The sequence below is a fragment of the Sinorhizobium sp. 22678 genome, from assembly GCF_052044265.1.
Classification (GTDB): domain Bacteria; phylum Pseudomonadota; class Alphaproteobacteria; order Rhizobiales; family Rhizobiaceae; genus Sinorhizobium; species Sinorhizobium meliloti_A.
Genome location: NZ_JBQEMS010000014.1, coordinates 23,695 through 136,023 on the forward strand (window position 1 = coordinate 23,695; position 112,329 = coordinate 136,023).

The following is a 112,329-nucleotide window of genomic DNA, read 5'->3' on the forward strand; positions in this document are numbered from 1 at the left end:
CGCTCTTTGACGTATCCATGCCAATTCGGATAATCTGCTCCACGGACGGTCTCCCTCGATTGATGTCTTAACGACTCACTCTGGCACATTGCGATGCCGTTGAGAGCCGTCCACCCCAACAGTGCTCGTCACAGGGATGAGGCAGCGCCGGGTCGGCGGCGCGGAAGAGCCTTTCCAGCCCAAGGACTTGGTCTGGCTGGATTCCTGTGACAAGCACAGGAAGGAGGAGATTAAACAAGCGGCGGCGGGTATCCCGAATCTCGGCAGGCCTCAGCCGCCCACGTGTTCCACGCTTTCCTCGATCCGCTCCATATCGTCGTCCGACAGGCCGAAATGGTGGCCGATCTCGTGGATCAGCACATGGGTGATGATATCGCCGAGCGTTTCCTCGTTTTCGGCCCAGTAGTCGATGATCGGGCGGCGGTAAAGGGTGATGCGGTTCGGGAACTCCCCGGTTTCCATGGTGAAGCGTTCGCCGAGGCCGCGGCCTTCGAACAGGCCCAGCAGGTCGAACGGCGTTTCGAGCGCCATGTCTTCGAAGACATCGTCGCTTGGAAAGTCGGCGATTTCGATCGTGAGATCCGTCGTCAGCTTGCGGAATTCCTCAGGCAGATGGCTGTAGGCTTCAAACGCGAGCTGTTCGAATACGGTAAGCGACGGTGCGTGGCGTTCCCGCCAATCATCGGTTTGGTCAATGCGGGCCATGGGCACTCCTTGTTGCCCCTCATATAGCGATTTTGCCTTTGTTTTTCGAGTGATGAATTCTACCCCGGAAAGAAGGAGGAATATATTCTCAATATTGGTTGTTGACTCTTGAGGGCAGCTCTGGAATCCATAAGAACATAACATGAACATGCAGATGGAGCTGACCGTCATGGCCGGAAACGCCGTGCAACGGCAAACCGTTCTTTCCCTTCGCGAGACCATTGCGCGGATTGAAGATCGCGGGGTGCCGGGATGCGTCCGGCCGGCCAAGGCGGCCGATCCCGCCGGCTTTCGCCGCGACAAGAAGGAGGCGCCCCGCCGCAAGGTCCTGCCGCTCGGCGTCCCGCAATTCGATGAGGCCCTCCAGGGCGGGTTGCCGCTCGAGGGCATGATGGAAATCCGCAATGCCGAGACCCGGGATGCGGGCGCGGCCGCCGGCTTCGTGGCGGCGCTTGCGGTGCTCTATCAGTGGCAGAAGAAGGAGAATGGCCGTCTGGCCCCGGTCCTTTGGATCAGCCAGACGCTTGCTGCCTGTGAGGCGGGTCAGCCTTATGCGCCGGGCCTCAAGGCCTATGGACTCGACGCCGAGCGCTTTCTCTTCGTTTCGGCACGCACGGTGAAGGATGCGCTGTGGATCGCCGAAACGGCGCTTTCGGTACCGGTCTTCGCCGTGGTCGTTCTGGAAGTCCGCGGCAACCCTGCCTGTCTCGCCCTGAGCGAGAGCCGGCGTCTGCATGTGAGAGCCCGGGCGGGCGGCGTGCCTCTTCTCGTCTTGCGTCAGGCGGGCGAGGAGGAGGCGAGCAGCGCCTTCTTCCGGATCCAGGTCAAGCCGGCACCGGCCGGCGAACGTCCTCTTCCCGATGGTTCGGTGCTTTGCGGCAGCATCGGCCATTCCGCCTTTCACCTCCTTGTCGAAAAAAGCAGGCGCCAAGCCTCTGACGACATCTTTCTCGAATGGAACGCCCATGACCGCCGCTTCTACTCACTCGATGAACGCCGGAGCGCCGCTCTTCAGACAAACGATGAGCCAACGGATCCTGTCGATCCACTTTCCGCATCTGCCGGCCGATCGCGTCGCGCGCAGCCGATGGGGCGCCTCCTGGCTTTCGCGCGGGCGTCCTGACCATCCGCCCGTCGTCTTCGCCGCCAAGATCGACAATGCCATGCGGCTCGTTGCGCTCGATACTTTTGCAGAGCGTATCGGCCTGAAGCGCGGCCAGGGGGCGGCGGAAGCCCGCGCCATGTGTCCCTCGCTCGACGTGATTGCCGCCGATCCGGCCGCCGACCAGGCCTTTCTGGAGGCGCTTGCCGACTGGTGCGACCGCTATACGCCGCTCGTGGCACTCGACGGCACGGATGGCCTGTTTCTCGACATCACCGGCTGCGCCCATCTTCAAGGCGGCGAGAAGGCGCTCGTCAGCGATGTCCTGTCGCGTCTTTTCTCTCTCGGCGTCGAGGCGCGGGCGACCGTCTCCTCCGCAGCCGGGCTTTCCTGGGCTGTCGCCCGTTACGGCGATGCCGACGTCATTGCGCCCGAGGACGGGGACCCGGTGCTTGCACCCTTGCCGGTCGCCGCGCTGCGACTGCCGGCGGACACCGCGGCCGCACTCGAACGGGTCGGGCTGAAACAGATCGGCGATCTTCTCGAAGCGCCGCGGGCGCCGCTCGCCCGCCGCTTCGGCTCCTCCCTTCTCCTCAGACTCGATCAGGCGAGAGGCTTCGAGGACGAGCCGCTTTCGCCCCGGCTGCCCGTGCCGAGCTTCTCCGCCGAGCGCCGGCTCGCCGAGCCGGTGCAGGACGAGGAATACATTCTCGAGCTGACCCGTCACCTCGCCAGGGATGTCCGCTCCTCGCTGGAGCGGCATGGCGAAGGCGGGCGGCTCTTCGAGCTCCTCCTGTTCCGCGTCGACGGCCGGGTATTCCGCGTCCGAGCCCATGCGGCCGTGCCCTTGAACGATGCCGCCCGCATAGCCGCCCTCTTTCGCGAGCGGCTGCAGGCGGTTCATGACGATCTCGATGCCGGATATGGTTTCGAAATCGTCCGGCTTTCGGTCCTCGGAAGCGAAAGGCTCGATCCGGCGCAGCAGGATTTTTCCGGCGCCCCCGACGAAAGCCAGCCGCTTGCGGCCTTCGTCGACAAGGTCTCCGCCCGTTTCGGGCCCGGGTGTCTGATGCAGGCGACCCTTGCCGAAAGCCATCTGCCGGAACGGGCGGGCGGATTTGCCGCCGTGACGGACGTGGCGGCGGTCCTGAGACCGCCTGCCCCTGAAGAGAAGGCTTTCCCCGAGAACCGTCCGCTTCGGATTTTCGCGCATCCCGAACCGGTGGAGGCGACGGCGGAAGTGCCCGAGGGCGCTCCGCGAAGCTTCAACTGGCGCAAGACCCGCTACCGCGTCGCCCGTGCCGAGGGGCCGGAGCGCATCGCCGCCGAATGGTGGATCGACGGGGAGAATCATCCGACGCGCGATTATTTCCGGATAGAGGATCAGGAGGGCCGCCGCTTCTGGCTGTTTCGCGAAGGCCTTTACGGAAGGGAGACCGCCTCACCCCGCTGGTTCATGCACGGAGTTTTCGCATGAGCGCGGATACTGCCTTCTGCGAGCTCGGTGCGCGCACGAATTTCTCCTTCCTCGAAGGGGCGGCGCCGGCCGAAGAGATGGTCGTCTTCGCCAAGAAGGCGGGGCTTGCCGGTCTCGGCATTGCCGACCGCAACAGCGTCGCCGGCGTCGTCAGGGCCCATGCCAAGGCGAAGGTGGAGGGCTACCCCTTTCAGCCGGGCGCCCGCCTGGTTTTTGCCGACGGCACGCCGGACATTCTCGCCTATCCGAAAAACAGGCGTGGCTGGGGGCATCTCTGCCGCCTGCTCAGCGCCGGGAACCTGCGCTCGAAGAAGGGCGACTGCACGCTCCATCTCGCCGACTTGCTCGAATGGCAGGAGGAGCTTCTTCTGATCGTCATGCAAAGCGAAGGACGGCCGGAGGCGGAGAGCCTGGAGGTGCTGCTCGGGACATTGCAGGAGCATACGGGCAACCGGCTCTATCTCGGCCTGGCGCCGCATTATGACGGTTTCGACCGGCATGATTTTGCCGTCCTGGCAGCCATTGCCCGAAAGACCGGCATCGGGTTGCTCGCCACCAATGACGCGCTCTATCACGATCCGCATTACAGGCCGCTCGCGGATGTGGTCACCGCCATCCGGGAGCATGTGCCGATAGCCGGCGCCGGCTTCCTTCTGCAGAAGAATGCCGAAAGGCACCTGAAGGGCCCAAGGGAAATGGCCAGGCTTTTCAGCGACTATCCCGAGGCGCTTGCCAATACGCGGAAATTTTTCAGCGAGCTCACCTTCAGCCTCGACGAGCTCAGCCATCAATATCCGGATGAAAACGCCGATGGCGAGACGCCGGCCGAAAGCTTGCGGCGGCTCGTCGCGGAAGGTGCGGCCGAGCGCTATCGCGAAGGCGTGCCGGAAAAGGTGATGCGGCAGATAGACTATGAGCTCGAACTCATCCACGACAAGAAATACGAGCCTTATTTCCTGACCGTCCACAAGCTCGTGAAATTTGCCCGCAGCGTTAATATTCTCTGCCAGGGGCGGGGATCGGCGGCCAATTCCTCGGTCTGCTTCTGCCTCGGCATCACCGATGTCGATCCGCAGAAATTCACCCTGCTGTTCGACCGTTTCCTGTCGAAGGATCGCGACGAGCCGCCCGATATCGATGTCGACTTCGAGCACGAGCGGCGCGAAGAGGTGATCCAGTATATCTACAGGACTTACGGCAAGGAGCATGCGGGCCTGACCGCCGCGGTGATCAGCTATCGCTCGCGCTCCGCCGGGCGCGAGGTCGCCAAGGCCTTCGGCCTTTCGGAAGACGTTCAATCGGCTCTCGTCAGTTCGATCTGGGGCTGGGGCACCTCGCCTTTCACCGAGGAGCAGGCGAAAGGGGCGGGGCTCGATGCGGCGGACCCTCTCACCAGGCGCGTGCTTGCCTATGCCAGTCTGCTCATGAATTTTCCGCGCCACCTCTCGCAGCATGTGGGCGGCTTCGTGATTACCCGCGACAGGCTCGACGAGGTCGTGCCGATCATGAACACGGCCATGCCCGACCGCTACATGATCGAATGGGACAAGGACGATCTCGACGAGCTGAAGATCCTGAAGGTCGACGTGCTGGCGCTCGGCATGCTGACCTGCCTTGCCAAGGGCTTCAAGCTGCTCGAGGCGCATTACGGCAAGCCGATAACGCTGGCCGAAATCTACCAGGATCATCGCGAAGCGGTTTACGACATGATCTGCCGCGCCGATACGGTCGGCGTCTTCCAGATCGAAAGCCGGGCGCAGATGAGCATGCTGCCGCGCCTGCAGCCGCGCGAAATGTACGATCTGGTGATCGAGGTAGCGATCGTTCGCCCCGGTCCCATCCAGGGCAATATGGTGCATCCCTATCTGAAACGGCGCGAAGCCCAGCGCAACGGCGAGGCGGTCGTGTATCCCAGCCCGGAATTGAAGGCGGTCCTTGAAAGGACGCTGGGCGTGCCGCTGTTCCAGGAGCAGGCGATGCAGATCGCCATCACCGCCGCCGGTTTTTCGCCCAGCGAGGCCGACCGCCTGCGCCGCGCCATGGCCACCTTCAAGCGGACCGGAACGATCCACACCTTCGAGCGGAAGATGGTGGAGGGCATGGTCGCGAATGGCTACGAGAGGGAATTCGCCGAGCGCTGCTTCAACCAGATCAAGGGATTCGGCGAATATGGCTTCCCCGAAAGCCATGCTGCCTCCTTCGCCTCTCTCGTCTATGCCTCGGCCTGGCTCAAGACCTATTATCCGGACATCTTCTGCGCCGCGCTCCTGAATGCGCAGCCGATGGGTTTCTATGCACCGGCGCAACTGGTGCGCGATGCCCGCGAGCACGGGGTCAGAATGCTGCCGGTCGACATCAACCATTCGGATTGGGACGCCCTGCTCGAAGGCGAGGGTTCCTTCGACAAGAATGCTGTCCACCCGCGCCACGCCAGCATGCGGGAGGTGATCAAAACCCGGAAGGCCGTGCGGCTGGGCTTCCGGTTGGTCAAGGGCCTGAAGCAGACGGATATGGAAGCGCTCGTCGCGCGCCGGGGGGAGGGATACCGCTCCGTTCATGACCTGTGGCTTCGGTCGGGGCTTTCCCGCGCCGTTCTGGAGCGCCTTGCGGATGCCGATGCCTTCCGGTCGGTAGGTCTCGACCGGCGAGCGGCCCTTTGGGCGGTAAAGGCGCTCGACGAGCAGTCGGCGGTGGAGCGGTTGCCGCTTTTCGAAGGGGCGGGTTCCGACGATCTGCAGATCGAGCCCAAGGTCGCTCTTCCCGAAATGCCGGCAGGCGAACAGGTCATTCATGACTATCGCACCCTGACGCTCTCCCTGAAGGCGCACCCCGTGTCCTTCATGCGGGAGGATTTTTCGCGAATGGGTATCCTGCGCAGCCGGGATCTGGCGGCAACCGCGACGGGGAGATGGGTGACGGTGGCGGGCCTTGTACTGGTCAGGCAGCGGCCGGGCTCTGCCAATGGCGTCATCTTCATGACGATCGAGGACGAAACAGGCATCGCCAATATCATCGTATGGGAAAAGACGTTCCAGAAATACCGGCGGCAGGTCATGGGATCGCGGCTTGTGAAAGTCCGCGGCCGCTTGCAGAACCAGAGCGGCGTCATTCACGTGGTCGCCGATCATCTGGAGGATATAACGCCGATGCTTGGCCTGCTGCGCCGGGAGGCGCGGCGTTTCGGCGTCAACGACCGCGCGGACGAGGTCTTGCGGCCGAGCGCGGACGCCCGCGAAAAGAAAAAACTCCGGCAATTGCGCCTGGGTCTGCCCGCTCGCGCAGCACCGGAGGGCGAGGCGGCCGCCCAGGTAGCGGAGGTGATGCCGAAGGGGCGCAATTTTCATTGAGCCCCGTCATTACTCGCATCGAAGTCGTCGCCTTGCGATTGGGGCCTCCAAGGCGACCTGTGTAAAAATGTCGCAGGCACCGTTGCCGGAATTACAAGTCATGGAGGAAAAATCCCCTCCTTAGAATCGCCTAATGTAATGAAAATGCGACGATTTCCATCAAGTTTAGAATCGCTCTAATGCATCCCTCAACCATATGGAGAAGAGTTTTTAGTTGACGGCAAATGTCCTCTTTTGCTTTATCGCAAAATCAGAGCGTTGCGTATGATGGACACGACGAAATGCTGGTTTGCAGTTGCAACTTCATCACCGAGAAAGACATCGAGGACACGATCGTCGGCCTCCTCGACGAGGACTGTTGGCAGTTGATCGTGCCGGCGAAAGTCTATCATGCGATGGAAAAACGCGGCCGTTGCTGCGGCTGTTTTCCCAATGTCGTCGACATCATCATCCGCACCACCGAGCAATATCACGCCCGCCGCGACTCGACGGACGCCGATATATTTGATTTCATGAACCGCCTCAGACAATTCCATGAAGAAAACCGGAGGGCGGATCTTGAAAGGCGACGCAAAGGTCATCGAGCAGCTTAACGAAGCGCTCTATCTCGAACTCGGTGCCGTAAACCAGTACTGGCTGCATTACCGCCTTCTCGAAGATTGGGGGTACACGCTGCTCGCCAAGAAGGAGCGCGCCGAATCGATCGAGGAAATGCACCACGCCGACAAGCTCGTCTCCCGCATCATCTTTCTCGAAGGCCATCCGAATCTGCAGACGGTCGCGCCGCTGCGCATCGGGCAAAACGTCAAGGAAGTCCTGGAGGCCGACCTTGCCGGCGAGTACGACGCGCGCACGGCCTACAAGAACTCCCGCGACATCTGTCACGCGGCCGGCGATTACGTCTCGATGAAGCTCTTCGAGGAACTGCTCGCCGACGAGGAGGGCCACATAGACTTCCTCGAAACGCAGCTCGATCTGCTCCGCAAGATCGGTGAGGAAAAATACGGCCAGCTCAACGCCGCTTCCGCCGACGAAGCCGAATAAGTTCCAGCCTTCTCAAGGGCGGCGAATTAATTCAGCCCCTCATCCGGCCTGCCGGCCACCTTCTCCCCGCAAGCGGGGCGAAGGGGACAGGCGGCAAACGCCAGGCGTCTTCCGCCGTCGAATGCAGGGCAAGGCGGAGCCGCGTGTCCTTCTCCCCGCAAGCGGGGAGAAGGTGGCGGCAGCCGGATGAGGGGCTTAATCCGGTATCCTTTCGCTCACGGTACCAGATGCGAAAAGGCCGCGACGACCTCTTCGTAGGCTTTGCGCTTGAAGGGCACGATCAAACCCGGAAGTTCGTGCATGGGCTTCCATTCCCAGGCGTCGAATTCCGGCTCGTGGCCGCCGGGCGGCGGGTTGATGGCGATCTCGCTCTCGTCGCCCTCGAAGCGGAAGGCGTACCAGCGTTGCCGCTGACCGCGATACTTGCCCTTGAGACCGATCCCGATCAGGTGCGACGGCAGGTCGTAATTGATCCAATCCGGCGCCTCCGCCAGGAGCGAGACCGAGCGGATGCCGGTCTCCTCGTAGAGTTCGCGATAGGCGGCCGCGAGCGGGTCCTCGCCCTCGTCGATGCCCCCTTGCGGCATCTGCCAGAGCTGCGGCGAACCGTCGTATTCGGAATTGCCGACGGCGAGCCGGTGCCCGGCCCAGACGAGTCCCTGCCGGTTGAGAACCATGACACCGACACATGGCCGATAGGGCAGATCCTCAGCCGTCATGACGCGCCCCTTATCCTTCCCCATATCGTCCTTCCTTTGCATGTTGCCGCGAGCCGTATGACTCGATGGTCCACTGCGCCTAAATCAGTTTTGTTTCGGATCTTTGACGAGTGCGGCCACGCCGACCACCTCGATGCCCCGCCCGCCGGCTTCCTCGATCCATTCGGCAATGGCCGCCACGCTTTCGTCGAAGGCGGAAGCGACCCCGATAGCGGTGCCGTTCCTCCGCGCGATGCGCTCCAGCTCGTCGAGTCTGCGCAGGATGCCATTGCGGCTGAGCTCGCCATCGAGCACGAGATCGGCGAAACCGTGCGGCACGTCGAAGGCGCCGGCGAGCGTGCCCGAGAGCGATTGCGCCGACGTCCCGTCGTCCAGGAACAGGAGGCCCCGCTTGCCGAGATCGCGCATCACGGGCTCGAGCGCATCCGAATCGGAGAGAAACCGGCCTCCGAGATAGTTCATCACGCCGGTGTAATTGGTGATCTGTCCCATGCTTCGATGCAGTTCCGCAAGGTTCTTCCCGGCATCGGAAGAAACGCGCAGCGCGTGGGGGCCGGGATCGTTGTTCGGATAATCGAACGGTTCCATCGGCACCTGCAGCAGGATCTCGTGGCCGTTACGCCTCGCCTCCTGCATCCAGCGCTGCAGGCTGTTTCCGGCCGCGGCGAAGGCAAGCGTCACTTCCGGCGGCAGTGCGCGGAGGGCGTGCTGCGTCCCCGTCTGGCTGAGGCCGAGGCCGCCGACGACGATGGCGATCCGCGTTCCGCGGGCACCGGACCAGGGGCGCGCATATTGCTCTATCGGCCTCAGCCCGTCCGGGCCGATGACCGGCAGGCGGCCTTCGGGGCGGACTTCCAGCAGGCTTTCATTTGGAAGGGCTGCCATGCGAGGGTCCTGCCCGCGCGTGGGCTCGACACCGATCAGCGCGGGTCCGCCGGTTTCACGTGAACGGGGCGTGTACTTCCTGACCGTCGCGCCATCATCGGTTAGAACGGCCTCGACATGCGCGCCGGAGAGAGCGCCGCTCCGGTGGAGCGCCTCGGGCCTGGCTTTTTTGCCCTCCGAGGGTGGCGCCGGTTCGGTAGCGAGGGTCGCGGTCGCTGCGGCCCTTGCAGGCGAACGGGTCTGGTGGCCGGGAGAAAGGGCGCTCCATGCGGAAAGCCCGATGACCGCAAGGGCTCCGAGGCTGAGGCCGCAGTAACGCAGGTCGCGACGGAGATCGCGCTTGCGTGCCGGTCTCTCCTTGCGGTTCTGGCCCAGCGGGGCGTTGAGGTCAGTTGCCAAACGGGGCCTCGGTCGAGCTTCGATCCTGGCGCGAATCGCCGCTGGCCATGACGATGGACTTGAAGGAGGCCAGAATCATCGCACATGCGACTGCATGCCGATGGATAATATAAAGGCGCCGGGTTGAACAGCCCGGCGCCTCCTTGATTCCTCTCACCTGAAACTCTGCAGGTGAGGGCTTATTCCTTCAGCTGCGCCTGTTCCGGGTTGGCCGGGAAAGCCGGATCCGTCTTCTTGCCGCGCAACAGGTCGAACGCATAGTTCAGCTGAATGTCGTCCTTGGTTTCCGGCGGCACGTAAGCGACCGAGCCGGAGCCCTCTTCGGTCTCTTCCTGGCCCGGAATGTGACCGCGCAGATCGGATTCGCCCTGCGCTTCCACCTTGCCCAGAAGCTCGGGTGGGAGCGGCTGCTCCACCTTGATGTCGGGCGTGATGCCGGTGCCCTGGATCGACTTGCCGGACGGCGTGTAATAGAGCGCCGTCGTCAGACGCAGCGCTCCGGCGTCGCCGAGCGGGATGATCGTCTGTACCGAGCCCTTGCCGAAGGAGCGCGTGCCGAGAACGGTGGCTCGCTTCAGGTCCTGGAGAGCACCGGCCACGATTTCCGACGCGGATGCCGAACCGCCGTTGACGAGCACGACGACAGGCTTGCCGCCGGCCAGGTCGCCCGGGGTCGCATTGAAGCGGCGGGTTTCATCCGGATTGCGGCCGCGGGTCGAAACGACCTCGCCACGCTCCAGGAACGCGTCCGAGACATTGATCGCCTGGTCGAGCAGGCCGCCCGGATTGAGGCGCAGGTCGAGGACATAGCCCTTGAGCTTGTCCGCGGGAACTTCCGCCTGGATCTTCTCGATGCCCTTCTTCAGGTCCTCGAAGGTCTTTTCCGTAAACGAGATGACCCTCAGATAGCCGACATCCCCTTCGACACGGACCTTCACCGCGCGGACCGCGATCACGTCGCGTACGATCGTCAGTTCGATCGGCTTTTCGGCTCCCTTGCGCAGGATCGTCAGCTTGATCGGCGTGCCGACGGCGCCGCGCATCTTGTCGACCGCTTCCTCCAGCTTGAGGCCGCGGACGTCCTGACCGTCGATCTTCGAGATGAAATCGCCTGCGAGCACACCGGCGCGCGCGGCGGGCGTGTCGTCGATCGGACTCGTCACCTTGACGAGATCTTCTTCCATGGTGACCTCGATGCCGAGGCCGCCGAACTCGCCGCGCGTCTGGGTGCGCATATCTTCGGCGTCGGTCGAGTTCATGTAGCTCGAATGCGGGTCGAGAGACGAGAGCATGCCGTTGATGGCGTTCTCGATCAACTTGTCATCCTGCGGCGGCGTCACGTATTGCGCGCGCACGCGCTCGAACACGTCGCCGAAGATCGCCAGTTCGCGGTATGTCGACGAATTTGCGGCCACGGCCGGCATGGTTGCCGAGTAGACGACGCCCATCGCCGTCGCGCCCATCAGCGCCCCGACCAGGACAAGTGAAGCTCTACGTATCATTTCGCGCCCTTCCAACCTCTGCTGCGGTCCACCACGGTCGGGAATCAACCGGCTTCCCGTCTTTTCTGAATTCAATGTAAAGCGTCGGCCTGTCGGTTTCCAGCGCCAAGGCCGCCGCACTCGCCACTCTTTTTGCACCCATCGCCGCCACCGGCTCCCCGGCCACGACGAATTGCCCCGGCCGGACACTGACGTTTTCCATGCCGGCGAGCACGATATGATACCCGTCACCGGCATTGAGAATGATCATCTGCCCGTAGCTGCGGAAACTCCCGGCATAGACGATCCACCCGTCCGCCGGCGTAGTCACCAGCGCGCCTGCATTGGTCTCGAGCATGATCCCCTGCAGCGAATGCCCCGTTCCGTCCGCGTCGCCAAAACGGCGCACAAGCGAACCCGCAACGGGATAAGCCAGCCGCTCCCGCAGCTCGGAAAAGACATATGCCGGCGCAATGCGGTTTTTGTCAGGCACGGCACTCCTGGCGAGCTCCCGCGCAGCCTCGCGCTCGGCCTCGCTCATGCGGCGGCGTTCCTCCTCCTCGGCGCGGGCGGCGGCGGCGGCTTCGCGCACGGAGGAGATCTCGTTTTCGAGCGATGAGATCAGGCCCTCGAGGTTCTCCGCCTGCAGGGCGAGTTCCTCGGCCTTGCGCTGTTCGACCGCCAGATCGGCCGCATTGCGTTGTCTCAGCTTCTCCTTTTCGGCAACGAGCATCGACATGCGCCGCTCTTCCTCGAGCCGGGCGGTCATTGCCGCGGTCAGTTCCTCGCGTTCCCTGGCGATGCCGCTGCGGATGTCGGCGAGCGCCTTCAGGTCGGCGACGAGGCTGTCGGTCTGCTCGCGTATCTCAGGAACGACGGCGCCGAGCAGAATGGCGCTGCGTACGGAGCCGAGCGCATCCTCCGGGGTGACGAGGATTGCCGGCGGCGGATTGCGGCCCATGCGCTGGAGAGCGGCGAGCACCTCGGCCAAAAGGCCGCGACGGGCCCGCAGCGAACGCCGCACCACATCCTCCTTGACGCGCAGGTCGCCGAGCTTCCTTTCGCCGTCGGCGATCCGGCGTTCGAGCTCCTGCCGCTTGGCTGCCGAATCCACGAGGGCTTCGCGGAGGGTCTCGTTGCTCTTGTCGATCTCGGCGATCGTCTTTTCGAGTGCCTCGGAGCGATCCCGCGAAAGCGTGATCGTCTTCGACAGTGCCTCGAGCTCGCTCGCGGTACTGTCGCGCCGGACCGCCAGATCGGCAGCCGGATCCGGCGGCGCCGGCTTGGCGGCACCTGCATCGGCCGGCGCGGCGGCGGGCGCGTCCTGAGCCGCAGTCGGGCCGATCACCGACAGGAAAAGCGCCATGACCGCAGTACCGCAGCCGAACCGCCGCGCGCCCCGCTTCAAACAGGCTCTATTCGTTGGAGGTCTCATCCCGTCTCATAAGTCCAAAAGTTAGGAGACCCTAATCTGATTTGGCTGGGCAAACCAATACATATTCGCGTTATCGTATCGGGAGGCGGACCGGGCCGGATCTACGGAAAGAAAGCGCGGCAACGGGGTGCGGCAGCCGGATCAGGCCCGATGATAAGGATGCCCCGAAAGGATCGTCACGGAGCGATAAAGCTGCTCGGCGATGAGGATGCGCACGAGCTGGTGCGGCCAGGTCATCCTGCCGAGGTTGAGCACGGCGTCGGCGCGGGCGTGGAGCGCGGGATCGAGTCCGTCGGCACCGCCGATCGCTATCATCAGATCGCGCTTGCCGCTGTCTCTGAAGGTAGCGAGCAGGTGTGCGAAAGCTTCCGAGTCGAGCGCCTTGCCGCGCTCGTCGAGCAGCACGAGCAGGCTGCCCTCGGCGAGCGTTTTTTCAAGCTGTCCGGCTTCCTCGCGCTTGCGCGTCTCCGCATTGCCGGCGCGGCTTTCTACCGTCTCCACGACGCGGGCCAATTCGAGGCCGACGGCTGGGCCCGCCTTGGCGAACCGATCGAGATAGCGGCCCGCAAGGTCCTTTTCCGGCCCCGCCTTGAGGCGGCCGACTGCGAAAAGTCCGATACGCATAACCCGATCCGTCCCCGCCGGCGCCGATCGGTTGTTATCGACCGGCAAAATTCTTGCCGCCATCCGCCTCGTCGGCGATGGCAATCGCATGTCACGTTCGGCACCGGCCGTCGCTCCGTCCTGAGTCGATGGTCAGGATCGGGCGACGTGTCTCAGTGCAGGGTACCGTCTTCGATCTCGGGAGCCGCCCACATCTTTTCGATGTTGTAGAACGCCCGGATTTCCGGCCGGAAGATGTGAACGATCACATCGCCGGTGTCGATCAGTACCCAGTCGCCACCCTCGAGACCTTCGACGCGAGCCCTGCCGAGGCCGTCGTCCTTCAGGTCCGTGATCAAGTGGTCGGCAATGGCCATCACATGCCTGTTCGATCGCCCGGAGACGACGACCATGAAGTCTCCCAGCGCCGATTTTCCGGCAATGTCGATGGTAACGATATTTTCTGCCTTCGAGTCCTCTAGGCTTTCGAGGACCAGTTGAAGCGCACGGACAGCGGCTTCGTCGCTCGATTCCGTGCTGCGCGGGAATGCGGATGCCGCATATCCCTTGGCGTGTGCTGTTGTCAGGGTTTTTCCTTTCCAAATGAACAGAACAGGCACGTTCGATTCGAAATAATTTTTCGAACCGTACTTAAATGTAGGCATCAAACCCATACGGTTTCAAGACACGGGATCCGAATTACGGGAAATCACCCGAATTTGGCCGAACGAAGCGCCGTCGAACTCAAGCCCGAACGCGGGCCGTGAATGAAGGTCCAGGCGGGCGCGCGGCGGAAAGCGAGGGTTCCCGCATCCTCCTCGTCGACCCGGGCCTTGCTGAAAGCCCTCGCCATCGGCGAGGAAAGATAGGCAAGAGTCGATCCCGGCCGGTCGATAACGGCGATAGGGAAAGTGGTGACGATCTTGCGCCAGTCCTGCCAGTGGTGAAAGTTCTTGAGATTGTCCGCGCCCATGACCCAGACGAAACGGACGTCGCGGTTGCGGGCGCGGATCGCCTGCAGCGTGCGGGCCGTGTAGCTCTGGCCGAGCGCCTGCTCGAAAGCGGTCACCTTGATGCGCGGATTACGAGCGATCTTCTCGCTCATCGCGATGCGTTCGCCAAGAGGTGCGAGATGGTTGCGGTCCTTGAGCGGATTGCCGGGCGTCACCATCCACCAGAGCTGATCGAGCCGGAGCCGGCGCAAAGCGGTCTCGGCGACGAGTGCATGCCCGTCATGCGGCGGATTGAAGGATCCGCCGAACAAGCCGACGGCCATGCCGGACTCGACATGCGGCATGCTCAGATAGCGCGCATTCACTTCGTTCGGTGTCGTCAGGGCCGCACCTGTCCGGTGCCGCGCACGCGATACTTGAACGAGGTGAGCTGCTCGACGCCGACAGGCCCGCGGGCGTGCATCTTGCCGGTGGCGATGCCGATCTCGCCGCCCATGCCGAACTCGCCGCCGTCGGCGAATTGCGTCGAGGCATTGTGCAGGAGGATCGCCGAATCGATCTCGGAGAAGAACCGCTCGACCACGGCGGGATCCTCGGCGATCACGGCTTCCGTATGGGCCGACGACCAGGTGTTGATGTGCTCGATCGCGCCGGAAATGCCGTCGACCAGTCTTACCGAAATGATCGCATCGAGATATTCTGTGGCCCAATCCTCGTCGGTCGCAGCTTTCAGGCCGGGCATGAACCTTGCGAGGTCGTCGCAGACGCGCACCTCGCAGCCGGCATCGACGAGCGCCTCCAGGAGCGGCTCTGCGAATTTCTCGGCTGCGTTGCGGTCTATCAGCAGCGTCTCGGCGGCGCCGCAGATGCCGGTACGGCGCATCTTCGCATTGACGACGATCTTCTTCGCCATATCGTGATCGGCCGAAGCATCGACATAGATGTGGCAGAGACCCTCGAGATGGGCGAAGACCGGCACCCGCGCCTCTTTCTGAACACGGGCGACCAGGCTCTTTCCGCCGCGCGGCACGATCACGTCGATCGCGCCGTTCAGGCCGGTGAGCATGGCGCCGACGGCAGCGCGATCGGCGACCGGCACCATCTGGATCGCATCTTCCGGCAGGCCCGCGGCCTTCAATCCCTCGGTCAGGCAGGCATGGATCGCCCGCGACGAGTGAAAGCTGTCGGATCCGCCGCGCAGGATCACCGCATTGCCGGCCTTGAGGCAGAGCGCGCCGGCATCCGCCGTCACGTTCGGACGGCTTTCATAGATCACGCCGATCACGCCCAGGGGCGTCCGCACCCGTTCGATATGGAGCCCGTTCGGACGGTCCCATTCGGAGATCACCTCGCCGACGGGGTCCCTGAGTTCGGCGATCGCGCGGATGCCGTCCGCCATGTCGCGGATGCGGCTTTCCGTCAGCGTCAGCCGGTCGATGAAGGCGGCGGCGACGCCGCTTTCGCGCGCGTTTTCGAGGTCGAGCGCATTGGCGCCGAGGATCTCGGCGGTCCGCGCGACGATGACGCCTGCCATGGCGACGAGTGCCGCATGCTTGCGCTCGGCGCTTGCCGTCGCGAGGGGTCGGGCGGCCGCTTTGGCGCGACGTCCGATCTCCAGCATCATCGCGTTGACGTCCTTGTCCTGTTCGACCGTCTCAAGCATGGAGCTTGCCCTTTCCCTCGTCGCTTTCCTCTGCAGGGCGCGCGCCCGATGGAGCCGTCATGACCAGATCGTCGCGGTGAACCATGGCGGTGCGGCCGGCATAGCCGAGGATAACAGCGATTTCGGCCGACTTCTTGCCGGCGATCTGGCGCGCCTCGTCGGCATCGTAGCCGGCAAGACCGCGGGCGATCTCGCGGCCAGAATCGCCGATGATCGCAATCGTATCTCCACGGCTGAAGCTTCCCGTCACCTGCCGGACACCGGCCGGCAGCAGGCTCTTGCCGGAACGCAGCGCCGCTTCGGCTCCGGCATCGATCGAGAGCGAACCGGCCGGCAGGAGCTGTCCGGCGATCCAGGTCTTGCGGGCGGTCACCGGAGAGCCTGACGGCGCGAACCAGGACGAGCGCGCGCCCGCCTCGATCGCGGCCAGCGGGTGATCCGGCTTGCCGGAGGCGATGATCATGGCGCAGCCGGCAGTGGTGGCGATCTTGCCGGCGTCGATCTTGGTACGCATGCCGCCGCGCGAAAGCTCGGAGGCAGCGCCGCCCGCCATTGCCTCGATCTCGGGCGTGATTTCGGCGACTGTTTCGAGGAAACGGGCGTTCGGATCGAGATGCGGCGGCGCGGTATAGAGCCCGTCGATATCCGAGAGCAGGACCAGAAGGTCGGCGCCGACCATGGTCGCGACCCTGGCTGCGAGCCGGTCGTTGTCGCCATAGCGGATTTCGGTGGTCGCGACCGTGTCGTTCTCGTTGATGATCGGCACCGAGCCGAGCTTCATAAGCTGGCCAATCGTCGCGCGGGCATTGAGGTAGCGCCGTCGTTCCTCGGTGTCGCCGAGGGTCAGGAGGATTTGGCCGGCGACGATCGCATGGGTCGAGAGGCTCTCCGACCAGGCACGCGCCAGCACGATCTGGCCGACGGCGGCGGCCGCCTGGCTTTCTTCGAGCTTCAGCGCACCCGCTGGCAGATCGAGCACCGTTCGTCCAAGCGCGATCGCTCCCGAGGAGACGACGAGGACTTCCACGCCCTTGGCCCTGAGGGCCGCAATATCGGCGCAGAGCGCGTCGAGCCAGCTCTTCTTGAGCCCCGTCTTGCGGTCGACGAGGAGTGCCGAGCCGATCTTGATGACGACCCGGCGGTATTTCTCGAGCGCTTTGCGGGCCTTGTTCATGCCTAAGCTTCCTCTTCACCCGCCTTTGCCGCGGCGATGACGCTGCGCAATGCTCTCAGCGCCTCGGTCATACCCTTGTTGGTCACGGCGGAGATGAGAAGCGGCGGCGTGCCGCAGGCTTTGCCGAGCGCCTTGGCCTTCGCCTTCAATTCGTCCTCGTCCAGCACGTCGATCTGGGAAAGAGCCACGATCTGGGGCTTCTCTTCGAGCCCACCGCCATAGGCTTCGAGCTCGTGCTTCACGGTCTTGTAGGCCTTGGCGACATCCTCTTCCTGCGCGGAGACGAGATGCAGCAGCACCCGGGTGCGCTCGACATGACCGAGGAAACGGTCGCCGATGCCGACGCCCTCATGCGCCCCTTCGATCAGCCCCGGAATGTCGGCGATGATGAACTCCTTCTCGTCGATGGTGGCAACGCCGAGATTGGGATGCAGCGTCGTGAAGGGATAGTTGGCGATCTTCGGGCGAGCCCGGGTGCAGGCGGCGAGAAAGGTCGACTTGCCGGCATTCGGCAGGCCGACGAGGCCGGCATCGGCTATCAGCTTCAGCCGCAGCCAGATCGTCTTTTCCTCGCCCTCCAGGCCCGGATTGGCCCAGCTCGGCGCCTGATTGGTGGAGGATTTGAAATGTGCGTTGCCGAAGCCGCCATTGCCGCCGGCGGCGAGCCGGTAGCGCTGCCCTTCCGCCACCATGTCGACGATCAGCGTCTCGTTGTCTTCCTCGAAGATCTGCGTGCCGACCGGCACCTTCAGCGTCACGTCGCCGCCCTTGGCCCCGGTACGGTTGCGTCCCATGCCGTGCGTGCCGGTCTTGGCCTTGAAATGCTGCTGATAGCGGAAGTCGATGAGCGTGTTGAGGCCGTTGACGGCTTCCACCCAGACATCGCCGCCGCGGCCGCCGTCGCCGCCATCAGGGCCGCCGAACTCGATGAACTTCTCGCGGCGGAAGGAAACGGCGCCCGCGCCGCCATCCCCTGACCGGATATAGACTTTCGTTTCGTCGAGGAATTTCATCGGTTCGCCATTTCTGAGTGATCGCTTCGAGTCGAGGACGGAATGCGGGGCAGCCCGCGCACGTTCCCGATCCCGCTCTGCATTTGCGCCATCGATATAGGCGCTTCCGGCAGAGGTCAAAGATTATCGACATGAAGAACCCCGCCAGGAGCTGTACCGGCGGGGTTCCCTATCCGTTCAGTCCGGCCGGCGCAGGTCCTCGGCCGCCAGCCGGGTTTCGATATGCGCGACCATCGCATTGCGGGCGAGCGCATAGATCTGGCTGCAGCCGGTGATCCGGAAGCCCAGCTTCTCCTGCACCTTGAGCGAGGCCGGGTTGTCGGCGAAGACGCCCGAATGCAGCACCGTTTCCGGCATGCGGCGGAAGAAGCGCTCGACCGCGGCATGGACCGCCTCGCTCGCCAGCCCCTTGCCCCAGTAGAACCGGTTCAGCCAGTAGCCGACATGCCATTGGCCGTGCCGGAGTTCGATGCCGATGCAGCCGATGTGAACGTCGTCGCCCGGGGTGGTGATGGCGAGCGTCCAGTCCGGCAGCACATCGGCCGTCTGGCGGTTCAGCCAGTCGAGCGCATCCTGGTGGTGGTAAGGCGCCGGAACGCGCGAAAGCATCCGCGCGACCTGGAAATCCCCGAGCGAGTCGGCGATGGCCGCCGCATCGGAAAGCCGGTGCGGCCGCAGCCGCAGCCGTTCCGTTTCGATGACCGGCGCCGGGCCGGGGCCGGGACGGGCGACCGCCCGGGCGCGCTCTGTGACCAGGGCGTTCATCGGACACCTCCCCAGCTTCTCAAGGAGACCCAGGTCTTGCGGTCGAGCCTGTACCATTCGACCGGGACCATGCCGCCGAGCGCCAGGCTGCCGACCATGCCGGAACCCTGGAACTGGAAGCCGCACTTCTGGATGACCCGGCGCGACGCGATGTTCATGACTCGGCAGCGCGCATCGATCTGGTCGATGTCGCGGGTGCGGAAGGCCATGTCGGTCAGAGTCTGTGCCGCCTCGGTCGCATAGCCCTGGTTCCAGTAGGGCTCGCCGAGCCAATAGCCGAGCTCGACGGTTTTTTCGTCGGCGTGCGGCTCGACACCGCAGCAGCCGAGGAATGCGCCATTGTCCGCTTTCGTGATCGCGTAGACGCACTTGCCAATCGTGCCGGCTTTTGCGCGTCGCACGAAATCGGCCGCATCCGCCGTCGTATAGGGGTGCGGCATGCGCGAGACCATGTTGGCGATGTTGGCATTGTTGGCAAGATGGGCAAGGGCGTCGATATCGTCTTCATGGGGCGCGCGCAAAACGAGCCTGGGCGATAACAATATCGGGCAATCGGTTCTTGACCGCTGAGGCCTCAGCCTTTGTTCGGGAGACCGGGATTGGTCTTCCCTGACGAGCTCGGTTTGCATGGTTCTTCCTCCAGACATGCGAAAAGGGGAGTTGGGTATCGCCCCATCTCCCCTTTGAAGTCTGGCTTTGGAACCTTGCGGTGCGTCAGCCGGGTCGATGAGACGCCGGCTGTTTTAGAGCGCTACCGGCTTATTCCGCTGCTTCGGCTTTCGGCATTACAGACACGTAGACTCGGCCGTTGGCCTTCTTGCGGAAGTCCACGTTGCCCGTCGTAAGCGCAAAAATCGTATGGTCCTTGCCGAGGCCTACATTGACGCCGGCATGCCACTTCGTGCCGCGCTGGCGCACGATGATGTTGCCTGGAATGACGGCTTCGCCGCCGAACTTCTTCACGCCAAGGCGCTTGGACTCGGAATCGCGACCGTTACGCGACGAACCGCCAGCTTTCTTGTGTGCCATTGGTGTTCTCCTTTAAACCTTCGATCCCGGAACTCAGTTTGCAGCTTCAGCGGCGGCTTCGGTCTTCTTCGAAGCCTTCTTCGCCTTGCCGCCGGCGGCAGCGATGTCCAGGATGCGGACGATCGTCTGATGCTGGCGATGGCCGCGCGAGCGCTTGGAGTTCTGGCGGCGGCGCTTCTTGAAGGCGATGACCTTCTTGGCGCGGCCCTGATCCACGACTTCGGCGCTGACGACGGCACCTTCGACAAACGGAGCACCGATGGTGGCATCGGCGCCGACGCCGACCATCAGGATCTCGGTGAATTCGATCTTGTCGCCAGCAACGCCTTCCAGCTTTTCGATGGTAATGACGTCATTGGCCGCCACGCGGTACTGCTTACCGCCGGTCTTGATGACTGCGAACATATTTTGTCCTTTCATGTTCGGTCCGGCTCTTTGCCCGAAGACAAGGCCGTCTTTTTGTCAGTCGCTACATGGAGCGAAGCGCCGCGGAAATCCTCGAGCTTCGCCAGTGAACGGGCACAACACTTACCCCGCGCGGCACGGGCTAAGCCCACGCCAACTCATGGCGCGGATTACGGGAACGGCCCTTGCTTGTCAAGGCGAAAGCCACCATATCGCAGATATTCTTATCGCAAGCCCTTGCCAGCGGCAGAAACTGCCGCTATGAACCGGCCGCGCTGAACAAGCGCCAACCGGCCCCGCGGAGAGGTGGCAGAGTGGTTGAATGCACCGCACTCGAAATGCGGCATGGGTGCAAGCCCATCGGGGGTTCGAATCCCCCCCTCTCCGCCAGATGCCTTAGTTTTACTGCCTTTTTCCGCGTTTTTCACCGTTTTCCATTCCCCGGCACGCTCGTTCCTATGAGGCGGGGTGAGCTTGCACACCAGTTTTGCTCCCGTAGTAGGCTTCACCAAGCCCGAGAGGCGGATCTCAACCCGGTCTGATTCTGTGAGCACACAGATCGAAGCGCCCTTTTGCATCCCCTCAACATCCCTCCCCCGCATTCCTGCTGAGCCACGCCTCCAATCCCGCGATCACCGACAGCCTCAAACTGGCGTTGCGCGTCAACGCCCGGGCAAGCGGGCGGCCGTCGGGTGGGAAGCCCATTTCGGCCATGACGTCGGCAGGTTTCAGCCCGCGCCGGGTCATTATCGTTCTGATCCCGGCAATTGTTGAGGGAAGCAGGTAGCGGCCGCTGGCGATCGGGGTTCCGGCGGGCTGCGGGCCGGCTTCGGGCGGGGCGGCGGCGGCGGGCAGCGCGTCTTTGGAGACGAGCCAGGCGAGAAAGCTTGCACGTTCGGCATCGCTTGCCTTCGCCCAGGAGTTCTTGAGCTTCTCCAGACGGCTGCGCTCCGGCTTCAGGCCGGCGAGGACCAGCGCTCGGCGCAGCGAGGGGATTTTGCCGGTGGCAAGCGCGGCGTGGATTTCCGGAAATTCGGCCTTGAGGCGGTGCAGGTTGGGGGCGTCGTCGCCTTTGGTTTTCTTCGCCATCTCGGCTCCGCTTGTGACTCTCCCGGGCGGTCTAGAGCATTTCACCGTTTCATGGAAACACTGAAATGCTCTAACGGATCCAACGCAGTTTCGGACGGAAAACCGTTACACACTTTCCTGGAAGCGCTCCAGCGCGCCCGAAGAATGGGGCGAGTGAAATATCCGGTGTCCGCCGAACCTCGGTTTGAAAGCCGGTCCCGCTCCAGTTCTACACAAGTCAGCCTTTCTAACGTCGCGCGACAGCCGTAATGAATGCGGCGAAGGAAGGACGATTCGATGTCTGACGATGTTGAGCGCTACGGCGACCCGCAGGATGCGACCGTGGCCCTGTACCTCATGAACAATGACGGCGGCGAGCTGACCGACGTGCTGGTCGCTGCGCTCGAAGACGCATTTCGGATTCTCGATGAGGAATGGTCAAGCCGGTCGATGCATTGAGGCATCGCCGGTAAGCCTGCACGCGAACGGCCATCCCGCGCGAGGGGAAAGCGAAGCCGTTCACCCGTCCTTGAGCAGACCCTCCATTGCGGCCGCAGCGCCAAGCAGCATCGCGTCCGCGCCGTGCCGGCCCATCAGCATCAGCCCTGCCGGCCGGCCCGAGCCCGCCATAGGCAGGGTTATTGCGGTCAGGTCGAACTGGTTGGCAACCTGAGTGTTGCGCAGCAGCAGGTCCTCCACGCGGCGGTATTCCCTCCTGTCCTCTTCGACCGAGGCGATGCTGACGGCGGGGATGGGGGTGGTCGGCAGCAGCGTAAGATCGAAGGGTGCCAGCCGCTCGTCCATGGTGCGCATGAGCTCTCGCCGCGTCCGCAGCAGGTCCTGGATCGCTGCGTCGGGGACCGTGAGGCGGCGGCGCAATGTGGATTTTACGCGGATGTCGACCGGCGCATTGTCGTCCAGGAGCCAGCCCGCGTGCACACGGCTTGCCTCGAGGCCGGCGAGCGAGCCGATCGCGGTTGCCTCGGCGAAGCGGGCAAGCAGATCGTCGATCCTGCATGCGGCGAGTTTCGCACTCGCACGGGAGAGTGCCTGCAGGCTTCTTTCGAAAGCCGCCGCAATCTCCGGCGCAAGCCCTTCGAGAAGGGCGCCTTCGGGAATGCCGAGCTTCAGGCCGGCGAGCGGCACGGGCTTGAGCGGTCTCGGCGTCTCGCCGGCCATGACCGCGTCGGCGGCCGCGCAATCGGCGACCGTGCGCGCAAGCGGGCCGATCGAATCGAGGCTGGGGGACAGGGGAAAGGCGCCCTCCAGAGATACGCGGCGGGCGGTGGGCTTGAAGCCGACCAGGCCCTGCAGGGCGGCCGGAATGCGCACCGAGCCGCCGCTGTCGGAGCCGATGGCGATCTCGCTCGTGCCCTCCGCCGCCGAGACAGCGGCACCTGAGGAGGAACCGCCGGGAATGAGGCTCGGGTCGACGGCGTTGCCGGGCACCGGGTAATGCGGATTGAGGCCGACGGCGGTAAAGGCGAATTCCGTCATGTGAGACTTGCCGATGATGACGGCGCCGGCCGCGCGGAGACGCCGGACGATCGCCGCGTCCGCTGTTGCCGGAGGCGCCGCGCGGCGGATGATGGAGCCCGCAAGCGTCGGCTCGCCGGCGATGTCGAAGAGGTCCTTGATGGAGACGATCCGCCCGTCGAGGGGCCCGAGACTCGTGCCCTCGCGCCGCCTCCCGTCGGCAGCGTCCGCTTCCGCGCGGGCTCGCTCCCGATAGAGCTTTACAAAAACGCGTTCATCGTTCCGCCGCCCGTCAAGTCGGGCGAGAACGGTTTCGAGTCGGTCGCGGCAGGGCATATCTGACGGGGGCAAGGAAGGACCTCGTGAATTGCGGGCCAAGTCCGGAGGGAAGTCCTTGGAAGCGCTCCAATATTTAAAGGATCGCACGATTGATGTACAATAGGGGGCGATAGCGACAAGCAATCGGGAAGACGCCGATGCGAATTCTACGATCCTCCGCAATCCTCGACTCCTCCGCCATCCACGAGGTCAGATACGATGCGCCGCGCCGGACGTTGAGCGTCTGGTTTCTCGGCAACCGCAGGCCCTATCACTACCTCGACGTTCCGGAAGAGGTTTACGAGGAACTGTTGCATGCGGATTCCGCCGGCAACTATTTCAATCAGCACATACGCCATCACTACGGGTTCCTGCATTAAGGCCTGTTTCATTACTGAGATTCATTTCGGAGGACTGCAATCTCTCCTCCCTCGTCATCTCCGTGCTCGTCACAGAGATGAGAGCGGCGCCGCGTCTGCGGCGCGGGAAGCGTTCTTTCAGCCCAAGGACTTGGTCTGGCTGGATTCCTGTGACGAGCACAGGAATGAGGAAATCGAACAAGCGGCTGCGGGTAGCCCGAGCCCGTTTCACAGAACTGTCGCCAAACCGTCCGAATAGTTTCATCCGTCTGTAAAGCCGCTGACATCCGGCTGGCCAATGGTCCGCTCGCGAGAACCGACGATTCGCGAAACGGAACCGGAGGCAGGGATTGGCCGCTCTTCGAAACACCCTCACCAGGCGTTCTTTCCTCTTCTCCGCCGGCGCCGCCGGTCTTGTCGCTTCTTCCGGTCTCGCCACGCCGTTCTATGCGCGCGGCTACGGGCGGCCGGAATTCGCCCATGGGGTGCAGTCCGGCGATGTCGATACGGGCTCGGGGATGATCTGGACGCGGGTCGATCGGCCGGCGCGCGTTTCCGTCGAATATTCGACCACCGAGAGCTTTTCGAATGCCGTCAGGCTTGCCGATATCGATGCGACGCCGCTGACCGACTGCGCCGTCAAGTGCCGGCTCGACAAGCTGCTGCCGGACCAGGACATCTTCTATCGCTTCGTCGCGACCGATCTCTACGACGCCAATCGCGTCTCCGAACCGGTCGTCGGGCGCTTCCGGACGGCTCCCTTGCGGCGCCGCTCCGTGCGTTTCGTCTGGTCCGGCGACACGGCGGGGCAGGGCTGGGGCATCGACGAGATCGGCATGAAGACCTATTCGACCATGCGGCTGCACGAGCCGGATTTCTTCATTCATTCCGGCGACACGATCTATGCCGACAATCCCATCCCCGACGAGATCAGGCTGCGCGACGGCGGCATGTGGAAGAACCGGATCGTCACGCCCGAGAAGCGCGACGTCGCGCGCACGCTCGAGGAATATCGCGGCCAGTGGAAGTACAACCTGCTCGACGAGCATGTGCGGAGGCTGCATGCCGAATGTCCCACCTTCTATCAGTGGGACGACCACGAGGTCCTGAACAACTGGTCGGCCTCGACCGATCTCAGCGACGACCCGCGCTATCCGGAGAAGGATGTCGCCGTCTATGCCGCCCGCGCGGCCCGCGCCTTCCACGAGATGACGGCGATCCGCACGCTGCCGACGGAGCCCGGCCGCATCTTCCGCAAGATCGCCTATGGTCCGCTGCTCGACGTCTTTTTCGTCGATCTGCGCTCCTATCGCGGCCCCAACCAGGGCGAGGGGGGTGGCGACCTCTTCGGCTGGCGGCAGGCGGACTGGCTGAAGCGCGAGCTTGCGGCGTCCAGCGCCACCTGGAAGGTGATCGCCTGCGACATGCCGATCGGTCTCGTCGTTTGGGACGACTATTCGGCAAGGCGCGGATCGGACGCCATCGCCGATGGCGACAATGGCGCGCCGAAGGGGCGCGAGACGGAATTTGCGGATCTCCTGCGCTTCGTCCGCGACAACGCGATCGAGAACATCGTCTGGCTGACGGCGGACGTGCATTACACGGCGGCGCATCACTACGATCCCTCGCGGGCCGCCTTCAAGGACTTCTCGCCGTTCTGGGAGTTCGTCTCCGGGCCGCTTCATTCCGGCACCTACGGACCGAAGGAGCTCGACATGACCTTCGGCCCCGAGGTTCGCTTCATCAAGGCGTCAGGCGGAGGAATCGACAGCAACCTGCCGCCGTCGGCGGGCCTGCAATTCTTCGGCATCGTCGATATCAGCGGCCAGACGCGGCAGATGACGGTGCGGCTGATGGACCGGCAGGATCGGGAACTCTGGCGGGTGATCCTGGATCCGGCGGTGTCCGTTTGAGCCGGCGGCGCCTCACGCAGGTCAGCCCTGCGCGCCGGCCCCCTTTCGCTTCCGGGAAAAAACCTGTATGAGCGCGGCAACTGAAAAGCGGTACCTGCCTCGTCGCGCGTGCCCACGAACTTTCCGAGACAAAAAATGAGCATTCGCAACATCGCGATCATCGCGCACGTCGACCATGGGAAAACCACGCTCGTCGACGAACTCCTGAAGCAGTCGGGCTCCTTCCGCGAAAACCAGCGCGTCGCCGAGCGCATGATGGATTCCAACGAACTGGAAAAGGAACGCGGCATCACCATCCTCGCCAAGGCCACTTCGGTCGAGTGGAAGGGTACGCGCATCAATATCGTCGATACCCCCGGCCACGCCGACTTCGGCGGTGAAGTCGAGCGCATTCTGTCGATGGTGGACGGCGCCATCGTTCTGGTCGACGCCGCCGAAGGCCCGATGCCGCAGACGAAATTCGTCGTGGGCAAGGCCCTCAAGGTCGGTCTTCGGCCGATCGTGGCGATCAACAAGATCGATCGTCCCGATGCCCGTCACGAGGAAGTCATCAACGAGGTATTCGATCTCTTCGCGGCGCTGGACGCGACCGATGAGCAGCTCGATTTCCCGATTCTCTACGGTTCCGGCCGTAACGGCTGGATGAACGTCGCGCCGGAAGGTCCGCAGGATCAGGGCCTGGCACCGCTCCTCGATCTCGTTCTCGATCACGTTCCGGAGCCGAGCGTCGGCGAAGGTCCGTTCCGGATGATCGGCACCATCCTCGAAGCCAATCCCTTCCTCGGCCGCATCATCACCGGGCGCATTCATTCCGGTTCGATCAAGCCGAACCAGGCGGTCAAGGTCCTCGGGCAGGACGGCAAGGTGCTCGAATCCGGACGCATCTCCAAGATTCTTGCATTCCGCGGCATCGAGCGCCAGCCGATCGAGGAAGCCCATGCGGGCGACATCGTGGCGATCGCCGGCCTCTCCAAGGGTACCGTCGCCGACACGTTCTGTGATCCGGCCGTCAACGAGCCGCTGAAGGCGCAGCCGATCGATCCGCCGACCGTCACCATGTCCTTCCTCGTCAACGATTCTCCGCTCGCCGGCACCGAAGGCGACAAGGTCACTTCGCGCGTCATCCGCGACCGTCTGTTCAAGGAGGCCGAGGGCAACGTCGCGTTGAAGATCGAGGAATCGTCCGAGAAGGATTCGTTCTACGTGTCGGGCCGAGGCGAACTGCAGCTCGCGGTCCTGATCGAAACGATGCGCCGCGAGGGCTTCGAGCTCGCCGTCTCGCGTCCGCGGGTGGTCATGCACAAGGATGAGAACGGGCAGCTTCTGGAGCCGATCGAAGAGGTCGTCATCGACGTCGACGAGGAGCATTCGGGCGTCGTCGTCCAGAAAATGTCCGAACGCAAGGCCGAAATGGCCGAGCTTCGCCCGTCCGGCGGCAACCGCGTGCGGCTGGTGTTCTTCGCGCCGACCCGCGGTCTCATCGGCTATCAGTCCGAGCTTCTGACCGATACGCGCGGCACGGCGATCATGAACCGTCTGTTTCACGACTATCAGCCCTACAAGGGTGAGATCGGCGGCCGGGTGAACGGTGTTCTGCTCTCGAACGACTCCGGCGAATCCGTGGCCTATGCGATGTTCAACCTTGAAGATCGCGGCCCGATGATCATCGACGCAGGTGAAAAGGTCTATGCCGGCATGATCATCGGCATCCACACGCGCGACAACGATCTGGAAGTCAACGTCCTCAAGGGCAAGAAGCTCACCAACATGCGCGCGTCCGGCAAGGACGAGGCGGTAAAGCTGACGCCGCCGATCCGCATGACGCTCGACCGGGCGTTGTCATGGATCCAGGACGACGAACTGGTCGAGGTCACGCCGAAGTCGATCCGGCTCCGCAAGATGCATCTCGATCCGAACGAGCGCAAGCGCTTCGAGAAGTCGCGGACGGCCGGCGCGGCTTAAGGGCTGGACCCGAGGAGAGGGCGAGTCCGACCCTTCTGATTTCGTCGATCTTACGAACCCCGGAGCGATCCGGGGTTTTTGCTGTGTGTGCCTTTCGCGGGCGGCTTGCGGATAAAGTTAAAAAGGCGTTAACCTTGGGGCAGGTGCCGTTAAAGTTGCCTGTGGGTTAACGCCGCGCGACAGTCCGGCGGGATTCCTGTCCGCCGCGTCGTGTGTTTAGAGTCGCAAGTCATGAAGACTGTTTCGATCGAGGTTCGGCCTGGGGAGCCGCATGAGGCGGCGGCAATCGCCGACGTGCATCGCGTTTCCTGGTTGCAGGCCTATGGCGGCATCATTCCGCACCGCCCCCTTGTCCGAATGGTCAATCGCCGCGACGAGACCTGGTGGCGCAAGGCCACGCGCGGACCGGCGACCCTTCTCGTCGTCGACGTCGCCGGCACGATAGCCGGCTATGCGACGCTGGGCCTGAGCCGGGCTCGGGCGCTGCCGCAGGAAGGCGAAATCTACGAGATATATCTGAGGCCGGAATATCAGGGCATCGGCCTCGGGCGTGTCCTCTTCGGCGAAGCAAAGAGCCTTCTGAAATCGCTCGGCTGCGAAGGGCTGGTCGTCTGGTGCCTGGAAGACAGCGCGAACGCCTGTAATTTCTTCCATTCGGCAGGCGGTCGCGATATTGCCGAAGGGATGGAGGATTTCGGCGAGAAACACCTGAAGAAGGTCGGCTTCGTCTGGAGTTGAGGAGTGCCGCCAGGCGCTGTCATCGGTCCGGGCGTTTAGGATAGCCTCATTTCGGCAGGAAGTGCATGGGTTCTCCCGCCTTCTCGCCGCGGTTTCCGTGATAGGATGCCTGGTCCGTGCCGCAGCGGAAGCTTGCGGCTTCTTCGTCGGCTATCCTGCGGGCCAGCGTGTTCGCATCGGCATTGGCGAGCGCGTCGACATAGCCGACGACGCAGCCGTCGCCGTCCTCCTTCTGCGCGACCTTCGAAATCACCAGAACCTGTCCCTGGAACGCCTTCGTGCTCCTGTCCGTCTGCGGATCCGGGTTCTCGATGATCCAGCGCAGGATGGCGGCGACCGGCTTCCTGCTGTCGTCGAGGCGCCATTCGACGGTGGTTTCGGCATGGTTGAAGGGACCGAAACTCTCGAAGCCGTTCTCCAGATAGCTTTGCCTGACATGGCCGAAGAAGAAGCTCTGGCGGATATCGCTCTCGATGAAATGGACGGGATAGTCACCTATCCCGGGACAAAGGCTCTGCGACGAGGCACCTTCCCACTCGCGCAGGAGCCGGCACTTGTCGCGGCTGACGTCTGTGTAGACGCTGTCATTGGCAAGTGCAGGCGCAGAGATCAGGGCGGCGGAAAGAAAACAGCGAAGTTTCGGGCGCATTGTCTCTCCTGCGAAGATAAATATCAGCCCCGCCCCTTTTTAGCCGCGTGGCGTGCCTAGAGCAAATCCGCCCGCCCGGAACCAAAGTCATGTTGCATCGCGGCATGTTTCCCTTTATCCGACGGGACGACTTTTCAAACGACCCCTGGAGGTGCTCATGCGGATCGACGCGATTTCCATCGGAAAGAATCCACCGGAAGATGTCAATGTAATCGTGGAAGTCCCGGTCGGCGGACATCCGATCAAATACGAAATGGACAAGGAGGCCGGCACGCTGGTGGTCGATCGCTTCCTCTACACGCCGATGACCTATCCGGGCAATTACGGCTTCGTGCCGCACACGCTTTCCGACGACGGCGATCCGATCGACGTGCTGATCTGCAATACCCGTCCGCTGGTTCCGGGCTGCGTCATCAATGTCCGCCCGATCGGCGTGATGATGATGGAAGACAATTCCGGCCAGGACGAAAAGATCATCGCGGTTCCCTCCGCCCATCTGACCAAGCGCTACGACAAGGTGCACGATTACACCGACCTGCCGGAAATCACCCTCAAGCAGATCGAGCATTTCTTCGAGCACTACAAGGATCTGGAGCCCGGCAAGTGGGTGAAGATCTTCGGCTGGAAGGATGCCAGCATGGCCAAGCAGCTGATCCGGGAAGCGGTCGAGCGCGCCAAGACGAAGAAATAATCGTTTCGCTGTTTTACCGAGACTGAAAACCTCCGGCTCGACCTCGATCCGGAGGTTTTTTGCGCTTGGATCAGGACGATCTTAGGTCGGGTCGCCGCAAACCTCTCGAATAGGTCGACGCGCGGGAGGGGGGCGAAACCGCACACGCTTTTCCTCATCCCTGCTCTGGGGCGTGTTGAGATCCGGGCCCGTCGCCGCCGCTTGTTTGATCTCCTCATTCCTGTGCTTGTCACAGGAAATCCAGCCAGACCAAGTCCTTGGGCTGAAAGAACGCTTCCCGCGCTGCGGACGCTGCGCTGCTCTCATCCCTGTGACGAGCACAGGAATGACGCAAAGAGGAGAGAATGCAGTCCTCCGATACGCCTCCTACAGCGCCGCGCGTCTTATGAGACGCGCAAAGGTCGCTGCAGCACCTTAAGCTGCTGCATGTTTTTGTCCTTTCATCGGCTACGATCAAAGGAAACATGCAGTGGCGCACGGTCGGTACTCGACGAATTCAAGCGCATCGCCATGCGTGCCGACAACCGCAACAGGCCTTAGCGCAGCAGCGCAGGAGCGATGGTGGTGTTCAGGAAGAGCTGGATGAAATAGAGGATCACCAGCACGACGAGCGGCGAAAGGTCGACGCCGCCCATGTCGGGCAGGACGCGCCGGATCGGCCGGTAGAGCGGTTCGGTCAACTGGTAGAGCGAGCGGCCGATCATGTTGATCGCCTGATTGTTCACGTTGATCACGTTGAACGCATAGAGCCAGGAGAAGATGGCCGAGGCGATGATCAGAAACCACGCAATGTTGATGATGAAATTCAAGGTGCCGATGACAGCAAGCATGCCAGTCTCCAATTCGTTGTTGACAGACATGTAGACATTAGGAACTAAACGAGCAAGTACGCCGGCCCGTCTCGCGCGATCATGTCAATGGCACGGAGCGCGCCTTTCTTCCCTTCCCTGCAGTGCTCAGCGGTTTTCCGATGCGCAAGGATCGCTGCAGGATTCAATTTCCGCACGCTCCCGCTGGTCGATCGGCGACGATATCAGGAGCCTGCAGCAGGAGCATTTCAGAATGTCGGCCGTCCATGCCGCGCACCGCTTCGCCGCCTTCAGGCATGTCGGCTACCGGCGTTATTTCTTCTCCCGCCTGCTCGCCTATTTCGCCGTCCAGATCATGTCCGTGGCCGTCGGCTGGCAGATCTACGATCTCACGCGGGATCCTTTCTCGCTCGGTCTCATCGGCCTTTTCCAGTTTCTGCCCTCCCTCGCCCTCATTCTCGTGACGGGCAGCGTGGCGGATCGCTACAATCGCCGGGCGATCATGGGCATCTGCATGCTGGTCAGCACGCTCTGCGGCGCAGCACTTCTGCTTTTGACGGTGACGGGGCTGTTTTCACCCTGGCCGGTTTACGCGATCCTTGTCGTCTTCGGCATAGAGCGGGCTTTTCTGGGGCCCGCTTCCCAATCGCTGGCGCCCAATCTGGTGCCTGCGGAAGACCTGCCCAATGCAATCGCCTGGAACTCGACCTCCTGGCAGACGGCGATGATCGTCGGCCCGGTGGCTGGTGGGCTCCTCTACGGATTCGGCCCGACCGTGCCCTATGCGGTCAGCCTCGGCTTCTTCGCCGCCGGCGCCCTGATGGTCTTCGCCGTGCCGAAGCCCGCGAGGCGCTCGCCGCCGTCGGCCGCAAGCTGGCAGACGATCACCGCGGGTTTCCGCTACATCAAGGCCGAGAAGATCGTGCTGGGGGCGATCTCGCTCGATCTGTTCGCCGTGCTGCTCGGCGGCGCCGTCGCGCTCATGCCGGTCTTCGCGCGGGACATCCTGACGCTCGGGCCGTGGGGCCTCGGCCTCCTGCGGGCCGCACCCGGTGTCGGTGCGGTCGGCATGGCGGTGTGGCTGGCCGCCCACCCGATCCGCAATCGGGCCGGTCTCTATATGTTCGTCGGCGTCGCCCTTTTCGGCCTCGCGACGGTCGTTTTCGGCCTTTCGGCGACGCCCTGGATATCGATCGCCGCACTCGTCGTCATGGGCGCTTCCGACATGATCTCGGTCTATGTGCGCGAGATCCTGATTACGCTCTGGACCCCGGATGAGCTGCGCGGCCGCGTGAACGCCGTCAACATGGTGTTCGTCGGTGCTTCCAACGAACTCGGCGAGTTCCGCGCCGGCATGATGGCGTCCGGCTTCGGCGCGGTCTTCGCGGTCGTCTTCGGCGGCGCAGGCACGCTTTTCGTGTCGCTGCTGTGGGCACTCGGCTTTCCGCAATTGCGCCGGATCGACACGCTGGATGTGCCGGAGGCGCAGCGGAGGGGGTGATTGGGAGGGCTCAGGAAGCGGGCAATTGCTGCTGCACGCCGCGATCGCGCCCTCTCACAGCCCCGCCCTCCATAAAAATCAGCTCCAGAAAATTCTCCATCCATGTCCGCAAGGGATGGTCGTGCAGCATGCGGCCCTCCAGATGCGCTTTGCCCAGCTGGGCACCGGGGAGCTCGAAGCGATGGGCGCCGTGCACCACCCAGCGATGCATCATCGCCCGCGTCAGCTCGCCGTGGAACTGGATGCCCCAGGCATTTTCGCCGTAGCGGAAGGCCTGGTTGGGGTAGGTATCGCCGGTTGCCAGCAATTCGGCGCCCTTCGGCAGGTCGAAGCCTTCGCGGTGGAAGTGATAGACCATCGCCGGCCAGTCCATCAGGGCCTTGCCGGCCTGCGTGGCTCTCAAGGGATACCAGCCGATCTCGGTGATGCCTTCGTGATGGGCTGCGACCTTGCCGCCGAGATTTCGGGCCAGCATCTGCGCCCCGAGGCAGATTCCGAGATAGGGCTTGTTTTCCAGAAGCGGCACGGACAGCCAGTCGATTTCGCGCCGTACGAACTCCTCCTCGTCATTGGCGCTCATCGGTCCGCCGAAGATGATCGTCCCCGAATGCGCTTCCAGCGTGGGCGGCAGCTCGTCGCCGAGCGCGGGGCGGCGGATGTCGAGCGAAAAGCCCTTCCGCTCGAGAATGTGGCCGACACGGCCGGCGCTCGAGCGCTCCTGGTGAAGCACGATGAGGATGGGTCTCTTGGCGTCTCTTTGGGTGTCTGGGACCTCTGGCGGCATCGTCAGCTTTCCTGTTGCGCCTCGTTTTCCTCCACCATGTCGATCTTGGCGGCTGCTTCCTGGCGTTTCAAGACCCGGTCACGCCCGGAAACGCCGAGGAGGTCGGCAATCCGCCAGATCACGTGATCTTCCATCTCGCTGCGCGCACCGTCCGCGTAAACGATTTCCCACAGCATGCCGACGAGCTCGATGCGTTGCTCCTCGGGCAGGTGCCGCTTTATATCCGACGTGAACTGGTAGAAATCGATCGCTTCGCTCTCGGCGCTCTCGCCGGCCGCGACCAGGGCGTTGAGAGCGGCATCGTCAAGCTTGTAATGCTCCTTGATGAGCTTGCGCATCTTGCGGCGCTCGGAGCTGCGGACCGCGCCGTCCGCTTCCATGACCTGAAAGCAGAGGCCGATCACCGCCACGCGGGGGTCTCCCACTTCAATCCGCGCCGAGCCCGTCATTCCTTCCAGAAATGCGCGAAAACGTTCAAACATGCACTATCGCCTGCAGCCTGTGGATATGTCGGGGTTCAGAAAAGACGGAAGTTGGCGGTGGTCCGTTCCGCCGCCGCCGGTTCGCGCACGCCCGGATCGTCCGGGGGGCGGCCGAAAAAGGGATCCGGCGCCTCCTCCGCATCCTTGTCCTTTGCGGGCGATGCGGCCGGTTCCTTCCGGTCGGGAACGGTGATCGCCTTCTCCGGCTCGACCCGTTCTTTCTCGTCCCGCTCTCCTTCGGCCCGTTCTCTGTCAGTTTGCTCGCGCTCCGCTGGCGGGGCAGCCTCGACCGTCCGTTCAGAAGCCGGTTCCTCGGCGGGGCGGAGCACCGTCGCGACTGGCGGGAGGCTGCGAATTGCCTGGTCGGGGTTCAGATGCCCGTCCTCCGTTGCCGCCGCGATCTGCGACGGCGGAGCCTTCCACTCGAAAGCGTCGAGTCTGCCGCTGACCGGCGAGACCGGCAGCCAGACGGGCGAGGTGACGCCGTCGGCGGTCCAGGCCGGATCACGTGGGCTCTTCAGTGCCTGCGCCATCCAGTGCCGGATACGGCCCTCGTCGCCGGTGTCGGCCTCCTCGATATCCGCGAGCAGCAGAAAAATGCTCTCCCTCGGCTCGAGCCGGGCGGCGGCCTCTGCCTTTGACCGGGCAAGAGCGAGCTCGCGCGCATCGAGCGCCGCCTCGGCGACGGTCGCCAGTGCGACGGCATTGTTGCTGCGGAGCGATTCGAGCTTCTTCGCCCGCTTCAGACGGTCCAGGGTGGAATCGCCGCCGCGCGCCCGCACATAGAGGCGCGCAATGTCCGGATGCGGATCCGATTTCCACATCCTCTCGAGGATCGAAGCACCCTTGCGCAGATTGTCCTCGCGAAAGAGCGCCTTGGCGGCAACGAGGGCCGCCGGCACGAGGCGGTCGTCCAGCTTCAGCGCCGCCTGCGCGTCGTCCCGCGCGGATTTCGGGTCTGCATCCAATCTTTCCATTGCCCGCGCCGTCAGAAGAACGGCCTTTTTCCGGTCCGCTTCCTTCCTTTCGAGCACATGGGCGGCGCGGCTCTGATCGAGCAGACGGATCGCCTCATCCCACTGGCGCGCCTGGCTGCGATGGTCGAGCGTTGCCAGGGTCGCCCACGGCAAGTGCGGCGCCTTCTCGGAGGCACGCTCGGCGTATTGGCGCGCGGCCTCGTTGGCGCCGAGCCGCTTGGCTTCCAGATAGAGCCCGCGCAGGCCGAGTTCGCGCGTCTCCGGGTCGTCCGCCATCGCCTCGAATTTCTTGCGTGCGTCGTCGTATTTGCCTTCGATCAGCGCGGTCTGCGCTTCGAGCAGATGGATGAGCGGCTCCTGATCCGAGCTGATGAGGTTCCGCGTGCGTGCGGCCATCTTGCGGGCGAGATTGGCGTCGCCGGCGCCGGCCGCGATCAGGCCGGTCGACAATGCCTGATAGCCCCGGTCGCGCTTGCGGGCGCGAAAGTAACGCGTGACGGTGTGCGGCGACAGCCAGATCGTGCGAAGCAGCCAGACGACGATCAGAACGGCAGCGAAGAGCGAGATCAGGATCGAGGCGGCGCGCATCAGGCTCATCTCGATGAGCTGGCCCTGCCAGATCAGCGACAATTCCCCCGGACGATCCGCGAGCCAGGCAAAGCCGAGAGCCAGGCAAAGGACGAGGAGTACGAAGAACAGTATCCGGATCATATGGTCTTCTTTCTCCCGCTAACCTTGCTTGCCCGTGCGCGTCATGGTGCCGGCGACGGCGGCATCGATCACCGTTTCGACGCCAAGCCGCCGGTCGAGCTTCTCCTTGAACCCCTGGCCAGCGGATTTCGCGGCTTCGGGAAGGCTGTCCCATTCGAGCGATGCGCCCTTGAGATCGCCGTTGTCGAGCTTGTCTTCGATGCGGGCGATCACCGCTTCCGGCGTGTCGCCTTCGACGCTGCCGACCGGTCGCACGCGAATGCCCGACATGGCGCTGGAGACGAGGCGATCGAAAATGCCCTGATCGGGATCGGGCCGATGCAGCGCGTCCAGCATCGCGTCCGCCGCCGGCCGGAAACTTTCCCTCAATTCCGTCCGTGTGGGGACCCCCGTCGCGGCGACATCGGCCAGTTCTTTGACGACGGGATCCTCGGGGGCGATGCTTCGCAATGCGTCGAGTTCGGCGAGGAACGGCCCGCCGCGATCGATCGCCGTCTTCAGCGCGGTGACGGCAACGGCTTTCGCCATCTCGATATCGTTCGCAGGCTCGTTGAGCTTCTGCTCCGCCTGGTCGATACGGCCGGCAAGTTCCGCCCTGGCGGCGTCCGCTGCCTGGCGAGCCTCGGCAAGCTCGGTCTTCAGGTCGGCCATTTCATTCGTCAGATTGGCGACCTCCGCTTCGAGCGCCTTGATTTCGGGAGCGTCCGCCGCAGCTGCGCCGGGCTCCCGGGCCGCCTGTTCCAGAGCGGCGAGGCGGTTTTCCAGAGGGGCGACGTCCACTGTCGCGGCCGGAGCCTGCGCCTGAAGCTCGGCCTTGATCGCTTCGATCTCGCTCGCAAGGTTCTGCTCGGTACCCGGCTGCTCCGGTCCGGGCGCCGGAACGTAGCCGGCATATTGCAGCACGCCGGCACCGGCGAGCGCTATGAGACCGCCGAGGATGCCGGCTGCAAGCGCACCTGCGCCTGTGGCCTGTCTCCTCTTTGCCTCGGGCAGTTCGCCGTTGGCCGCGTGCGGAAGCTCCGCGTCGAAGGCGGCCGCAGCCGCGTCGGCGCGTGCCTCCTCCGTCTCTGTTTCCTCTTGCGGATCGCCCGTCGGCAAAGGAGGTTCGCCGATGCCGGCTTCGTTGCTTTCGACCTCGCCGGTCCTCACTTCGCCGGCTTCCGCCGCCTCGCTTGTCGAAATATCCGCCGGCTTGCCCGGTGCCACATCCGGCCCGGCCGCTGCCTCGCCCGCTGCAGGTTCGGTCTTCTCCGCCTCGAGATCGATCGTCAGCGGTTCTTTCCCGGGTTTCGAGCGGCGCGGCGGCTTTTCCGATGCCATGGTCACCTCTTTTACCGTTTCATTGCCTGTCGGTCGGGCCTGAGCGGATCTGCAGCAGGAACGCTCCGCACCTTCCTCCGTTCTAAACGCAAACCTAGTCAGCGAGGATGACGAGGGAAAGCCCCAGACCATGCTTTTTGACGGAAATGGCCCAGATGACCCGAGCGATGTGCATAAGGCAGGCGGAAAACCGGCGCCGACTTTGCTGATTTGGCCTCAAAGAAGCCGCAAGAGATTTTCCTCGTCCGGCGCTGCCGCGACCCCGCAGACAAGACCGTCCGGCAGGGTCTCTCTTATCGGCCAGCTCAGGCAGAGAAAGCGCGAGGCGAGGTCCGCGGGTTCAAGGCCGCTCTCCCGCAATGCTGCATCCAGGCGCCGCGCGCTCTCGCGGGAATAGAGCATTACCGCATCGAAGGGGCCCGCGCGGAGGAGCCCCGGCAGCGTCTCCGCAGGATAGTGGACCGGCGCCATCCGGTAGCATTCGGCGGTCCTGTGCTCGATTCGCCGTTGGTGCAATGCCCGTTCGAAACCCTCGGTCCGCGGTGAACCGGCGAGATAGACCAGCATTTCGCCTGGGGGGAGAAGGGCGGCGACCGTCTCGGCGAGTCCCTCGCCGGTTCCCGGTCCGATGCGGATGTCGGTAAATCCGAGATCGCCCGCGGCGCGCGCCGTCGCTTCGCCGACTGCAAAGAGCGGTGTTGCAAGGTGTGGCTCAAGCGCCGGACCGAGCGCGCCGAGGACGCGGACCGCCTCCCCACTGGTGACGGCGATCGCCTGGTGGGGCTCGCTCAATGCTGCCCGAACCGCGCCGGCGAGATGCTGCGCCTGCATGAGCGGCAGGATGACCGCTTCATGACCCATGGCGCTGAGCCTTGCCGCCGTCCTTTCGGCGGCCGGGCGTGGCCGGGTCACGAGCACGCGCATCGGATCAGCTCCAGGTCGAGAAGAAACCCGGCCCCGCCTTGGCGCGGATCCGCTCGCCGGCCTCCTGCCCGAGCCTTTCCGCGTCTGCCGCTTTGCCGTCGATTTCGATCTGGTGGAAGGTGGTGCCGTCGGGCGTCAGGATCATGCCGGCAAAGCGGATATGTGTCCCGTCCGATTGCGCGTAGCCGGCGATCGGCGTACGGCAGGAGCCGTCGAGTGTCGCCAGGAAGCCGCGCTCGCAGGAGACCGCCTCGTGTGTGCGGGGGTCGTCGATTGCCGCAAGCAGCGTGTTGATACGGCCGTCGCCGATGCGGGCTTCGACGCAGATCGCGCCCTGAGCCGGCGCCGGCGGAAATTCTTCCGGGTCAAGCAGCTCCGTCGGCACATGCTCCATGCCGAGACGCTTCAGGCCGGCGAAGGCCAGAAGCGTGCCGTCGACCTGACCTTCGGCAAGTTTGCGCAGGCGTGTCTCGACCTGTCCGCGATAGGTGATCACGTCGATATCGGGCCGAAGCCGCCGGATCAGCGCCTGACGGCGCAGCGAAGACGAGCCGACGGTGGCGCCTTGCGGGAGATCGGCGAGCCTTTCGGCCGAGCGGCCGACAAAGGCGTCACGGATGTCCTCGCGCGGCAGGAAAGCCGAAAGGAACAGCCCGTCCGGCAGCTTCGTCGGCATGTCCTTGGACGAATGTACGGCGAAGTCGAGGTCTCCCGACAGAAGCTGCTCCTCGAGCTCTTCGGTGAACAGGCCCTTGCCGCCGATCTCCGCAAGCGACCTGTCGGTGATCCGGTCGCCCTTCGTGGAAAGAATGACGATCTCGAACATTTCCGGTGGCAGACCATGGGCGGCGGCGAGCCGGGCGCGCGTTTCATGCGTCTGGGCCATCGCCAGCGGGCTGCCGCGCGTGCCGATGCGGAAAGGTTTCGTTTGCATCCTTCGCCATCCGTTGTTACTGCATGCTTCCTTGGATCGGAACCGGTTCAGGACAAAACCATGCAGCAGTTCAAAGCGTTACAGCGTCCCTTGTGCGTCTGAAGGCGCACGGCGCTGTTTGAGTTTCGTGTAACCACCTTTCACTGCGACCGCAATCTTTGAGTATAGCACGTGACGTCCCCGCCTTTGCGCATCCTCGGCATTGAGACAAGCTGCGACGAAACCGCCGCTTCGGTCGTGCTGCGTGACGAAGAGGGCCACGGCCGGATTCTCGGCGACGTGGTGCTGAGCCAGCTGGAAGAGCACAGCGCCTATGGCGGCGTCGTTCCCGAGATCGCGGCACGCGCCCATGTCGAGGCGCTCGACACGCTGATCGAGGAAGCGCTCCTGCGCGCCGGCGTGACGCTCCGTGACATCGACGCGGTCGCTGCGACAAGTGGTCCCGGCCTGATCGGCGGGCTCATCGTCGGGCTGATGACCGGCAAGGCGATCGCGCGGGCGACCGGCAAGCCGCTCTTTGCGGTCAATCACCTCGAAGGTCATGCGCTGACGGCGCGGCTGACCGACGGCCTTTCATTTCCCTATCTGATGCTGCTCGTCTCGGGCGGCCATACACAGTTGATCCTCGTCAAGGGCGTCGGCGAATACGAACGCTGGGGCACGACGATCGACGATGCGCTCGGCGAGGCCTTCGACAAGACCGCAAAGCTGCTCGGTCTTCCCTATCCGGGCGGGCCGGCCGTCGAGCGGGCGGCGCAGGCCGGCAATGCGGAGCGCTTCGATTTTCCCCGGCCGCTCGTGGGTGACGCCAGGCTCGACTTTTCTTTTTCGGGCCTCAAGACCGCCGTCCGCCAGGCCGCACAGTCGCTGGAGCCGGTGACGGATCAGGATATCGCCGACGTCTGTGCCTCTTTCCAGCGCGCCATTTCCCGCACGCTCAGGGACAGGGTCGGGCGCGGCTTGAAGCGGTTCAGGGCTGACTTCGCTTCCGTCGACCAACCGGCTCTCGTCGTGGCCGGCGGGGTTGCCGCGAACCAGACATTGCGCCGGACATTGCAGTCGCTTTGCGACGAGCACGGCTTCCGCTTCATCGCGCCGCCGCTCTCGCTTTGCACCGACAATGCCGCGATGATCGCCTGGGCCGGTGCGGAGCGCCTCGCGGCGGGCCTGCCGGCGGACGGGCTCGATGCGGCTCCGCGTTCGCGCTGGCCGCTCGATTCCGAAGCCAAGGCATTGATCGGCTCCGGCAGACGCGGCGCCAAGGCATGATGGACGGAAGATGAGCGGCAAATCGAAGAGCGCGCAAAAAATCGTGGTCGTCGGGGCGGGCGCCTTTGGAACGGCGCTTTCGGCCGTCGCGGCAGCGAAGGACAAGGCGAATGTCACTCTGCTTGCCCGGCGGGAGGAGGCGGCCGCGCAATGTCGCCGTACCGGGCGGAATGACGCGGTTCTCCCGGGAATTCCGCTTCCCCCGCGCCTTGTCTATTCTTCGCGGGCGACCGCGCTCGAAGACGCCGACATCGTGCTTTTTGCGATGCCTTCGCAAGCGCATCGGGACGCGGCGCGGTGCTACGGTGCCGCGATCGGCGCCAGGGCGATCGTCGTCACCTGCGCCAAGGGCATGGAGCAATCGACCGGCCGACTCCTCACCGACGTTCTCGAAGAGGAGTTGCCGGGCCGCCGCGTCGGGGTGCTTTCCGGCCCGGGCTTTGCCGCCGATATCGCTCGCGGCCTGCCAACCGCCATGGTGATCGCCGCCCCCGATACCGCGATCGCGACGGAGCTTGCGGAGGCGCTTTCCGGGCGGACGTTCCGGCTTTATCCCTCGGCGGACCGCACCGGCGTTCAGCTTGGCGGGGCGCTCAAGAACGTGCTGGCGATCGCCTGCGGCATCGTCGAAGGCGCCGGCCTCGGCGATTCGGCCCGAGCTGCGCTGATCTCGCGCGGGCTTGCGGAAATGTCGCGCTTCATCGTCGCGAGGGGTGGCGAGGCGGACACTGTGCGCGGCCTTTCGGGATTGGGTGACCTCGTGCTGACCGCGACGAGCCACCAGTCGCGCAACCTGCGCTTCGGCATAGCCCTCGGTAAAGACGGCCGGGCTGCCGCCGGCAGCGAATTGGTGGAGGGCGCTTTTGCCGCATCCGTCGCCGCCCGCGTGGCGGGCGGACTCGGCATCGAGATGCCGGTCACCGAGGCCGTCGCAGCCATCGTCGACGGAAAGCTGGATGTCCGCTCGGCTCTCGAGCAACTGATGTCCAGACCGATCACCCACGAATGATGTCTTCAGGAGGATCCATGCTCTTCGCACTGCTCTGCACCGACAAGCCCGGCGCGCTGCAACTCAGGGTCGACACCCGACCTGACCATGTCGCCTATCTCAACGACCTCAATGCCCGGGGCATCCTGAAGATCGCAGGGCCTTTCCTCGGCGCCGACGGCAAGCCGACGGGGAGCCTCGTGATCGTCAAGGCCGACACGCTCGAAGAGGCCAGGGCGCTTGCCGAGGCCGATCCCTATGCGAAGGCGGGTCTCTTCGCCAATGTCGAGATCAAGGCCTACAACTGGGTCTTCAACAATCCGGAGGCTTGAGGGGCGATGGCGTTCTGGCTCTACAAATCCGAACCGGCGAAATGGTCCTGGCAGATGCAGAAGGATGCCGGAGAGAAGGGCACCGAATGGACCGGCGTGCGCAACTACCTGGCGCGCAACAACATGCGGGCGATGAAGATCGGCGACAAGGGTTTCTTCTATCACTCCAACGAGGGGCTCGAGATCGTCGGCATCACCGAGGTCTGCGCGCTGTCGCATCCGGACTCGACGGCAGAGGGCGACGCCCGCTGGGACTGCGTCGACATCCGCGCCGTCAGGGACATGCCGCGGCCGGTTTCACTCAAGGAAATCAAGGAAAATCCGAAGCTCGCCAAGATGTCGCTCGTCACGTCGATGCGTCTTTCGGTGCAGCCGGTGACGGATGACGAGTGGATCGAGGTCTGCCGCATGGGCGGGCTGGACAATCCGCCCCGATAGCGACCCGAATGTTGTGAAGACCGATCCCGAAAGCTTCATCCGCGCCAACACAGACATTCTCGCGCCGCCGCACGTGCCGGAAATCCGCCTGCATCTTGCGGGCGAGGCGCATGAATTGTGGCTGAAGACCGAGGAAGAGCTGGAACGGATCGGTCTGCCGCCGCCCTTCTGGGCCTTCGCCTGGGCTGGAGGGCAGGGGCTTGCCCGCTATGTCCTCGATCATCCTGAAACGGTGCGCGGCCGCCGCGTCATCGATTTCGCCTCCGGTTCCGGCCTCGTCGCCATTGCGGCGAAGTTGGCCGGCGCCGATGAGGTCACCGCCGCCGACATCGACCCATGGTCCGAAACGGCCGCGCGGCTGAATGCCGGGCTCAACGGCGTATCGCTCGCCTTCACCGGAGACGATATCGTCGGCTCGGATCGGGCGGCCGACGTCTACCTCGCCGGAGACGTCTTCTACGACAAGAGCTTCGCCGATCTGCTTCTGCCCTGGTTCGACGCGCTCGAACGTGCCGGTGCCGTCGTTCTCGTCGGCGATCCGGGCCGGGCCTATTGTCCGCGCGGGCGGATGACTGACCTTGCGACCTATGAGGTGCCGGTGACCCGGGCGCTCGAAGACAGCGAGGTGAAGCGCACGACGGTCTGGCGGTTCGGTCCGGCTGTCGTCGCCGGCGACGATTGAGGGGAACGTCCGTCCTCTACGGCCGGACGACGCAGACGCCGTGCTCCCAGGAGCAAGCGCTGGCGTTTACCTGCGGCGAGACGATGATGATCTTCGCACGTTTCGAAGATGGGCTGGCTGGTGCGGTTTCGCCGGCAAGATAGGCGTAGCCGCCGTCCCGGCTGAAATAGATGCCGTTTCCTTCATCGCGGAACGCCGAAAGGCCGCCGGCATAGGTGCCGATGTCCGGAATGGGTGTCGGGAAGTCGTAACTCCCATAGCTGCCGTAACCGCCGGACGCGTATCCGCCGCCATTGATGACGATCACAGGACCACGATCCCGTCCGCGGTGAGCGTAATGATTACGGGAATATCCCGGCCAGGGATATCTCGGCCGGATATGCCGGGTGCGGGTCTGAACATCGGGCAGGCCCCTGGAATCGGCAGATGCGAAACCGCCGACGGTCGTTACTGACCGGTGGCGCGCCTTGCGCCAGGTGTGATGGGGCGTGCGATGCTTGATCCGGACATGGCGGGTTCGGGTCTCCACATTGCCGAAACCGTCGCTTTCGGTGGCCCGTGCCGGCAAACCGGCGGGCATCGCAAGTGCGAAGGCCACGACTAGAGCTTTGGCCGCGCGGACCATTTGCGAGGGGTTCATGTCTCGCTGCCTCCGGATCATCATTAACAAACCGTTAAAGTGCATCCTGCGGCAACCGACGGGAAATGTCACGGATTCAGCTGGGTTTTTTCGTGCATATCGTTAAAAGGCCGGATGTCTCTCCGAGGCGGGAAAATGCCGTTTTCCGTCAAATCGATTAAATTGATTTTGCACTGCAAACACACTTGTCGTGAAGCCCTATGGTGATTAAAGGTCCGGGTGACTGAATTGCGCACAATCGGGTGCGATACCGGACGAAAAGAGTCCAGTTTTGGACGCATATCCGGTCATCCCGCGAGGTTCCGATGACGAATGTCACAAGAAGCCGGCCGCTCTCGCCGCATCTTCAAATCTACAAGCCGATCCCCACCATGATCATGTCGATCATGCACCGCATCACCGGCGGCGCGCTCTATTTCGGCACCGTCCTGGTGGCGTGGTGGCTGATCGCCGCTGCTTCGGGCGCTGCCTACTACGACTGGGTGAACTGGCTGTTCGGCACGTTCATCGGCAAGGTCGTCCTCTTCGGCTATACCTGGGCCCTTGTGCACCATCTGCTGGGCGGCATCCGCCACCTCGGCTGGGATCTCGGCTACGGCTATGAGAAGCACTTCGCGACGAGAATGGCGAAGGCCATGATCGTCGCATCGGCGACGCTGACGCTCGTCATCTGGGTCGTCGGCTACCTCGCTCGTTAAGGGACTTCGACATGAATATGCGCACACCTCTCGGCAAGGTCCGGGGTCTCGGTTCGGCAAAGGAAGGCACGGATCACTTCTGGCGGCAGCGCCTCACGGCCGTCGCCAGCATTCCTCTCACGATCTTCTTCGTCGTCTTTCTCGCCCATTATGCGGGCGCACCGCATGCGGAACTGATCGCGGCCCTTGCGAACCCCTTCGTGGCGGTTGCCATGGGTCTGATGGTCGTCGCCGGCCTCGTTCACATGAAGATCGGCATGCAGGTCATCATCGAGGACTACGTCCATGCGGAGGGCGCCAAGATTGCGCTTCTCATGCTCAACACATTCTTCACGATCGCGGTCGGCGGGCTCTGTCTTTTCGCCGTCCTGAAGATCGCTTTTGCAGGGTAATTTCGTCATGGCATCGATCAGTTCACCCGCTGCAAACGGCAAGGCATATCAATATGTCGACCATTCCTTCGACGTCGTCGTCGTCGGCGCCGGCGGGGCGGGCCTGCGCGCGACGCTCGGCATGGCCGAGCAGGGCCTGAGGACGGCCTGCATAACCAAGGTCTTCCCGACGCGTTCGCATACGGTCGCGGCACAGGGCGGCATCGCCGCTTCGCTGCAGAACATGACGCCCGACTGCTGGCAGTGGCATCTTTATGACACCGTCAAGGGCTCCGACTGGCTCGGCGATGTCGACGCCATGCAGTATCTCGCAATGGAAGCGCCGAAGGCGGTCTACGAACTCGAGCACTATGGCGTTCCGTTCTCGCGCAACGAAGAAGGCAAGATCTATCAGCGCCCCTTCGGCGGCCACATGCAGAACTACGGCGAAGGGCCGCCGGTGCAGCGCACCTGCGCCGCCGCCGACCGTACCGGCCACGCGATCCTGCATACGCTTTACGGCCAATCGCTCCGGAACAATGCCGAATTCTTCATCGAATATTTCGCCATCGACCTGATCATGTCGGCTGACGGCCGCTGCACCGGCGTGGTCGCCTGGAACCTCGACGACGGCACGATCCACCGGTTCGCCGCCAAGATGGTGGTGCTGGCGACCGGCGGCTACGGCCGCGCCTATTTCTCCGCGACCTCGGCGCATACCTGCACCGGCGACGGCGGCGGCATGATTGCGCGCGCCGGTCTGCCGCTGCAGGATATGGAATTCGTGCAGTTCCATCCGACCGGCATTTACGGCGCAGGCTGCCTCATCACCGAAGGCGCCCGCGGCGAGGGCGGCTATCTGGTCAATTCCGAGGGCGAGCGCTTCATGGAGCGCTACGCGCCTTCTGCCAAGGACCTTGCCTCGCGCGACGTCGTTTCCCGCTGCATGACGATGGAAATCCGCGAGGGCCGAGGCGTCGGCAAGAACAAGGACCATATCTTCCTGCATCTCGACCATCTCGATCCCGCAGTGCTGCACGAACGCCTGCCGGGCATTTCGGAATCGGCGAAGATCTTCGCCGGCGTCGACGTCACGCGCGAGCCGATCCCGGTGCTGCCGACCGTTCACTACAATATGGGCGGCGTGCCGACCAATTACTGGGGCGAAGTGCTGAACGCGGACGGCCAGAACCCGGAGCGAATCGCGCCCGGACTGATGGCCGTCGGCGAAGCCGGCTGCGCCTCGGTGCACGGCGCCAACCGGCTCGGCTCGAACTCGCTGATCGACCTTGTCGTCTTCGGCCGCGCGGCGGCGATCCGCGCCGGCCAGATCATCGACCGCAACGAGGCGGTGCCGGACGTCGACACGGCCTCCTGCGACCGCATCATGGAGCGTTTCGACCGGCTGCGGCACGCCAACGGCACCACGCCCACGGCAGTGCTGCGTGACAAGATGCAGCGCGCCATGCAGGAAGACGCGGCCGTGTTCCGTACGCAGGAGTCGCTCGAATCCGGCTGCCGTCGCCTGTCGGCGATCTGGAAGGAACTGCCGGACGTCAGGGTCACCGACCGCTCGATGATCTGGAACTCGGATCTCGTCGAGACGCTGGAGCTCGAAAACCTGATGGCTAATGCCATCACCACGGTCTACGGCGCCGAGGCGCGCAAGGAAAGCCGCGGCGCGCATGCGCGCGAGGACTACAAGGATGGCCCGCTCGCCGGTCGCGACGACGTCAACTGGCGCAAGCACACGCTTGCCTGGGTCAACGAAGCGGGCGATGTCCGGCTCGATTTTCGTCCGGTGCACACCGAGCTGATCGCCGAAGGCATCGATCCCCACAAGATCGAGCCGAAGGCGCGCGTCTACTGATCTCGAGGACTAAGGCACATGGTTGAACTCGCTCTCCCCAAGAACTCGCAGATCACCGAAGGCAAGGTGTGGCCGAAACCGGTCGGTGCGGCGAACCTGCGCGAATACCGGGTCTATCGCTGGAATCCGGACGACGGCAAAAACCCGCGGATCGATACCTATTACATCGATATCGACGATTGCGGCCCGATGGTTCTGGACGGTCTGCTCTACATCAAGAACAACATCGATCCGACGCTGACGCTGCGGCGCTCCTGCCGCGAAGGCATCTGCGGCTCCTGTGCGATGAATATCGACGGCACCAATACGCTCGCCTGCACCAAGGGCATGGATGAGGTGAAGGGCGCCGTGAAGGTGTATCCGCTGCCGCACATGCCCGTCGTCAAGGACCTCGTGCCCGACCTCACCAATTTCTATGCCCAGCACCGTTCGATCGAGCCCTGGCTGAAAACGGTTTCGCCGAGGCCGGCCAAGGAATGGCGGCAGAGCCACGAAGATCGCCTGAAGCTCGACGGCCTCTATGAGTGCATTCTCTGCGCCTGCTGCTCGACCTCCTGTCCGAGCTATTGGTGGAACGGTGACCGCTATCTCGGCCCCGCCGTCCTCCTGCAGGCCTATCGCTGGCTGATCGACTCCAGAGACGAGGCGACCGGCGAGCGTCTCGACAATCTCGAAGATCCGTTCCGGCTCTATCGCTGCCACACGATCATGAACTGCGCCCAGGCCTGTCCGAAGGGGTTGAACCCCGCCAAGGCGATCGGGGAGATCAAGAAGATGCTGGTCGAGCGGCGGTTCTGACCTTCCGTCCTGCAGGTGTTCTCAGCAGCATTTCAATGGCGGGCCCCGGCTCGCCGTTTTGCTTTCACGTCCGTCACATCGACGTGTTGCTAAGTGATTTGAAACGCGCCGCGAGGCAGTTAGGTAATAGCCGAGGATGGAGGGTCGCCGATGCTTCGCCTGCTGCTCGGTTTTCTCGTCACTTGTTTCCTGCTGCTACCTGCGCGGGCGGCAGAGCCGCAATATGCTATCTTCGCCGGCGGCTGCTTCTGGTGCGTCGAGAGCGACTTCGACGCCGTGCCCGGCGTGCTCGAAACGATCTCCGGCTATGCCGGCGGCAAGAGCGCGAACCCCACCTATGAAGATTATTCGAGAGGTGGACACCGCGAGGTGGTGCGCGTGAAGTTCGACCCGGACCGGGTCTCCTATGCGGCGCTCGTCGGCGTCCTGTTCCGTACGACGGACCCGACGGATGACGGTGGCCAGTTCTGCGACCGGGGCTTCGCCTATACGACCGCGATCTATGCGCTGAACGAGCGGCAGGCGATGGACGCGAAGGCGGAAAAGATCAAGGCCGAGGCGGAGCTCGGCCGGCCGATCGTCACGCCCGTCGAAGGCGCAGCGAAATTCTGGCCGGCGGAAGACTACCATCAGGACTTCGGCAAGCGGAACCCGATCCGCTACTGGTACTATCGCAACGGCTGCGGCAGGAACCGAACGGTCGAGAAGCTCTGGGGCGATCGCGCCTATGCAGGCGTCGATCATTGATCGATTGCCCCTCATCCGCCCGTCGGCATCCTGCATAAGAAATGTTGTATAGGATCTCGGAATGCAACTGGCCGGTTTGCTTTCGCGCCTGGCCTCTCTTCAAGCCCATTTGCGGGCAGCCCGCGTCAATGCTCAAGGCGCGCTCCTTCGCTGTCCGGAAGGCATCCTTTCTACTTTCGGATGACAACACGCAGACGGCGTTGTGCCGCCGCTTGCTTGATCAGGGTGGCCACCTTGCGAACGAAAGCCGGGCTGAAGGTGCCGATCGGCGTTGTCGACGCGAGATCATAGGCTTCGTCGAGACGGAGCAGGTTGTACTCGTCCAGGATCAGCCAGGACGGGAAACGGAGCCCGCCACGGCGGCATTCGATTTCGCTGACGGCAATGTGGACGATCGACGGATCCGGACTCCGTGAGGTGATCGGGAACAAAAACAGCTTCACCGGCTCCGTCGGTGTCTTCACCAAAAGGCAAACCGGCCGCTCCTTGCGGCCCGATTCCTCACCGTCGCCGGCTTGCCTCGCCCAAAGATAGTAGCAGCGAAGGACGTCACCGGCCTTGAACATCGTCGTCATCATCGCTGGCAATGATCGCATCGAGGCCGGCGATGAGTTCATCATGAATATCGTCCGGCGCATTCTCGAGCGTGTAGGCGGCCGCGTGAGGTCGGCCAACCAATTTCTGATACTGAGCAGCGGACAGGATGACGAGCTTTTCCTTCCCGCGCTTGGTAAGTGCCACGGGCTCGATCAACGCTGCCTCGAGGATCTCGCCGGACGCGCGATTCATTTCGCTGAAAGTGAATTGCTTCATCTGCGTCGCTCCGTTCCCAATATACGTAAAATACGTAAATTATGCGGCTACGTCCAGCGCTGAGTTGCCCCGTGGCCCGACTTGGGTGAGCGCGTCAAACTGCGGCTCGATGTCCTCCGCCACTGCAGGCTTCTCCGGGCTGCATCGTAGACCTCGAGGGAGCGCCATCGACGAGCGCGGCGGACCCCGGTCGATCCGCCGTATCCCCCGTCAGCGCGCAGCCCAATTCGCGCCGCGGCGGAAGATCGTGCGCATCTCGGGCACCTCGAATTCCTTGGCCACATGCCCGAGCGAGGAGTAGAAGACCCGGCCCTTCCCATGCTTGCGCTTCCAGACCACCGGCATCGTCACGCCTTCGATCCAGGAGGCATGCTCGCCGGAGAAGGTGGTCGTTGCCAGCACCTCGTTGGACGGATCGACATGCATGTAATATTGCTCCGAGGTATAGGGAAAATCGGAGATGCCCTCCATCAGCGGATCGTCGGGGCGCGTAATGTTCACGCGATAGTCGATGATGTTGCCCGGGTGGGCCACCCACTGGCCGCCGATGATGAACTGGTATTCGACGCTCTCGCGGAAGGCATCGCCCGCGCCGCCGTGATAGCCGGCGATACCGACGCCGCCTTCGACGGCCGCGGCGAGATTCTTTACCTCTTCCTTCTCGATCTTCGACATCGTCATGATCGGAACGATCAGTGACAGGTCGTGGATCGACGGATCGGCGAAGGCTTCGGTCGTGTGTTCCAGATAGACCTTGAACCCGTCCTCCTGCAGCATGTCGCGGATGATATGGGCGCATTCCTGCGGCTCGTGCCCGCTCCAGCCGCCCCAGACGATCAGTGCCTCGCGCATTCTCATTCCTCCTCAAATTAGACTAGCGGCCGATGCGGCCGTCGACGAGCGATTGCGACAGAGGGGCCGGCCGCTCGGCCTTCGTGCTGATGCTGACGGTGGAACCGGTATCGGCCGCCTTGTGGAACGCTTCCATGACCTCCAGCACGTGCAAGGCGAGGTCTCCGTTTGCCCGGTGCGGCCGGCCCGAGCGGATCGCATGTGCCATGTCGGCCACCCCGATCGAGCGGTAATTGCCGTCGGCATAGGGCTCGCTCGTCGCGGTCTGCTCGAAGGCGCCGCCCTTTTTCAGTAGCTCGATCTGGCCGCCGAAATGGTTCGGATCCGGGACGATCAGCGTGCCCTCGGTTCCATAGAGCTCGAGAGGCACATGCCTGTGGCCCGCCACATCGAAGCTCATGCCGATCTGCACGACGGCTCCATTCTCGAAGGCCATGATGCCGGCGACATGGGTCGGCACGCGGACGGGGATGCGTTCGCCGTTGCGCGCCTCGCTGGTGATGGTCCGCTCCTTCCGTGCCGCCGTGGCAAATCCGGCAACCTTGGCGACGGGGCCGAGGAGGTTGACGAGGTCGGTGATGTAGTAGGGACCCATATCGAGCATCGGTCCGCCGCCGACGTCGTAATAGAAGTCCGGATTGGGATGCCAGCGCTCGTGACCCGGGCACATGAAGGTGGCGGTGCCGCCGACGGGCGTGCCGAGCACGCCGGAATCGACGATTGCGCGTGCCGTCTGATGCGAGCCGCCGAGAAAGGTGTCCGGGGCGGCGCCGATCCGCAGGCCTTTCTCGCGAGCCAGCGCCACCAGCTTGCGTCCGTCAGCGAAGTCGGTGGCGAGCGGCTTTTCGGAATAGGTGTGCTTGCCGGCCTCGAGGACCTGCATGGCGACGGCGACGTGCGCCTTCGGCACGGTCAGGTTGACGATGAGCTCGATCGACGGGTCCGCGAGGAGATCGGCGACGCCGCGCGCCTCGACCTTGAACTCCGCCGCGCGCTCTTCGGCAAGGTTGCGGTTCAGGTCGGCGATGCCGCGGATGTCGAGGATCGGAAAGGCTGCCATCGCCTTCAGATAGGCCGACGAGATGTTGCCGCAGCCGATGATGCCGATACCGAGTTTTTCCATCACTCTCCTCCCGAAATGGATACATAAGTTCGGCGCAGCGCATCAAAGCGCCGGCGCCGGTCCGGTCGTCCCCCAGGGGGACTCGTAGAGTTCGCAGAGCGCCACAACCGCCGCCCCCTGAGCCCAGGTCTCGTCGGCCGATTCGTCGAAGACGAGTTCGGCCACCGTCGAGATCGAGGGCGGGATCGCGTTCTGAAAGGACCGGCGGATGCTCTCCACGAAAACGGTGCCGAGCGACAGGCTCGAGCCGACGATGACGACGCGCGGCGGTCCGAACAGCGTAACGATGTTGGCGACGGCGAGCCCGACCGCTTCTCCGGCCCGCGAGGCGGCCGTGGTCAGCGCTTCGTCGTCGGCGGCGATCAGCATCTGCGCATGCGTCATGCCCCGTCCGAGGCGCACCGCCTCGGCGAATCGCCCGTCCATCGGGTGTTCGCCGAGAATCGCGTTCTCCCCGGCGAGCGTCGAAAGGCGGACGGTACGGCTCCCGCCGACGCCGAGCACCAGATCGCCGAGATTGTGGCTCAGGCCCCCGGCGCCTCGGAAAAGCTGGCCGCCATGCAGCACGCCGAGCCCGAGGGTCTGTTCCAGCGAAACGAGAACCATGTCGTCGAGGTCGCGGGCGCGCCCGAACCAGTGATGGGCAAGCGTGATGGCGTGCGCGTCGCTCTCGACGATCGTCGGGACGTTGAGCCTGCTCGTCATTTCGCTTGCGAAATCGACGTCCGTTTCCCGGAAGATCGGGCTGGAGCGGACGTGACCGGTGCGGTGTTCGACCACGCCCGGCAGGCCGATGCAGATCGAATCGATGTCGTCGAGCGAAAGGTCGGCGTCGACCACGCAGCGGCGCACGCCGTCCTCGATCAGATCGGCGATGACGGCGATCGGCTGGCGGTCGACCCGGATCGGCAATGTCAGGTCGGAGAGTACCTCGCCGCGAAAGTTGGTGACGGCGAAAACCATACGATTGGCGGCGATCTTGGCACCGACGACGCGAGCGGCCTCCGGGTCGAGCTCCAGCATGACGCGCGGGCGGCCCCTTGCGGCAGCGTTGCGGATATCGCCCTCGTGCCGGGTCAGGATGAGGCCATCGTCAAGCAGCGACGCGGTGATCGCGGAAACGGTGGTCGTGGACAGTTCGGTGCGTTCGCTGATCTCGACACGTGAAATGGGGCCGTGCCGGCGTATCGTATCGAGCACGTTGAAGCGATTTATCGCGCGCATCAGTTCGGGATCGGCGGTCTTCATCGGTCTTCAGTATGCTCGCATGCTGGATTGGCTGGCTGGGCGGGTCAGATTATTTAGCAGGAATACGAATTAAATAACGGGCAATTAGCGCCTCCTGTCAAGCGGAGCTCCCGAAATATTCGCGACGACTGTTGACATTTGCCGGCATCTCCTCTGAATTAATCCGCATCGGGGACAAAATGAAGAGGACGTTTTGCCCCCTTTGAAGGAGTTTGGGAGGAGAAAAATGATGATGCTCGAACGCGGGTCGGCGCCTCTGCGCGCCATCAGACTTTCCGCGCTTGCTGCCGTAGCCGGCATGGCGCTTCTCTTCGATGCGAGCCACGCATCCGCCGATACGGTGGTCAGGTGGCTTCATCTGGAGACTGTTCCGGCCTATTTAAAGATGTGGGAGGACATCGCCGCAAAGTACGAATCGGAACATGCGGGCGTCGATATTCAGCTCCAGTTCCTGGAAAACGAGGCATTCAAGGCGAAGCTGCCGACGCTTCTGCAGTCGGACGACGCGCCCCATTTCTTCTATAGCTGGGGTGGCGGCGTGCTGAAGCAGCAATCCGAGACCGGGGCGCTCATGGATCTGACGGAGGCGATGCGCGCCGACGGCGGCGCCTGGGAGAAGAGCTACAATCCCGCTGCGCTCAAGGGCTTCACCTTTGGCGACAGAATTTATGCGGTTCCCTTCAAAATGGGAACGATCAGCTTCTTCTACAACAAGGAGCTCTTTCAGAAGGGTGGCGTCAAGGCCGAGGACATCAAGACCTGGGACGATTTCCTCACGGCCGTGAAGACGCTGAAGGAGGCCGGCATTACGCCGATCGCCGGCGGCGGCGGCGACAAGTGGCCGTTGCATTTCTACTGGAGCTACCTGGTCATGCGCAATGGCGGCCAGCAGGTTTTCGAGGATGCCAGGAACAATGAGGGCGAGGGCTTCCTGCATCCGTCGATCATCAAGGCCGGCGAGCAGCTCGCCGAACTCGGCAAGCTCGAGCCGTTCCAGGGCGGTTATCTCGGCGCGAGCTGGCCGCAGACGCTCGGCCTCTTCGGCGACGGCAAGGCGGCGATGATCCTGAGCTTCGAGACGACCGAAGCCACCCAGCGCGCCAATTCCGGCGACGGCAAGGGCCTCGCGCCAGAGAATATCGGCCGCTTTCCCTTCCCCGCCGTCGAGGGCGGGGCGGGTGCTGCCACCGACACACTGGGCGGTCTCAACGGCTGGGCGGTAACCAAAAATGCTCCGCCTGAAGCGCTGGATTTCCTGCGCTACCTGACCAATGCGGAAAACGAGCGGCTAATGGCGAGCATCGGCATGATCGTCCCGGCGGCGGCAGGGGCCGAGGATGGCGTCACCAACCCGCTGGTGCGGGCTTCGGCCGACCAGCTCGCGGCCTCTACCTGGCACCAGAACTATTTCGACCAGGATCTCGGCCCCTCCGTCGGCCGCGTCGTGAACGACGCTTCGGTCGAAATCGTCTCCGGACAGATGTCCTCGGAAGAGGCGGCCCGGATGATCCAGGACGCCCGCGAACTCGAATGAGTGCGTAAGCGAGGGCGGCGGGAGCTCCCGCTGCCCGGCTTTCCTTCGACCATCCGGAACGAAAGGTGCGAGGACCAGATGACCGACGCGACTGCGACGATCACCGCGGTGCCGGCCACGGCAAGCCGCAAGAAAGTGCGGTACAAGAGCCCGACCGTGCGCGGGCGCCTGCCGGTGCTCATCCTCTTTCTGCCGCCGGCCCTGCTGCTGTTCACGGTCTTCGTCATCCTGCCGATGGGAGAGGCGGCCTGGTACAGCCTCTATCGCTGGAACGGCTACGGAACCCCAACGCAGTTCGTAGGCCTGCGCAATTTCGAGGTGCTGTTCAACAATGCGGCCTTCTCGCGGGCGCTGATCAACAACGGCATCATCATTCTCGTTTCGGTGCTCCTGCAGATTCCGCTCGCCCTCTGGCTTGCTATGATGCTCGCGCACAGGATCGCCGGCGTCGTCGCCTTCCGGCTGATCTTTTTTCTGCCCTACGTGCTGGCGGATGTCGCGGCCGGGCTCATCTGGCGTTTCGTCTATGATGGCGACTACGGGCTCGTGGCCGCGGTCGCCGGCTTCTTCGGCGTCGCCACCCCTTACGTGCTCGCCGACCGCAGCCTTGCCATCTATGCGGTGCTTGCCGTGATCATCTGGAAGTATTTCGGGTTCCACATGATGCTGTTCATCGCCGGCCTGCAGGCCGTCGACAGGAGCGTGCTCGAAGCTGCCGAGATCGACGGAGCGACCGGTTGGCAGAAATTCCGCTACGTGACGCTGCCGCTCCTCGGCTCGACCGTCAGGCTGTCGATCTTCTTCGCCGTCATCAGCCAGGTCTATGTCTTCGACAGGCAGACGGGCGCGGCACTGTGAGCATTACACCCGGCTGTCCGCCGGGGCGGGCCATGTCCGTGTGAAGGCACATGCGAGCGAATCCGCCGGGCGTCTCAATCCTGCAACTGCCGGACGCGAAATGGCTTGCCTTGATTTGAAAGGTGGTTTTGCTGTAATTCGGCCTATATTATCGCGTTGCGTTATGGTTCGCGGACAATGTCGGGGGTAAAGATATGCGGGTTTCACATGCGGCGGCCGGGTTGGCGGTTGTACTTGCGCTAGCCGGATGCCAGCGGACGTCCTTCGGTGGTTTCGGGTCTCAGGATGTTTCTCGCGCTCCCGCTCCCCTGCAGGCGCAGCCCGTACCTTCCGTCTCCGCGGGGCAACTGCCGCCCCCGGCGGGGGCGTCGCAGTTCCCGGCCGCACCGACGACAGGCACCGCAGCGCCCGGCGCGGCGGCCGGCACGGAAGTGGCCGCAACCACCAATGCCCTCGACGTAACGAAGGAGTCGATGGTCGGCAACTGGCGCGTTTCGAGCGCCGGCAGTTCCTGCGACATGTTCCTGACCCTCACCAATCTCGGCAGCGGTTCGCGCGGCGGCACGCGCGGCTGCGCCGGCGAGCTGACGGCCATGGGATCCTGGGAAGTGGCGGGCAAGCAGGTCGTGCTCAAGGACCGCAGCGGCAATCCGATCGCCCGGCTCTACAAGACGGCCGATGCGCGCTTCGACGGCTCGACCAATGGCGGGCAGCCGGTCAGCCTCAGCCGCTAGCGCGGAGGAGAAGTGTGTGCGGTTTCGCCCGCATCCCGCATCTCAACTTGCAAGAATCGATCACGACCGGCGATACGGCTCTGCGGCTTTCCAAGGCCTTTGGTACGACGCCGGAATTCTGGATTAATCTCCAAAGCCATTATGAACTGGAACGCGCGCGTGATGCCGCAGGTGATCTGAGCATTTCTCCGCTTCACGCCGCATGATGGACCAAAGCCGCAAAACCACGAAACGATAGAAGCGCATCGTGCTCAATCCCGACGACAGCATTCTTCGCAAGCTCGAGGCGCTCGTTGCCGCCGGCGAGCGGCAGCGCGACCCGGCTCAATTCGCAATCGCAAGACGGCTAGACAGCCTGACGGCAAAGCTCCTGGCGAGCCGCCCCTCGCGCAAGACCAATGCGCTCGGCTGGCTCTTTGCGGCGCGCAAAAAGGACCTGCCGCCGGTCAAGGGCCTCTATATCCACGGCGGCGTCGGGCGCGGCAAGACCATGCTGATGGACATGTTCTTCGACGCTGTACCGATCCAGCGCAAGCGCCGCGCCCATTTCCACGAATTCATGGCCGATGTGCATGAGCGCATCTACAGGCACCGACAGAAGCTCAAGAACGGCGAGACGAAGCAGGCCGATCCGATCCCGCCCGTCGCTTCCGATCTCTTCGGCGAAGCGCGGCTTCTGTGTTTCGACGAGTTCACCGTCACCGACATCGCCGATGCGATGATACTGGCGCGGCTCTTCGGCGAACTGTTCGCCAAGGGCTGCGTGCTTGTCGCGACCTCAAACGTCGAGCCGGACAATCTCTATCGCGACGGCCTCAATCGCGGTCTCTTCCTGCCGTTCATCGATCTTCTGAAGGCGAATGCCGAGATCATCTCGCTCGACACGGAAACGGATTATCGTCTGGGCAAGACCGATGGCACGCCCGTGTGGCTGTCGCCGCTCGGGCCCGAAACGGAAGCCGCCATGGATCGCGCCTGGTATCGGGAAACGGGCGGAGCGCCGGTCGCCTCGGCCGAGATCGGCCGCAAGGGGCGCACGATCCGCGTGCCGGCGGCCGCCGGCCGGGCCGCGCGATTCACCTTTGCAGACCTGTGCGCGCAGCCGCTCGGCGCCGCCGACTACCTTGCCATCGTCGCGCAGTACAGCACCATCTTCCTCGACCACGTTCCGCATCTCGGGCCGCACCTGCGCAACGAGACGAAGCGCTTCATCATCCTGGTCGACGCTCTCTATGATCAGGGCGCCCGCCTGTTCGCCTCGGCTGACGCCGAACCGCAGCATCTGCTGACCGCCAGGAAGGGCACCGAAGGCTTCGAATTCGACCGTACGGTTTCGCGTCTCATCGAGATGCAAAGCCAGGATTACGCTGCGGCTCACCCGCACAATTCAGCGGCGGAATGACGGTCAGGCGACAATAGTTCTTACGTTTACGTAAGATTTTTACGATCTAACCGATTGAATTTGCTCTGCCCAAAAGTATCGATTGATATTTTTCACTATGCCGTTTAAGGGCTTTCGGCGAAGGTTTGGCGTTTGCCGCGTTTCAGGCCTTGATCATTTTGGGATCACAAAGGAAGCACTTTCATGGCGCGCAACAAGATCGCACTTATCGGTTCGGGGATGATTGGTGGCACGCTGGCCCATCTCGCCGGCCTGAAGGAACTGGGCGACATCGTCCTCTTCGACATTGCCGACGGCATTCCCCAGGGCAAGGGCCTCGACATCGCGCAATCCTCTCCGGTCGAGGGCTTCGATGCATCGATGACCGGTGCGAGCGACTATTCCGCGATCGAGGGCGCCGACGTCTGCATCGTCACCGCCGGCGTGCCGCGCAAGCCCGGCATGAGCCGCGACGATCTGCTCGGCATCAACCTCAAGGTCATGGAACAGGTCGGCGCCGGCATCAAGAAATACGCTCCGAACGCCTTCGTCATCTGCATCACCAACCCGCTCGACGCCATGGTCTGGGCGCTGCAGAAGTTCTCCGGCCTGCCGAAGAACAAGGTCGTCGGCATGGCCGGCGTGCTCGACTCTTCGCGCTTCCGGCTCTTCCTTGCGGAGGAGTTCAACGTCTCGGTCAAGGACGTCACCGCTTTCGTGCTCGGCGGCCATGGCGACACCATGGTGCCCCTCGCGCGTTATTCGACCGTCGCCGGCATTCCGCTGCCCGACCTGATCCAGATGGGCTGGACCACCAAGGAAAAGCTCGACCAGATCATTCAGCGCACCCGTGACGGCGGCGCCGAGATCGTCGGCTTGCTCAAGACCGGCTCGGCCTATTATGCGCCGGCCGCCTCGGCGATCGAAATGGCCGAGGCCTACCTCAAGGACAAGAAGCGCGTGCTGCCCTGCGCCGCTCATCTCTCCGGCCAGTATGGCGTCAAGGACATGTATGTCGGCGTGCCCACCGTCATCGGCGCCGGCGGCATCGAGCGCATCATCGAGATCGACCTCAACAAGGGCGAGAAGGAAGCCTTCGACAAGTCGGTCGCGGCCGTCGCCGGCCTTTGCGAAGCCTGCATCAACATCGCACCCAGCCTGAAGTAACCGCCATCCGGCCTATCAGACAGGAAAGAACCCATGAACATCCATGAATACCAGGCCAAGGCTCTGTTGAAGAGCTATGGCGCGCCGGTCGCGGAAGGCGTCGCGATCTTCTCCGCCGACGAGGCCGAAGCGGCTGCGAAGAAGCTGCCGGGACCGCTTTACGTGGTGAAGAGCCAGATTCATGCCGGCGGCCGCGGCAAGGGCAAGTTCAAGGAACTCGGCCCCGACGCCAAGGGCGGCGTGCGCCTGGCCAAGTCGGTGGACGAGGTCGTCGCCAATGCCAAGGACATGCTCGGCAACACGCTCGTGACCAAGCAGACCGGTCCGGCCGGCAAGCAGGTCAACCGCCTCTATATCGAGGACGGCGCCGATATCGATCGCGAACTCTATCTCTCGATCCTCGTCGACCGCTCCGTGGGCCGGGTGGCCTTCGTCGTTTCGACCGAGGGCGGCATGGACATCGAAGCGGTCGCCGAACATACGCCGGAGAAGATCGTCACCGTCGCGATCGATCCGGAAAAGGGTGTGACCGCTGAAAATCTGAAGACGCTCGCCGACGCGCTGAAGCTCGAAGGCGAAGCGCGCGCCGATGCCGAGAAGCTCTTCCCGATCCTCTACAAGGCATTCGTCGAAAAGGACATGAGCCTGCTCGAGGTCAATCCGCTGATCGTCATGACGAACGGCCGGATGCGCGTCCTCGACGCCAAGGTCTCCTTCGACGGCAACGCCCTCTTCCGCCATGAGGACGTGGTCGCGCTGCGCGACACGACGGAAGAGGACGACAAGGAAATCGAGGCGTCGAAATACGACCTCGCCTATGTCGCCCTGGACGGCAATATCGGCTGTATGGTCAACGGCGCCGGTCTCGCAATGGCGACGATGGACATCATCAAGCTCTACGGCGCCGAGCCTGCGAACTTCCTCGATGTCGGCGGCGGTGCCTCGAAGGAAAAGGTCACGCAGGCCTTCAAGATCATCACGGCCGATCCGGCGGTGAAGGGCATCCTCGTCAACATCTTCGGCGGCATCATGAAATGCGATGTCATCGCCGAGGGCGTGCTTGCAGCGGTCAAGGAAGTCGGCCTCAAGGTGCCGCTCGTCGTGCGCCTGGAAGGCACCAATGTCGAGCTCGGCAAGAAGATCATCAATGAATCGGGCCTCAACGTGATTTCCGCCGATGATCTGGACGACGCCGCCCAGAAGATCGTTGCAGCCGTGAAGGGAGCCTGAGGTTTCATGTCCATCCTGATCAACAAAGACACCAAGGTTCTCGTTCAGGGCCTCACCGGCAAGACCGGTACCTTCCACACCGAGCAGGCACTCGCCTATAACGGCACCAAGATGGTCGGCGGCATTCACCCGAAGAAGGGCGGCGAGACCTGGACCGGTGCCAAGGGCGAGCAACTGCCGATCTTCGCGACGGTCGCCGAAGGCCGCGATGCGACCGGCGCCAACGCTTCCGTGATCTATGTCCCGCCGGCCGGTGCCGCCGCGGCGATCATCGAAGCGATCGATGCGGAAATCCCGCTCATCGTCTGCATCACCGAGGGCATTCCCGTCGCCGACATGGTGAAGGTCAAGGCGCGGCTCGAAAAGTCGTCTTCGCGCCTCATCGGCCCGAACTGCCCGGGCGTGCTGACGCCGGACGAGTGCAAGATCGGCATCATGCCGGGCAACATCTTCCGCAAAGGTTCGGTCGGCGTGCTTTCGCGCTCCGGCACGCTGACCTACGAGGCGGTGTTCCAGACCACCAATGAAGGCCTCGGCCAGACGACGGCAGTCGGCATCGGCGGCGACCCGGTCAAGGGCACCGAGTTCATCGACGTGCTGGAAATGTTCCTCGCAGACGACGAGACCAAGTCGATCATCATGATCGGCGAGATCGGCGGCTCGGCCGAAGAGGAAGCGGCGCAGTTCCTGAAGGACGAGGCGAAGCGCGGCCGCAAGAAGCCGATGGTCGGCTTCATCGCGGGCCGTACCGCGCCTCCCGGCCGCACGATGGGCCATGCCGGCGCCGTCATCTCCGGCGGCAAGGGTGGTGCGGAAGACAAGATTGCGGCGATGGAATCGGCCGGGATCCGCGTCTCGCCTTCGCCCGCACGCCTCGGCAAGACGCTGGTCGAAGTCCTGAAGGGCTGACGAACAATCCCACGGCGCCCGCGCGTCCTGCCGGACGCATAAAGGTCGCCGTGGCACTTTGCAGCGGGGCGGCAGGCCATGCCGCCCCATTGGAGCCACGAAAGATACGATGATGAGCGTCAAGTCCGGTGCAGATGGCGAACAGCCGGAACCGGGCCGACGCAGCCGGAACGACGCGCCTGACCATTGAAGGCGCCGATCCGGCAGAAGGCAAACACGACCGGGACAACCCGGCACACCAACTTAAGTCAGGAGGCGGGCTGAAGTCCGCGATAGACCATGACAAGGCAAGAGGCCAACGAGCAATTCCAGCTCACATCCTTTCTGGACGGCGCCAATGCCGCCTATATCGAGCAGCTCCATGCGCGCTATGAAGCGGACCCCTCATCCGTTTCGGCCGAGTGGCAGTCCTTCTTCAAGGCGCTTGCCGACCGGCCCGAAGATGTGGTGAGGGCGGCCAAGGGCGCCTCCTGGAAGAAGCAGAACTGGCCGATTCCCGCCAATGGCGAACTCGTCTCGGCCCTCGACGGCGACTGGGGTACGGTCGAGAAGGTCATCGAAAAAAAGGTCAAGGCGAAGGCCGAGGAGGCCGCAGCCGCTGCCGGCGTGGCGCTCAGCGAGGCCGAGGTGCATCAGTCGACGCGCGATTCCGTCCGCGCCATCATGATGATCCGCGCCTATCGCATGCGCGGCCACCTGCACGCCAAGCTCGACCCGCTCGGCCTTGCCGATCCGGTCGAGGATTATGACGAACTCTCCCCGAAGACCTACGGCTTCGAAGAGAAGGACTACGACCGCAAGATCTTCATCGACAACGTGCTCGGCCTCGAATATGCGACCGTGCGCGAGATGGTCGAGATCCTCGAGCGGACCTATTGTTCGACGATCGGCGTCGAATTCATGCATATGTCCAACCCGGAAGAGAAGGGCTGGATACAGGAACGCATCGAAGGCCCGGACAAGGGCGTCGAATTCACCCCCGAGGGCAAGAAGGCGATCCTGCAGAAGCTCATCGAGGCGGAAGGCTTCGAGCAGTTCATCGACGTCAAGTACAAGGGCACCAAGCGCTTCGGGGTCGACGGCGGCGAATCCCTGATCCCGGCGCTCGAGCAGATCATCAAGCGCGGCGGCCAGCTCGGCCTGAAGGAGATCGTGCTGGGCATGGCGCATCGCGGCCGCCTCAACGTTCTCTCGCAGGTCATGGCCAAGCCGCACCGCGCCATCTTCCACGAGTTCAAGGGCGGCTCCTACACGCCCGATGACGTGGAAGGCTCCGGCGACGTCAAATATCACCTGGGCGCTTCCTCGGACCGCGAGTTCGACGGCAACAAGGTCCACCTGTCGCTGACGGCAAACCCGTCGCATCTGGAGATCGTCAATCCGGTCGTCATGGGCAAGGCGCGCGCCAAGCAGGACCAGATGGCAACCGTATTCGAAGGCGACATCATTCCGCTGCGCGAACGCGTCAAGGTCATGCCGCTGATCCTGCACGGCGACGCGGCCTTTGCCGGCCAGGGTGTGGTCGCCGAAATTCTCGGCCTCTCCGGCCTGCGCGGGCACCGTGTCGGCGGCACGGTGCATTTCATCATCAACAACCAGATCGGCTTCACCACGAACCCGGCCTTCTCGCGTTCCTCGCCCTATCCGTCGGACGTGGCGAAGATGATCGAGGCCCCGATATTCCACGTGAACGGTGACGATCCGGAAGCGGTGGTCTATGCGGCCAAGGTCGCGACCGAATTCCGGATGAAGTTCCACAAGCCGGTCGTCATCGACATGTTCTGCTACCGCCGCTTCGGTCACAACGAGGGCGACGAGCCGGCGTTCACGCAGCCGAAGATGTACAAGGCGATCCGTGCGCACAAGACCGTCGTCCAGCTCTATTCGGACCGGCTGATCGCCCAGGGCCTGATCAGCGAAGGCGAAGTCGAGAAGATGAAGGCCGATTGGCGCGCCCATCTCGAACAGGAATTCGAGGCGGGTCAGTCCTACAAGCCGAACAAGGCCGACTGGCTCGACGGCGCCTGGTCGGGCCTGCGCACGGCCGATAACCAGGATGAGCAGCGCCGCGGGCGCACTTCGGTGCCGATGAAGCAGTTGAAGGAGGTCGGTCGCAAGCTGTCCGAAATTCCGGCCGGCTTCAGCGCGCACCGCACCATCCAGCGCTTCATGGAAAACCGCGCCAACATGATCCAGACCGGCGAGGGCATCGACTGGGCGATGGCGGAAGCGCTCGCCTTCGGTACGCTGGTGACCGAGGGCACCAAGATCCGCCTGTCCGGTCAGGATTGCGAGCGCGGCACCTTTTCCCAGCGCCATTCGGTTCTCTACGATCAGGAGACCGAAGAGCGCTACATTCCGCTCGCCAACCTGTCGCCGACCCAGGCACGCTACGAGGTCATAAACTCGATGCTCTCGGAAGAGGCCGTCCTCGGCTTCGAATACGGCTATTCGCTCGCTCGCCCGAACGCCCTGACGCTCTGGGAAGCCCAGTTCGGCGACTTCGCCAACGGCGCGCAGGTGGTCTTCGACCAGTTCATCTCGTCGGGTGAGCGCAAGTGGCTGCGCATGTCGGGCCTCGTCTGCCTGCTGCCGCACGGCTACGAGGGTCAGGGGCCGGAGCATTCCTCCGCCCGGCTGGAACGGTTCCTGCAGCTTTGCGCGGAAGACAACATGCAGGTCGCCAACGTCACGACCCCGGCGAACTATTTCCACATCCTGCGCCGTCAGGTGAAGCGCGATTTCCGCAAGCCGCTGATCCTGATGACGCCGAAGTCGCTGCTGCGTCACAAGCGGGCGGTCTCCAGCCTGTCGGAAATGGCCGGCGAGAGCTCCTTCCACCGTCTCCTCTGGGACGATGCCGAGGTCATCAAGGACGGCCCGATCAAGCTGCAGAAGGATTCGAAGATCCGTCGCGTCGTCATGTGCTCGGGCAAGGTGTATTACGACCTTCTGGAGGAGCGCGAGAAGCGCGGCATCGACGACATCTACCTGCTGCGCGTCGAGCAGCTCTATCCGTTCCCGGCCAAGGCGCTCATCAACGAGCTCAGCCGCTTCCGCAACGCGGAGATGGTCTGGTGCCAGGAAGAGCCGAAGAACATGGGCGCCTGGGCATTCATCGATCCCTATCTGGAGTGGGTCCTTGCCCATATCGATGCCAAGTACCAGCGGGTGCGCTATACCGGCCGTCCGGCCGCCGCTTCGCCGGCGACCGGCCTGATGTCCAAGCATCTGGCTCAGCTTGCCGCCTTCCTCGAGGATGCGCTGGGGGGCTGATCAAGCCCCTCACGGTCTGCCGCTCGCTGACGCACTTTCAGCGTAGCGGTTTTCCGTCCGGGAGCGCGTAACTCAAAGAGCTAGAAACAGAAATCTGATCAACGGAACAAAACTCATGGCAACAGAAATCCGCGTTCCCACCCTTGGCGAATCCGTCAGCGAAGCGACCGTCGGCACCTGGTTCAAGAAGGTCGGCGACGCGATCAAGGCCGACGAGCCGATCCTCGAGCTCGAGACCGACAAGGTGACCATCGAAGTCCCGGCCCCGGCCGCCGGCACGCTCAGCGAAATCGTCGCGCAGGCGGGCGAAACCGTCGGCCTCGGCGCGCTGCTCGGCCAGATCTCCGAGGGCGGCGCGGGTGCTGCCACCGCTGCGCCGGCTGCGGCCGAGAAGAAGCCTGAACCTGCGGCGGCTACCGCTGCTCCGGCCGCGGCCGCACAGCCGGCCGCCGCTGCCGCGACGCAGACGTCCACGTCGATGCCGCCGGCACCGGCGGCCGCCAAGCTCATGGCCGAGAACAGTCTTTCCGCCGATCAGATCGACGGCTCGGGCAAGCGTGGCCAGGTGCTGAAGGGTGACGTGCTCGCAGCCGTCGCCAAGGGCATTTCGGCTCCGGCTGCAGCCGAGCCGGCCAAGATCCAGGCCCGCGCGCCGGCACCGGCGGAAGACGCCTCTCGCGAAGAGCGCGTGAAGATGACCCGCCTGCGGCAGACGATCGCCCGGCGCTTGAAGGACGCGCAGAACACCGCGGCTATGCTCACCACCTATAACGAGGTGGACATGAGCGCCGTCATGAGCCTGCGCTCGAAGTACAAGGACATCTTCGAGAAGAAGCACGGCGTGAAGCTCGGCTTCATGGGCTTCTTCACCAAGGCCGTGACGCATGCGCTGAAGGAGTTGCCGGCTGTCAACGCCGAGGTCGACGGCACCGAGATCATCTACAAGAACTTCTGCCACGTCGGCGTCGCCGTCGGTACCGACAAGGGCCTCGTCGTGCCGGTCGTGCGCGATGCCGACCAGATGTCGATCGCCGAAATCGAGAAGGAAATCGGCCGTCTCGGCAAGGCAGCGCGCGACGGAACGCTGGCCATGGCCGACATGCAGGGCGGCACCTTCACCATCTCCAACGGCGGCGTCTACGGTTCGCTGATGTCCTCGCCGATCCTCAACGCTCCGCAATCGGGCATCCTCGGCATGCACAAGATCCAGGACCGTCCGGTCGCGATCGGCGGTCAGGTCGTCATCCGGCCGATGATGTATCTGGCGCTCTCCTACGATCACCGCATCGTCGACGGCAAGGAAGCGGTGACCTTCCTCGTGCGCGTCAAGGAAAGCCTCGAGGACCCGGAACGCCTGGTGCTGGATCTCTAGATCACGGTGATTTGGGCCGGGTCGGCCTGAATGGCGGGGGCCGCGTGCCCCCGTTTCCATCTCCACCGATGCCCGGACCGGGACGCACGTCTGACGGGCATCGACAGCCACGGAACCAGAGGTTAGGTTTTGGGAGCACGCTATGCGCGCATCCCGGACAGTTGGGCATCGTAAGCACCGGTCGCAACCATGATGAGCTATCTGATCGAACTCGCTTCGCTAATGGCGATCTTCACCTTCGCCATCGTTTCGCCCGGCGCCGACCTCGCCATGGTGCTGCGCCAATCGCTGGTGCACGGCCGCCGCGCGGCGGTCGTCACCTCCTTCGGCATCGGCGCGTCGCTGATGTTCCACGTGACCTACACCATTCTCGGCCTCGGGCTGATCATCTCGCAGTCGATCTACCTCTTCAACATCGTCAAGTGGTGCGGCGTCGCCTACCTGATCTACATCGGCATCAAAGCCCTTCGGGCCGGCCAGACGGAAATCGCGGTCGAGGAAGCGGCCGAGACCGGCGAAGCGCGCAGGCAGCAGTCGGCGCTGAAGGCCTTCGGCCTCGGCTTTGCCGCCAACGCGCTCAATCCCAAGGCGGTCTTCTTCTTCCTGTCCATCTTCTCGACGGTCGTCAGCGCCCATACGCCGATGACGGTCAAGTTCGGCTATGGCTTCGTCATGGCGAGCGCGCTGATCCTCTGGTTCGTCGGGGTCAGCCTGTTCATGACGACGCCGCGGATGCGTGCGGCCTTCACGCGCGCGAGCAAATGGATCGACCGGGCGAGCGGCATGGTCTTCATCGCTCTCGGACTGAAGCTGGCGACGGAAAAGGCCGCGTGATGATCTGCGGCCGCAACGTTCTCTTCGCTTCGCTTATGCTTTCGGCAGCACCGGCGCTCGCGGACGAGTGCACCCAGGCGCGGGCGGTCTACGCCGATCCGGCCGGAACCTATGAGCTGCGCTTCGAGCCCGTCGGATCGGAGGCAGCAGTCACCAGCAATCACTTCAAGATCAGGATCGGGGACACCGGGCTTCTGCTCGATGGGGTCGTGATGCAGTCCGGCGAACCGCTGCGGGCGAACGGGATCGTCATGAACGACTGCCCGACCGGCGACGTCACCGGCGCGGAACTCGAGGCCTGCACCGTCTGGCAGGGCCCGATCTATGCGGTCGACAAGGCCGGCCAGATCGGGCTGCTTCAGCCGGAGGACGCGCCCGCAGCCGATCGGGTCCTGCTTCCGGATTTCGGACCGTCGCTGCGTGAATCGAGTGCCTGGGGCGAAGGCAAGGGCACCACCGACAGTTCGGACGTCTTCCAGTTCAAGGGGTGTGGATCATGAGCAGCGGACCTGTGCTTCTCGTCACCGGGGGCAGCCGCGGCATCGGCGCCGCGGTCGCGCTTGCCGCGGCCAAAGAAGGCTGGCGGGTCGCCGTCAACTATGCGTCCAATCGCGATGCCGCCGAGGACGTGGTCCGCCGCATCGCGGAGGCTGGCGGCACGGCCGTTTCCGTCGAGGGCGACGTGGGCAGGGAAGAGGGGGTGAAGGCGATCTTTGCAGCCGTCGACACCGCCTTCGGCCGTCTCGACGGCCTCGTCAACAATGCCGGGATCATCGGTCCGCCGCAGCGCGTTGACGAGGTTTCGCCCGAGCGGATCGAGCGGCTGTTCCGCACCAACGTGACGGGCTCCATCCGTTGCGCCGCCGAGGCGGTGCTCCGGATGTCGACGCGCCACGGCGGGCGGGGCGGCTCGATCGTCAATCTCTCCTCCATCGCCGCCGTGCTTGGCGCGCCGGGGCAATATGTCGACTACGCCGCCACGAAGGGCGCGATCGACAGCTTCACGATCGGCCTGGCGCGTGAAGTTGCCACCGAGGGCATACGCGTGAACGGGGTCCGGCCCGGCATCATCGATACGGAAATTCATGCCTCCGGCGGGCTGCCCGACCGCGCCCGCGACCTCGCACCCACGATCCCGATGCAGCGGCCCGGAACGGCCGGCGAAGTTGCCGATGCAATTCTCTATCTCCTGTCCGACAAGGCGACTTACGTGACGGGAACCATTCTCACCGTCAGTGGCGGGCGGTAGCCCTCCCAAGACCGTCCTCCCAAGAAGGATTATCAAATGGCCTATGATCTCATCGTTATCGGAAGCGGCCCCGGCGGCTATGTCTGCGCCATCAAGGCGGCGCAGCTCGGCATGAAGGTTGCCGTGGTCGAGAAGCGCAGCACCTATGGCGGCACATGCCTGAATATCGGCTGCATCCCCTCCAAGGCGCTGCTGCATGCTTCCGAAATGTTCCATCAGGCGCAGCACGGCCTGGAGGCGCTGGGAGTCGAGGTCGCAAGCCCGAAGCTCAACCTTCAGAAGATGATGGCCCACAAGGACGCGACCGTTAAGTCCAATGTCGACGGCGTCTCCTTCCTCTTCAAGAAGAACAAGATTGACGGATTCCAGGGTACCGGCAAGGTTCTCGGCCAGGGCAAGGTCTCGGTCACGAACGAAAGCGGAGAGGAGCAGGTGCTCGAGGCGAAGAACGTCGTCATCGCCACCGGCTCGGACGTCGCCGGCATTCCGGGCGTGGAGGTCGCGTTCGACGAAAAGGTGATCGTCTCCTCGACCGGGGCGCTCGCGCTCGAAAAGGTCCCGGCGAGCATGATCGTCGTCGGCGGAGGCGTCATCGGCCTCGAGCTCGGCTCCGTCTGGGCGCGCCTCGGCGCAAAGGTGACCGTGGTCGAATTCCTCGACACGATTCTCGGCGGCATGGACGGCGAGGTTGCCAAGCAGCTTCAGCGGATGCTGACCAAGCAGGGCATCGACTTCAAACTCGGCGCCAAGGTGACCGGTGTCGTGAAATCCGGCGACGGTGCCAAGGTCACCTTCGAACCGGTTAAGGGCGGCGAGGCCACTGCGCTCGATGCCGAGGTCGTGCTCATCGCTACCGGACGCAAGCCCTCGACGGACGGCTTGGGTCTCGCCAAGGCGGGCGTCGTGCTCGATTCGCGCGGCCGCGTCGAGATCGACCAGCATTTCCAGACGAGCATTACCGGTGTCTATGCGATCGGCGACGTCGTGCGTGGGCCGATGCTGGCGCACAAGGCCGAGGACGAAGGCGTTGCCGTGGCGGAGATCATCGCAGGCCAGGCCGGGCATGTGAATTACGACGTCGTTCCAGGCGTCGTCTATACCCAGCCCGAGGTCGCCTCCGTCGGCAAGACCGAGGAAGAGCTGAAGGCCGCGGGCGTCGCCTACAAGGTCGGCAAGTTCCCCTTCACCGCCAATGGCCGCGCCCGGGCCATGCTGCAGACGGACGGTTTCGTGAAGATCCTCGCGGACAAGGAGACCGACCGCGTGCTCGGCGGCCACATCATCGGCTTCGGCGCCGGCGAAATGATCCACGAGATCGCGGTGCTGATGGAGTTCGGCGGATCGTCGGAGGATCTCGGCCGCACCTGCCACGCCCATCCGACGATGTCTGAGGCGGTAAAGGAAGCGGCGCTCGCCACCTTCGCCAAGCCGATCCACATGTGATTATCGGGAGGGCCCTGCCCTCCCACCGCATTGACCGGCCGGTCATTCCACCTGCGTCACAGTGAACCCCTGCTGACGCAGGAGTTCGACGAGGCCTTCCTTCCCGGGAAGGTGCAGCGCGCCCACGGCCATGAACACGCCGCCGCCCTTCAGGAGGGGCGCGGCGCGATCTGCCATGATCCTGTTGCGATCGATGATGATGCGCTGCTCGAACTCGGCATAGCCGGCGTCGTCGGATGAAATCCCGGCTGAGGCGAGTTTCATCATGGGCATGATCGTGCCCGTCTCGCCGGAGAGGTAGAGATCGGTGGTCGTCGTCATCACGTCGTCGATCGTCTTGCCGAGAGCAAGCGTTTCGATCAGTGCCTTGAGATGCATTTCGACCGGCAGCGAATCCATTGCCGAAAGCTGCTCGACCAGCGTTTCTAGACCCTTGAGCGTCTTGCCCTCCCTCAGAGCGTCCTCGGCGAGCTTCTTGTCGAGGAAGGAGGCACCGGCCGCCTTGCGCGAGAACTCGCAGGCCGGCAGGGCGACGAAGCTGGCAATCATCCAGGGCTTCATCTTGGTGACGAGCGGCAGCGGGATGCCGCGGGCCTTGAGACCGCTTTCGAGTAGCGCGCGGTCCTCCGGCTTCAGGAAATCGTTGATCGTCTTGTCGCCGGTAAACATGGTCAGTTCCGGCTGCATCATGATCGCGGCGGTTGCCCTGTTCTGGTCGACGATCTCGTCGGACTCGACGATCACCGTCTCAGCCCTTGCGAAGGCCTCCGTCGCGCCGCCGGGCATCGCCAGCACGCGCGGATCGGTGACATGCATGGTGCCGAGGAGGAAGGAGGGCGCCTGACCGTGCCCTTCGATCTTCCAAAGCAGGCCCTTTCCGTTGGGCACCGCCGCCGCTTCCGCGCGCAGCGCCGCCAGGCGGGCCGGATCCGAATGTTCGAGGCCGGTCAAGATGTTGCTGCCGGCGCAGTCCGTCTCTTCCGCCCGTGCCTCCGACACATGGAGCAGGGCGGCAACGAGGCTCGCCGCCGTCAGTAGATTGAGCAGTGCCGTCAGCCACAACAGGCCGTCGGCCGCCTTGGTCGCGAGATCGCGGACGGGTCTGGTGAAAGTGTTCATGGATGCCCCCGGCATTGACGGAACCCTACTCCCCCACGGTCACGGGTTCCTTAACACGCTTGGTTAACGGCCAAGGACGTCAGATTTTAGGCGCGCGGGTGGGCGCGGTCGTAGATTTCCAGAAGCCGTGCCGAATCGACGCCGGTATAGACCTGCGTGGTCGACAGGCTGGCATGGCCGAGCAGTTCCTGGATGGTGCGGAGATCCCCTCCGCCCGCCAGAAGATGCGTCGCGAAAGAGTGGCGCAGCGCGTGCGGTGTCGCCGAATCCGGCAGGCCGAGTGCGGCGCGCAGCTTCTGCATCTCGCGCTGGATGATCGCCGGCTGGAGCTTCGCGCCGCGGGCGCCGCGGAAAATCGGCTCTCCGGGCTCGATATGGTAGGGGCAGAGCTTTCGATAGGTCTCGACCGCTTCGGCGGCGGCGGCGATCATCGGCACGATCCGTGTCTTGCCGCCCTTTCCGGTGACCCTGAGCGACGTCACCGGTCCTGAGAAATCGGTGGGGGTCAGGTCCAGCGCCTCCGCTATCCGCAGGCCGCAGCCATAGAGCAGGGTCAGCACTGCGGCATTGCGCGCCGCGATCCAGGGTTCCTCGGCCAGTTGCGCGTCCGCGGTGACGACCTTCAGGGCCTCCCGGTCGGTCAATGCCTTGGGGAGAGACTTCGGCTGCTTCGGGGACCGCACCGCCCCTGCACCCGCCGCATTGGCGAGCCCGTTTCTCTCGAGATAGCGCAGGAAGGAACGCAGACCTGCCAGGCCGCGGCCGAGCGTGCGTGCGCCGGCGCCTCCCTTGCGGCGCTGCGCCAGGAAGCCGCGCAGATCCGCGGGGCGAAGGGCGCGAATATCCGAGAGCCGCGGCGGACCGGCGAGGTGCCCGGTCAGGAATGTCAGGAACTGCCGCGTGTCGCGTTCATAGGCGTCTACCGTTTTTTCGGACAACCGGCGTTCCTCGGCGAGGCTCGCAAGCCAGCGCCTTCGTTCCGCCATCACTTCGGGATGGCCTATGGCAAGAAGTTCGTTCATCATCGGGCCCGGCGGGTTCATCAGCGCGGTGCGCTCACTGATCCAGGCTCGGAGCATCGCATCGGGCGTGTTATGTTTTTGCTAACGTGCTGAAGTTTGCTGCTGCGGCCCCTTGGAATTTGTCATTGTTCGATCATATTGAACTGCAATGTTCGGCCAGCAACAGCGGATGGGACAATGTCGAGACGTGATTCGGCGAGCGCTCTGGCGCATTTTGCAGAGGCGGTTGCGCTGGTCTCGCAAGGGCGTCCGGGTCATATCGTCGATACGCTGATCGCGGAACGCGGCCAGAAGATCGTCTGCCATCCCCTGTGGCCCGTCATGCGGCCCTTTCTCTACACGCTGCTCAACTACCGCAAGGCGATCGAGTTCGCCAATGCCGTCGCCAATATGCCGGGCTTCCAGGCCTTCGAGCATCTGAGTTCGCTTCTCGCTCTCGAGATCCGCGCCGATAAGCCGGAGCGCATTCCCGAGAAGGGCGGGTTCCTGCTCGTCAGCAACCATCCGACGGGGATCGCCGACGGCATCGCCGTCTTCGATCTCCTGAAGAGCCGGCGGCCGGACATGATGTTCTTTGCGAACCGCGACGCGATCCGCGTCAATCCGCGCTTCGTGGAAATGGTCATTCCGGTGGAATGGCGCGAGGAATACAAGTCGAAGCTCAAGGCGCGCGAAACGCTGCAGGTGACGAACAGGGCCATCGAGGCGGGCAAGGCGACCGTGCTCTTCCCCTCCGGCCGCATCGCCTATTGGGCCGAGGGACGGCTCAACGAGCGCCCCTGGAAGAGCTCGGCGGTCGGCTTCGCACGCAAATACGGCCTGCCGATCCTGCCGGTGCATATGAGCGCGCGCAATTCCGGCCTCTTCTACTGGTTTGCCAAATGGTCGACGGAACTGCGCGACATGACGGTGTTCCACGAACTCCTGAACAAGAAGGGCGACCGCTTCGACTTCCGGATCGGCAATCTCATTCCGGCGGATGCGCTCGACGGTGATCCGGTGGAGGTGACGCGTGCGCTGGAGCGTCATACGGTACACGCACTGGCTGCCGACAGCGATGCGGCGTTCGAGCTGTCTGCCAGGGCGGTTGTAGCGGGCTAAGCCGTCACCATGATGCTTCGCTCGATGTTCGCCGAGAACTACCGGTCGCTGCGCTCGATCCGAATGGATTTGGCCGGCGTCAATCTTTTCATCGGAGAGAACGGCGTCGGGAAGTCCAACCTCTATCGTGCCCTGCAGCTGGTTCAGGCTGCCGTGAGAGGCCATCTCGCCCGCGAGATTGCGGAAGAAGGCGGCATGGCGTCCGCCATCTGGAGCGGCCCGCAGCGCGTCGGCAAGCCGGCGCGTATTCGGCTGGACGCCGAACTGATCGACGAGGAGCGAGCGATCACCTTCCGCTACCGGATCGAGGCGGGTTTCCGCCCGCCAAAGGCGGCGGCGGGTTTCGCCTATGAGCCGCAGGTCAAGGAGGAGGAGCTCACGATCGAGACGGGCCGGCGCCCGGTTCCGGTGATGAAGCGCACCGGCCCCGGTATCTTCGTGCGCGGCGAGGGCGGCCGGATGGTGGACTATCCGGAGCAGGCGATGACCTCGGAGACGGCTATCGCGCTGCTCGGCGATGCCGGCCACTACCCTGAAATCGGCAGCTTCCGCCGGGCGGTCGACCAATGGCGGTTCTTTCACGGCTTTCGCACCGACCGCGAATCGCCGCTGCGGATGCCCTGCCTCGCCATCACCGCGCCATTGCTGGACGAAACCGGCGCCAACATGGCCGCCGTCTTCGCGACGCTCCGGCACACGAGGCAGGATACGGTCGATCTCGATCGCGCGGTCGCCGACGCCTTTGCAGGCGCCCGCCTGCAGGTGCCCGAACCCGGCCAGTTCGCCGAATTCTCGCTCGTCTTTCCGGACTTTCCGCACCGGGCATTTTCGCCGCGCGAGCTTTCGGACGGGCAGATGCGTTTTCTGGCACTTGCGGCGGCGCTGTTGTCCTATCGCCGTCCCCGGTTCATCGCGCTCAACGAGCCCGAGACGAGCCTTCATCCCGATATGCTGCCGGCACTGGCTGCCATGGTCGCCAGTGCCGCTGGGGAGAGCCAGATCTGGATCGTCACGCATTCCGAACGCCTGGCCGAGCTGGTCCGGCAGCAGTGTGGCGTTCGTCCGCGTCGTGTGATTCGCAAGGACGGAGCCACCTGGATCGACGGCATGCGGCTTACCGGCGCGGTCGAAGAAGAGGACGAATAAGGGCTCTCTTATCTGGCCTGCCGGCCACCCTGCAGGCAGGGCAACATGACGGCCGCGTACTCGGCCCCTCGCCCGCCTGCAGAGCGACCTTTAGAAGACGGGCGAACTCGGAAAAAAGGCCCCGCATCACTGCGAGGCCCCTTGTCAATTCCGTTCGACGCCGGAGGATCAGGCGATCTTCTGGCCGGTCTTGGCCCAGTCGGCGAGGAACATTTCGAGGCCCTTGTCGGTCAGCGGGTGCTTGACCAGGGCTTTCAGCGTTGCCGGCGGGGCGGTGACGACGTCGGCGCCGATGAGGGCGGCCTCCTTGACGTGGTTGACCGTGCGCACCGAGGCGGCAAGGATCTCCGTCTCGTAGCCGTAATTGTCGAAGATCTGGCGGATTTCGCGGATCAGGTCCATGCCGTCTACGGCGATATCGTCGAGGCGGCCGATGAACGGCGAAACGAAGGTCGCGCCGGCCTTGGCGGCGAGCAGCGCCTGGTTTGCCGAGAAGCACAGCGTCACATTGGTCTGGTGACCGTCCGAGGTCAGCGCCTTGCAGGCCTTGAGGCCGTCGAGCGTCAGCGGCAGCTTGATGCAGATATTGTCGGCGATCTTCGAAAGCGCGGCCGCTTCCTTCATCATCGCGCTGTATTCGGTCGCGGTCACTTCGGCCGAAACCGGTCCTTCGACGATCGAGCAGATTTCCTTGGTAACCTCGACGATGTCGCGGCCCGCCTTCAGGATCAATGACGGATTGGTGGTGACGCCGTCGAGCAGGCCGAGATCGTTCAGTTCCCGGATGTCCTTCACATCGGCGGTATCAACGAAAAATTTCATCGGAGTCTTCCTTTGGCACTCAGCCGTTTCGGGCGCATCTCCACAGCAGGAAATTCCATGGCGGATATCGCGCGCGTTGAAACTCGGTTGGAACCGTGACAAACCCTGCTTTCCGCAAGGCAGCGGTTCGCTGCGAGTTTTCTTTAACTGAAAGCGGTGGCAAGGTCACGGCAAAATGACTCTTGATTCAACCGATTTATTCGGCCCCGTACTCGACCGCCGGGTGGTGCCCGTCCTGGTGCCCATGCCGGCGCCGAGGGCCTATTCCTACGCCGTGCCCGACGGCATGGCGGTCGAGCCGGGATCGATCGTCCAGGTGCCGCTCGGCCCCCGTTTCGTCGTCGGCGTCGTGTGGGACGGAGAAGACGATGGCGGCGTCGATCCGAAAAAGCTGAAGCAGATCGAGAAGGTCTTCGACTGTCCGCCGCTCGGCCCGGACATGCGCGCCTTTCTTGATTGGGTGGCGAGCTACACGCTGACGCCGCCGGGCCTCGTCGCCCGGATGGCACTCCGGGCGCCGGCCGCGTTCGATCCGGAGCCGATGGTGGAGGCCCTGCGTCTGACCGAGATGCGGCCGGAACGGATGACTGCGGCGCGCGAGCGCGTCCTCGCCACCGCGAGCGACGGGCTTTCCTGGACCCGCTCGGGGCTTGCCCATGCCGCGGGGGTCTCGTCCAGCGTCATCGACGGCCTGACGTCGCAGGGCGTGTTCGAAACCGTCTTCATGCCGCCGCCGCCGGTCGTCGCCGCGCCGGATCCGGCTTTCGCCGCGCCGCGCCTCGAAGGCCCGCAGAGGCAGGCGGCTGCCGCCCTGCTGGTCGCCGTCGAGGAGCGGAAATTCTCGGTATCGCTGATCGACGGCATTACCGGTTCCGGCAAGACGGAGGTCTATTTCGAGGCGATAGCGGCGACGTTGCGCGCCGGCAAGCAGGTCCTGATCCTGCTGCCGGAGATCGCGCTGACCGCAAGCTTCCTCGAACGCTTCCAGGAGCGCTTCGGCGCGAAGCCCGCGGAGTGGCATTCCGATCTCGCGCCGCGCACGCGGGAAAAGGTCTGGCGGCAGGTGACGACCGGCCAGGTGCGCGTCGTCGCCGGCGCCCGCTCGGCGCTTTTCCTGCCCTTCGAGGATCTCGGCCTCATCATCGTCGACGAGGAGCACGACCCCGCCTATAAGCAGGAGGACCGCGTCTTCTACAATGCGCGCGATATGGCCGTGGTACGCGGGCGGATCGGCAATTTTCCGGTCGTGCTCGTCTCCGCCACACCTTCGGTCGAGAGCCGGGTGAACGGCGAGGTGGGGCGTTACCGGCCGATCCATCTGCCCACCCGCTTCGGCGATGCGGCGCTCCCCGATCTCGGCATAGTCGATATGCGCCGCCATCCGCCGGAACGCGGCGGCTTTCTTTCGCCGGTGCTCGTGAACCAGATCGGCAAGACGATCGGCCGGCGCGAGCAGGCGCTCCTGTTCCTGAACCGGCGCGGCTATGCGCCGCTGACGCTCTGCCGCGTCTGCGGCCATCGCTTTCAGTGCCCGGACTGCTCGAGCTGGCTGGTCGAGCACCGTTTCCGCGGGCAGATCCAGTGCCATCATTGCGGCTATTCGGAGAGGACGCCGGAAGCCTGCCCGGAATGCGGCACGCTCGATCATCTCGTTGCCTGCGGCCCCGGGGTGGAGCGCATCGCCGAAGAGGTCGAGCGGCATTTCCCCGACGCGCGCACCATTGTGCTCTCCTCCGACCTGATGGGCGTCAAGCGGCTGCGGCTGGAGCTCGAGGCGATCGCCCGTGGGGAGGCGGACATCGTCATAGGCACCCAACTCGTCGCCAAGGGCCACAACTTCCCGAACATGACGCTGGTCGGCATCGTCGATGCGGATCTGGGTCTTGCCAATGGCGACCCGCGCGCTGCGGAACGGACGTTCCAGCTCCTTTCCCAGGTGACGGGGCGTGCCGGCCGGACGGGCCTCAAGAGCCTCGGGCTTCTGCAGACCTATCAGCCGCAGCATCCGGTCATGCAGGCGATCGTGTCCGGCGATTCCGACGCTTTCTACGAACGCGAGATCCATGAGCGGGAAAGGGCGGTGCTGCCCCCTTTCGGCCGGCTCGCCTCGATCATCGTTTCGGCCGATACGCGCGGCGATGCCGAGGGCCACGCCCGCGGACTGCGCAATGCCGCGCCGCGCGTCGACGGCATCGCGATCCTCGGACCGGCGGAAGCGCCGCTTGCGCTCATCCGCGGCCGACATCGCTTCCGGCTTCTCGTCCACGGGCGGCGCAACAGCGACATGCAGTCCTTCGTCCGGGCGATGATCGCCGCCGGCCCCAAGGAGCGCGGATCGATCAGCGTCCAGCTCGACATCGATCCGCAGAGTTTTTTGTGATCACTGTCGGATCTTCGTCCTTCGACCGATTCACATCCGGAAGGACATAGGCTAGACCTCTTCCACGCATCGCGTCGGCTCGGCGCGAGCGGAGGGTCCACAGCAACGGGCGGGGACGGAGATGGAGTTCTACATACCGACGGAAACCGGGGAGTTGCTGGCTTTTTGTGCGGCCGCGCTCGCGGCGCTGATCGGGCTCGTCATGCTCTTTGCGCCGCGCCTGACCTTTCGCGCCGCCGGGATCGGCATCGCCGAGGGGCGGAGGGGAGGGCTGGCGGAGGCCCGCTCCACCATGGGCGGCATGCATCTCGGCCTGGGCCTCGGCGCCATCCTGCTTGCCCAGCCAATGGTCTATCTCGCCGTCGGCGCGGCTTTCGCACTCGCGGCGTTCGGTCGCATCCTGTCGATCATGAGCGACAACGGCGCGACCCTCTTCAACTGGCTCGCGCTCCTGGTCCAGGCGGCGCTCGCGATCCTGCCTCTTGCCTATGTTTTCGGGCTGATCTGATCGCCGACAAGGGCCTGCGACACTATTTACGGCAAAATTCGGCCGAAGCGGCCGGGTAATGCCGCATTCCTGCCGTTGGCGTGTTGCGAGTCCAAACATCCTATGCTAGACGAACCGCGAACTGCGGGGGAAGTGGGTCGACCGGCCTCGATATCCTGCGAGTTATTGCAGCAAATTCAAGATGTTAGGTCGACGGTTCGCCTGTCCTGGCATTCCTGGATGATTTTGAGAGAAGCTTGTGCCCGTGGCAGACACATCCCAGCTCATTTCCGGTGTTGCAGAAAGATATGCCTCCTCGCTTTTCGAGCTTGCCCTTGATGCCGGGTCGATCGAAGCAGTCGGCGCCGATCTGACGCGCATCCAGGCGCTGATCGACGGCAGCGACGATCTGAAGCGGCTGATCGTAAGCCCGGTCTTTTCCGCCGACGACCAGTTCAAGGCCATTTCCGCCCTCGTCGAGAAGTTCGGCTTCTCCGGGCTGGTCGGCAACTTCCTGAAGGTCGTCGCGCGCAATCGCCGCCTCTTCGTGCTGCCGGGCATCATCAAGGCGTTCCGTCTGCTCGCTGCCCGTCACAAGGGCGAAATCACCGCCGACGTCACGTCGGCACATGCGCTGACGCTGGCGCAGGAAATCGAATTGAAGGCGGCGCTGAAAGGCGTCACCGGCAAAGACGTGGCGGTAAACGTCACCGTCGACCCGTCTATTCTTGGAGGTCTGATCGTGAAGGTCGGGTCCCGCCAGATTGACACCTCCCTTCGCACCAAACTCTCTACCCTTAAGCTTGCACTGAAAGAGGTCGGCTGATGGATATCCGCGCCGCGGAAATTTCCGCAATTCTTAAAGATCAGATCAAAAATTTCGGCCAGGAAGCGGAAGTTTCCGAAGTCGGCCAGGTGCTTTCCGTCGGTGACGGTATCGCCCGCGTCTACGGCCTCGACAACGTCCAGGCAGGCGAGATGGTCGAATTCCCAGGCGGAATTCGCGGCATGGCGCTGAACCTTGAAGCCGACAATGTCGGTGTGGTTATCTTCGGCTCGGACCGGGACATCAAGGAAGGCGACACGGTCAAGCGGACCGGCGCCATCGTGGACGTTCCCGTAGGTCCGGAGCTGCTCGGCCGCGTCGTGGACGCGCTCGGCAACCCGATCGACGGCAAGGGCCCGATCAATGCCAAGCAGCGCGCCCGCGTCGACGTCAAGGCGCCCGGCATCATTCCGCGCAAGTCGGTCCATGAGCCGATGTCGACCGGCCTCAAGGCCATCGACGCCCTCATCCCGGTCGGCCGCGGCCAGCGCGAGCTCGTCATCGGCGACCGCCAGACCGGCAAGACCGCGATCATTCTCGATACGATCCTCAACCAGAAAGCCATTCACGACAATGGCCCGGAAGGGGATAAGCTCTATTGCGTCTACGTCGCTATCGGCCAGAAGCGCTCGACGGTCGCTCAGTTCGTCAAGGTGCTCGAAGAGCGCGGCGCGCTGCAGTATTCGATCATCGTCGCTGCAACGGCTTCCGATCCGGCGCCGATGCAGTATCTGGCTCCGTTCGCCGGCTGCGCGATGGGCGAATATTTCCGCGACAACGGCAAGCACGCCCTGATCGGCTATGACGACCTTTCCAAGCAGGCCGTCGCCTACCGTCAGATGTCTCTGCTGCTGCGCCGCCCGCCGGGCCGTGAAGCCTATCCGGGCGACGTTTTCTACCTGCATTCGCGCCTTCTGGAGCGCGCCGCCAAGCTCTCCGACGAGCGTGGCGCCGGCTCGCTGACGGCTCTGCCGGTCATCGAGACGCAGGGCAACGACGTGTCCGCGTTCATTCCGACCAACGTGATCTCGATCACCGACGGCCAGATCTTCCTCGAAACCGACCTGTTCTACCAGGGTATCCGTCCGGCCGTTAACGTCGGTCTGTCGGTTTCGCGCGTCGGCTCCTCCGCCCAGATCAAGGCGATGAAGCAGGTCGCCGGCTCGATCAAGGGCGAGCTCGCCCAGTACCGCGAAATGGCGGCCTTCGCACAGTTCGGCTCGGACCTCGATGCCGCGACGCAGCGTCTGCTCAACCGCGGTGCCCGCCTGACCGAACTTCTGAAGCAGCCGCAGTTCTCGCCGCTGAAGACGGAAGAGCAGGTTGCGGTCATCTTCGCCGGCGTCAACGGCTATCTCGACAAGCTGCCGGTCAGCGAGGTAGGCAAGTTCGAGCACGGCCTCCTTTCCTACCTCCGTTCGGAAGGCAAGGCCGTTCTGGATACCATCCGTACGGAAAAGGCTATCTCGGACGACACCAAGGCCAAGCTGAAGGGCGCAATCGACAGCTTCGCCAAATCCTTCGCCTGAGCGGACCTCAACTAGGACGGACAACGGATGCCTTCACTTAAGGATCTGAAGAACCGGATCGCCTCCGTCAAGGCGACGCAGAAGATCACCAAGGCGATGAAGATGGTCGCCGCGGCGAAGCTTCGGCGTGCGCAGGAGGCGGCCGAGGCCGCCCGGCCCTATTCGCAGCGCATGGCTGCCGTTCTCGCCAATATCGCCCAGGCGGTCGGCGCGGACGACAGCGCGCCGCGGCTGATGACGGGAACCGGCAAGGACGACACGCACCTGGTGATCGTCTGCACGGCCGAGCGCGGTCTTTGCGGCGGCTTCAACTCGCAGATCGCCCGCTTTGCCCGCGACCATGTGCGCAAGCTTCTGGCCCAGGGCAAGACGGTCAAGATCATCTGCGTCGGGAAGAAGGGCTTCGATATGCTTCGGCGCGACTTCGCGTCGCTGATCATCGACCGTGTCGACCTGCGTGAAGTCAAGAAGATCGGTTTCGAGAACGCGGACCGGATCGGCCATAAGGTCATCGAGCTCTTCGACAACGGCGAGTTCGACGTCTGCACCCTGTTCTATTCCGAGTTCAAGTCCGTCATTTCCCAGATCCCGACCGCCCAGCAGCTCATCCCGGCATCGGCCGGCGAAGTGGCCGCCGAAGGCGAAGGTGCATCGGCGATCTACGAATACGAGCCGGAAGCCGGCGCGATCCTCAGCGATCTCATCCCGCGCAATATCTCCGTGCAGATCTTCCGGGCCCTGCTCGAGAACGTCGCGGGTGAAATGGGCGCGAAGATGAGTGCCATGGACAATGCTACGCGCAACGCGGGTGAGATGATCGACAAGCTGACGCTCAGCTACAACCGTCAGCGGCAGGCGCAGATCACCAAGGAACTCATTGAAATCATCTCTGGCGCGGAAGCGCTCTAAGGTTACGAGAAGAGGGTAAGAATTATGGCTAAGGCAGCTACCCCGAAAGAAACCGCAGCGGCGAAGAAGCCGGCTGCTCCGAAGAAGGCAGCTTCCGCCAAGACAGTCGTTGCGGCTACGGGTGCTGTCGGCCGCGTGACGCAGGTCATCGGCGCCGTCGTCGACGTCGCATTCGAAGAAGGCCAGCTCCCGCAGATCCTGAACGCGCTGGAAACCGACAACAACGGCAACCGCCTCGTTCTCGAAGTCGCACAGCATCTCGGCGAAAACTCCGTCCGCACGATCGCCATGGACTCGACCGAAGGTCTCGTTCGCGGCCAGAAGGTCGCCGACACGGGCGGCCCGATCGCGGTTCCGGTCGGCAAGGAAACGCTCGGCCGCATCATGAACGTCATCGGCGAGCCGGTCGACGAAGCCGGTCCGCTGAAGACTTCCGCCCGCCGCGCCATCCACCAGGACGCTCCGGCCTATGTGGAACAGTCGACCGAAGCGCAGATTCTCGTCACCGGCATCAAGGTCGTCGACCTGCTCGCTCCCTATGCCAAGGGCGGCAAGATCGGCCTCTTCGGCGGCGCGGGCGTCGGCAAGACCGTTCTGATCATGGAACTGATCAACAACGTCGCCAAGGCGCACGGCGGTTACTCCGTCTTCGCAGGCGTCGGCGAGCGGACCCGCGAAGGCAACGACCTCTATCACGAAATGATCGAATCCGGCGTGAACAAGCACGGCGGCGGCGAAGGCTCCAAGGCCGCACTCGTCTACGGCCAGATGAACGAGCCGCCCGGCGCCCGCGCACGCGTCGCGCTGACCGGCCTGACGGTCGCCGAACAGTTCCGTGACGAAGGTCAGGACGTTCTCTTCTTCGTCGACAACATCTTCCGCTTCACCCAGGCGGGCTCGGAAGTGTCGGCTCTGCTCGGCCGTATTCCTTCGGCCGTGGGCTATCAGCCGACGCTTGCAACCGACATGGGCCAGATGCAGGAGCGCATCACCACCACGACCAAGGGCTCGATCACCTCGGTTCAGGCGATTTACGTTCCCGCCGACGACTTGACCGACCCGGCACCGGCAACCTCGTTCGCGCACCTCGATGCGACGACGGTTCTGTCGCGTTCGATCGCCGAAAAGGGCATTTATCCGGCCGTGGATCCGCTGGATTCGACCTCGCGCATGCTGGACCCGATGATCGTCGGCGAAGAGCATTACGAAGTGTCGCGCAAAGTGCAGTCGACCCTGCAGCGCTACAAGGCCCTGCAGGACATCATCGCGATCCTGGGCATGGACGAGCTTTCCGAAGAGGACAAGATCGCCGTCGCCCGCGCCCGCAAGATCGAGCGTTTCCTGTCGCAGCCGTTCTTCGTCGCCGAAGTCTTCACCGGCTCGCCGGGCAAGCTGGTTGCGCTCGAAGACACGATCAAGGGCTTCAAGGGCCTCGTCAACGGCGAGTACGACCACCTGCCGGAAGCTGCCTTCTACATGGTCGGTTCCATCGAGGAAGCCGTCGAGAAGGCCAAGAAGCTGGCTGCCGAAGCCGCCTGATCTGCATCAGGAACCGTGGCGCGGAGTTCCTTGCGCCACGGCTTTCATCCCGCCCGACAGTTGAGGCGGAGAACGTGCACAGCCCGCCGACCAGCGGCGCGCTCACCAGAAGTGAATGGTCATGGCCGAAAGTTTCAATTTTGAGCTTGTTTCCCCCGAGCGTCTGCTTGTTTCGGAGAAGGTGACCGAAGTCGTCATTCCGGCGACCGAGGGCGAGATGACCGTGATGGCCAATCACGCGCCGACCATGACGACCGTCAAGCCGGGCGTCGTGGCGGTGAAGACCACCGCCGGCAAGACCGAACGCTACGCCGTCTTCGGCGGCTTTGCCGATATCCTGCCTTCCGGCTGCACGCTTTTGGCCGAATCTGCCGTCCATGTCGACGAACTGGACAGCACGGTTCTCGAAAACCGCATCGAAGCGGCACGCGCCGAACTCGAAGGCGCCGGTGACGAGAAGAAGACGCGTCTGGAACAATTCATCGCCGAACTCACGAAGCTCGGGGAGATCGTGATCCCGGCCTGAAAGGGACATCCCGATAAGGGATAATGCCTATCGAACCCCGCCTCGAGCGGGGTTTTTCGTCTCCGCGAGTTCGTTTCTCCCCGCAAGCGGCCGATAGAGCGTCTCAAGACAGCGGGTACTTTCCACCCGTTGCCGCCCCTCATCCCGCTGCCGCGACCTTCTCCCCGCAGGCGGGGAGAAGGGGCAAGCCGCGAGGGCCCAGCCCCATCCCGCCACTCGCTTCGAGGAAAGAGAACGGGCCGCCGCGTGTCTCTCGCCCCGCTTGCGGGGAGGATGAGGGGGGCTGCAAGCAGAAGCGAAAATGCCCGGACGAGAGGTCCGGGCATTTCGGTAATCGACCTAGCCTCGGCCTCGGCCTCAGCTCGCCGCGCGTTCCGTCTCGTGCTTCTGGGCGTAGTAGTGGCCGAAGCGGTTGGCGAGGAAGGCGTCGAGCGCGATGTCTTCCTGGCGGACGAAGCCCTTGGTGGGGATCTTGCCTTGGGCGAGCATGTCGAGAACGGCGCAGATGCTGCCGGCGGTGGTGATCTGGATGCCGCTCTGCATCCGTCCTGCAACGACGCCGCTATAGACCTTGTTGGCGTAGGTCTCCTGCACCAGGCGACCTTCGCGGAAGCCCGAAACGGTGACGAAGATCACGACCACGTCCTGGGTGGTGGTAGGCAGGGCGTTTTCGAGGATGTCCTTCAGTACCTCGCGGCGATGACGCAGGCCGAGGTCGTTCAGGAGCGCCTTGAAGATCGCGGCATGGCCGGGATAACGGATCGTCTTGTAATTGAGCGTCCGGACCTTGCCCTTCAGCGTCTCGCAAAGCGTGCCGAGGCCGCCGGAGGTGTTGAAGGCCTCGTAGGTGACGCCGTCGAGCGAGAACTCCTCGCGCTCTTCCATGGCGGGAACTTCGATCAGCGAACCTTCGACGATCGCCTCGCAGGGCTCGATATATTCGTTGATGACGCCGTCGGTGCTCCAGGTGAGATTATAGTTCAAAGCGTTCGACGGGTATTGCGGCAGGGCGCCGACGCGCATGCGCACGCTTTCGAGCGTATCGAAATGCCGGCTGAGATCGTTGGCGACGATCGAAATGAAGCCCGGTGCAAGGCCGCATTGCGGAATGAAGGCGGTGTCGGCCTCAGCTGCGATCGCCTTGACCTGGCGGGTGGATTCGACGTCTTCCGTCAGGTCGAGATAGTGGATTTTCGCCTCGGCTGCGGCTTCGGCGATCGCGACCGTCAGATGGAACGGCGCGGCGCTGAGCACGGCGAATTTTCCGGAGAGCAGGGCGACGAGCGCCTTTCTGTCGGCAATGTCGACGACTGCGGTCGAGACGGCGTCGTGCTTCTCGACCTGCTGCAACTGCTCGGCGCTGCGATCGGCGACGCAGACGCGGTAGTCGCCGCTATGTGCCAGCATGCGCGCGATGGTGGAGCCGATCTTGCCGGCACCGATGACGACGATGTCTTTCATTTTGTATCCCCGGGGTATGAGCCTCTTTCACCACCATTGTCTCGCGGCCGAATATTGATTTGAAGCGTCGATATGGCTAAATCGTCGGTCTGCATTCGGCATTTTGCCGATCAAGGTCGACGATATGCATGTAACGGACAAGGATCGCGAACTCCTCGCCATACTGAGCGAGAACGCCCGCATGCCGACGGCGACGATCGCCCGCCGGCTCGGCCTGTCGCGCACCACGGTGCAGGCGCGCATCGAGCGGCTGGAGCGCGAGGGGGTGATCGCAGGCTATGGCGTGCGCCTCTCGGAAAGCTACGAGAAAGGCCTCGTGCGAGCGCATGTTCTGATCACGATTGCACCGCGGGCGCTCGGTCGGGTCACGCCCGAGCTCGCCGCCATTCGCGAAATCCGCATGCTGCATTCCGTCAGCGGCAGCTTCGATCTGATCGCGGTCGTCGCTGCAGCGTCGATCAGCGAGCTGGACCTGTTGATCGACCGGATCGGCGAAATCGAGGGTGTCGAAAAGACCCTGTCCTCCATCATTCTCTCGACGCGCATCGATCGCTGATACGCAGGTTCGCATCAATGCTCGGGCGTTGCGTCCCGACCGGCAGGCTGCCCCGCTGCACTTTGCGGTTCTGCCGATTGGACCGGCCGCGTCCAGGCGCTTGGGCCCCGGATATAGGAAACGCTCGCGCCGTCGCCCGGGACCAGCCACTTTTCGCGGTCGAAATAGAGCTCGGCGATGCTCTTCGGCCGCGCGCGTGCGGCCTGATTGGCAAGGAAGTTGTAGCGGGGCGTGTCCCCCATCTCCCGCTTGAACTGGATACGACTGCCGAAGCGCTTGAGGTCGAATTCCTGGAGGCCCTGGATCTGGAGAGTGACGCTTGCGCCCCCCGCCCAACGGACCTCCCTCAAGAAGACGGATGCCGCCTTGGCAGCAGCGCTGGTGACGACCGGTGTGTCCCCGCTGTGCTCGATGTTAAGTTTTACGCGAAAGGAGGTGATCTCCTCCTCGCCACGGCCCTTGACCAGGATAAAGATGGACGAGCTCGGCTCCTGGCCCGGGCGGGCAAAGGGAACGAGCGACGAGCACTCCCAGCGGCCGCTCTCGGCGGATTTCCATTCGAGGTCGCGGAAGCCGGCTTCCCTCAGTCCCTCGCAAAGCGCCCGCGGGTCGCTGCGGATCTGACGGATGAATTGCTGTTCCGGCGTTGCAAGATCCGCGAAGATGTGGGCGGGCAGGAGTGCCTTTGGCGGTTCGGGCTTTTTACGTGGACCGCGGGCAGTCTCCGGCAACCGCTCCGCTTGCGGCGGCGTCATCGAGAAACCCAGTCCTGCGAGCAGCTGCTTCAGGTGGCGCTCTTCGTTGGCCAGGAGCACGGTCGCGGCGATGGCCGTAAAGACGAGCCCCACGGCGACGAGGAAGAAAGCGATGCCGGAACGGCTTTGCTGTTTCCTCTCCATCTTGCGCCGTCGCTCCGCCACGGGAAGATCACGGCATTCCACCGGACCGCTCCAAACCTTCAGTCGTGGCGCACCATAAGGGATCATGGCGCCGGCGTCCAAGAGGTGAAAGAGAGGTCTTCCTTCCTTCTATTCCACGCTTGTCCGCTGCGCTTCGGCGCGTGCCACCTTCCAGGTGGAATAGGCGAAGGCGAGCAGGAATATCGCCGTCATCAGAAGGACGATGGTGGGTGCCGGTGCGCTGTCGATGAAGAAGGAGAGATAGACGCCGCAGAAGGAGGCGGCGACGGCGACGATCACCGCGACCGCGAGCATGTGGCCGAACGTCCGCGTGACGAGATAGGCGATCGCGCCGGGGGCAATGAGCATGGCGATGGCCAGGATCAGCCCGACGGCCTTGAGGGCGCCGACGATCGTCAGCGACAGGATCGCCAGCAGTCCGTAGTGCAGCCAACCGACCCTCAGACCGATCGCGCGTGCCTGAGCCGGATCGAAGGCGTGGAGCAGCAGATCGCGCCACTTCAGGCCGAGAATGCCGGCGGCGAGAAGCGCGATGAGGCCCGTCTCCAGAATGTCGCCCCAGCCGATGCCGAGCATGTCGCCGAAGAGGATGTGATCGAGATGCACGTCGCTCTGGATCTTGGTGTAGAGCACAAGGCCAAGGCCGAACATCCCGGAAAAGACGACGCCCATCACCGTGTCCTGCTTGATGCGGCTGTTTTCCTTCAGATAGCCGGTCAAGAGTGCGCAGCACATGCCGGCCGTAAAGGCGCCGACGGCGAGCGGCAGGCCGACAATGTAGGAGACGACGACGCCGGGGAAGACCGCATGCGAGATCGCGTCGCCCATCAGCGACCAGCCCTTGAGGACCAGGAAACAGGAGAGCATCGCCGTCGGAATCGCGACCAGGACCGAGATCAGGAGCGCATTGCGCATGAACTCGAACTCGAAGACGGCAAGGAACATGTCGAGCGAAGGCATCATGCGGTCTCCAGAGCCTCGGATGCGCGGCGGCGTGCAGCGAGCAGCCCGTGTTTCGGGGCAAATACGAAGGCGAACAGAAAGATCGCAGTTTGCAGGACGATGATGATGCCCCCGGTTGCGCCGTCGAGGAAGTAGCTCGCATAGGCGCCGACGAAGCTCGTCAGGGCCCCGATCGCGACGCTGATCACGATCAGCCGCGGGAAACGGTCGGTCAGGAGATAGGCGGTTGCGCCGGGGGTGACGACCATGGCGATGACGAGGAAGGCGCCGACCGTCTGCAGCGCCGCCACGGTCGAGGCCGAAAGGAGCGTGAAGAAGAGCACCTTCAGGAAGGTGGTGTTGATGCCGATCGAGCGGGCGTGGCTTTCGTCGAAGAAAGTCACCATCAGGTCCTTCCACTTCGCGGACAGGATCAGCAGCGAGACGATGCCGATGATGGCGAGCTGCAAGGTGTCGGCCGGCGTGATGGCGAGGATATTGCCGAGCACGATCGTCTGGATGTTCACCGAGGTCGGCGACAGAGACACCATGAACAGGCCGAGGCCGAAGAAGGAGGTGAAGATCAGGCCGATAATCGTGTCCTCCTTCAGCCGCGTGCGCTGGTTGAGGAACAGCATGGCACCGGCGGCAAGCGCACCGGAAAAGAAGGCGCCCAGCGAGAAGGGAAGCCCGAGCATGTAGGCCCCGGCGACGCCCGGCACGATCGAGTGAGAGAGCGCATCGCCGATCAGCGACCAGCCCTTCAGCATGAGATAGGCCGAAAGGAACGCGCAGACCGCGCCCACGAGTGCGCTTACCCACATGGCATTCACCATGTAGCTATAGGCGAACGGCTCCATGAGCGTGGCGATCATTCGGAGTCCGCCTCGGAATCCGATTCCGGTTTGGCCGGCTGCGCAACCATGCGGTCGCGGGCGCCATACATGACGAGCGGACGCTCGTCGTCGCTGATGACCGAGAGCTGGCGTGGATCGGCATCATCATGGAGGTTCTCTCCGCCGAGCACGAAGTGACGCAGGACGCCCCCGAAGGCGAGCTCCAGGTTTTCGCGGGTGAAGGTGGTTTCCGTCGGACCGTAGGCGAGCACCGTATTTTTCAAAAGGATGGTGCGGTCGCAGAATTCCGGCACGCTTCCGAGATTATGGGTGGAGACGAGCATCACACGACCCTCTTCGCGAAGCGCGACGAGCAGGCGGATGATAGCGTCCTCCGTCTTCACGTCGACCCCGGTGAAGGGCTCGTCGAGCAGGATGACGCGGCCGTTCTGGGCAAGTGCCCGGGCCAGGAAGACCCGCTTCTTCTGGCCTCCGGAAAGCTCGCCGATCTGGCGCTTGCGGAACTCGCTCATGCCGACCCGTGCCAGCGCCGTCTCGACCGCCTCGTGATCGGCCTTTTTGGGGATGCGCAGCATGTTCATATGGCCGTAACGGCCCATCATCACCACGTCTTCGACCAGGACGGGAAAATTCCAGTCGACCTCTTCGGCCTGCGGGACATAGGCGACGAGGTTCTGTTTCAATGCCTGCGACACGGTGAGGCCCAGGATCGAGATGTCGCCCTTGGCCAGCCGGACGAAGCCCATAATCGCTTTGAACAGCGTCGACTTGCCGCTGCCGTTTACGCCGACGAGGGCCGCGATGGTGCCCGTCGGGATTTCGAAGGAGGCGTCGCGCAGCGCCCGGTGGCCGTTGCGGTAGGTCACCGTAGCACCGCTGACGCGAATGCCGCCATCCTCGTCTTGCGGAGCAGCTCCCGGATAGGCGCGGGCCTTTTCCTGAAGGTTCATTGCGACAAGCCTTTCGCGATCGTTTCCGATGTAACGCGCAGCAGATCGATATAGGTCGGAACGGGGCCGTCGGCCTCGCTCAAGGAGTCGACATAGAGCACGCCTCCGTATTTTGCACCCGTCTCCCGCGCGACCTGCTCAGCGGGGTCCGGCGAAATGGTGCTTTCGGAGAAGACGACGGGTATCCGATTCGCTCGAACCACGTCGATCACCTTGCGCACCTGCTGCGGCGTGCCTTGCTGGTCGGCATTGATCGGCCAAAGATAAAGCTCCTTCATGCCGAAATCGCGGGCGAGATAGCTGAAGGCGCCCTCGCTCGAAACGAGCCATCGCCTTTCCGCCGGGATCCTTTCGAGCTCGGCGCGGATGGGTGCGACCGCCGCCTCGATCTTCTTCTTGTAGGCCTCGGCATTGGCCTTGTAGACCTCGGCATTGGGGGGATCGTGTTGCACGAAGGCGTCGCGAATATTGTCGACATAGATCAGGGCGGCCGATGGCGACATCCAGGCATGCGGGTTGGGTTTGCCGGTATAGGGGCCCTCGGCGATGCCCATCGGCTCGATGCCTTCGGAGACGACGACGCCCGGAACGCCGTCGAAGTTCTGGAAGAACCTTTCGAACCAGAGCTCGAGGTTCAGCCCGTTCCAGAGAATGAGGTCGGCATCATGCGCCTTGAGGATATCGCGGGGCGTCGGCTGGTAATTGTGGATCTCGGCGCCCGGCTTGGTGATCGATTCGACCACGGCGGCGTCGCCCGCGACGTTCTGCGCCATATCGGCGATGACCGTGAAGGTGGTGACGGCCTTGAGCTTTTCCGCCGCCCGGGCCGCCGCCGGCAGGAGCGATAGAGCAGCCATCGCCGCTGCGGCCGCCACGATCATGCGCCTCGTTGGATGGATCATCCGGCTCTCCTCTTTGCGAACCATAATATGGGTAGGCGAATGGTCTGCATAAGTCAATGCAAATGAGAAGCATTTGCAACTAGCTATTTCCAAAAGGCGTCCCCTTGGCTAGTGTCGCGGGATGAGCCAGAGCAAGAATCGGATCGAGGAACTGGAAGGAATCCTGCGGGAAGGCGGCGTGCGTGTGACGCGCCAGCGCGCCGCGATCCTCAAGATCCTGGCCGAGGCCGCGGACCACCCGGATGCCAGCGAACTTCACCGCCGCGCGAAGGAAATCGACGCGACGGTGTCGCTCTCGACGGTATACCGCACGCTTTCGGCGCTGGAGCAGCAAGGGGTAGTGCAGCGGCATGCCTTCGAGAATGCGACTGCCCGCTTCGAGACGGCGGATGCGCCCCACCACGATCACCTGATCGATATCGAAACGGGTGCGGTGATCGAGTTTCGCTCCGACAAGATCGAGCAGTTGCAGGCGGAGATCGCTGCCGAGCTCGGCTACGACCTGGTGCGCCACCGGCTGGAGCTCTATTGCCGGAAGCGCAAGGACTGAGCGGAATTACCCTCCGACAGCGGCAATCTTGGGGCGCGTCGGCATGGTCATGGCGGCGACGCCGGCGATGACGCAGCCGAGGCCGAGCCATGCGGTGGTCGAAAGCGTTTCCCCGAGAAACACCACTCCGATCGCAACGCCGATCGGAACGCGTACATAGGCCTGTGCCGTCGCGCCGACGGAACCGAGCGTGTGGATCAGGCGGAAATAGATGACGAAGGCGAGCGCGGTCGAGAAGACGGACAGGCAGAGGAGCGCGATCAGCGATTCCGGCGAGGGATCGAGCGTCCAGGGCCGATCGACGACGAGGCTTGCCGGGATGAGCAGGGCCGCACCCGCGAGAAGCGATCCGCAAGCGGGCATCATCGGATCGAGGCCCCTGAAGCCCTTCCCGAAAATCGCCGCGCCGGCATAGCAAACCGTCGCGAGAACGACCGCAAGCTGCGGGATGAGCTGATTGCCGATGCCGCGGAAGGCCTCGAGACCGATGATCAGCGCGATTCCGGCGAGGCCCGCAAGGACGCCCAGGAACTTGCGGCCGGTAACGGGCTCGTGCCGGGTGATCAGGGCCGTCAGGAGAAAGGCGAAGATCGGCGTCGTGGAGTTGAGGATGGCCGCGACGCCGGCATCGATCGTACGCTCCGACCAGGCGATCAAGGTGAATGGGACGACGCTGTTGAGGCAGGCCTGGAACAGGAACCGCCGCCACATCGCCCCGTCCCGCGGCAATGTCAGGCCGCGCCATGCGATCAGCGCCAGAAGAACCATGCCGGCAAGCAGCGTTCGCGCGGCGATCAGCGTCACCGGGGGAATGGTTTCGACGCCGATCTTGATGAAGGTGTAGGAGGCGCCCCAGAGCGTTGCCAGGGCGACAAGCAGAAGCAGTTCGAGAGCGAGACGTGGCCTGTCCATGAATGCGGTCCTTGTGAATCGTTGTTCATCGGACCATTCCTAGCGTCCGGAGCCCCTGCGATGCTTCGGTGCCGATCGAAGTATGGCGCATACCCCGCGGGTCTTCGCCCGCGGGGTATGCGGTTCAATGGCCGTCTGCCAGCCGCGCGGCCTCGACGCATGCGGAACGCTCGATGCTGAGGCCGTTGAAGAAGGCATTGAGCACGACGGCCGAGGCCGCGGCCAGCACTATGCCGGACTCGATGATGGGATGGATCGCATGCGGCATCCACATCAGGAAGTTGGGTGCGATCATCGGAATGAGGCCGAAGCCGACGGAGACGGCGACCACGAACAGGTTGTTTCGCGAGGACTTGAAGTCGACCGTCGAGAGTATCCTGACGCCGGTTGCCGCCACCATGCCGAACATCACGAGCCCCGCTCCGCCGAGAACGAAGGTCGGAACCGCCTCGACCAGCGCGCCCATCTTCGGGACAACGCCCAGCAGGATCATGATGACGCCGCCCATCACGCAGACGTAGCGGCTCTTGACGCCGGTGACGCCGACGAGGCCGACATTCTGCGAAAAGCTCGTATAGGGAAATGTATTGAAGAGACCGCCGATGATGGTGCCGAGACCGTCCACCCGAAGTCCGGCGGTCAATTGCTGTTGCTTGACCTCGCGGTTCGTCATCTCGCCGAGTGCCAGGAACATGCCGGTCGATTCGATCATCACGACGATCATGACAAGCGACATGGTGGCGATCAGCACCGGATCGAAGATCGGCATGCCGAAGCGCAATGGGGTCACGACGGCGAACCAGCCGGCGCTCGCCACGCGATCGAAATGCATCATGCCGAGCATGGCTGCCGCGACGCATCCGATCACGATGCCGATCAGAACCGCGATGTTGCTGATGAGCCCCTTGCCGAAACGGGCCACTACGAGAATCGAGACCAGCACGAAGGCGGCAAGCGCCACATGGCCCGGTTCAGCATAGATCGGGTTCGGAACCGTGGCACCCAGGACCAGCCCGTCCGGCACGGCCGGATCGCCGGTTGCGGCGAGCTGCTTCAAATCGGCGAGCCATTGCGCGTGAGCCGGATCGACGAGTTTCGGCGCCGTCGGACCGAAGGGGTTGCCGAATATCCAGTTGACGCCGACGCGCATCAGGGTCACCCCGATGACGAGAATGATGGTGCCGGTGACGACGGGCGGGAAGAACTTCAGCAGGCGTCCCATGAGGGGCGCGATGAGGAGCGCGACGAGGCCGGCGCCGATGATCGCGCCGAAGATCGTCCGTGCTCCGTCGATCCCGGGTGTCATGGCGGCCATGGAGACCATCGGGCCGACGGCGGCAAAGGTGACGCCCATCATCACGGGAAGGCGGATGCCTATGCCCCTGGTCAGCCCGAGCGACTGAATGATGGTGACGATGCCGCAGACGAACAGGTCCGCCGAGATCAGGAAGGCGACGTCCTCCGGGCTCAGCTGCAGCGCCCGGCCGACGATCAGGGGCACTGCGACGGCGCCGCCATACATGACAAGAACATGCTGTATCCCGAGGGTCGCAAGCCTGCCGATCGGCAGGCGCTCGTCCACGGGATGTATGCTGGATGCGTCGTTCATGGTTCCTCCTCCATCGCCGCCACCGTCCGTTCCCGTCCTCCAACGGGGAGGGGAACTTTTCGCGCCGCAGGAGCATGCCGCAAGGGTGCAGGAAGTGAAAACACTTTCGGATTTTCGAGGGTAATCGGGCGCATCGCACGCGATCCGGACATGCCCCGGATCGCGTCCCGTCGGCTCAGCGGAACGGCTTGCCGGCCGTCAATGCGCTTCCGCGGCAAGCACGCGCACTTCCGTGCCGTTGGCGTCGTAGAGCTTGCCGTTGAGGAAATAGTCGCCGTCGTGCAGTCGCGCGATGTCCTGGTAGCGGAGCGTCCGCTCCGTCCCGGCGACGAACACCGATTGCTGGTCCGAGTTCCCGGCGGTCATATGGTTGAAGATCAGGTTGAGGCCGATCGCCATCAGCGCGGCGGAGCTGATGCCGGAATGGAAGATCGTCTCGACCCAGGCCGGGAAATGCTCGTAGAAGGTCGGCGAGGCGATCGGGATCATGCCGAAGCCGATCGAGGTCGCGACGATGACGAGGTTCATGTTGTTGGCGTAGTCCACCTTCGACAGAGTTCGGATGCCGCTCGCAGCGACCGTGCCGAAGAGCACGATGCCGGCGCCGCCGAGCACCGAACTCGGAACCGCCGCGACGATGCGGCCCATGACCGGCAGAAGACCGAGCGTGACGAGAAACAGGCCGCCGGTTGCAACGACATAGCGGCTCTTGACCCCGGTGACCGCCACCAGCCCGACATTCTGGGCAAAGGCGCTCTGGGTGAAGGAGCCGAAGATCGGTGCGAGCAGGCTCGACAGCATGTCGGCCCTGAGGCCGTCTCCGAGCCGGCGCGAATCCACCTTCGTTTCGATGATCTCGCCGACCGCCAGAATGTCCGCCGAAGTCTCGACCAGCGTCACCATGATGACGATGAACATCGAGGCGATCGCCGCGACTTCGAAGGTCGGATAGCCGAAGTGGAAGACCAGCGGAAGCGCGAAGAAAGGCCCTTCGGTTACCTGCGAGAAATCAGCCATGCCGGCGAAATAGGCTATCACCGTACCGATGATCAGAGCGAGCAGGATCGAGAGCCGCGAGATCGCGGCGCTTCCGAGCTTGCTGAGCAGGAGCACGATGACGAGCGTGACCGCTGCAAGCTGGATATTGGCGGGACTGCCGAAATCCGGGGCACTGCTGTTCCCGCCCATGGCCCAGCGCGCGGCCACCGGCATCAGCGTCAGTCCTATGGTGGTGATCACGATTCCGGTGACGAGCGGCGGAAAGAAGCGGGTGATCCGCGAAAATACAGGCGTTATCAGCAGGCCGATCAGCGAGGCGGCAATGACGGCGCCGAGCACCGACTGAAGCCCCCCATTGCCGGAAATGGCGATCATCGTCGCCACGCCGGAAAAGGAAACGCCCTGGACCAGCGGCAACTGGCTTCCGAAGAAGGGCAGGCCGATGGTTTGCAATATGGTGGCGAGGCCGCCGGCAAATAAGGAGGCCGTGATGAGCAGGCCGATGTCGCCGGGGCCGAGGCCTGCGGCCTGGCCCAGTATCAGGGGCACGGCGACGATGCCTCCATACATCGTCAGCACGTGTTGCAGGCCATAGGCCAGATTGGCGCCGATTCCGAGCTTCTCATCCTCCGGACGCGTTGGTGATAGGGTTTCCTCTGCACTGTTTGCCAAGGTAATCTCCTCCAATACCTTTGCATGTCATCCACTTCTTACGAAGAAGGTGGCGAATAATGTCAGCGACGATGAGGCGCTGCCTTACCGAAATAGGGGAAACAGTTTTCGCCTCGCGGGCGGTAATGCTGCGGTGATCGCAGCGGCGAGCGTGGGGTGGCCCCCTCGATTCGAAACGAAAAAACCGGGGCCGTTTCCAGCCCCGGTGCCGCATCTCCTTTTACGAACGCCGCCGACGGATCGGGCAGCGTCTGTCGATCAGTTCGTCTGCCAGCTCTTGACCAGCTCGTCGTAGTTGACGGTGGTCGGCTTTTCCTTCTCGTTCTCGATCTTGAGCTGCGGTGCGAGGTTGCCGGCCTTCACGGCTTCGGCGTTCCAGTATTCCAGATCGTGCTCTTCGGCGAGCTTCGGACCGATGTCGCCCTGGACGCCGGCACGTTCCAGGCGCTGCAGCACCTTTTCCTGCTCGGCGCAGAGCGAGTCCATGGCTTCCTGGGCGGTTTTCGCGCCGGAGGAAGCGTCGCCGATCGCCTGCCACCAGAGCTGTGCCAGCTTCGGATAGTCGGGCACGTTCGTTCCGGTCGGCGACCACTGCAGGCGGGCCGGTGAACGGTAGAACTCGATCAGGCCGCCGAGCTTCGGGGCGCGGTCGGTGAAGCTCTGATGGTCGAGCGTCGACTGGCGGATGAAGGTCAGGCCGACATGGCTCTTCTTCACGTCCACCGTCTTCGACGTCACGAACTGCGCGTAGAGCCAGGCGGCCTTGGCGCGATCGTCCGGCGTCGACTTCAGCAGCGTCCAGGACCCGGCGTCCTGGTAGCCGAGCTTCATGCCGTCCTTCCAGTAGACGCCGTGCGGGCTCGGGGCAAAACGCCACTTCGGTGTGCCGTCCTCGTTCACGACCGGCAGGCCTTCCTTCACGAAATCGGCGGTGAAGGCCGTATAGGTGAACATCTGCTGGGCGACCTCGCCCTGCGATGGTACCGGACCGGATTCCGAGAAGGTCATGCCCTGGGCAGCAGCCGGCGCATAGGCCTTCATCCAGTCGAGATATTTCTGGATAGCGTAGACCGAGGCCGGGCCGTTGGTGTCGCCGCCGCGCGCGACGCAGGATCCGACGGGCCGCGAGTTTTCGTCGACCTTGATGCCCCACTCGTCGACCGGCTTGCCGTTCGGGATGCCCTTGTCGCCGTTGCCGGCCATCGACAGCCAGGCATCGGTGAAGCGCCAGCCCAGCGACGGGTCCTTCTTGCCGTAGTCCATGTGGCCATAGACCTTCTTGCCGTCGATCTCGCGCCCGGTGAAGAACTCGGCGATGTCCTCATAGGCCGACCAGTTGACCGGAACGCCGAGTTCGTAGCCGTACTTGGCCTTGAAGTCCGCCTTGTTCTTCTCGTCGTTGAACCAGTCGTAGCGGAACCAATAGAGGTTTGCGAACTGCTGATCGGGAAGCTGGTAGAGCTTGCCGTCCGGCGCGGTCGTGAAGGATTTGCCGATGAAGTCGTCTATGTCGAGGTTGGGGTTGGTGACATCCTTGCCCTCGTTCGCCATGAAGTCGGTCAGGCTGCGGGCCTGCTGGTAGCGCCAGTGCGTGCCGATCAGGTCAGAGTCGTTGATATAGGCGTCATAGACGTTCTCGCCCGACTGCATCTGCGTCTGCAGTTTTTCGACCACGTCGCCTTCGCCGATCAGGTCATGGGTGATCTTGATGCCGGTGATCGCGGTAAAGGCCGGTGCGAGCACCTTCGATTCGTATTCATGCGTGGTGATCGTTTCGGAAACGACCTTGATCTCCATGCCGGCAAAAGGCTTTGCCGCATCGACGAACCATTGCATTTCCGCTTCCTGGGCGGCGCGGTCGAGCGAGGACATGTCGCCGACTTCCTTGTCCAGGAACTGCTTTGCCTCGTCCATCCCGGCAAATGCCGAGCCGGTAAATGCCAGCAGCATAGCCGCCGTCGTTGTCAAAAGGTGCCTTCGCATTAAATCCTCCCTTGGGTTTTGCGATTGCGTTCACTTGCAGTTTCAAAGGGCGCCCGCGGTGAGCGCCCTTCGTTTGGTTCCTCAGACGTAGCGGAAGACGCCGACCGCGTAGATCACCGACAGGGCGACCGCCCACCAGAGATTTGCGCCGACCAGCCCCAGCCAGGCGAGGTGAATGAATGCGCTTCCGAGCAGCGACACGAAGAGCCGGTCGCCGCGGGTCGTCTCGAAGCGCAGGATGCCGACGCGCGGGTTTCCGCCCGGCCGGGCATATTCCCAGACGGCCATCAGCGACAGGAGCGCGAAGATCGTCAGAAAGAACATGGCGGTAGGGAAAGACCAGGCCATCCAGCCGCCGGGGATCAGCGGGGCGAACCAGTCGGTCTTGCCGTCCTTGGCCGGCAGAACGGAAAAAAGCAGGCCGGCCGCGGTGAGATAGACGACGAGCACGGCGGCAAGCGCGACGGGCCAGCGGTTCTTGCGAGTGGCGATGGCTGCCATCAGACCCTCCCCAGGGCGAAGCCCTTGGCGATGTAGTTGCGAACGAAATAGATGACGAGCGCGCCGGGGATGATCGTCAGCACGCCGGCGGCGGCGAGCACGCCCCAGTCCAGACCGGAGGCGGAGACCGTGCGCGTCATCGTCGCGGCGATCGGCTTGGCGTCGGTCGTCGTCAGGGTGCGGGCGATCAGCAGTTCGACCCACGAGAACATGAAGCAGAAAAAGGCGGCCACGCCGATGCCGGACGCGATCAGAGGCACGAAGATCTTCACGAAGAAACGCGGGAAGGAGTAGCCGTCGATATAGGCGGTCTCGTCGATCTCCTTCGGCACGCCGGACATGAAGCCTTCCAGGATCCACACGGCGAGCGGCACGTTGAACAGGCAATGCGCGATCGCCACCGCGATGTGCGTGTCGATGAGACCGAAGGCGGAATAGAGCTGGAAGAAGGGCAGCGCGAAAACCGCCGGCGGCGCCATCCGGTTGGTGAGCAGCCAGAAGAACAGGTGCTTGTCGCCGAGGAAGCGGTAGCGCGAAAAGGCGTAGGCTGCCGGCAGCGCCACCGTCACCGAGATCAGCGTGTTCAGGACCACATAGGTGATCGAGTTGATGTAGCCGTTGTACCAGGAGGGATCGGTAAAGATCACCGCATAGTTCCGAAGCGTCGGATTCTGCGGCCACAGCGAGAAGGTGCTGAGGATCTCGCTCGTCTCCTTGAAGCTCATATTGACGAGCCAGTAGATCGGCAGGAGCAGGAAGACGATGTAGATCGTCGGCACCAGCCAGGAGAGGCGCTGCGAAAGTGGTTGCTTGTTGGTCATCATGATGTCTCCTCCCTCCTTCTCAGCCTTGCGCGTCGCTCGTGGTCATCACCGTGTAGAAGATCCACGACAGGAGCAGGATGATGAGGAAGTAGATGATCGAGAGGGCTGCGGCCGGGCCGAGGTCGAACTGGCCGATTGCCGTCTTGACGAGATCGATCGACAGGAAGGTCGTCGAATTGCCCGGACCGCCGCCGGTCACGACGAAAGGTTCGGTATAGATCATGAAGCTGTCCATGAAGCGCAGCAGGAAGGCGATCAGGAGCACGCGCTTCATCTTCGGAAGCTGGATGTAGCGGAAGACCGACCAGCGCGAGGCGCCGTCGATCTTGGCGGCCTGGTAGTAGGCGTCCGGGATCGAGACGAGGCCGGCATAGCAGAGCAGCACGACGAGGCTCGTCCAGTGCCAGACATCCATGACGATCAGCGTGACCCAGGCGTCGAGCGGATTCTGCACGTAATTATAGTTGATGCCGAGCGAGGCCAGCGTGCGCCCGAGCAGGCCGATGTCGACCCGGCCGAAGACCTGCCAGATGGTGCCGACGACGTTCCACGGAATGAGCAGCGGCAGCGCCATCAGAACGAGGCAGATCGGCACGCCGATGCCTCTCTTCGGCATGTTGAGCGCGATGACGATGCCGAGCGGGATCTCGATCGCGAGAATGATCGCCGAGAAGATCAGATTGCGGGTGAGCGCATCCCAGAAACGGTCGGATTCGAGCACGTCCAGGAACCAGTCGGTGCCGGCCCAGAAGAACTCGTTATTGCCGAAGGTGTCCTGTACCGAATAGTTGACGACGGTCATCAGCGGGATCACCGCCGAGAAGGCGACGAGCACCAGTACCGGCAGGACCATGAACCAGGCCTTGTTGTTCCAGGTCTTTTCCATGTCAGGCCTCCCCGCCGACGCGCCAGGAATCGGCGTAGATGTTGATTGCCTTCGGATCGAAGGTCACGCGCGGCTCGGCGGGGATCTCGCCGTCCTCGTCGACGATGATGGAGATCGGCCGGTCGGCGAAGCGGGCGCGTACGACCTTGTGGCGGCCGATATCCTCGACCTTCGTGACGGCGACCGGCATGCCTTCGCGGCCGAGGGAAATGAATTCCGGACGGATGCCGAGTTCGGTTCTAGCGCCCGGCTTGATCTGCGGCTGGAAATCGAGCGCGATCCTCTGGTCGCCGACGGCGGCCGTGTTGCCGGCGATCTCGGCCGGCAGGACGTTCATGCCCGGCGAGCCGATGAAGTAGCCGACGAAGGTGTGACGCGGCCGCTCGAAGAGCTCGGCCGGCGTGCCGATCTGGACGATCTGGCCGTCATACATGACGACGACCTTGTCGGCGAAGGTGAGCGCCTCGGTCTGGTCGTGCGTCACATAGACCATGGTGAAGCCGAACTGCTTGTGCAGCCGCTTGATCTGCGAGCGCAGGACCCATTTCATTTCCGGATCGATGACGGTCAGCGGCTCGTCGAAGAGGATGGCGCTGACGTCCGAGCGCACGAGGCCGCGGCCGAGCGAGATCTTCTGCTTCTGGTCGGCGGTCAGCCCGCGCGCAGTCTTCCTGGCCCAGCTGCCGAGTCCGGTCATCTCGAGGATTTCCTTGACGCGGCGGTCGACCTCCGTTTCGGGCACATGCCGGTTGCGCAGCGGAAAGGCGAGATTGTCGTAGACGGTCATCGTGTCGTAGATGACCGGGAACTGGAACACCTGGGCGATGTTGCGCTGCTGCGTCGTCAGATGCGTGACGTCGGTTCCGTCGAAGAGAATGCGCCCTTCGGAAGGGTTGATCAGCCCGGAAATGATGTTGAGCAGCGTGGTCTTGCCGCAGCCGGAGGGCCCGAGCAGAGCGTAGGCGCCACCGTCGTTCCACTCGTGATGCACTTCCTTCAGCGCGTAGTCCGCTTCCGATTTGGGCCTGGCGCCGTAGGCGTGGCGGATGTGTTCGAGATTGATGCGTGCCATGGTTTCCTCCCCGACGCCCTTTCCTCAGGCCGTCCCGCCGACCGCCCTGCCGTCCGGCCCGAAGGCCATGAGGTGGCGTGTGTCGACGAAGACATTGAGCGTTGCGTCCGGTTCGATCTCGTGAATGCCGGGTGCGAGCATGACCCAGCGTGCGCCCGCGAAGGCGACGTGAATGAAGCTTTCGGACCCGGTTATTTCCGAGATCGCCGTCTTGACCGTCAGCGGTTCGTCGCTGCCGTTCGGCTGGCCGAAAGAAAGATGGTGCGGCTGAAAGGCCACCGTGCAAGGGCCATCTCCAAGGGAACGAAGATGTGCGGGAACGGGAAGCACCGGCTTGCCCTCGAGCGCAAAATGCGTTCCCGCCTTCACGAGGCCGATGGTGTTCAGCGGCGGATCGGCGAATGTGCGGGCCGTGACGATGTCGACCGGGCGGCGATAGACATCGATGGTGCGGCCGAACTGGGTGATCCTTCCCTCGCTCAGTGTGGCGGTGTTGCCGCCGAGCAGAAGCGCTTCCGACGGCTCTGTCGTGGCGTAGACGAAGATCGCGCCGGATGCGGCGAAGATCTTCGGCAGTTCCTCGCGCAATTCCTCCCGCAGCTTGTAGTCGAGATTGGCAAGCGGCTCGTCGAGCAGCACCAGATCGGCATTCTTGACGATGGCGCGGGCGAGCGCGGTGCGTTGCTGCTGACCGCCGGACAGGTTGAGAGGCGTGCGGTCGAGATAGGGCGTGAGCTTCAGGAGTTCCGCCGCCTTTCGCACTTCGCGGTCGACGGCGGCGCTGTCGGCGCGCTTGATCCGCATCGGCGAGGCGATGTTCTCGTAGACCGTCATCGCCGGATAGTTGATGAATTGCTGATAGACCATGGCGACCGAGCGTTTCTGCACGGGAACGCCGGTCACGTCGGCACCGTCGAGATGGATCGAACCGGAGGCGGGCTTGTCGAGACCGGCCATCAGCCGCATCAGCGACGTCTTGCCGGAGAGCGTCGGGCCGAGCAGCACGTTGAGCGACCCCCTCTCCAGCACAAGGTCGGTCGGGTGGATGTGCGTCTCTCCACCCACGACCTTGGATATCTTCTTCATTTCAAGCATTGAATTCTCCACCCCAACGGCAGTTCAGCCGTGGTACCTCAGGCGGCCGCGTTGACCGCGCCCCGCATATATTCCTCCAGTTCCGCGGTTTGCGCCCGCGAAAACTTCAGTCCCAGTTTCGTGCGGCGCCAAAGCACGTCCTCCGCGCGCAATGCCCATTCCTGACCGATCAGCCAATCCACTTCCGCCGCATAGAGATCCGCCCCGAATTGCTTTCCGAGGTCGGCCTCGCTCGCGGCATTGCCGAGAAGTTGCGCCGCCCGCGTGCCGTAGAGCCGTACCAGCCGGCGGGCGTGGGAGGCGGCCAGGAAAGGATAGCGCGTCTTGAGCTTCGCGACCTCGTCGTCATAGCCGCCGGTCGGAAAATCGCCCCCCGGAAGCTGCGATCCGGCCGTCCACTTCCTGCCCTTTTCCCCGATGGTCTCGCCGATCTTCTCGAGCGCCGATTCCGCAAGGCGCCTGTAGGTGGTGAGCTTGCCGCCGAAGACGTTGAGCAGGGGTGCATCGCCGTTCTCGACGCGCAGCACATAGTCGCGGGTCGCCTCCTGCGCCTTGCTCGCGCCGTCATCGAAAAGGGGGCGCACGGCGGAATAGGTCCACACGATAGCCTCTCTGCCCACCGGGTCGCTGAAATATTCGCTCGCCGCCTCGCAGAGATAATCGATCTCTGCGTCGCTGATGCGCACGTCAGCCGGATTGCCGGTGAAATCGCGATCGGTGGTTCCGATCAGCGTGAACTCGTCCTGGTAAGGAATGGCGAACATGATCCGCCCGTCCGGGTTCTGGAAGAAATAGGCACGCGGATCGTCAAACTTCTTCTTAACGACGATATGACTGCCCTGGACCAGGCGGACATTGCGGACGTCGTTGTTGCCGACCGCTTCGGAGAGAACCCGGTCCACCCAGGGGCCCGCGGCATTGACGAGCATGCGGGCGCGTATCGTCTCGCGCGCGCCTGTCGCCGCATTCTCGATTTCGATCGCCCAACGGCCGCCCTCACGGCGCGCCGAGACGACGCGGGTACGCGCCATGATCCTGGCGCCGCGGTCGGCGGCGTCGCGCGCGTTCAGCACCACGAGGCGAGCATCGTCGACCCAGCCGTCCGAATATTCGAATGCTTTGGTGAAGAGGCGCTTCAGCGGTGCGCCTGCGGGATCGCGCGTCATGTCGAGCGTCTTCGTCGCCGGCAGAAGCTTGCGACCGCCTATGTGATCGTAAAGAAAGAGGCCGAGGCGGATCAGCCAGGCCGGCCGCGGACCACCCTTGTGGAAGGGCAGCACGAAGCGCATCGGCCAGATGACGTGCGGCGCCATCGCCCAGAGGACTTCGCGCTCCATCAGGGCTTCGCGCACCAGGCGGAATTCATAATGTTCGAGATAGCGCAAGCCGCCATGGATGAGCTTGGTCGAGCCGGACGATGTTCCGGAGGCGAAATCGCTCATCTCCGCAAGCGCGACGGAATATCCGCGGCCAGCCGCATCACGCGCGATGCCGCATCCGTTAATGCCGCCGCCTATGACGAAGACGTCGAATATCGTCTGCTCTGACACTCTTGTTTTCCCCTCCACACTCCGCGACGCAGAATTTGTGCAATCGCGAAAGTGAAAGCAGTTAAAGCGAAAATATTTCGAATGTCAAACGAATGTTCCGGCTTCACGCTTGGGAATCGGGGACCGGATCACACCTCGGTCTCGACCAGCCTCACATCCTGGTCGGCACAGATTTTGCGAACGTTTTCAACGATGCAGCGGTCGGTGATGAATGTCTGCACCTGCGAGATATGGCCGATACGCACCGGCGCGGTGCGTTCGAATTTCGTCGAATCCGAAACGAGGATGACATGGCGCGCATTGGCGATGATCGCCTGCGCAACTTTCACTTCGCGATAATCGAAATCGAGCAGGGCCCCGTCAGGGTCGATCGCCGAGGCGCCGATCACCGCGAAATCCACCTTGAACTGCTTGATGAAGTCGACGGCGGCCTCTCCGACGATGCCGCCGTCGGAGCCGCGGACGACCCCGCCGGCGATCACCACCTCGATCGAGGGGAAGACCCGCAACCTGTTGGCTACGTTGATGTTGTTGGTGATGATCATCAGTTCCCGGTGGTCGAGGAGCGCCTCTCCCACCGCTTCCGTCGTGGTGCCGATATTGATGAAGAGCGAAGAATTGTCCGGGATGAGCGCGGCCGCGGCCCGGCCGATCGCCTGCTTTTCCGCCGCGGCGATCTGGCGGCGGGATTCGTATCTGACGTTTTCCTTGCCGCTCGGAAAAATGGCGCCGCCGTGAATGCGGTTCAAAACCCTGGCGTCGCAGAGATCGTTCAGGTCCTTGCGGATCGTCTGCGGCGTAACGGAAAAGCGCTGGGCGAGATCCTCGACCAGCACGCGGCCTTCCGTTTTCGCCAGTTCCAAAATCTCCGCCTGTCGTCCGGTCAGATACATCCGCCCCTCGCGTTTCGTTTTCTTTCATAATATGCAAAAACGAAAGCGGCGCAATTTCAGATTAGGAATATCCAGCGCGTTCGATTTTCGTTGCGGCTCGCGCCCGATCTGCGCTGTAATCGGTGGGGGCACGCCAGTCTGACGTTATCGGGAGGAAGAAAGCGCATGTATCATCCGGCCTTGTTCCAGGGCATGAACGTGGTGGTTACCGGCGGCGGAAGGGGCATCGGCCTCGAGGTCGTGCGGCTGTTCCTCGATTGCGGTGCGCGCGTGGTTGTGCATATGGGGCGGACGATCGCCGCCGACCGCCCCGAATTTCTCGACCTTGCAGCGGCCGAGGGCAGGGCGTTCCTCGCGGCGGCGGATTTCGTTGCCGACGGAGGCGTCGAGAGCCTCGCCGATGTGGTGAGGAGCGGCTTCGACAGCGTCGATGTCCTCGTCAACAATGCCGGCACGATGGTTGGCCGCTTTCCGGCGTCCGATCTCACCGATGAGCAATACCGCACGGTCGTGCAGCTCAACCAGACCTCGGTCGTCGAGATGACCCGGACGATGCTGCCGCTCCTGCGCAAGGGCAGACATCCTGCGATCGTCAACACGGTTTCGATCTCGGCGCGCATGGGCGGCAGTCCCGGCTCCTCGATCTACTCTGCCACCAAAGCTTTCGTCGCAACCTATTCGAAGGCGCTGGCGCGTGAACTTGCGCCGGACGGCATCCGTGTCAACTGCGTCTCGCCCGGCACGATCACGACGGATTTCCACGAGCGCTATTCGACGCCGGAGAAGCTGGAGGCGACGCGCAAGACCATCCCGCTCGGCCGGCTCGGGACGGCGGAGGATTGCGCGCCGGCCTATCTCTTCCTCGCCGCACACGCGCTTTCGGGCTATATCACCGGACAGGTCCTGGAGGTGAATGGCGGGCAGCTCATCGCTTAAGCGCGCGTCCGCCCCTCATCCGCCTGCCGGCACCTTCTCCCCGCTTGGCGGGGAGAAGGCCAGTCCTCGGGTCAAACTCGAGGAGAGGCGCAAAAACGTGTGCACTGAGTGATCCGGATATGATCGACAAGCTGGAATTTTTTCTCGCACTGGCCCGCGAACGGCATTTCGGCCGGGCGGCGGAGGAGTGCGGGGTAACGCAGCCGACGCTTTCGGCAGCGATCCGGCAGCTCGAAGAGCAGCTCGGCGTTATTCTGGTCAATCGCGGATCACGCTTCCAGGGACTGACGCCCGAAGGGCAGCGGGTGCTGGAATGGGCACGGCGGATCGTCAGTGACAGCCGTACGATGCGCGAGGAGATGCGTGCAGCGCGAAAAGGTCTTTCGGGGCATATGCGCCTCGCCGCGGTGCCGACGACGCTCTCCATGGTGCCGCTCATCACCGCGCCCTTCCAGGAGAAGCATCCGGACGTCACCTTCTCGGTGCTTTCGACCACCTCGCTGCAGATCCTCGCGCTTCTCGAAAACCTGGAGATCGATGCCGGTCTGACCTATCTGGAGAACGAGCCGCTCGGCCGGGTGACGAGCGTGCCCTTGCAGATCGAGCAATATCATCTGGTTACGGCCGCCGGTACGGCGCTATCGGATCGCGAAAGCGTGACCTGGAAGGAAGTGAGCGACATTCGGCTTTGTCTATTGACGGCCGACATGCAGAACCGGCGCATCATCAATCAGCACTTTGCCGAGGCGGGCGCGGTCCCGAAGCCGACCCTCGAATCGAATTCGATGATCGTGCTCTTTTCCCACGTCCGGACCGGCCGGTGGGCGAGCATCATGCCGTATAACGTCGCGAAATCATTCGGTTTTCACGAAGACATACGGATGATTCCGATCGTCGATCCGGACGTCCGCCATACGGTCGGCCTGGTCGCCACCTATCGTGAGCCGTTCACGCCGCTCGTCTCCGCGCTGTTGCACGAGGCGCGTATCCTCGGTGAGCGCAACCAGGTTCAATAGAAATTTTCTATCGATCGACGGAACAGCCATATTGACCCATGGAAGCATAAGCGCGAAGCTTGTTTCATGGGCAAAGAGCGTGAAATCTCCGATCTTTGCCAACTGGTTGAGACAGCGGCACGACGACGGTCGGGAGATCCTGGCGGCGCGGCCGCGAGCCGGGAGGGCTCCTTCAGTGAATATCCATCTGCCGCGCGCAGACGTGACCGAACGGACGCTGGCGATCGTCGGCGAGCTCAAGGGGCTCGAAGGCCCGCTTATTCCCATCCTGCACGAAATCCAGGACGAGTTCGGCTATGTGCCGGAGGAGAGCCTGCCGGTGATCGCGCGGGAACTCAATCTGTCGCGCGCCGAAGTCTATGGCGTGGTTACCTTCTATCACGATTTTCGCGAGCACCCGGCCGGGCGCCATGTGCTGAAGCTCTGTCGCGCCGAGGCCTGCCAGTCGATGGGCGGCGACCGGCTTGCGGAGCGCGCCAAGGCGCTTCTCGGGATCGATTTCCATGAGACGACGCCGGACGGCGCCGTGACGCTTGAGCCGGTCTACTGTCTCGGACTCTGTTCCTGCTCGCCGTCGGCGATGCTCGACGGCGAGGTTCATGCGCGCCTCGACGAAGCAGAGCTCGAGGCGCTGGTTGCGGAGGCGCGCCGATGACCGTCAGGATCTACATTCCCCGGGATGCGGCGGCCATTGCGCTAGGCGCCGAAAAGGTGGTGGAGGCGATGGCCGGCGAGATCGCCGCACGCGGGCTCGACGCCACGATCGTGCGCAACGGCTCGCGCGGCATGCACTGGCTGGAGCCGCTGGTCGAAGTCGAAACGGCCGCAGGGCGCGTCGCCTACGGTCCGGTGAAGGCGCGCGACGTCGCCTCGCTTCTCGATGCCGGGCTGATTTCGGGTGGCGCGCATCCTCTCTGCCTCGGCAAGACCGAGGAAATTCAGTTTCTCAAGCGACAGACCCGGCTTACCTTTGCCCGTTGCGGCGTCATCGATCCTCTCTCGCTCGAAGACTATCGCGCCCATCGGGGCTTGCTTGGTCTCAAGCGGGCCATCGCAATGCAACCGGCGGCGATCGTTGCCGAGGTCACGGAAAGCGGCCTTCGCGGCCGCGGCGGCGCCGGCTTCCCGACCGGCATCAAATGGAAGACCGTCCTGGAAGCACGAGGGCCGCGCAAATACATCGTCTGCAATGCCGACGAGGGCGACAGCGGGACCTTTGCGGACCGGATGATCATGGAAGGCGATCCCTTCGTGCTGATCGAGGGTATGGCGATCGCCGGTATCGCGACCGGTGCGACCAAGGGCTACATCTATACCCGTTCGGAATATCCGCATGCGATCGCGGTGATGAGCGCGGCGATCGAGATTGCCCGTGCCGCCGGTGTTCTCGGGGCGTCGGTGCTCGGGTCGGCGCACGCTTTCGACATGGAAGTGCGCACCGGCGCCGGCGCCTATGTCTGCGGCGAGGAGACCTCGCTCCTGAACAGCCTCGAAGGCAAGCGCGGGCTCGTGCGCGCCAAGCCGCCGCTGCCGGCACACAAGGGCCTTTTCGACCGCCCGACCGTCATCAACAACGTCATCTCGCTCGCTTCCGTGCCGGTGATCCTCGACAGGGGCGCCGGTTACTATCGCGATTTCGGCATGGGCCGGTCGCGCGGAACGATCCCGCTGCAGATCGCCGGCAACGTCAAGCATGGCGGCCTCTTCGAGACCGCATTCGGCCTGACGCTCGGCGAGATCGTCGACGAGATCGGCGGCGGCACGGCGAGCGCCCGGCCGGTCAAGGCGGTTCAGGTTGGCGGCCCGCTCGGCGCCTATTTCCCGCGGGCGCTGTTCGATACGCCTTTCGACTACGAGGCATTTGCCGCCAGAGACGGGCTCATCGGTCATGCCGGCATCGTCGTCTTCGACGACACGGCCGACATGTTGAAACAGGCGCGTTTCGCCATGGAGTTCTGTGCGGTCGAAAGCTGCGGCAAGTGCACCCCATGCCGTATCGGTTCGACGCGCGGCGTCGAGGTGGCCGACAGGATCGCCGCCGGCATCGAGCCGGAGAAGAACCGCGAACTGCTCGCCGATCTCTGCAACACGATGAAGTTCGGCTCCCTCTGCGCCCTTGGCGGCTTCACGCCCTATCCGGTGATGAGCGCCATGACGCATTTTCCGGAGGATTTTTCACCGGTGCCGATCGTGGAGGCTGCGGAATGATGGCTGCGATGGCACTTGAATTTTTGCCCCTCACCCTAACCCTCTCCCCGCAGGCGGGGAGAGGGGACCGGAAGGGCACGGCATATCCCTTCTCCCCGCGAGCGGGGAGAAGGTGGCGGCAGCCGGATGAGGGGCGGAAGCCGGTATCGGCGGCGGCGCGTACCCCCCTCTGGCCTGCCGGCCATCTCCCCCCCAAGGGGGGAGAATGGATGCGGCGCGCTCGGCGTCTTGACCGGAGCGCCCCACGTGCAGAAGCGTTTGTTTTGGAGCAAGTGGCCGGCCACGATTCGATCTCCCCGCTTGTGGGGGAGATGCCCGGCAGGGCAGAGGGGGGTGAAGCCGCTCCCTTGAACGCAATTTCTCAGGAGGCCCGCTAATGTCTCTCATTCACGAAATCGACTACGGCACCCCTGCCTCCAAGTCCGAGAAGACGGTGACGCTGACGATAGACGGGCGCGAGATCACGGTTCCGGAAGGCACGTCGATCATGCGTGCGGCAATGGAAGCGGGCATCGAGGTGCCGAAGCTTTGCGCTTCCGACATGATGGATGCCTTCGGCTCCTGCCGGCTCTGTCTCGTAGAAATCGAGGGACGCGCCGGCATGCCGGCCTCCTGCACGACGCCGGTGGCGGCAGGCATCAGCGTTTCGACGCAGACGCAGCGGCTGAAGGATGTCCGCCGCGGCGTCATGGAGCTCTATATTTCCGACCATCCGCTCGACTGCCTCACCTGCGCAGCCAATGGCGATTGCGAGCTGCAGGACATGGCCGGTGCCGTGGGCCTGCGCGACGTGCGCTACGGCTATGACGGCGAGAACCATGTGACGGCGCGCAACAATGGCGAGATCAACGCAAAATGGGCGCCGAAGGACGAATCGAATCCGTATTTCACCTATGATCCGGCGAAGTGCATCGTCTGTTCGCGCTGCGTGCGGGCCTGCGAGGAAGTGCAGGGCACCTTCGCGCTGACGATCAGCGGCCGCGGCTTCGATTCGCGCGTCTCCGCCGGCATGAACGAGGATTTCGTTTCCTCCGAATGCGTCTCCTGCGGCGCCTGCGTGCAGGCTTGCCCCACGGCGACGCTGACGGAAAAATCGGTGATCGAGATCGGCCAGCCGGAGCACTCGGTCGTCACCACCTGCGCCTATTGCGGCGTGGGCTGCTCGTTCAAGGCGGAGATGCGCGGCGAGGAGCTGGTGCGCATGGTGCCCTGGAAGGACGGCCAGGCGAACCGCGGCCATTCCTGCGTCAAGGGCCGCTTCGCCTATGGTTATTCCAACCACAGGGACCGCATCCTCAATCCGATGGTCCGCGAGAAGGTTACCGATCCCTGGCGCGAGGTCACCTGGGAAGAGGCTTTCGCGCATATCGCCTCCGAGTTCCGCCGCATCCAGTATCAGTATGGCCGCGATTCGGTCGGCGGCATCACGTCTTCGCGCTGCACCAATGAGGAAACCTTTCTGGTGCAGAAGCTGGTGCGCGCCGGCTTCGGCAACAACAATGTCGACACCTGCGCCCGCGTCTGCCATTCGCCGACCGGTTACGGCCTCAACCAGACCTTCGGCACCTCCGCCGGTACGCAGGATTTCGACAGTGTCGAGCACACGGATGTTGCGGTCATCATCGGTGCCAACCCGACCGACGGCCACCCGGTCTTCGCCTCGCGGCTGAAGAAGCGGCTGCGCCAGGGCGCCAAGCTGATCGTCATCGATCCGCGCCGGATCGACCTCGTCCGCTCCGCCCATGTCGAAGCGTCGTACCACCTGCCGCTGAAGCCCGGCACCAACGTTGCCATCCTGACGGCGATTGCGCATGTCATCGTCACGGAAGGCCTTGCCAACGAAGCCTTCATTCGCGAACGCTGCGACTGGTCGGAATTCGAGGATTGGGCGGCCTTCGTGGCAGAGCCCCATCACAGCCCGGAAGCAACCGAAGCCTATACCGGCGTTTCACCGGAACTTGTGCGCAGGGCTGCGCGGCTTTACGCCACCGGCGGCAACGGCGCGATCTATTACGGCCTTGGCGTCACGGAGCACAGCCAGGGCTCGACGACGGTGATGGCGATCGCCAACCTCGCCATGCTCACCGGCAACATCGGCCGGCCGGGCGTCGGCGTCAATCCGCTGCGCGGCCAGAACAACGTCCAGGGCTCCTGCGACATGGGCTCCTTCCCGCACGAGCTTCCCGGCTACCGACATATTTCGGACGATGCGACGCGCGAGATCTTCGAGAAGCTCTGGGGCGTGACGCTCAATCATGAGCCGGGCCTGCGCATCCCCAATATGCTCGACGCCGCCGTCGAGGGCACCTTCAAGGGCCTCTACGTGCAGGGCGAGGACATCCTGCAGTCGGATCCGGACACCAAGCACGTCGCCGCCGGCCTTGCGGCGATGGAATGCGTCGTGGTGCACGATCTCTTCCTCAACGAGACGGCCAACTACGCCCATGTCTTCCTGCCCGGATCGACCTTCCTCGAAAAGGACGGAACCTTCACCAATGCCGAGCGCCGCATCAACCGCGTCCGGCGCGTCATGCGGCCGAAGAACGGCTATGCCGATTGGGAGGTGACGCAGAAGATGGCGCAAGCCATGGGGCTTGCCTGGAACTATCGCCATCCGTCCGAGATCATGGACGAGATCGCGGCGACGACGCCGAGCTTTGCCATGGTCTCCTACGACTATCTGGACAAGATGGGCTCGGTGCAGTGGCCGTGCAATGAGAAGGCGCCGCTCGGCTCGCCCATCATGCATGTCGACGGTTTCGTGCGCGGCAAGGGCAAGTTCATCCGCACCGAATACGTGGCGACCGACGAAAGGACCGGTCCGCGCTTCCCGCTGCTTCTGACGACCGGCCGTATTCTCAGTCAGTACAATGTCGGCGCCCAGACGCGTCGCACGGAGAACGTCGTCTGGCATGCGGAAGACCGGCTGGAAATTCACCCGCACGACGCCGAGCAGCGCGGCATCCGCGACGGCGACTGGGTCAGGCTCGCCAGCCGCTCGGGCGATACGACGCTCCGCGCGTTGATCACCGATCGCGTCGCGCCGGGTGTCGTCTATACGACCTTCCATCACCCCTCGACTCAGGCGAACGTCATCACCACCGACTTTACCGATTGGGCGACCAACTGCCCGGAATACAAGGTGACCGCGGTGCAGGTCTCGCCGTCGAACGGTCCTTCCGACTGGCAGCGCGACTATGACGAGCAGGCTCGCCGGTCGCGTCGCATTTCCGGCAAGCTGGAGGCGGCGGAATAGGAGCGAGAATGGCGGGCAAGCGAGTTTCGTCCTCTCCATCCGGAACGACGGCGACGGTGCCGGAGGCTGCACGGCGCGGCGGCATCCTCGTCGCGCAGTCGCGCGTCGTGCCCGAGGAAACGCCGGTCGCCTTCACCTATGGCGGTTCGACGCATGCGGTGATGATGGCGACACCTGCCGATCTCGAGGATTTCGCCACCGGCTTCAGCCTGACCGAAGGGATCATCACCCGTCCAGAACAGATCGACGACATAGACATCGTCGTCGAGGACAAGGGCATCGATCTGCAGATCAGGCTCGAGGACGAACAGAACGACATTCTGCGCCTCAGACGTCGCCACATGGCCGGGCCGGTCGGCTGCGGTCTCTGCGGTATAGAGTCGATCGAGGAGGCCGTTCGCCCGACGCCCGATGTCTCCGCCTCGCTGCTTCGCCTTTCCGATCAGGACGTGGTGGACGCAGTTGCGCTTCTCAATGGACAACAGCCGCTGCATTTCGAGACACGGGCGGTGCACGGTGCCGCTTTTTACGTGCCCGGACGCGGACTGATCGCGGTCCGCGAGGATGTCGGGCGTCACAACGCGCTGGACAAGCTGACCGGAGCGGCCGCGCGCGCCGGGTTCAGGGGCGCTCAGGGCGCGGTTGTCGTCACGTCCCGCGTATCGGTCGAGATGGTGCAGAAAACCGCGATCGTCGGGAGCCCTGTGATCATTGCCATTTCTGCGCCGACGGCGCTCGCCATCCGCACGGCGGAAGGGGCGGGCATGACCCTCATCGCACTTGTCCGCGGCGACGAGTTTGAAATCTTCACCCATGCGGAGCGCATCATCCGGAATGACGAGGAGCCTGCGTCCTTGTCCGCCCGCGTGCCGCTATTCTGAATTCGGAGCAATCGTCCATGTCTGAAAACCACCCCAACGCCAAGCTCGTCTATATGGCGAACCAGATTGCCACCTTCTTCCTGACCCAGCCGGCGGAGGGGGCGGCCGAGGGCGTGGCCACGCATATCAACAAATATTGGGAGCCGCGCATGCGCCGCAAGCTCTTCGAGCATATCGCGCATGGCGGTGAAGGGTTGAACCCGCTGGTGCTCGAGGCGGCTGAGAAGATCCGCCGTCCGGAGGCGGTTTAAGGCCTGTTGGTCTGGCTGCATTCCTGTGACAAGCACAGGAATGAGGAAATCAAACAAGCGGCGGCGGGTGGCCCGAATCTCGACACGCCCTTAGAGCGCTTCCAGGAAGTTTGTCCTTCGATCCTCGTTCCTGTGCCTTCACAGGAATCGAGCCAGCCCAAGTCCTTGGGCTGGAAAAGACCCTTTCCGCCCCGCAGGCGCGTCGCTGCCCTCATCCCGGTGACAGGTAGAGGAGGGAGAGGCTTACGCTCTTCCTGACGGGAGCCGTTGCGTTCGAAGAAGAGCGCGGGCGGGAGTGCGGTCAGAAATTCTCCCAGTTGTCCGAGGCGGGAGCGAGCGCGAGATTGGACCTCGTGCCGCTACGCAGCGCCTTTGCAGTTGCGTGCAGACGCGTGGGCGAATGGGGCGCTTCCATCCTGTTGTCGCTTGCGGGCGAAGCGTTCCGTCCGATGCGGAACTGACGCAGCAGGGCGTGCAACGCGTCCGCCTCCTGCGACATCCGATGGCTCGCGGCCGTGCTTTCCTCCACCATGGCGGCGTTCTGCTGCGTCGTCTGATCCATCGCATTGACTGCCTGGTTGATTTCCTTGAGACCGGTCGACTGTTCGCGGGCGGCTTCCACGATCGCCGAGACGTTGTGATTTATCTCCTGCACCTGCGCCAGGATGGTTTCCAGGGCGGTGCCGGTCTGGCCGACCAGCGATACGCCGTTCCTCACATGCTCGCCTGAAGCGGTGATCAGGGATTTGATGTCCTTTGCCGCGCTGGCCGATCGCTGCGCCAGTTCGCGGACCTCCTGGGCCACGACGGCGAAGCCCTTGCCGGCTTCTCCGGCACGCGCCGCCTCGACACCGGCATTGAGGGCCAGCAGGTTCGTCTGGAAGGCGATGTCGTCGATGACGCCGATGATGTTGCTGATTTCGCGCGAGGATTGCTCGATCTGGCCCATGGCGCCGATTGCGCTTTTGACGACAAGTCCGGAGCGTTCGGCGCCATCCTTCGTCTTTGCGACCAGATTGCCCGCTTCCTCGGCACGGCGGCTGGAATCCGCGACGGTCGTGGTGATCTCGTCCAGCGCTGCGGCCGTTTCTTCGACGGAGGCCGCCTGCTGTTCTGTGCGTTTCGACAGATCGTCGGCTGCAGACCGGATCTCGCGTGCGCCGCCGGCGATCGCGCTGGCATTTTCGCCGACCGTCTGCATGGCCCGACAGAGGCGGACAAGCGCTTCGTTGAAGTCCTTGCGCACCGTTTCCATGCTGGGAACGAAGGGCGTGTCGAGCGATTGTGCCAGATCGCCGTCGGCAAGCGCTCGCAAGCCGGCTCCGAGCGCATTGATCGCGGCCATGCGTTCGGTAACGTCTGTCGCGAATTTGACCACCTTGTAAACCCGGCCGTTCGGATCGCGAATGGGGTTGTAGGCGGCCTGGATCCAGACCTCCTTGCCGGCCTTGCCATAGCGCACGAATTCGTTGGAGATGAATTCGCCCTGGGCCAGGCGCTTCCAGAAATCGGCATATTCGGCCGTGCCGGTATAACCGGGCTCGCAGAACATGCTGTGGTGCCGGCCCTGGATTTCGGAGAGCTGATAGCCGAGCGTGTTGCAGAAGTTCTCGTTGGCTGTGAGCACCTCGCCGGCAGGCGTGAACTCGATCATCGCCTGCGAGCGGGAAATGGCGTCCAGCTTGCCGGCATCTTCCGTGGCCTTCATCTTGACGGCGGTGATGTCGGTTGCGAACTTGACCACCTTGTAGGGCTTGCCGTTTCGGCAGATCGGGTTGTAACTCGCCTGGATCCAGATCTCCCGTCCGCCCTTGGCGAGGCGCCGGTAGCTGTTGCTGTCGAATTCGCCGCGGCCGAGACGTGCCCAGAACTCACGATACTCCTCAGTCGCCACGTATTCCGGCGCGCAGAAGATGCGATGGTGCTGTCCGACGATTTCCTGCAGACTATAGCCGAGAGCCTTGCAGAAGTTCTCGTTGGCGTCGAGGACGTTGCCGGCGAGGTCGAACTGAATGATGGCCTGCGATTTGGACAAGGCTTCGATGATCTGCCGTGCGTCACGGCTTCTGGTAAATGAAAACATGATCCCCTCTGAAATTTTCGCGAAGAAACGGCCGCGGAGCGGACGTTTGTGATCTGCTTCGCCGTCCTTCAGGAAAGGGCGGCTGGCGGTTGCTGGGGAGATTTCGAAATCACGAAGGGCTTCATGCCGCTGTGCGATCTAAATTAGTAAAGCGGGCTTAAAATCGCGTTAAAATAGAATTTTTGCTTACATACTCGTAAAAAGATGTGGTCTTTTGCCGCGCAGAGCGACTCAACTGTTTCAAGGAAATAGTGAGTCGCTCCCGATATGCAGATGCGCAGGCTCAGGCCGCCAGTTCTTCGGTTTCCCGCTCCTTGAACATGCGGGCGAGATTGAGGAAGCAGATCATGCCCGATTCATTGGCGATGATGCCTTCCGCAAAGCTCTTGTCGAAGGATGCGGTGACTTCAGGCACAGGCTGTACCTGACTGCCCTGCACGGTCAGAATGTCGGAAACGCGGTCGACGACGAGACCGATGACCATGTTGTGGACCTCGGCGACGACGATCGCGCTGCGTTCGTTGGTGACGGTCGATTTCATGCCGAGCTTATGGGCGAGATCGATGATCGGGATCACCGTCCCGCGCAGGTTCATCACGCCGATCACTTCCGGCGGGGCATGCGGGATGGGCGTCGACGGGGCCCAGCCGCGTATCTCGCGGATCGTTGTGGTCTTGACGCAAAATTCCTGATCGTGGAGACGAAACGCTATGATTTCGAGCGTCTCGCCGTCGAATCCGGCTGCTCTCTGCGTGCTTGTCATCGAAGGTCCTTCCAGCTTTCCGGTCGTGGTGGTCCGCCGATGACATCCGGCGAGGCGCAAGCCGCTTCATGCGCGGAAAATCCGCCTTGCGCTCTGTATGCCTATATTAGGCGCGGATTCGTTAAGCCTTTGCTGAACGTTCCCCCCTCGCAGGAGAGCAGGCGGGCGTGGCTTCAGGCCGCGCGCGTCGGGCGGTCGAGGATACGGCGTCCGAAGAGGCTTGCCGTCAGTTCGACCAGAATGCGTGCGCTCTTGCCCCGGTCGTCGAGGAACGGGTTGAGCTCGACCACATCGAGGGAAGAGACGAGGCCGCTGTCGCACAGCACTTCCATGATGAGGTGAGCCTCGCGGAATGTCGCGCCGCCCGGGACCGTCGTCCCCACGCCGGGGGCCAGTTCCGGATCCATGAAATCGACGTCGAGGCTCACATGCAGCAGGCCGTTAGCGGCGCGAACCTCATCGACAATCTGGCGGATGATATGGGCCATGCCCATCTCGTCGATGGCACGCATATCGAAGACATTGACGCCGTGCTCGGCAATTTCCTCGCGCTCACGCGCGTCGACCGAGCGGATTCCGACCTGATAGACCTTCTTCGGGTCGACCAGCGGCCGGTCCTTCGGGAGGATCGGAGCGAACTCCGCTTCGCCGCAGAAGAAGGCGACGGGCATGCCGTGCATGTTGCCGGAGGGCGAGGTCGCCGGCGAGTTGAAGTCGGCATGCG

General features: G+C 63.6%; 106 protein-coding genes, 1 tRNA gene and 2 pseudogenes (1 of these 109 only partly in view). 55 read left to right on the plus strand and 54 right to left on the minus strand.

Going from position 1 to position 112,329, the window contains the following annotated elements:
* Window positions 1–270 precede the first annotated feature (270 nt).
* Window positions 271–705 (minus strand): metallopeptidase family protein, encoded by a 435-nt coding sequence (locus tag ACTJKL_RS20455; RefSeq protein ID WP_003531284.1) that lies wholly within the window; start codon window positions 703–705, stop codon window positions 271–273.
* A gap of 142 nt (window positions 706–847) precedes the next feature.
* Between ACTJKL_RS20455 and ACTJKL_RS20460 the strand changes: the two genes are divergently transcribed.
* The 5 genes from ACTJKL_RS20460 (at window position 848) to bfr (ending at window position 7,675) form a co-directional block, all read left to right on the plus strand.
* Entirely contained in the window at window positions 848–1,828 is a 981-nt protein-coding gene (locus ACTJKL_RS20460) for an ImuA family protein (protein ID WP_440853664.1), read from the plus strand.
* Window positions 1,728–3,284: a DUF6504 family protein gene (locus tag ACTJKL_RS20465; RefSeq protein WP_018097347.1), complete on the plus strand. Its 1,557-nt coding sequence runs from the start codon at window positions 1,728–1,730 to the stop codon at window positions 3,282–3,284. Before ACTJKL_RS20460 ends, ACTJKL_RS20465 begins: the two co-directional genes overlap by 101 nt.
* Complete coding sequence (locus ACTJKL_RS20470; RefSeq protein ID WP_440853665.1) at window positions 3,281–6,631, plus strand: error-prone DNA polymerase; 3,351 nt, start codon at window positions 3,281–3,283, stop codon at window positions 6,629–6,631. The genes ACTJKL_RS20465 and ACTJKL_RS20470 overlap by 4 nt, the downstream gene beginning before the upstream one ends.
* Window positions 6,632–6,912: 281 nt before the next feature.
* A complete protein-coding gene (locus ACTJKL_RS20475; RefSeq protein ID WP_100672753.1) occupies window positions 6,913–7,224 on the plus strand; it encodes a (2Fe-2S)-binding protein in 312 nt (103 codons plus the stop codon).
* Window positions 7,190–7,675, plus strand: coding sequence for a bacterioferritin (bfr, locus tag ACTJKL_RS20480; RefSeq protein WP_003531268.1), 486 nt, complete (start codon window positions 7,190–7,192; stop codon window positions 7,673–7,675). The genes ACTJKL_RS20475 and bfr overlap by 35 nt, the downstream gene beginning before the upstream one ends.
* Window positions 7,676–7,890: 215 nt before the next feature.
* Here bfr and ACTJKL_RS20485 read toward each other — a convergent pair whose 3' ends face one another.
* The 14 genes from ACTJKL_RS20485 to rplU all read right to left on the minus strand — a co-directional run bounded on the left by ACTJKL_RS20485 (window position 7,891) and on the right by rplU (window position 20,199).
* On the minus strand, window positions 7,891–8,418 hold the full coding sequence (locus ACTJKL_RS20485; RefSeq protein ID WP_440853666.1) for an RNA pyrophosphohydrolase: 528 nt from the start codon (window positions 8,416–8,418) through the stop codon (window positions 7,891–7,893).
* 60 nt (window positions 8,419–8,478) lie between these two features.
* Complete coding sequence (locus tag ACTJKL_RS20490; RefSeq protein WP_440853667.1) at window positions 8,479–9,678, minus strand: divergent polysaccharide deacetylase family protein; 1,200 nt, start codon at window positions 9,676–9,678, stop codon at window positions 8,479–8,481.
* Between the two features lie 179 nt (window positions 9,679–9,857).
* Window positions 9,858–11,180, minus strand: coding sequence for a S41 family peptidase (locus ACTJKL_RS20495; protein ID WP_100672756.1), 1,323 nt, complete (start codon window positions 11,178–11,180; stop codon window positions 9,858–9,860).
* The gene (locus ACTJKL_RS20500; RefSeq protein WP_440853668.1) at window positions 11,170–12,594 is read right to left on the minus strand and encodes a murein hydrolase activator EnvC family protein; all 1,425 of its coding nucleotides are present in this window, start codon (window positions 12,592–12,594) and stop codon (window positions 11,170–11,172) included. Before ACTJKL_RS20500 ends, ACTJKL_RS20495 begins: the two co-directional genes overlap by 11 nt.
* Window positions 12,595–12,735: 141 nt before the next feature.
* A complete protein-coding gene (gene rlmH, locus ACTJKL_RS20505; RefSeq protein ID WP_440853669.1) occupies window positions 12,736–13,218 on the minus strand; it encodes a 23S rRNA (pseudouridine(1915)-N(3))-methyltransferase RlmH in 483 nt (160 codons plus the stop codon).
* A 152-nt stretch (window positions 13,219–13,370) separates the two neighbouring features.
* Complete coding sequence (gene rsfS / locus ACTJKL_RS20510) at window positions 13,371–13,862, minus strand: ribosome silencing factor (protein WP_379938518.1); 492 nt, start codon at window positions 13,860–13,862, stop codon at window positions 13,371–13,373.
* A 44-nt stretch (window positions 13,863–13,906) separates the two neighbouring features.
* Window positions 13,907–14,473: a nicotinate-nucleotide adenylyltransferase gene (locus ACTJKL_RS20515; protein WP_440853711.1), complete on the minus strand. Its 567-nt coding sequence runs from the start codon at window positions 14,471–14,473 to the stop codon at window positions 13,907–13,909.
* A 56-nt stretch (window positions 14,474–14,529) separates the two neighbouring features.
* Window positions 14,530–15,813 carry a glutamate-5-semialdehyde dehydrogenase gene (locus tag ACTJKL_RS20520; RefSeq protein WP_440853670.1) on the minus strand — a complete coding sequence of 428 codons (1,284 nt, stop codon included), beginning with the start codon at window positions 15,811–15,813 and terminating at the stop codon, window positions 14,530–14,532.
* The gene (proB, locus tag ACTJKL_RS20525) at window positions 15,806–16,987 is read right to left on the minus strand and encodes a glutamate 5-kinase (protein ID WP_275597185.1); all 1,182 of its coding nucleotides are present in this window, start codon (window positions 16,985–16,987) and stop codon (window positions 15,806–15,808) included. The genes ACTJKL_RS20520 and proB overlap by 8 nt, the downstream gene beginning before the upstream one ends.
* A gap of 2 nt (window positions 16,988–16,989) precedes the next feature.
* Window positions 16,990–18,000 carry a GTPase ObgE gene (gene obgE / locus ACTJKL_RS20530; RefSeq protein WP_379938523.1) on the minus strand — a complete coding sequence of 337 codons (1,011 nt, stop codon included), beginning with the start codon at window positions 17,998–18,000 and terminating at the stop codon, window positions 16,990–16,992.
* Between the two features lie 177 nt (window positions 18,001–18,177).
* On the minus strand, window positions 18,178–18,765 hold the full coding sequence (locus ACTJKL_RS20535) for a GNAT family N-acetyltransferase (protein WP_440853671.1): 588 nt from the start codon (window positions 18,763–18,765) through the stop codon (window positions 18,178–18,180).
* Complete coding sequence (locus tag ACTJKL_RS20540) at window positions 18,762–19,394, minus strand: GNAT family N-acetyltransferase (protein WP_018097332.1); 633 nt, start codon at window positions 19,392–19,394, stop codon at window positions 18,762–18,764. Before ACTJKL_RS20540 ends, ACTJKL_RS20535 begins: the two co-directional genes overlap by 4 nt.
* 130 nt (window positions 19,395–19,524) lie before the next feature.
* Window positions 19,525–19,794 (minus strand): 50S ribosomal protein L27, encoded by a 270-nt coding sequence (gene rpmA, locus ACTJKL_RS20545; RefSeq protein WP_018097331.1) that lies wholly within the window; start codon window positions 19,792–19,794, stop codon window positions 19,525–19,527.
* Window positions 19,795–19,827: 33 nt separating this feature from the next.
* The gene (gene rplU, locus ACTJKL_RS20550) at window positions 19,828–20,199 is read right to left on the minus strand and encodes a 50S ribosomal protein L21 (RefSeq protein WP_003531204.1); all 372 of its coding nucleotides are present in this window, start codon (window positions 20,197–20,199) and stop codon (window positions 19,828–19,830) included.
* Between the two features lie 300 nt (window positions 20,200–20,499).
* Between rplU and ACTJKL_RS20555 the strand changes: the two genes are divergently transcribed.
* Window positions 20,500–20,589, plus strand: a tRNA-Ser gene (locus ACTJKL_RS20555).
* Window positions 20,590–20,781: 192 nt separating this feature from the next.
* On the opposite strand, the gene ACTJKL_RS20560 is transcribed toward ACTJKL_RS20555, so the two are convergent.
* Window positions 20,782–21,288: a hypothetical protein gene (locus tag ACTJKL_RS20560; RefSeq protein ID WP_440853672.1), complete on the minus strand. Its 507-nt coding sequence runs from the start codon at window positions 21,286–21,288 to the stop codon at window positions 20,782–20,784.
* A gap of 276 nt (window positions 21,289–21,564) precedes the next feature.
* Here ACTJKL_RS20560 and ACTJKL_RS20565 point away from each other — a divergent pair, with 276 nt between their 5' ends.
* The gene (locus tag ACTJKL_RS20565; protein WP_440853673.1) at window positions 21,565–21,726 is read left to right on the plus strand and encodes a hypothetical protein; all 162 of its coding nucleotides are present in this window, start codon (window positions 21,565–21,567) and stop codon (window positions 21,724–21,726) included.
* 60 nt (window positions 21,727–21,786) lie between these two features.
* On the opposite strand, the gene ACTJKL_RS20570 is transcribed toward ACTJKL_RS20565, so the two are convergent.
* Window positions 21,787–23,094, minus strand: a complete 1,308-nt coding sequence (locus tag ACTJKL_RS20570; protein ID WP_440853674.1) for an amidase — start codon at window positions 23,092–23,094, stop codon at window positions 21,787–21,789.
* A gap of 125 nt (window positions 23,095–23,219) precedes the next feature.
* Between ACTJKL_RS20570 and ACTJKL_RS20575 the strand changes: the two genes are divergently transcribed.
* The 4 genes from ACTJKL_RS20575 to ACTJKL_RS20590 all read left to right on the plus strand — a co-directional run bounded on the left by ACTJKL_RS20575 (window position 23,220) and on the right by ACTJKL_RS20590 (window position 28,033).
* Window positions 23,220–23,441 carry a KTSC domain-containing protein gene (locus ACTJKL_RS20575; protein WP_100672766.1) on the plus strand — a complete coding sequence of 74 codons (222 nt, stop codon included), beginning with the start codon at window positions 23,220–23,222 and terminating at the stop codon, window positions 23,439–23,441.
* Window positions 23,442–23,770: 329 nt separating this feature from the next.
* Complete coding sequence (locus ACTJKL_RS20580) at window positions 23,771–25,333, plus strand: alkaline phosphatase D family protein (protein ID WP_440853675.1); 1,563 nt, start codon at window positions 23,771–23,773, stop codon at window positions 25,331–25,333.
* A 135-nt stretch (window positions 25,334–25,468) separates the two neighbouring features.
* The gene (gene typA / locus ACTJKL_RS20585; protein WP_018097323.1) at window positions 25,469–27,295 is read left to right on the plus strand and encodes a translational GTPase TypA; all 1,827 of its coding nucleotides are present in this window, start codon (window positions 25,469–25,471) and stop codon (window positions 27,293–27,295) included.
* A gap of 231 nt (window positions 27,296–27,526) precedes the next feature.
* A complete protein-coding gene (locus tag ACTJKL_RS20590; RefSeq protein WP_018097322.1) occupies window positions 27,527–28,033 on the plus strand; it encodes a GNAT family N-acetyltransferase in 507 nt (168 codons plus the stop codon).
* A gap of 46 nt (window positions 28,034–28,079) precedes the next feature.
* Here ACTJKL_RS20590 and ACTJKL_RS20595 read toward each other — a convergent pair whose 3' ends face one another.
* Window positions 28,080–28,682 (minus strand): hypothetical protein, encoded by a 603-nt coding sequence (locus ACTJKL_RS20595; RefSeq protein WP_338284010.1) that lies wholly within the window; start codon window positions 28,680–28,682, stop codon window positions 28,080–28,082.
* Window positions 28,683–28,839: 157 nt separating this feature from the next.
* On the opposite strand from ACTJKL_RS20595, the gene ppa reads away from it, so the two are divergent.
* The gene (gene ppa / locus ACTJKL_RS20600; protein WP_003531185.1) at window positions 28,840–29,373 is read left to right on the plus strand and encodes an inorganic diphosphatase; all 534 of its coding nucleotides are present in this window, start codon (window positions 28,840–28,842) and stop codon (window positions 29,371–29,373) included.
* 536 nt (window positions 29,374–29,909) lie between these two features.
* On the opposite strand, the gene ACTJKL_RS20605 is transcribed toward ppa, so the two are convergent.
* On the minus strand, window positions 29,910–30,203 hold the full coding sequence (locus tag ACTJKL_RS20605; protein WP_003531184.1) for a YggT family protein: 294 nt from the start codon (window positions 30,201–30,203) through the stop codon (window positions 29,910–29,912).
* A gap of 232 nt (window positions 30,204–30,435) precedes the next feature.
* On the opposite strand from ACTJKL_RS20605, the gene ACTJKL_RS20610 reads away from it, so the two are divergent.
* Window positions 30,436–31,683 (plus strand): MFS transporter, encoded by a 1,248-nt coding sequence (locus ACTJKL_RS20610; RefSeq protein ID WP_275597204.1) that lies wholly within the window; start codon window positions 30,436–30,438, stop codon window positions 31,681–31,683.
* Between the two features lie 10 nt (window positions 31,684–31,693).
* Here ACTJKL_RS20610 and ACTJKL_RS20615 read toward each other — a convergent pair whose 3' ends face one another.
* The 6 genes from ACTJKL_RS20615 to hemC all read right to left on the minus strand — a co-directional run bounded on the left by ACTJKL_RS20615 (window position 31,694) and on the right by hemC (window position 37,815).
* On the minus strand, window positions 31,694–32,467 hold the full coding sequence (locus tag ACTJKL_RS20615; RefSeq protein WP_100672772.1) for a glutamine amidotransferase: 774 nt from the start codon (window positions 32,465–32,467) through the stop codon (window positions 31,694–31,696).
* 2 nt (window positions 32,468–32,469) lie between these two features.
* Window positions 32,470–32,949: a tellurite resistance TerB family protein gene (locus ACTJKL_RS20620; RefSeq protein WP_018097317.1), complete on the minus strand. Its 480-nt coding sequence runs from the start codon at window positions 32,947–32,949 to the stop codon at window positions 32,470–32,472.
* A gap of 35 nt (window positions 32,950–32,984) precedes the next feature.
* Window positions 32,985–34,637 (minus strand): heme biosynthesis protein HemY, encoded by a 1,653-nt coding sequence (locus tag ACTJKL_RS20625; protein ID WP_440853676.1) that lies wholly within the window; start codon window positions 34,635–34,637, stop codon window positions 32,985–32,987.
* Between the two features lie 18 nt (window positions 34,638–34,655).
* A complete protein-coding gene (locus ACTJKL_RS20630) occupies window positions 34,656–35,957 on the minus strand; it encodes a COG4223 family protein (RefSeq protein ID WP_440853677.1) in 1,302 nt (433 codons plus the stop codon).
* A gap of 216 nt (window positions 35,958–36,173) precedes the next feature.
* Window positions 36,174–36,881 carry a uroporphyrinogen-III synthase gene (locus ACTJKL_RS20635; RefSeq protein WP_379938542.1) on the minus strand — a complete coding sequence of 236 codons (708 nt, stop codon included), beginning with the start codon at window positions 36,879–36,881 and terminating at the stop codon, window positions 36,174–36,176.
* A 4-nt stretch (window positions 36,882–36,885) separates the two neighbouring features.
* Window positions 36,886–37,815: a hydroxymethylbilane synthase gene (gene hemC / locus ACTJKL_RS20640; RefSeq protein WP_275597207.1), complete on the minus strand. Its 930-nt coding sequence runs from the start codon at window positions 37,813–37,815 to the stop codon at window positions 36,886–36,888.
* A gap of 171 nt (window positions 37,816–37,986) precedes the next feature.
* Here hemC and tsaD point away from each other — a divergent pair, with 171 nt between their 5' ends.
* Genes tsaD through ACTJKL_RS20665 form a run of 5 tightly spaced genes read left to right on the plus strand, consistent with a single transcriptional unit; the run spans window position 37,987 to window position 41,524 of the window.
* On the plus strand, window positions 37,987–39,084 hold the full coding sequence (tsaD, locus tag ACTJKL_RS20645; RefSeq protein WP_379938544.1) for a tRNA (adenosine(37)-N6)-threonylcarbamoyltransferase complex transferase subunit TsaD: 1,098 nt from the start codon (window positions 37,987–37,989) through the stop codon (window positions 39,082–39,084).
* Window positions 39,085–39,094: 10 nt separating this feature from the next.
* Entirely contained in the window at window positions 39,095–40,093 is a 999-nt protein-coding gene (locus ACTJKL_RS20650) for an NAD(P)H-dependent glycerol-3-phosphate dehydrogenase (RefSeq protein WP_440853678.1), read from the plus strand.
* A gap of 17 nt (window positions 40,094–40,110) precedes the next feature.
* Complete coding sequence (locus ACTJKL_RS20655; protein WP_100672779.1) at window positions 40,111–40,404, plus strand: YciI-like protein; 294 nt, start codon at window positions 40,111–40,113, stop codon at window positions 40,402–40,404.
* Window positions 40,405–40,410: 6 nt separating this feature from the next.
* Window positions 40,411–40,842 carry an EVE domain-containing protein gene (locus ACTJKL_RS20660; protein ID WP_100672780.1) on the plus strand — a complete coding sequence of 144 codons (432 nt, stop codon included), beginning with the start codon at window positions 40,411–40,413 and terminating at the stop codon, window positions 40,840–40,842.
* A gap of 13 nt (window positions 40,843–40,855) precedes the next feature.
* Window positions 40,856–41,524: a class I SAM-dependent methyltransferase gene (locus tag ACTJKL_RS20665; RefSeq protein WP_440853679.1), complete on the plus strand. Its 669-nt coding sequence runs from the start codon at window positions 40,856–40,858 to the stop codon at window positions 41,522–41,524.
* 16 nt (window positions 41,525–41,540) lie between these two features.
* On the opposite strand, the gene ACTJKL_RS20670 is transcribed toward ACTJKL_RS20665, so the two are convergent.
* Entirely contained in the window at window positions 41,541–42,164 is a 624-nt protein-coding gene (locus tag ACTJKL_RS20670) for a hypothetical protein (RefSeq protein WP_440853680.1), read from the minus strand.
* A gap of 305 nt (window positions 42,165–42,469) precedes the next feature.
* On the opposite strand from ACTJKL_RS20670, the gene sdhC reads away from it, so the two are divergent.
* From sdhC to msrA, 5 genes are all read left to right on the plus strand, one after another.
* A complete protein-coding gene (sdhC, locus tag ACTJKL_RS20675; protein ID WP_018097306.1) occupies window positions 42,470–42,862 on the plus strand; it encodes a succinate dehydrogenase, cytochrome b556 subunit in 393 nt (130 codons plus the stop codon).
* A gap of 11 nt (window positions 42,863–42,873) precedes the next feature.
* Complete coding sequence (gene sdhD / locus ACTJKL_RS20680; protein ID WP_100672783.1) at window positions 42,874–43,254, plus strand: succinate dehydrogenase, hydrophobic membrane anchor protein; 381 nt, start codon at window positions 42,874–42,876, stop codon at window positions 43,252–43,254.
* Window positions 43,255–43,261: 7 nt separating this feature from the next.
* Complete coding sequence (gene sdhA / locus ACTJKL_RS20685) at window positions 43,262–45,103, plus strand: succinate dehydrogenase flavoprotein subunit (RefSeq protein WP_275597210.1); 1,842 nt, start codon at window positions 43,262–43,264, stop codon at window positions 45,101–45,103.
* Window positions 45,104–45,121: 18 nt separating this feature from the next.
* Window positions 45,122–45,901, plus strand: a complete 780-nt coding sequence (locus ACTJKL_RS20690; protein ID WP_440853681.1) for a succinate dehydrogenase iron-sulfur subunit — start codon at window positions 45,122–45,124, stop codon at window positions 45,899–45,901.
* A gap of 150 nt (window positions 45,902–46,051) precedes the next feature.
* Window positions 46,052–46,648 (plus strand): peptide-methionine (S)-S-oxide reductase MsrA, encoded by a 597-nt coding sequence (gene msrA / locus ACTJKL_RS20695; RefSeq protein ID WP_411932342.1) that lies wholly within the window; start codon window positions 46,052–46,054, stop codon window positions 46,646–46,648.
* Window positions 46,649–46,818: 170 nt separating this feature from the next.
* Here the strand turns inward: msrA and ACTJKL_RS20700 are convergent, their stop codons facing one another.
* From ACTJKL_RS20700 to ACTJKL_RS20720, 5 genes are all read right to left on the minus strand, one after another.
* Complete coding sequence (locus ACTJKL_RS20700; protein WP_018097302.1) at window positions 46,819–47,214, minus strand: hypothetical protein; 396 nt, start codon at window positions 47,212–47,214, stop codon at window positions 46,819–46,821.
* Entirely contained in the window at window positions 47,198–47,461 is a 264-nt protein-coding gene (locus ACTJKL_RS20705) for a type II toxin-antitoxin system prevent-host-death family antitoxin (RefSeq protein WP_324762460.1), read from the minus strand. Before ACTJKL_RS20705 ends, ACTJKL_RS20700 begins: the two co-directional genes overlap by 17 nt.
* Before the next feature lie 210 nt (window positions 47,462–47,671).
* Window positions 47,672–48,313 (minus strand): ThuA domain-containing protein, encoded by a 642-nt coding sequence (locus tag ACTJKL_RS20710; RefSeq protein WP_018097300.1) that lies wholly within the window; start codon window positions 48,311–48,313, stop codon window positions 47,672–47,674.
* A 22-nt stretch (window positions 48,314–48,335) separates the two neighbouring features.
* Window positions 48,336–49,436, minus strand: coding sequence for a Gfo/Idh/MocA family protein (locus tag ACTJKL_RS20715; protein WP_440853682.1), 1,101 nt, complete (start codon window positions 49,434–49,436; stop codon window positions 48,336–48,338).
* A gap of 42 nt (window positions 49,437–49,478) precedes the next feature.
* Window positions 49,479–50,684 carry an ROK family protein gene (locus ACTJKL_RS20720; RefSeq protein ID WP_338284019.1) on the minus strand — a complete coding sequence of 402 codons (1,206 nt, stop codon included), beginning with the start codon at window positions 50,682–50,684 and terminating at the stop codon, window positions 49,479–49,481.
* A gap of 229 nt (window positions 50,685–50,913) precedes the next feature.
* Between ACTJKL_RS20720 and ACTJKL_RS20725 the strand changes: the two genes are divergently transcribed.
* The 14 genes and pseudogenes from ACTJKL_RS20725 (at window position 50,914) to lpdA (ending at window position 66,671) form a co-directional block, all read left to right on the plus strand.
* A complete protein-coding gene (locus ACTJKL_RS20725; RefSeq protein WP_275597214.1) occupies window positions 50,914–52,218 on the plus strand; it encodes an ABC transporter substrate-binding protein in 1,305 nt (434 codons plus the stop codon).
* Between the two features lie 78 nt (window positions 52,219–52,296).
* Window positions 52,297–53,052 (plus strand): annotated as a pseudogene (locus ACTJKL_RS20730) (carbohydrate ABC transporter permease); the annotation flags it as partial.
* Between the two features lie 218 nt (window positions 53,053–53,270).
* Window positions 53,271–53,810 carry a protease inhibitor Inh/omp19 family protein gene (locus ACTJKL_RS20735; RefSeq protein WP_440853683.1) on the plus strand — a complete coding sequence of 180 codons (540 nt, stop codon included), beginning with the start codon at window positions 53,271–53,273 and terminating at the stop codon, window positions 53,808–53,810.
* A gap of 62 nt (window positions 53,811–53,872) precedes the next feature.
* A pseudogene (locus tag ACTJKL_RS20740) lies at window positions 53,873–54,016 on the plus strand (helix-turn-helix transcriptional regulator); the annotation flags it as partial.
* Window positions 54,017–54,057: 41 nt separating this feature from the next.
* Complete coding sequence (gene zapE / locus ACTJKL_RS20745) at window positions 54,058–55,212, plus strand: cell division protein ZapE (RefSeq protein ID WP_440853684.1); 1,155 nt, start codon at window positions 54,058–54,060, stop codon at window positions 55,210–55,212.
* Between the two features lie 183 nt (window positions 55,213–55,395).
* Window positions 55,396–56,358 carry a malate dehydrogenase gene (gene mdh / locus ACTJKL_RS20750; RefSeq protein ID WP_018097290.1) on the plus strand — a complete coding sequence of 321 codons (963 nt, stop codon included), beginning with the start codon at window positions 55,396–55,398 and terminating at the stop codon, window positions 56,356–56,358.
* A 33-nt stretch (window positions 56,359–56,391) separates the two neighbouring features.
* Entirely contained in the window at window positions 56,392–57,588 is a 1,197-nt protein-coding gene (sucC, locus tag ACTJKL_RS20755; protein ID WP_018097289.1) for an ADP-forming succinate--CoA ligase subunit beta, read from the plus strand.
* Between the two features lie 6 nt (window positions 57,589–57,594).
* Entirely contained in the window at window positions 57,595–58,497 is a 903-nt protein-coding gene (gene sucD / locus ACTJKL_RS20760) for a succinate--CoA ligase subunit alpha (protein WP_003530262.1), read from the plus strand.
* 279 nt (window positions 58,498–58,776) lie between these two features.
* Window positions 58,777–61,773, plus strand: coding sequence for a 2-oxoglutarate dehydrogenase E1 component (locus ACTJKL_RS20765; RefSeq protein WP_018097288.1), 2,997 nt, complete (start codon window positions 58,777–58,779; stop codon window positions 61,771–61,773).
* Window positions 61,774–61,888: 115 nt separating this feature from the next.
* Window positions 61,889–63,145, plus strand: coding sequence for a 2-oxoglutarate dehydrogenase complex dihydrolipoyllysine-residue succinyltransferase (gene odhB / locus ACTJKL_RS20770; protein WP_338284020.1), 1,257 nt, complete (start codon window positions 61,889–61,891; stop codon window positions 63,143–63,145).
* A gap of 189 nt (window positions 63,146–63,334) precedes the next feature.
* Window positions 63,335–63,979, plus strand: a complete 645-nt coding sequence (locus ACTJKL_RS20775; protein ID WP_440853685.1) for a LysE family transporter — start codon at window positions 63,335–63,337, stop codon at window positions 63,977–63,979.
* Window positions 63,979–64,479: a hypothetical protein gene (locus ACTJKL_RS20780; protein ID WP_440853712.1), complete on the plus strand. Its 501-nt coding sequence runs from the start codon at window positions 63,979–63,981 to the stop codon at window positions 64,477–64,479. The genes ACTJKL_RS20775 and ACTJKL_RS20780 overlap by 1 nt, the downstream gene beginning before the upstream one ends.
* Window positions 64,476–65,228, plus strand: a complete 753-nt coding sequence (locus ACTJKL_RS20785) for an SDR family oxidoreductase (RefSeq protein ID WP_440853686.1) — start codon at window positions 64,476–64,478, stop codon at window positions 65,226–65,228. Before ACTJKL_RS20780 ends, ACTJKL_RS20785 begins: the two co-directional genes overlap by 4 nt.
* Window positions 65,229–65,264: 36 nt before the next feature.
* A complete protein-coding gene (lpdA, locus tag ACTJKL_RS20790) occupies window positions 65,265–66,671 on the plus strand; it encodes a dihydrolipoyl dehydrogenase (protein ID WP_440853687.1) in 1,407 nt (468 codons plus the stop codon).
* A 42-nt stretch (window positions 66,672–66,713) separates the two neighbouring features.
* Here the strand turns inward: lpdA and ACTJKL_RS20795 are convergent, their stop codons facing one another.
* Window positions 66,714–67,790 carry a TraB/GumN family protein gene (locus tag ACTJKL_RS20795; protein ID WP_440853688.1) on the minus strand — a complete coding sequence of 359 codons (1,077 nt, stop codon included), beginning with the start codon at window positions 67,788–67,790 and terminating at the stop codon, window positions 66,714–66,716.
* A gap of 86 nt (window positions 67,791–67,876) precedes the next feature.
* Window positions 67,877–68,812, minus strand: a complete 936-nt coding sequence (locus tag ACTJKL_RS20800) for a tyrosine recombinase XerC (RefSeq protein ID WP_440853689.1) — start codon at window positions 68,810–68,812, stop codon at window positions 67,877–67,879.
* Window positions 68,813–68,989: 177 nt separating this feature from the next.
* Here ACTJKL_RS20800 and ACTJKL_RS20805 point away from each other — a divergent pair, with 177 nt between their 5' ends.
* Window positions 68,990–69,913, plus strand: coding sequence for a lysophospholipid acyltransferase family protein (locus ACTJKL_RS20805; RefSeq protein ID WP_100672795.1), 924 nt, complete (start codon window positions 68,990–68,992; stop codon window positions 69,911–69,913).
* Between the two features lie 9 nt (window positions 69,914–69,922).
* Window positions 69,923–71,059, plus strand: coding sequence for an AAA family ATPase (locus ACTJKL_RS20810; protein ID WP_100672796.1), 1,137 nt, complete (start codon window positions 69,923–69,925; stop codon window positions 71,057–71,059).
* 168 nt (window positions 71,060–71,227) lie between these two features.
* Here the strand turns inward: ACTJKL_RS20810 and fsa are convergent, their stop codons facing one another.
* Complete coding sequence (gene fsa, locus ACTJKL_RS20815) at window positions 71,228–71,881, minus strand: fructose-6-phosphate aldolase (protein ID WP_003530290.1); 654 nt, start codon at window positions 71,879–71,881, stop codon at window positions 71,228–71,230.
* A gap of 175 nt (window positions 71,882–72,056) precedes the next feature.
* On the opposite strand from fsa, the gene ACTJKL_RS20820 reads away from it, so the two are divergent.
* From ACTJKL_RS20820 to ACTJKL_RS20850, 7 genes are all read left to right on the plus strand, one after another.
* Window positions 72,057–74,261 (plus strand): primosomal protein N', encoded by a 2,205-nt coding sequence (locus tag ACTJKL_RS20820; protein WP_440853690.1) that lies wholly within the window; start codon window positions 72,057–72,059, stop codon window positions 74,259–74,261.
* 121 nt (window positions 74,262–74,382) lie between these two features.
* Window positions 74,383–74,769 (plus strand): AGROH133_08824 family phage infection protein, encoded by a 387-nt coding sequence (locus tag ACTJKL_RS20825; RefSeq protein WP_003530294.1) that lies wholly within the window; start codon window positions 74,383–74,385, stop codon window positions 74,767–74,769.
* 238 nt (window positions 74,770–75,007) lie between these two features.
* Window positions 75,008–75,574, plus strand: a complete 567-nt coding sequence (locus tag ACTJKL_RS20830) for a F0F1 ATP synthase subunit delta (RefSeq protein ID WP_010970368.1) — start codon at window positions 75,008–75,010, stop codon at window positions 75,572–75,574.
* A complete protein-coding gene (atpA, locus tag ACTJKL_RS20835; protein WP_018097277.1) occupies window positions 75,574–77,103 on the plus strand; it encodes a F0F1 ATP synthase subunit alpha in 1,530 nt (509 codons plus the stop codon). Before ACTJKL_RS20830 ends, atpA begins: the two co-directional genes overlap by 1 nt.
* A gap of 27 nt (window positions 77,104–77,130) precedes the next feature.
* Window positions 77,131–78,012, plus strand: coding sequence for a F0F1 ATP synthase subunit gamma (locus ACTJKL_RS20840; RefSeq protein WP_018097276.1), 882 nt, complete (start codon window positions 77,131–77,133; stop codon window positions 78,010–78,012).
* A 24-nt stretch (window positions 78,013–78,036) separates the two neighbouring features.
* Window positions 78,037–79,551, plus strand: a complete 1,515-nt coding sequence (gene atpD, locus ACTJKL_RS20845; protein ID WP_018097275.1) for a F0F1 ATP synthase subunit beta — start codon at window positions 78,037–78,039, stop codon at window positions 79,549–79,551.
* Window positions 79,552–79,672: 121 nt separating this feature from the next.
* Window positions 79,673–80,077 (plus strand): F0F1 ATP synthase subunit epsilon, encoded by a 405-nt coding sequence (locus ACTJKL_RS20850; RefSeq protein WP_440853691.1) that lies wholly within the window; start codon window positions 79,673–79,675, stop codon window positions 80,075–80,077.
* A gap of 357 nt (window positions 80,078–80,434) precedes the next feature.
* Here the strand turns inward: ACTJKL_RS20850 and ACTJKL_RS20855 are convergent, their stop codons facing one another.
* Complete coding sequence (locus ACTJKL_RS20855) at window positions 80,435–81,538, minus strand: saccharopine dehydrogenase family protein (protein ID WP_127710640.1); 1,104 nt, start codon at window positions 81,536–81,538, stop codon at window positions 80,435–80,437.
* Window positions 81,539–81,662: 124 nt separating this feature from the next.
* Between ACTJKL_RS20855 and ACTJKL_RS20860 the strand changes: the two genes are divergently transcribed.
* Window positions 81,663–82,094: an Lrp/AsnC family transcriptional regulator gene (locus tag ACTJKL_RS20860; protein WP_275597221.1), complete on the plus strand. Its 432-nt coding sequence runs from the start codon at window positions 81,663–81,665 to the stop codon at window positions 82,092–82,094.
* A 14-nt stretch (window positions 82,095–82,108) separates the two neighbouring features.
* Here ACTJKL_RS20860 and ACTJKL_RS20865 read toward each other — a convergent pair whose 3' ends face one another.
* The 5 genes from ACTJKL_RS20865 to ACTJKL_RS20885 form a co-directional block, all read right to left on the minus strand.
* Window positions 82,109–82,993 carry a DUF6030 family protein gene (locus ACTJKL_RS20865; protein ID WP_440853692.1) on the minus strand — a complete coding sequence of 295 codons (885 nt, stop codon included), beginning with the start codon at window positions 82,991–82,993 and terminating at the stop codon, window positions 82,109–82,111.
* A gap of 129 nt (window positions 82,994–83,122) precedes the next feature.
* Window positions 83,123–83,977: a metal ABC transporter permease gene (locus ACTJKL_RS20870; RefSeq protein ID WP_440853693.1), complete on the minus strand. Its 855-nt coding sequence runs from the start codon at window positions 83,975–83,977 to the stop codon at window positions 83,123–83,125.
* Window positions 83,974–84,831: a metal ABC transporter permease gene (locus tag ACTJKL_RS20875; protein WP_440853694.1), complete on the minus strand. Its 858-nt coding sequence runs from the start codon at window positions 84,829–84,831 to the stop codon at window positions 83,974–83,976. The genes ACTJKL_RS20870 and ACTJKL_RS20875 overlap by 4 nt, the downstream gene beginning before the upstream one ends.
* Window positions 84,828–85,763, minus strand: coding sequence for a manganese/iron ABC transporter ATP-binding protein (locus tag ACTJKL_RS20880; protein WP_100674620.1), 936 nt, complete (start codon window positions 85,761–85,763; stop codon window positions 84,828–84,830). Before ACTJKL_RS20880 ends, ACTJKL_RS20875 begins: the two co-directional genes overlap by 4 nt.
* Window positions 85,760–86,665 carry a metal ABC transporter substrate-binding protein gene (locus tag ACTJKL_RS20885; protein ID WP_324762446.1) on the minus strand — a complete coding sequence of 302 codons (906 nt, stop codon included), beginning with the start codon at window positions 86,663–86,665 and terminating at the stop codon, window positions 85,760–85,762. The genes ACTJKL_RS20880 and ACTJKL_RS20885 overlap by 4 nt, the downstream gene beginning before the upstream one ends.
* Window positions 86,666–86,786: 121 nt before the next feature.
* Between ACTJKL_RS20885 and ACTJKL_RS20890 the strand changes: the two genes are divergently transcribed.
* Window positions 86,787–87,215: a Fur family transcriptional regulator gene (locus tag ACTJKL_RS20890; protein ID WP_018097266.1), complete on the plus strand. Its 429-nt coding sequence runs from the start codon at window positions 86,787–86,789 to the stop codon at window positions 87,213–87,215.
* Window positions 87,216–87,221: 6 nt separating this feature from the next.
* Here the strand turns inward: ACTJKL_RS20890 and ACTJKL_RS20895 are convergent, their stop codons facing one another.
* The 11 genes from ACTJKL_RS20895 to ACTJKL_RS20945 form a co-directional block, all read right to left on the minus strand.
* Window positions 87,222–88,127: a DMT family transporter gene (locus ACTJKL_RS20895; RefSeq protein WP_411922181.1), complete on the minus strand. Its 906-nt coding sequence runs from the start codon at window positions 88,125–88,127 to the stop codon at window positions 87,222–87,224.
* A 124-nt stretch (window positions 88,128–88,251) separates the two neighbouring features.
* The gene (locus ACTJKL_RS20900; protein WP_440853695.1) at window positions 88,252–89,736 is read right to left on the minus strand and encodes a nucleobase:cation symporter-2 family protein; all 1,485 of its coding nucleotides are present in this window, start codon (window positions 89,734–89,736) and stop codon (window positions 88,252–88,254) included.
* 198 nt (window positions 89,737–89,934) lie between these two features.
* Window positions 89,935–91,407, minus strand: coding sequence for a nucleobase:cation symporter-2 family protein (locus ACTJKL_RS20905; RefSeq protein WP_018097263.1), 1,473 nt, complete (start codon window positions 91,405–91,407; stop codon window positions 89,935–89,937).
* Between the two features lie 258 nt (window positions 91,408–91,665).
* Window positions 91,666–93,390: an ABC transporter substrate-binding protein gene (locus ACTJKL_RS20910; protein ID WP_018097262.1), complete on the minus strand. Its 1,725-nt coding sequence runs from the start codon at window positions 93,388–93,390 to the stop codon at window positions 91,666–91,668.
* Between the two features lie 81 nt (window positions 93,391–93,471).
* Window positions 93,472–93,891, minus strand: a complete 420-nt coding sequence (locus tag ACTJKL_RS20915) for a DUF2160 domain-containing protein (protein WP_100674614.1) — start codon at window positions 93,889–93,891, stop codon at window positions 93,472–93,474.
* Window positions 93,891–94,715: a carbohydrate ABC transporter permease gene (locus tag ACTJKL_RS20920; RefSeq protein WP_010970356.1), complete on the minus strand. Its 825-nt coding sequence runs from the start codon at window positions 94,713–94,715 to the stop codon at window positions 93,891–93,893. The genes ACTJKL_RS20915 and ACTJKL_RS20920 overlap by 1 nt, the downstream gene beginning before the upstream one ends.
* A gap of 19 nt (window positions 94,716–94,734) precedes the next feature.
* Window positions 94,735–95,601 carry a carbohydrate ABC transporter permease gene (locus ACTJKL_RS20925; protein ID WP_003530331.1) on the minus strand — a complete coding sequence of 289 codons (867 nt, stop codon included), beginning with the start codon at window positions 95,599–95,601 and terminating at the stop codon, window positions 94,735–94,737.
* Window position 95,602: 1 nt separating this feature from the next.
* On the minus strand, window positions 95,603–96,673 hold the full coding sequence (locus tag ACTJKL_RS20930) for an ABC transporter ATP-binding protein (RefSeq protein WP_018097260.1): 1,071 nt from the start codon (window positions 96,671–96,673) through the stop codon (window positions 95,603–95,605).
* Between the two features lie 24 nt (window positions 96,674–96,697).
* Window positions 96,698–97,768: an ABC transporter ATP-binding protein gene (locus tag ACTJKL_RS20935; RefSeq protein ID WP_018097259.1), complete on the minus strand. Its 1,071-nt coding sequence runs from the start codon at window positions 97,766–97,768 to the stop codon at window positions 96,698–96,700.
* A gap of 38 nt (window positions 97,769–97,806) precedes the next feature.
* Window positions 97,807–99,318, minus strand: coding sequence for a glycerol-3-phosphate dehydrogenase (gene glpD, locus ACTJKL_RS20940; RefSeq protein ID WP_440853696.1), 1,512 nt, complete (start codon window positions 99,316–99,318; stop codon window positions 97,807–97,809).
* Between the two features lie 128 nt (window positions 99,319–99,446).
* On the minus strand, window positions 99,447–100,211 hold the full coding sequence (locus ACTJKL_RS20945; protein ID WP_018097257.1) for a DeoR/GlpR family DNA-binding transcription regulator: 765 nt from the start codon (window positions 100,209–100,211) through the stop codon (window positions 99,447–99,449).
* A 165-nt stretch (window positions 100,212–100,376) separates the two neighbouring features.
* On the opposite strand from ACTJKL_RS20945, the gene ACTJKL_RS20950 reads away from it, so the two are divergent.
* From ACTJKL_RS20950 to ACTJKL_RS20980, 7 genes are all read left to right on the plus strand, one after another.
* The gene (locus ACTJKL_RS20950; protein WP_440853697.1) at window positions 100,377–101,147 is read left to right on the plus strand and encodes an SDR family NAD(P)-dependent oxidoreductase; all 771 of its coding nucleotides are present in this window, start codon (window positions 100,377–100,379) and stop codon (window positions 101,145–101,147) included.
* Between the two features lie 119 nt (window positions 101,148–101,266).
* The gene (locus ACTJKL_RS20955) at window positions 101,267–102,163 is read left to right on the plus strand and encodes a LysR family transcriptional regulator (RefSeq protein WP_010970351.1); all 897 of its coding nucleotides are present in this window, start codon (window positions 101,267–101,269) and stop codon (window positions 102,161–102,163) included.
* Window positions 102,164–102,338: 175 nt separating this feature from the next.
* Complete coding sequence (locus ACTJKL_RS20960) at window positions 102,339–102,818, plus strand: formate dehydrogenase subunit gamma (RefSeq protein ID WP_275597233.1); 480 nt, start codon at window positions 102,339–102,341, stop codon at window positions 102,816–102,818.
* The gene (locus ACTJKL_RS20965) at window positions 102,815–104,371 is read left to right on the plus strand and encodes a formate dehydrogenase beta subunit (RefSeq protein WP_440853698.1); all 1,557 of its coding nucleotides are present in this window, start codon (window positions 102,815–102,817) and stop codon (window positions 104,369–104,371) included. Before ACTJKL_RS20960 ends, ACTJKL_RS20965 begins: the two co-directional genes overlap by 4 nt.
* Window positions 104,372–104,747: 376 nt before the next feature.
* Complete coding sequence (gene fdhF / locus ACTJKL_RS20970; RefSeq protein WP_018097252.1) at window positions 104,748–107,627, plus strand: formate dehydrogenase subunit alpha; 2,880 nt, start codon at window positions 104,748–104,750, stop codon at window positions 107,625–107,627.
* 8 nt (window positions 107,628–107,635) lie between these two features.
* Entirely contained in the window at window positions 107,636–108,508 is an 873-nt protein-coding gene (gene fdhD / locus ACTJKL_RS20975) for a formate dehydrogenase accessory sulfurtransferase FdhD (RefSeq protein WP_411922186.1), read from the plus strand.
* 17 nt (window positions 108,509–108,525) lie between these two features.
* Window positions 108,526–108,759 (plus strand): formate dehydrogenase subunit delta, encoded by a 234-nt coding sequence (locus ACTJKL_RS20980; RefSeq protein ID WP_018097250.1) that lies wholly within the window; start codon window positions 108,526–108,528, stop codon window positions 108,757–108,759.
* 301 nt (window positions 108,760–109,060) lie between these two features.
* Here ACTJKL_RS20980 and ACTJKL_RS20985 read toward each other — a convergent pair whose 3' ends face one another.
* The 3 genes from ACTJKL_RS20985 to rocF all read right to left on the minus strand — a co-directional run.
* Entirely contained in the window at window positions 109,061–110,842 is a 1,782-nt protein-coding gene (locus tag ACTJKL_RS20985) for a methyl-accepting chemotaxis protein (RefSeq protein ID WP_440853699.1), read from the minus strand.
* Between the two features lie 283 nt (window positions 110,843–111,125).
* Window positions 111,126–111,605 carry a chemotaxis protein CheW gene (locus ACTJKL_RS20990; protein ID WP_003528560.1) on the minus strand — a complete coding sequence of 160 codons (480 nt, stop codon included), beginning with the start codon at window positions 111,603–111,605 and terminating at the stop codon, window positions 111,126–111,128.
* 173 nt (window positions 111,606–111,778) lie between these two features.
* Window positions 111,779–112,329, minus strand: partial view of an arginase gene (rocF, locus tag ACTJKL_RS20995; RefSeq protein ID WP_440853700.1) — the 3' portion only. It continues 373 nt past the right edge of the window; the window shows 551 of its 924 coding nt (coding positions 374–924); its start codon lies beyond the right edge, outside the window; it ends in the stop codon at window positions 111,779–111,781.

Excerpts from the sequence above, each read along its gene's own strand:
- ACTJKL_RS20855 (WP_127710640.1), bottom strand. The coding sequence starts at position 81,538 with ATGAAAGACATCGTCGTCATCGGTGCCGGCAAGATCGGCTCCACCATC.
- ACTJKL_RS20900 (WP_440853695.1), bottom strand. The coding sequence starts at position 89,736 with ATGAACGACGCATCCAGCATACATCCCGTGGACGAGCGCCTGCCGATC.
- ACTJKL_RS20945 (WP_018097257.1), bottom strand. The coding sequence starts at position 100,211 with ATGTATCTGACCGGACGACAGGCGGAGATTTTGGAACTGGCGAAAACG.
- fdhF (WP_018097252.1), top strand. The coding sequence starts at position 104,748 with ATGTCTCTCATTCACGAAATCGACTACGGCACCCCTGCCTCCAAGTCC.
- ACTJKL_RS20660 (WP_100672780.1), top strand. The coding sequence starts at position 40,411 with ATGGCGTTCTGGCTCTACAAATCCGAACCGGCGAAATGGTCCTGGCAG.
- ACTJKL_RS20465 (WP_018097347.1), top strand. The coding sequence starts at position 1,728 with ATGAGCCAACGGATCCTGTCGATCCACTTTCCGCATCTGCCGGCCGAT.
- ACTJKL_RS20865 (WP_440853692.1), bottom strand. The coding sequence starts at position 82,993 with ATGGAGAGGAAACAGCAAAGCCGTTCCGGCATCGCTTTCTTCCTCGTC.
- ACTJKL_RS20850 (WP_440853691.1), top strand. The coding sequence starts at position 79,673 with ATGGCCGAAAGTTTCAATTTTGAGCTTGTTTCCCCCGAGCGTCTGCTT.
- ACTJKL_RS20605 (WP_003531184.1), bottom strand. The coding sequence starts at position 30,203 with ATGCTTGCTGTCATCGGCACCTTGAATTTCATCATCAACATTGCGTGG.
- fdhD (WP_411922186.1), top strand. The coding sequence starts at position 107,636 with ATGGCGGGCAAGCGAGTTTCGTCCTCTCCATCCGGAACGACGGCGACG.
- ACTJKL_RS20985 (WP_440853699.1), bottom strand. The coding sequence starts at position 110,842 with ATGTTTTCATTTACCAGAAGCCGTGACGCACGGCAGATCATCGAAGCC.
- ACTJKL_RS20965 (WP_440853698.1), top strand. The coding sequence starts at position 102,815 with ATGACCGTCAGGATCTACATTCCCCGGGATGCGGCGGCCATTGCGCTA.
- odhB (WP_338284020.1), top strand. The coding sequence starts at position 61,889 with ATGGCAACAGAAATCCGCGTTCCCACCCTTGGCGAATCCGTCAGCGAA.
- ACTJKL_RS20775 (WP_440853685.1), top strand. The coding sequence starts at position 63,335 with ATGATGAGCTATCTGATCGAACTCGCTTCGCTAATGGCGATCTTCACC.
- ACTJKL_RS20475 (WP_100672753.1), top strand. The coding sequence starts at position 6,913 with ATGCTGGTTTGCAGTTGCAACTTCATCACCGAGAAAGACATCGAGGAC.
- ACTJKL_RS20500 (WP_440853668.1), bottom strand. The coding sequence starts at position 12,594 with ATGAGACCTCCAACGAATAGAGCCTGTTTGAAGCGGGGCGCGCGGCGG.
- ACTJKL_RS20800 (WP_440853689.1), bottom strand. The coding sequence starts at position 68,812 with ATGAACGAACTTCTTGCCATAGGCCATCCCGAAGTGATGGCGGAACGA.
- rsfS (WP_379938518.1), bottom strand. The coding sequence starts at position 13,862 with ATGCCTACATTTAAGTACGGTTCGAAAAATTATTTCGAATCGAACGTG.
- ACTJKL_RS20765 (WP_018097288.1), top strand. The coding sequence starts at position 58,777 with ATGACAAGGCAAGAGGCCAACGAGCAATTCCAGCTCACATCCTTTCTG.
- ACTJKL_RS20670 (WP_440853680.1), bottom strand. The coding sequence starts at position 42,164 with ATGAACCCCTCGCAAATGGTCCGCGCGGCCAAAGCTCTAGTCGTGGCC.
- ACTJKL_RS20925 (WP_003530331.1), bottom strand. The coding sequence starts at position 95,601 with ATGGAAAAGACCTGGAACAACAAGGCCTGGTTCATGGTCCTGCCGGTA.
- ACTJKL_RS20780 (WP_440853712.1), top strand. The coding sequence starts at position 63,979 with ATGATCTGCGGCCGCAACGTTCTCTTCGCTTCGCTTATGCTTTCGGCA.
- rlmH (WP_440853669.1), bottom strand. The coding sequence starts at position 13,218 with ATGCGTATCGGACTTTTCGCAGTCGGCCGCCTCAAGGCGGGGCCGGAA.
- ACTJKL_RS20935 (WP_018097259.1), bottom strand. The coding sequence starts at position 97,768 with ATGCTTGAAATGAAGAAGATATCCAAGGTCGTGGGTGGAGAGACGCAC.
- ACTJKL_RS20720 (WP_338284019.1), bottom strand. The coding sequence starts at position 50,684 with ATGAAGACCGCCGATCCCGAACTGATGCGCGCGATAAATCGCTTCAAC.
- ACTJKL_RS20535 (WP_440853671.1), bottom strand. The coding sequence starts at position 18,765 with ATGAACGCCCTGGTCACAGAGCGCGCCCGGGCGGTCGCCCGTCCCGGC.
- ACTJKL_RS20625 (WP_440853676.1), bottom strand. The coding sequence starts at position 34,637 with ATGATCCGGATACTGTTCTTCGTACTCCTCGTCCTTTGCCTGGCTCTC.
- proB (WP_275597185.1), bottom strand. The coding sequence starts at position 16,987 with ATGAACAAGGCCCGCAAAGCGCTCGAGAAATACCGCCGGGTCGTCATC.
- ACTJKL_RS20950 (WP_440853697.1), top strand. The coding sequence starts at position 100,377 with ATGTATCATCCGGCCTTGTTCCAGGGCATGAACGTGGTGGTTACCGGC.
- ACTJKL_RS20575 (WP_100672766.1), top strand. The coding sequence starts at position 23,220 with ATGCGAATTCTACGATCCTCCGCAATCCTCGACTCCTCCGCCATCCAC.
- ACTJKL_RS20785 (WP_440853686.1), top strand. The coding sequence starts at position 64,476 with ATGAGCAGCGGACCTGTGCTTCTCGTCACCGGGGGCAGCCGCGGCATC.
- obgE (WP_379938523.1), bottom strand. The coding sequence starts at position 18,000 with ATGAAATTCCTCGACGAAACGAAAGTCTATATCCGGTCAGGGGATGGC.
- ACTJKL_RS20655 (WP_100672779.1), top strand. The coding sequence starts at position 40,111 with ATGCTCTTCGCACTGCTCTGCACCGACAAGCCCGGCGCGCTGCAACTC.
- sdhA (WP_275597210.1), top strand. The coding sequence starts at position 43,262 with ATGGCATCGATCAGTTCACCCGCTGCAAACGGCAAGGCATATCAATAT.
- ACTJKL_RS20880 (WP_100674620.1), bottom strand. The coding sequence starts at position 85,763 with ATGAACCTTCAGGAAAAGGCCCGCGCCTATCCGGGAGCTGCTCCGCAA.
- ACTJKL_RS20495 (WP_100672756.1), bottom strand. The coding sequence starts at position 11,180 with ATGATACGTAGAGCTTCACTTGTCCTGGTCGGGGCGCTGATGGGCGCG.
- ACTJKL_RS20455 (WP_003531284.1), bottom strand. The coding sequence starts at position 705 with ATGGCCCGCATTGACCAAACCGATGATTGGCGGGAACGCCACGCACCG.
- ACTJKL_RS20565 (WP_440853673.1), top strand. The coding sequence starts at position 21,565 with ATGTCTGACGATGTTGAGCGCTACGGCGACCCGCAGGATGCGACCGTG.
- ACTJKL_RS20710 (WP_018097300.1), bottom strand. The coding sequence starts at position 48,313 with ATGCGCGAGGCACTGATCGTCTGGGGCGGCTGGAGCGGGCACGAGCCG.
- ACTJKL_RS20635 (WP_379938542.1), bottom strand. The coding sequence starts at position 36,881 with ATGCGCGTGCTCGTGACCCGGCCACGCCCGGCCGCCGAAAGGACGGCG.
- ppa (WP_003531185.1), top strand. The coding sequence starts at position 28,840 with ATGCGGATCGACGCGATTTCCATCGGAAAGAATCCACCGGAAGATGTC.
- ACTJKL_RS20725 (WP_275597214.1), top strand. The coding sequence starts at position 50,914 with ATGATGCTCGAACGCGGGTCGGCGCCTCTGCGCGCCATCAGACTTTCC.
- ACTJKL_RS20870 (WP_440853693.1), bottom strand. The coding sequence starts at position 83,977 with ATGATGCCTTCGCTCGACATGTTCCTTGCCGTCTTCGAGTTCGAGTTC.
- rplU (WP_003531204.1), bottom strand. The coding sequence starts at position 20,199 with ATGTTCGCAGTCATCAAGACCGGCGGTAAGCAGTACCGCGTGGCGGCC.
- ACTJKL_RS20520 (WP_440853670.1), bottom strand. The coding sequence starts at position 15,813 with ATGCTTGAGACGGTCGAACAGGACAAGGACGTCAACGCGATGATGCTG.
- ACTJKL_RS20700 (WP_018097302.1), bottom strand. The coding sequence starts at position 47,214 with ATGTTCAAGGCCGGTGACGTCCTTCGCTGCTACTATCTTTGGGCGAGG.
- msrA (WP_411932342.1), top strand. The coding sequence starts at position 46,052 with ATGCTTCGCCTGCTGCTCGGTTTTCTCGTCACTTGTTTCCTGCTGCTA.
- ACTJKL_RS20795 (WP_440853688.1), bottom strand. The coding sequence starts at position 67,790 with ATGAACACTTTCACCAGACCCGTCCGCGATCTCGCGACCAAGGCGGCC.
- ACTJKL_RS20595 (WP_338284010.1), bottom strand. The coding sequence starts at position 28,682 with ATGCGCCCGAAACTTCGCTGTTTTCTTTCCGCCGCCCTGATCTCTGCG.
- ACTJKL_RS20460 (WP_440853664.1), top strand. The coding sequence starts at position 848 with ATGAACATGCAGATGGAGCTGACCGTCATGGCCGGAAACGCCGTGCAA.
- ACTJKL_RS20980 (WP_018097250.1), top strand. The coding sequence starts at position 108,526 with ATGTCTGAAAACCACCCCAACGCCAAGCTCGTCTATATGGCGAACCAG.
- ACTJKL_RS20690 (WP_440853681.1), top strand. The coding sequence starts at position 45,122 with ATGGTTGAACTCGCTCTCCCCAAGAACTCGCAGATCACCGAAGGCAAG.
- ACTJKL_RS20590 (WP_018097322.1), top strand. The coding sequence starts at position 27,527 with ATGAAGACTGTTTCGATCGAGGTTCGGCCTGGGGAGCCGCATGAGGCG.
- sucD (WP_003530262.1), top strand. The coding sequence starts at position 57,595 with ATGTCCATCCTGATCAACAAAGACACCAAGGTTCTCGTTCAGGGCCTC.
- ACTJKL_RS20890 (WP_018097266.1), top strand. The coding sequence starts at position 86,787 with ATGAGCCAGAGCAAGAATCGGATCGAGGAACTGGAAGGAATCCTGCGG.
- ACTJKL_RS20920 (WP_010970356.1), bottom strand. The coding sequence starts at position 94,715 with ATGATGACCAACAAGCAACCACTTTCGCAGCGCCTCTCCTGGCTGGTG.
- ACTJKL_RS20805 (WP_100672795.1), top strand. The coding sequence starts at position 68,990 with ATGTCGAGACGTGATTCGGCGAGCGCTCTGGCGCATTTTGCAGAGGCG.
- ACTJKL_RS20885 (WP_324762446.1), bottom strand. The coding sequence starts at position 86,665 with ATGATCCATCCAACGAGGCGCATGATCGTGGCGGCCGCAGCGGCGATG.
- lpdA (WP_440853687.1), top strand. The coding sequence starts at position 65,265 with ATGGCCTATGATCTCATCGTTATCGGAAGCGGCCCCGGCGGCTATGTC.
- ACTJKL_RS20470 (WP_440853665.1), top strand. The coding sequence starts at position 3,281 with ATGAGCGCGGATACTGCCTTCTGCGAGCTCGGTGCGCGCACGAATTTC.
- ACTJKL_RS20630 (WP_440853677.1), bottom strand. The coding sequence starts at position 35,957 with ATGGCATCGGAAAAGCCGCCGCGCCGCTCGAAACCCGGGAAAGAACCG.
- rpmA (WP_018097331.1), bottom strand. The coding sequence starts at position 19,794 with ATGGCACACAAGAAAGCTGGCGGTTCGTCGCGTAACGGTCGCGATTCC.
- ACTJKL_RS20810 (WP_100672796.1), top strand. The coding sequence starts at position 69,923 with ATGATGCTTCGCTCGATGTTCGCCGAGAACTACCGGTCGCTGCGCTCG.
- ACTJKL_RS20895 (WP_411922181.1), bottom strand. The coding sequence starts at position 88,127 with ATGGACAGGCCACGTCTCGCTCTCGAACTGCTTCTGCTTGTCGCCCTG.
- ACTJKL_RS20485 (WP_440853666.1), bottom strand. The coding sequence starts at position 8,418 with ATGGGGAAGGATAAGGGGCGCGTCATGACGGCTGAGGATCTGCCCTAT.
- ACTJKL_RS20840 (WP_018097276.1), top strand. The coding sequence starts at position 77,131 with ATGCCTTCACTTAAGGATCTGAAGAACCGGATCGCCTCCGTCAAGGCG.
- atpA (WP_018097277.1), top strand. The coding sequence starts at position 75,574 with ATGGATATCCGCGCCGCGGAAATTTCCGCAATTCTTAAAGATCAGATC.
- ACTJKL_RS20620 (WP_018097317.1), bottom strand. The coding sequence starts at position 32,949 with ATGTTTGAACGTTTTCGCGCATTTCTGGAAGGAATGACGGGCTCGGCG.
- ACTJKL_RS20860 (WP_275597221.1), top strand. The coding sequence starts at position 81,663 with ATGCATGTAACGGACAAGGATCGCGAACTCCTCGCCATACTGAGCGAG.
- ACTJKL_RS20955 (WP_010970351.1), top strand. The coding sequence starts at position 101,267 with ATGATCGACAAGCTGGAATTTTTTCTCGCACTGGCCCGCGAACGGCAT.
- sdhD (WP_100672783.1), top strand. The coding sequence starts at position 42,874 with ATGAATATGCGCACACCTCTCGGCAAGGTCCGGGGTCTCGGTTCGGCA.
- ACTJKL_RS20915 (WP_100674614.1), bottom strand. The coding sequence starts at position 93,891 with ATGGCAGCCATCGCCACTCGCAAGAACCGCTGGCCCGTCGCGCTTGCC.
- ACTJKL_RS20515 (WP_440853711.1), bottom strand. The coding sequence starts at position 14,473 with ATGGCCGTCGGCTTGTTCGGCGGATCCTTCAATCCGCCGCATGACGGG.
- ACTJKL_RS20540 (WP_018097332.1), bottom strand. The coding sequence starts at position 19,394 with ATGCAAACCGAGCTCGTCAGGGAAGACCAATCCCGGTCTCCCGAACAA.
- ACTJKL_RS20910 (WP_018097262.1), bottom strand. The coding sequence starts at position 93,390 with ATGCGAAGGCACCTTTTGACAACGACGGCGGCTATGCTGCTGGCATTT.
- sucC (WP_018097289.1), top strand. The coding sequence starts at position 56,392 with ATGAACATCCATGAATACCAGGCCAAGGCTCTGTTGAAGAGCTATGGC.
- sdhC (WP_018097306.1), top strand. The coding sequence starts at position 42,470 with ATGACGAATGTCACAAGAAGCCGGCCGCTCTCGCCGCATCTTCAAATC.
- ACTJKL_RS20615 (WP_100672772.1), bottom strand. The coding sequence starts at position 32,467 with ATGCCGCCAGAGGTCCCAGACACCCAAAGAGACGCCAAGAGACCCATC.
- ACTJKL_RS20825 (WP_003530294.1), top strand. The coding sequence starts at position 74,383 with ATGGAGTTCTACATACCGACGGAAACCGGGGAGTTGCTGGCTTTTTGT.
- ACTJKL_RS20650 (WP_440853678.1), top strand. The coding sequence starts at position 39,095 with ATGAGCGGCAAATCGAAGAGCGCGCAAAAAATCGTGGTCGTCGGGGCG.
- atpD (WP_018097275.1), top strand. The coding sequence starts at position 78,037 with ATGGCTAAGGCAGCTACCCCGAAAGAAACCGCAGCGGCGAAGAAGCCG.
- ACTJKL_RS20560 (WP_440853672.1), bottom strand. The coding sequence starts at position 21,288 with ATGGCGAAGAAAACCAAAGGCGACGACGCCCCCAACCTGCACCGCCTC.
- ACTJKL_RS20715 (WP_440853682.1), bottom strand. The coding sequence starts at position 49,436 with ATGGAAAAACTCGGTATCGGCATCATCGGCTGCGGCAACATCTCGTCG.
- ACTJKL_RS20990 (WP_003528560.1), bottom strand. The coding sequence starts at position 111,605 with ATGACAAGCACGCAGAGAGCAGCCGGATTCGACGGCGAGACGCTCGAA.
- ACTJKL_RS20705 (WP_324762460.1), bottom strand. The coding sequence starts at position 47,461 with ATGAAGCAATTCACTTTCAGCGAAATGAATCGCGCGTCCGGCGAGATC.
- mdh (WP_018097290.1), top strand. The coding sequence starts at position 55,396 with ATGGCGCGCAACAAGATCGCACTTATCGGTTCGGGGATGATTGGTGGC.
- fsa (WP_003530290.1), bottom strand. The coding sequence starts at position 71,881 with ATGAAATTTTTCGTTGATACCGCCGATGTGAAGGACATCCGGGAACTG.
- typA (WP_018097323.1), top strand. The coding sequence starts at position 25,469 with ATGAGCATTCGCAACATCGCGATCATCGCGCACGTCGACCATGGGAAA.
- ACTJKL_RS20930 (WP_018097260.1), bottom strand. The coding sequence starts at position 96,673 with ATGGCACGCATCAATCTCGAACACATCCGCCACGCCTACGGCGCCAGG.
- hemC (WP_275597207.1), bottom strand. The coding sequence starts at position 37,815 with ATGCAAACGAAACCTTTCCGCATCGGCACGCGCGGCAGCCCGCTGGCG.
- ACTJKL_RS20820 (WP_440853690.1), top strand. The coding sequence starts at position 72,057 with ATGACTCTTGATTCAACCGATTTATTCGGCCCCGTACTCGACCGCCGG.
- ACTJKL_RS20875 (WP_440853694.1), bottom strand. The coding sequence starts at position 84,831 with ATGATCGCCACGCTCATGGAGCCGTTCGCCTATAGCTACATGGTGAAT.
- ACTJKL_RS20735 (WP_440853683.1), top strand. The coding sequence starts at position 53,271 with ATGCGGGTTTCACATGCGGCGGCCGGGTTGGCGGTTGTACTTGCGCTA.
- ACTJKL_RS20610 (WP_275597204.1), top strand. The coding sequence starts at position 30,436 with ATGTCGGCCGTCCATGCCGCGCACCGCTTCGCCGCCTTCAGGCATGTC.